The organism is Thiothrix nivea DSM 5205 (assembly GCF_000260135.1).
Classification (GTDB): Bacteria; Pseudomonadota; Gammaproteobacteria; order Thiotrichales; family Thiotrichaceae; genus Thiothrix; species Thiothrix nivea.
In genome coordinates, this window is record NZ_JH651384.1 from 4433706 (window position 1) to 4549048 (window position 115343).

General features: G+C 54.6%; 96 protein-coding genes and 1 pseudogene (1 of these 97 only partly in view). 42 read left to right on the top strand and 55 right to left on the bottom strand.

Annotated elements, in window-relative coordinates:
* From aroG to murA, 3 genes are read right to left on the bottom strand one after another with little or no spacing between them, the layout of a single operon-like run.
* Positions 1-1062, bottom strand: a complete 1062-nt coding sequence (gene aroG / locus THINI_RS22035) for a 3-deoxy-7-phosphoheptulonate synthase AroG (protein WP_002710700.1) — start codon at positions 1060-1062, stop codon at positions 1-3.
* Positions 1059-1703, bottom strand: coding sequence for an ATP phosphoribosyltransferase (hisG, locus tag THINI_RS22040; RefSeq protein ID WP_002710701.1), 645 nt, complete (start codon positions 1701-1703; stop codon positions 1059-1061). The genes aroG and hisG overlap by 4 nt, the downstream gene beginning before the upstream one ends.
* A 1-nt stretch (position 1704) precedes the next feature.
* A complete protein-coding gene (gene murA / locus THINI_RS22045) occupies positions 1705-2964 on the bottom strand; it encodes a UDP-N-acetylglucosamine 1-carboxyvinyltransferase (protein ID WP_002710702.1) in 1260 nt (419 codons plus the stop codon).
* A gap of 219 nt (positions 2965-3183) precedes the next feature.
* Between murA and THINI_RS22050 the strand changes: the two genes are divergently transcribed.
* Both THINI_RS22050 and THINI_RS22055 read left to right on the top strand, forming a co-directional pair.
* Positions 3184-5643: a sugar-binding protein gene (locus THINI_RS22050; protein ID WP_002710703.1), complete on the top strand. Its 2460-nt coding sequence runs from the start codon at positions 3184-3186 to the stop codon at positions 5641-5643.
* Positions 5644-5680: 37 nt separating this feature from the next.
* Entirely contained in the window at positions 5681-6100 is a 420-nt protein-coding gene (locus tag THINI_RS22055) for a DUF3293 domain-containing protein (RefSeq protein WP_002710704.1), read from the top strand.
* Here the strand turns inward: THINI_RS22055 and THINI_RS22060 are convergent.
* From THINI_RS22060 to THINI_RS22075, 4 genes are all read right to left on the bottom strand, one after another.
* Positions 6086-7516: a cryptochrome/photolyase family protein gene (locus THINI_RS22060; RefSeq protein WP_002710705.1), complete on the bottom strand. Its 1431-nt coding sequence runs from the start codon at positions 7514-7516 to the stop codon at positions 6086-6088. The two genes, THINI_RS22055 and THINI_RS22060, sit on opposite strands and share 15 nt — an antisense overlap.
* Positions 7513-8448: a MerR family transcriptional regulator gene (locus THINI_RS22065; RefSeq protein WP_002710706.1), complete on the bottom strand. Its 936-nt coding sequence runs from the start codon at positions 8446-8448 to the stop codon at positions 7513-7515. The genes THINI_RS22060 and THINI_RS22065 overlap by 4 nt, the downstream gene beginning before the upstream one ends.
* A gap of 85 nt (positions 8449-8533) precedes the next feature.
* Positions 8534-8944, bottom strand: coding sequence for a gamma-glutamylcyclotransferase family protein (locus THINI_RS22070; protein ID WP_002710707.1), 411 nt, complete (start codon positions 8942-8944; stop codon positions 8534-8536).
* 41 nt (positions 8945-8985) lie between these two features.
* Positions 8986-9939, bottom strand: a complete 954-nt coding sequence (locus THINI_RS22075; protein ID WP_050988102.1) for a serine protease — start codon at positions 9937-9939, stop codon at positions 8986-8988.
* An 88-nt stretch (positions 9940-10027) separates the two neighbouring features.
* Here THINI_RS22075 and THINI_RS22080 point away from each other — a divergent pair, with 88 nt between their 5' ends.
* Positions 10028-10897 carry a PfkB family carbohydrate kinase gene (locus THINI_RS22080; protein WP_002710709.1) on the top strand — a complete coding sequence of 290 codons (870 nt, stop codon included), beginning with the start codon at positions 10028-10030 and terminating at the stop codon, positions 10895-10897.
* Here the strand turns inward: THINI_RS22080 and tgt are convergent.
* The gene (gene tgt / locus THINI_RS22085; protein ID WP_040841293.1) at positions 10874-11980 is read right to left on the bottom strand and encodes a tRNA guanosine(34) transglycosylase Tgt; all 1107 of its coding nucleotides are present in this window, start codon (positions 11978-11980) and stop codon (positions 10874-10876) included. The genes THINI_RS22080 and tgt overlap by 24 nt on opposite strands.
* Positions 11981-12144: 164 nt before the next feature.
* Here tgt and THINI_RS22090 point away from each other — a divergent pair, with 164 nt between their 5' ends.
* Positions 12145-13506 (top strand): flavin monoamine oxidase family protein, encoded by a 1362-nt coding sequence (locus THINI_RS22090; protein WP_002710711.1) that lies wholly within the window; start codon positions 12145-12147, stop codon positions 13504-13506.
* Between the two features lie 82 nt (positions 13507-13588).
* A complete protein-coding gene (locus tag THINI_RS22095) occupies positions 13589-14629 on the top strand; it encodes an IS5 family transposase (RefSeq protein WP_002710256.1) in 1041 nt (346 codons plus the stop codon).
* Positions 14630-14792: 163 nt separating this feature from the next.
* Here the strand turns inward: THINI_RS22095 and THINI_RS22100 are convergent, their stop codons facing one another.
* Positions 14793-16076, bottom strand: coding sequence for a serine hydrolase domain-containing protein (locus THINI_RS22100; protein ID WP_002710712.1), 1284 nt, complete (start codon positions 16074-16076; stop codon positions 14793-14795).
* Between the two features lie 157 nt (positions 16077-16233).
* The gene (locus tag THINI_RS22105; RefSeq protein ID WP_002710713.1) at positions 16234-16725 is read right to left on the bottom strand and encodes a hypothetical protein; all 492 of its coding nucleotides are present in this window, start codon (positions 16723-16725) and stop codon (positions 16234-16236) included.
* A 174-nt stretch (positions 16726-16899) separates the two neighbouring features.
* Between THINI_RS22105 and THINI_RS22110 the strand changes: the two genes are divergently transcribed.
* The gene (locus tag THINI_RS22110; protein ID WP_002710714.1) at positions 16900-17799 is read left to right on the top strand and encodes a methyltransferase domain-containing protein; all 900 of its coding nucleotides are present in this window, start codon (positions 16900-16902) and stop codon (positions 17797-17799) included.
* A gap of 74 nt (positions 17800-17873) precedes the next feature.
* Here the strand turns inward: THINI_RS22110 and THINI_RS22115 are convergent, their stop codons facing one another.
* Entirely contained in the window at positions 17874-19874 is a 2001-nt protein-coding gene (locus THINI_RS22115) for a heavy metal translocating P-type ATPase (RefSeq protein WP_002710715.1), read from the bottom strand.
* A 139-nt stretch (positions 19875-20013) separates the two neighbouring features.
* Here THINI_RS22115 and THINI_RS22120 point away from each other — a divergent pair, with 139 nt between their 5' ends.
* Entirely contained in the window at positions 20014-20565 is a 552-nt protein-coding gene (locus tag THINI_RS22120) for an ATP-binding cassette domain-containing protein (RefSeq protein ID WP_040839709.1), read from the top strand.
* Here the strand turns inward: THINI_RS22120 and THINI_RS22125 are convergent.
* The gene (locus tag THINI_RS22125; RefSeq protein WP_002710716.1) at positions 20463-22247 is read right to left on the bottom strand and encodes an AAA family ATPase; all 1785 of its coding nucleotides are present in this window, start codon (positions 22245-22247) and stop codon (positions 20463-20465) included. The two genes, THINI_RS22120 and THINI_RS22125, sit on opposite strands and share 103 nt — an antisense overlap.
* 125 nt (positions 22248-22372) lie before the next feature.
* Here THINI_RS22125 and bioA point away from each other — a divergent pair, with 125 nt between their 5' ends.
* Positions 22373-23671 (top strand): adenosylmethionine--8-amino-7-oxononanoate transaminase, encoded by a 1299-nt coding sequence (gene bioA / locus THINI_RS22130; RefSeq protein WP_002710717.1) that lies wholly within the window; start codon positions 22373-22375, stop codon positions 23669-23671.
* 287 nt (positions 23672-23958) lie between these two features.
* Positions 23959-25038 (top strand): beta-N-acetylhexosaminidase, encoded by a 1080-nt coding sequence (gene nagZ / locus THINI_RS22135; RefSeq protein WP_002710718.1) that lies wholly within the window; start codon positions 23959-23961, stop codon positions 25036-25038.
* 20 nt (positions 25039-25058) lie between these two features.
* Here nagZ and THINI_RS27440 read toward each other — a convergent pair.
* From THINI_RS27440 to THINI_RS22185, 9 genes and pseudogenes are all read right to left on the bottom strand, one after another.
* A pseudogene (locus THINI_RS27440) lies at positions 25059-26326 on the bottom strand (ISAzo13 family transposase).
* A gap of 101 nt (positions 26327-26427) precedes the next feature.
* Entirely contained in the window at positions 26428-28155 is a 1728-nt protein-coding gene (locus THINI_RS22150; protein ID WP_281054683.1) for a bifunctional sulfate adenylyltransferase/adenylylsulfate kinase, read from the bottom strand.
* 43 nt (positions 28156-28198) lie between these two features.
* On the bottom strand, positions 28199-30151 hold the full coding sequence (locus THINI_RS22155; protein WP_002710721.1) for an MATE family efflux transporter: 1953 nt from the start codon (positions 30149-30151) through the stop codon (positions 28199-28201).
* A 23-nt stretch (positions 30152-30174) separates the two neighbouring features.
* A complete protein-coding gene (locus tag THINI_RS23880) occupies positions 30175-37308 on the bottom strand; it encodes a non-ribosomal peptide synthetase (protein WP_002710722.1) in 7134 nt (2377 codons plus the stop codon).
* 17 nt (positions 37309-37325) lie between these two features.
* On the bottom strand, positions 37326-38108 hold the full coding sequence (locus THINI_RS22165; protein WP_002710723.1) for a thioesterase II family protein: 783 nt from the start codon (positions 38106-38108) through the stop codon (positions 37326-37328).
* On the bottom strand, positions 38105-39934 hold the full coding sequence (locus THINI_RS22170) for a condensation domain-containing protein (RefSeq protein WP_002710724.1): 1830 nt from the start codon (positions 39932-39934) through the stop codon (positions 38105-38107). Before THINI_RS22170 ends, THINI_RS22165 begins: the two co-directional genes overlap by 4 nt.
* Before the next feature lie 3 nt (positions 39935-39937).
* On the bottom strand, positions 39938-44212 hold the full coding sequence (locus THINI_RS22175) for a non-ribosomal peptide synthetase (protein ID WP_002710725.1): 4275 nt from the start codon (positions 44210-44212) through the stop codon (positions 39938-39940).
* The gene (locus THINI_RS22180; protein ID WP_002710726.1) at positions 44157-45446 is read right to left on the bottom strand and encodes a sulfotransferase family protein; all 1290 of its coding nucleotides are present in this window, start codon (positions 45444-45446) and stop codon (positions 44157-44159) included. The genes THINI_RS22175 and THINI_RS22180 overlap by 56 nt, the downstream gene beginning before the upstream one ends.
* Positions 45443-46165 carry an aspartate/glutamate racemase family protein gene (locus THINI_RS22185; RefSeq protein WP_002710727.1) on the bottom strand — a complete coding sequence of 241 codons (723 nt, stop codon included), beginning with the start codon at positions 46163-46165 and terminating at the stop codon, positions 45443-45445. The genes THINI_RS22180 and THINI_RS22185 overlap by 4 nt, the downstream gene beginning before the upstream one ends.
* A gap of 161 nt (positions 46166-46326) precedes the next feature.
* Here THINI_RS22185 and THINI_RS22190 point away from each other — a divergent pair, with 161 nt between their 5' ends.
* Genes THINI_RS22190 through THINI_RS22200 form a run of 3 tightly spaced genes read left to right on the top strand, consistent with a single transcriptional unit; the run spans position 46327 to position 49497 of the window.
* Complete coding sequence (locus THINI_RS22190) at positions 46327-47130, top strand: cupin-like domain-containing protein (protein ID WP_002710728.1); 804 nt, start codon at positions 46327-46329, stop codon at positions 47128-47130.
* A gap of 6 nt (positions 47131-47136) precedes the next feature.
* Entirely contained in the window at positions 47137-48345 is a 1209-nt protein-coding gene (locus THINI_RS22195; protein WP_154724483.1) for a glycosyltransferase family 61 protein, read from the top strand.
* A 12-nt stretch (positions 48346-48357) separates the two neighbouring features.
* Positions 48358-49497, top strand: a complete 1140-nt coding sequence (locus THINI_RS22200; protein WP_002710730.1) for an NAD-dependent epimerase/dehydratase family protein — start codon at positions 48358-48360, stop codon at positions 49495-49497.
* Between the two features lie 6 nt (positions 49498-49503).
* Here THINI_RS22200 and THINI_RS22205 read toward each other — a convergent pair whose 3' ends face one another.
* The 18 genes from THINI_RS22205 to THINI_RS22290 form a co-directional block, all read right to left on the bottom strand.
* Positions 49504-50259: a sulfotransferase domain-containing protein gene (locus THINI_RS22205; RefSeq protein ID WP_002710731.1), complete on the bottom strand. Its 756-nt coding sequence runs from the start codon at positions 50257-50259 to the stop codon at positions 49504-49506.
* A gap of 59 nt (positions 50260-50318) precedes the next feature.
* A complete protein-coding gene (locus THINI_RS22210; protein WP_002710732.1) occupies positions 50319-50897 on the bottom strand; it encodes a Uma2 family endonuclease in 579 nt (192 codons plus the stop codon).
* A gap of 55 nt (positions 50898-50952) precedes the next feature.
* A complete protein-coding gene (locus THINI_RS22215; protein ID WP_002710733.1) occupies positions 50953-52587 on the bottom strand; it encodes a cyclic peptide export ABC transporter in 1635 nt (544 codons plus the stop codon).
* A 76-nt stretch (positions 52588-52663) separates the two neighbouring features.
* Positions 52664-53305, bottom strand: coding sequence for a class II aldolase/adducin family protein (locus THINI_RS22220; RefSeq protein WP_002710734.1), 642 nt, complete (start codon positions 53303-53305; stop codon positions 52664-52666).
* Between the two features lie 31 nt (positions 53306-53336).
* On the bottom strand, positions 53337-54485 hold the full coding sequence (locus THINI_RS22225; RefSeq protein WP_002710735.1) for a LamG domain-containing protein: 1149 nt from the start codon (positions 54483-54485) through the stop codon (positions 53337-53339).
* 31 nt (positions 54486-54516) lie between these two features.
* Positions 54517-56238, bottom strand: coding sequence for a sulfotransferase family protein (locus THINI_RS22230; RefSeq protein WP_050988104.1), 1722 nt, complete (start codon positions 56236-56238; stop codon positions 54517-54519).
* Between the two features lie 15 nt (positions 56239-56253).
* Positions 56254-57594 (bottom strand): coproporphyrinogen-III oxidase family protein, encoded by a 1341-nt coding sequence (locus THINI_RS22235; protein WP_002710737.1) that lies wholly within the window; start codon positions 57592-57594, stop codon positions 56254-56256.
* Between the two features lie 13 nt (positions 57595-57607).
* Positions 57608-57871, bottom strand: coding sequence for an acyl carrier protein (locus tag THINI_RS22240; RefSeq protein ID WP_002710738.1), 264 nt, complete (start codon positions 57869-57871; stop codon positions 57608-57610).
* A gap of 14 nt (positions 57872-57885) precedes the next feature.
* A complete protein-coding gene (locus THINI_RS22245) occupies positions 57886-59334 on the bottom strand; it encodes a class I adenylate-forming enzyme family protein (protein ID WP_081485922.1) in 1449 nt (482 codons plus the stop codon).
* A gap of 6 nt (positions 59335-59340) precedes the next feature.
* A complete protein-coding gene (locus THINI_RS22250; protein ID WP_002710740.1) occupies positions 59341-59913 on the bottom strand; it encodes a chorismate--pyruvate lyase family protein in 573 nt (190 codons plus the stop codon).
* A 15-nt stretch (positions 59914-59928) separates the two neighbouring features.
* Positions 59929-60174: a type I phosphoribosyltransferase gene (locus THINI_RS22255; protein WP_040839715.1), complete on the bottom strand. Its 246-nt coding sequence runs from the start codon at positions 60172-60174 to the stop codon at positions 59929-59931.
* Between the two features lie 41 nt (positions 60175-60215).
* On the bottom strand, positions 60216-61145 hold the full coding sequence (locus THINI_RS22260) for a sulfotransferase domain-containing protein (RefSeq protein WP_002710742.1): 930 nt from the start codon (positions 61143-61145) through the stop codon (positions 60216-60218).
* On the bottom strand, positions 61138-62472 hold the full coding sequence (locus THINI_RS22265; RefSeq protein ID WP_040839718.1) for a C45 family autoproteolytic acyltransferase/hydrolase: 1335 nt from the start codon (positions 62470-62472) through the stop codon (positions 61138-61140). Before THINI_RS22265 ends, THINI_RS22260 begins: the two co-directional genes overlap by 8 nt.
* Positions 62473-62492: 20 nt before the next feature.
* A complete protein-coding gene (locus THINI_RS22270; protein ID WP_002710744.1) occupies positions 62493-64382 on the bottom strand; it encodes an ammonium transporter in 1890 nt (629 codons plus the stop codon).
* A gap of 7 nt (positions 64383-64389) precedes the next feature.
* Complete coding sequence (locus THINI_RS22275; RefSeq protein WP_002710745.1) at positions 64390-65241, bottom strand: substrate-binding periplasmic protein; 852 nt, start codon at positions 65239-65241, stop codon at positions 64390-64392.
* Complete coding sequence (locus tag THINI_RS22280) at positions 65238-67052, bottom strand: ABC transporter substrate-binding protein (protein ID WP_169314651.1); 1815 nt, start codon at positions 67050-67052, stop codon at positions 65238-65240. The genes THINI_RS22275 and THINI_RS22280 overlap by 4 nt, the downstream gene beginning before the upstream one ends.
* Positions 67053-67099: 47 nt before the next feature.
* Positions 67100-68062: a prohibitin family protein gene (locus THINI_RS22285; protein WP_002710747.1), complete on the bottom strand. Its 963-nt coding sequence runs from the start codon at positions 68060-68062 to the stop codon at positions 67100-67102.
* A gap of 134 nt (positions 68063-68196) precedes the next feature.
* Positions 68197-68418 carry a hypothetical protein gene (locus tag THINI_RS22290; protein WP_002710748.1) on the bottom strand — a complete coding sequence of 74 codons (222 nt, stop codon included), beginning with the start codon at positions 68416-68418 and terminating at the stop codon, positions 68197-68199.
* Positions 68419-68609: 191 nt separating this feature from the next.
* Between THINI_RS22290 and THINI_RS22295 the strand changes: the two genes are divergently transcribed.
* From THINI_RS22295 to THINI_RS22325, 7 genes are all read left to right on the top strand, one after another.
* Positions 68610-69206, top strand: a complete 597-nt coding sequence (locus THINI_RS22295; RefSeq protein WP_002710749.1) for a YcjF family protein — start codon at positions 68610-68612, stop codon at positions 69204-69206.
* A gap of 53 nt (positions 69207-69259) precedes the next feature.
* Positions 69260-69811, top strand: a complete 552-nt coding sequence (locus THINI_RS22300; RefSeq protein WP_169314652.1) for a YcjF family protein — start codon at positions 69260-69262, stop codon at positions 69809-69811.
* Positions 69812-69813: 2 nt separating this feature from the next.
* A complete protein-coding gene (locus THINI_RS22305) occupies positions 69814-70872 on the top strand; it encodes an ABC transporter substrate-binding protein (protein WP_002710751.1) in 1059 nt (352 codons plus the stop codon).
* Between the two features lie 555 nt (positions 70873-71427).
* Positions 71428-74271, top strand: a complete 2844-nt coding sequence (locus THINI_RS22310) for a 2-oxoglutarate dehydrogenase E1 component (RefSeq protein WP_002710752.1) — start codon at positions 71428-71430, stop codon at positions 74269-74271.
* 14 nt (positions 74272-74285) lie between these two features.
* Entirely contained in the window at positions 74286-75389 is a 1104-nt protein-coding gene (zapE, locus tag THINI_RS22315) for a cell division protein ZapE (protein WP_002710753.1), read from the top strand.
* A gap of 122 nt (positions 75390-75511) precedes the next feature.
* Positions 75512-76273, top strand: a complete 762-nt coding sequence (pgeF, locus tag THINI_RS22320) for a peptidoglycan editing factor PgeF (RefSeq protein WP_002710754.1) — start codon at positions 75512-75514, stop codon at positions 76271-76273.
* The gene (locus THINI_RS22325; protein ID WP_002710755.1) at positions 76273-77241 is read left to right on the top strand and encodes an ABC transporter ATP-binding protein; all 969 of its coding nucleotides are present in this window, start codon (positions 76273-76275) and stop codon (positions 77239-77241) included. The genes pgeF and THINI_RS22325 overlap by 1 nt, the downstream gene beginning before the upstream one ends.
* A 26-nt stretch (positions 77242-77267) precedes the next feature.
* Here THINI_RS22325 and THINI_RS22330 read toward each other — a convergent pair whose 3' ends face one another.
* From THINI_RS22330 to THINI_RS27065, 9 genes are all read right to left on the bottom strand, one after another.
* Positions 77268-77525, bottom strand: a complete 258-nt coding sequence (locus THINI_RS22330) for a nitrogen fixation protein NifZ (RefSeq protein WP_002710756.1) — start codon at positions 77523-77525, stop codon at positions 77268-77270.
* 82 nt (positions 77526-77607) lie between these two features.
* On the bottom strand, positions 77608-78825 hold the full coding sequence (gene nifS / locus THINI_RS22335; RefSeq protein WP_002710757.1) for a cysteine desulfurase NifS: 1218 nt from the start codon (positions 78823-78825) through the stop codon (positions 77608-77610).
* Between the two features lie 10 nt (positions 78826-78835).
* On the bottom strand, positions 78836-79717 hold the full coding sequence (nifU, locus tag THINI_RS22340) for a Fe-S cluster assembly protein NifU (RefSeq protein WP_002710758.1): 882 nt from the start codon (positions 79715-79717) through the stop codon (positions 78836-78838).
* 28 nt (positions 79718-79745) lie between these two features.
* The gene (locus THINI_RS22345; protein ID WP_002710759.1) at positions 79746-80069 is read right to left on the bottom strand and encodes a HesB/IscA family protein; all 324 of its coding nucleotides are present in this window, start codon (positions 80067-80069) and stop codon (positions 79746-79748) included.
* 144 nt (positions 80070-80213) lie between these two features.
* Entirely contained in the window at positions 80214-80705 is a 492-nt protein-coding gene (locus THINI_RS22350; RefSeq protein WP_002710760.1) for an Rrf2 family transcriptional regulator, read from the bottom strand.
* Complete coding sequence (gene draG, locus THINI_RS22355) at positions 80702-81634, bottom strand: ADP-ribosyl-[dinitrogen reductase] hydrolase (RefSeq protein ID WP_002710761.1); 933 nt, start codon at positions 81632-81634, stop codon at positions 80702-80704. Before draG ends, THINI_RS22350 begins: the two co-directional genes overlap by 4 nt.
* Entirely contained in the window at positions 81613-82188 is a 576-nt protein-coding gene (locus THINI_RS22360; RefSeq protein WP_002710762.1) for a nitrogen fixation protein NifQ, read from the bottom strand. The genes draG and THINI_RS22360 overlap by 22 nt, the downstream gene beginning before the upstream one ends.
* Before the next feature lie 152 nt (positions 82189-82340).
* Positions 82341-83294: a magnesium/cobalt transporter CorA gene (corA, locus tag THINI_RS22365; protein WP_002710763.1), complete on the bottom strand. Its 954-nt coding sequence runs from the start codon at positions 83292-83294 to the stop codon at positions 82341-82343.
* A 262-nt stretch (positions 83295-83556) separates the two neighbouring features.
* Complete coding sequence (locus THINI_RS27065; RefSeq protein ID WP_002710764.1) at positions 83557-83691, bottom strand: hypothetical protein; 135 nt, start codon at positions 83689-83691, stop codon at positions 83557-83559.
* A 174-nt stretch (positions 83692-83865) separates the two neighbouring features.
* Here THINI_RS27065 and THINI_RS24650 point away from each other — a divergent pair, with 174 nt between their 5' ends.
* The 12 genes from THINI_RS24650 (at position 83866) to THINI_RS22430 (ending at position 94090) form a co-directional block, all read left to right on the top strand.
* Positions 83866-84672, top strand: a complete 807-nt coding sequence (locus THINI_RS24650; protein ID WP_002710765.1) for a lysozyme inhibitor LprI family protein — start codon at positions 83866-83868, stop codon at positions 84670-84672.
* A gap of 43 nt (positions 84673-84715) precedes the next feature.
* Entirely contained in the window at positions 84716-85180 is a 465-nt protein-coding gene (locus tag THINI_RS22375) for a hypothetical protein (protein WP_002710766.1), read from the top strand.
* A 32-nt stretch (positions 85181-85212) separates the two neighbouring features.
* Positions 85213-85782 carry a hypothetical protein gene (locus THINI_RS22380; RefSeq protein WP_002710767.1) on the top strand — a complete coding sequence of 190 codons (570 nt, stop codon included), beginning with the start codon at positions 85213-85215 and terminating at the stop codon, positions 85780-85782.
* 537 nt (positions 85783-86319) lie between these two features.
* The gene (locus THINI_RS22390; protein ID WP_002710768.1) at positions 86320-87873 is read left to right on the top strand and encodes a SulP family inorganic anion transporter; all 1554 of its coding nucleotides are present in this window, start codon (positions 86320-86322) and stop codon (positions 87871-87873) included.
* Between the two features lie 179 nt (positions 87874-88052).
* Positions 88053-88361, top strand: a complete 309-nt coding sequence (locus THINI_RS22395; RefSeq protein ID WP_154724484.1) for a hypothetical protein — start codon at positions 88053-88055, stop codon at positions 88359-88361.
* Between the two features lie 28 nt (positions 88362-88389).
* Positions 88390-88812, top strand: coding sequence for a lysozyme inhibitor LprI family protein (locus THINI_RS23890; RefSeq protein WP_002710770.1), 423 nt, complete (start codon positions 88390-88392; stop codon positions 88810-88812).
* Positions 88813-88879: 67 nt separating this feature from the next.
* On the top strand, positions 88880-90913 hold the full coding sequence (fusA, locus tag THINI_RS22405; RefSeq protein WP_002710771.1) for an elongation factor G: 2034 nt from the start codon (positions 88880-88882) through the stop codon (positions 90911-90913).
* Between the two features lie 197 nt (positions 90914-91110).
* Positions 91111-91395: a BufA1 family periplasmic bufferin-type metallophore gene (locus THINI_RS22410; protein WP_002710772.1), complete on the top strand. Its 285-nt coding sequence runs from the start codon at positions 91111-91113 to the stop codon at positions 91393-91395.
* A 4-nt stretch (positions 91396-91399) separates the two neighbouring features.
* On the top strand, positions 91400-92227 hold the full coding sequence (gene bufB / locus THINI_RS22415) for an MNIO family bufferin maturase (RefSeq protein WP_002710773.1): 828 nt from the start codon (positions 91400-91402) through the stop codon (positions 92225-92227).
* A complete protein-coding gene (locus THINI_RS22420; RefSeq protein WP_002710774.1) occupies positions 92214-92981 on the top strand; it encodes an HvfC/BufC N-terminal domain-containing protein in 768 nt (255 codons plus the stop codon). The genes bufB and THINI_RS22420 overlap by 14 nt, the downstream gene beginning before the upstream one ends.
* Before the next feature lie 28 nt (positions 92982-93009).
* Entirely contained in the window at positions 93010-93483 is a 474-nt protein-coding gene (locus THINI_RS22425; RefSeq protein ID WP_002710775.1) for a DoxX family protein, read from the top strand.
* A gap of 118 nt (positions 93484-93601) precedes the next feature.
* On the top strand, positions 93602-94090 hold the full coding sequence (locus tag THINI_RS22430; protein WP_002710776.1) for a hypothetical protein: 489 nt from the start codon (positions 93602-93604) through the stop codon (positions 94088-94090).
* Between the two features lie 51 nt (positions 94091-94141).
* Here THINI_RS22430 and THINI_RS22435 read toward each other — a convergent pair whose 3' ends face one another.
* A complete protein-coding gene (locus THINI_RS22435; RefSeq protein ID WP_002710777.1) occupies positions 94142-94555 on the bottom strand; it encodes a hypothetical protein in 414 nt (137 codons plus the stop codon).
* A 74-nt stretch (positions 94556-94629) separates the two neighbouring features.
* Positions 94630-97539: a hypothetical protein gene (locus tag THINI_RS22440; protein WP_040839728.1), complete on the bottom strand. Its 2910-nt coding sequence runs from the start codon at positions 97537-97539 to the stop codon at positions 94630-94632.
* Between the two features lie 187 nt (positions 97540-97726).
* On the opposite strand from THINI_RS22440, the gene THINI_RS22445 reads away from it, so the two are divergent.
* The 3 genes from THINI_RS22445 to THINI_RS22455 all read left to right on the top strand — a co-directional run bounded on the left by THINI_RS22445 (position 97727) and on the right by THINI_RS22455 (position 101399).
* Positions 97727-98377, top strand: a complete 651-nt coding sequence (locus THINI_RS22445; RefSeq protein ID WP_002710779.1) for a response regulator — start codon at positions 97727-97729, stop codon at positions 98375-98377.
* A gap of 21 nt (positions 98378-98398) precedes the next feature.
* On the top strand, positions 98399-100273 hold the full coding sequence (locus THINI_RS22450) for a sensor histidine kinase (RefSeq protein WP_002710780.1): 1875 nt from the start codon (positions 98399-98401) through the stop codon (positions 100271-100273).
* Between the two features lie 85 nt (positions 100274-100358).
* Positions 100359-101399, top strand: coding sequence for an IS5 family transposase (locus THINI_RS22455; RefSeq protein ID WP_002710256.1), 1041 nt, complete (start codon positions 100359-100361; stop codon positions 101397-101399).
* A gap of 141 nt (positions 101400-101540) precedes the next feature.
* Here the strand turns inward: THINI_RS22455 and prmB are convergent, their stop codons facing one another.
* The 4 genes from prmB to THINI_RS22475 all read right to left on the bottom strand — a co-directional run bounded on the left by prmB (position 101541) and on the right by THINI_RS22475 (position 105524).
* Positions 101541-102440, bottom strand: a complete 900-nt coding sequence (gene prmB, locus THINI_RS22460) for a 50S ribosomal protein L3 N(5)-glutamine methyltransferase (RefSeq protein ID WP_002710781.1) — start codon at positions 102438-102440, stop codon at positions 101541-101543.
* A 114-nt stretch (positions 102441-102554) separates the two neighbouring features.
* Positions 102555-104012, bottom strand: coding sequence for a sensor histidine kinase (locus THINI_RS22465; protein ID WP_002710782.1), 1458 nt, complete (start codon positions 104010-104012; stop codon positions 102555-102557).
* Between the two features lie 9 nt (positions 104013-104021).
* Positions 104022-104867, bottom strand: coding sequence for a cytochrome d ubiquinol oxidase subunit II (locus tag THINI_RS22470; RefSeq protein WP_002710783.1), 846 nt, complete (start codon positions 104865-104867; stop codon positions 104022-104024).
* Between the two features lie 126 nt (positions 104868-104993).
* The gene (locus tag THINI_RS22475) at positions 104994-105524 is read right to left on the bottom strand and encodes a hypothetical protein (protein ID WP_002710785.1); all 531 of its coding nucleotides are present in this window, start codon (positions 105522-105524) and stop codon (positions 104994-104996) included.
* 299 nt (positions 105525-105823) lie between these two features.
* On the opposite strand from THINI_RS22475, the gene mprF reads away from it, so the two are divergent.
* The 8 genes from mprF (at position 105824) to THINI_RS22515 (ending at position 114662) form a co-directional block, all read left to right on the top strand.
* Positions 105824-108466, top strand: coding sequence for a bifunctional lysylphosphatidylglycerol flippase/synthetase MprF (mprF, locus tag THINI_RS22480; RefSeq protein WP_002710786.1), 2643 nt, complete (start codon positions 105824-105826; stop codon positions 108464-108466).
* The gene (locus tag THINI_RS22485; RefSeq protein WP_002710787.1) at positions 108463-109347 is read left to right on the top strand and encodes an alpha/beta fold hydrolase; all 885 of its coding nucleotides are present in this window, start codon (positions 108463-108465) and stop codon (positions 109345-109347) included. Before mprF ends, THINI_RS22485 begins: the two co-directional genes overlap by 4 nt.
* On the top strand, positions 109344-109532 hold the full coding sequence (locus THINI_RS22490) for a hypothetical protein (protein WP_002710788.1): 189 nt from the start codon (positions 109344-109346) through the stop codon (positions 109530-109532). Before THINI_RS22485 ends, THINI_RS22490 begins: the two co-directional genes overlap by 4 nt.
* A gap of 128 nt (positions 109533-109660) precedes the next feature.
* A complete protein-coding gene (locus tag THINI_RS22495) occupies positions 109661-110449 on the top strand; it encodes a helix-turn-helix transcriptional regulator (RefSeq protein WP_002710789.1) in 789 nt (262 codons plus the stop codon).
* A gap of 103 nt (positions 110450-110552) precedes the next feature.
* Positions 110553-110798 (top strand): hypothetical protein, encoded by a 246-nt coding sequence (locus THINI_RS22500; RefSeq protein ID WP_002710790.1) that lies wholly within the window; start codon positions 110553-110555, stop codon positions 110796-110798.
* Entirely contained in the window at positions 110795-112237 is a 1443-nt protein-coding gene (locus THINI_RS22505) for an MbnB/TglH/ChrH family RiPP precursor modification enzyme (RefSeq protein WP_002710791.1), read from the top strand. Before THINI_RS22500 ends, THINI_RS22505 begins: the two co-directional genes overlap by 4 nt.
* 59 nt (positions 112238-112296) lie before the next feature.
* On the top strand, positions 112297-114330 hold the full coding sequence (locus THINI_RS23895) for a YncE family protein (RefSeq protein WP_002710792.1): 2034 nt from the start codon (positions 112297-112299) through the stop codon (positions 114328-114330).
* Between the two features lie 65 nt (positions 114331-114395).
* Positions 114396-114662, top strand: coding sequence for a hypothetical protein (locus tag THINI_RS22515; protein WP_002710793.1), 267 nt, complete (start codon positions 114396-114398; stop codon positions 114660-114662).
* A gap of 63 nt (positions 114663-114725) precedes the next feature.
* Here THINI_RS22515 and THINI_RS22520 read toward each other — a convergent pair whose 3' ends face one another.
* Positions 114726-115343: the final stretch of a phosphoenolpyruvate carboxykinase (GTP) gene (locus tag THINI_RS22520; RefSeq protein WP_002710794.1), read on the bottom strand. The gene runs 1281 nt beyond the window's last position; 618 of the gene's 1899 nt are visible here — the last part of the coding sequence; its start codon lies off the right edge, out of view; its stop codon occupies positions 114726-114728.

The window sequence follows — 115343 nt, forward strand, 5'->3', positions numbered from 1 at the left end:
TCAGATACTCCTGCGTTTTTTCACAGCCTCAGCCAACTGGCGCAGCACCACTTCAGTCGTGCCGAAGTTGATGCAGGCATCAGTAATACTCTGGCCGTAAACCAGCTCTTCGCGTTTTTTGCCGTCGGCTTTCTGGTTGCCTTCGACCAGATGGCTTTCGATCATGACGCCTGCAATAGCGCGGCTGCCGCTGGCAATCTGTTCGGCGACATCTGTGGCCACTTCAGGCTGGCGGCGATAATCTTTGCAGCTGTTCGCGTGGCTGAAATCGACCATCAGGTAAGGCGGCAACTTAGCTTTTTCCAGCGCTGCGACGGCGGCGGCAACACTGTCGGCATCGTAATTCGGTTCACGCCCACCGCGCAGGATCACATGGCAATCCTCATTACCCTTGGTGGCGAAAATCGCCGTGCGCCCTTCCTTGGTCACAGACAGGAAGTGATGAGGACGGGATGAGGCACCAATTGCATCAATCGCAATATTCAGGTTGCCATAAGTGCCGTTTTTGAAGCCGATCGGGCAGGACACGCCGGAAGCCAGTTCACGATGCCCCTGGCTTTCAGTGGTGCGTGCGCCAATGGCTGCCCAACTGATCAGGTCGGCCACGTATTGCGGGCTGATCAGGTCGAGGTATTCGGTTGCGGTCGGCATCCCGGAGTTGTTCAAGTCCAGTAGCAGCTTGCGTGCCGTGCGCAGACCCTTGTTGATGTGGAAACTGTTGTCCAGGTCGGGGTCGTTGATCAGCCCTTTCCAGCCGATAGTAGTGCGCGGCTTCTCGAAATACACGCGCATGATGATGTGCAGCTGGCCTTTCAGTTCATGACGCAGGTGTTGCAAGCGTGCGGCGTATTCCAGCGCGGCATCCACATCGTGGATGGAGCAGGGGCCAACCACCACGGCCAGCCGGTCATCTTTGCCGTGAAAAATATTGCTGGCAGCTTCGCGGGCGGCAAACACGGTTTCGGTAGCCGTTTCGCTAATCGGGTACTCGCGGTGAATCTCCACTGGCGGAGTCAGCTCGTGCATACCAACGATGCGTAGGTCGTCAGTCTGGTATTTCATTGCGTGTTCCTCTGCTCAACTGCTGATTGCATTTGCACCAGCAGGTCGCGGATAGGCTCGTGTTTCAATTTCATCGAAGCCTTGTTGACGATCAGGCGGGAAGTGATGTCCGCCATGTGTTCCAGTGGTGCGAGTCCGTTTGCTTTTAGGGTATTGCCGGTGTCTACCACGTCCACGATGCAGTCGGCCAGACCGACCAGGGGCGCGAGTTCCATTGAGCCGTACAGCTTGATTACGTCAACCTGACGGCCTTGTTCGGCGAAATAATGACGGGCGCAATTGACAAATTTGGTGGCGACTTTCAGGCCGACTTCCGGTAATGGTTTGTCGGCGAAACCGGCTACCATCAGCTTGCAGCGGGCGATTTGCAGGTCGAGCAACTCGTACAAGTCTTGCCCGCCATGCTCCATCAGCACGTCTTTGCCTGCCACGCCGAGGTCAGCCGCGCCGTATTGCACATACGTCGGCACGTCGGTGGCGCGGATGATGACCAGCTTCACGTCTTCCCGGTTGGTGTCGAGGATCAGTTTGCGGCTGGTTTCCGGGTCGTCCAGCGGCTCGATACCGGCAGCTTGCAGCAGTGGCACCGTGTCCTTGAATATGCGCCCTTTCGACAGCGCTATCGTCAGTGTGTCTTTCATATCAGCTATTCACCCGCTGGATTTTTGCGCCCAGACGGGAAAGTTTTTCCTCAATTTTCTCGTAGCCACGGTCGGTGTGGTAGATACGGTCAACCGTGGTTTTACCTTGCGCCGCCAATCCTGCGAGGATCAGCGAAGCGGAAGCCCGCAGGTCAGTTGCCATCACCGGCGCGCCTTTCAGGTTAGGCATACCGGCGACGATAGCGGTATTGCCTTCCAAACGGATATTCGCCCCCAGACGCATCAGCTCGGCGACGTGCATCATGCGGTTCTCGAAAATGGTTTCGACGATCACGCCGATGCCTTTGGAAAACGCATTCATTGCCATGAACTGCGCCTGCATGTCGGTCGGGAATGCCGGATACGGGTCGGTGCGGATGTCCACAGCCTTCAATATGCGGTCGCGCATGTCGACTTCAATCCAGTCATCGCCACTGCTGACCAACGCGCCTGCGTCGGTAAATTTGTGCAGTACAGCATCGAGTGTATCAGGCGCGGCTTTCAATGTCCGCACTCGGCCACCGGTAATAGCAGCGGCGGCAAGGAAAGTACCGGTTTCGATACGGTCAGGCAGCACGCTGTAATCCACGCCCTGGAGGCTGGTGACGCCTTCGACCGTGATTTTGTCGGTGCCTGCGCCCTTGATGTTCGCGCCCATGGCAATCAGGCAGTTGGCCAAGTCGACGACTTCCGGTTCACGCGCTGCATTTTCCAATACGGTGGTGCCTTCCGCCAATACTGCCGCCATCAGCAGGTTTTCCGTGCCGGTGACGGTCACGATGTCCATGTTGATGCGTGTGCCTTTGAGGCGGTTGGCCTTGGCGCGGATGTAGCCTTCTTCCACCACGATTTTCGCACCCATGGCTTCCAGGCCGGAGAGGTGGATGTTGACCGGGCGCGTGCCGATGGCGCAGCCGCCGGGCAGGGAAACTTCCGCTTCACCGTAGCGGGCGACCATTGGCCCCAGCACCAGGATGGAGGCGCGCATGGTACGCACCAGATCATATGGCGCGCAGAAATGCTTGATGGTGGAGGTGTCGGTATGGACATTGTTGTGTTCGTCCACCTCAACCTTGACGCCCATGCCAGCGATAACCGCCGCCAGCGTGCTGACGTCTTTCAGGCGTGGCACGTTACGGATGGTCATAGGGGTTTCGGCCAGCAGGGTAGCGGCCAACAGGGGCAGGACTGCGTTTTTCGCCCCGGAGATTTCTACATCCCCATCCAGGGCAACGCCGCCTTCGATAATCAGTTTCTGCATGGTATTAAGACCCGGTTCAGTCGCTTGTCAGCAAAAGGATGGAATAATAGCGAAAATTGCGGGTGGATACACCGCAAACTGCAAACTTTCACGCGATGGGGTTAATCAGGGGAACTTAATAAAAGTAGCCCGCTTCTAAAAAACGACAATGGGGAAAGCGGCGGCAAATTCGCGAGGATGGGTAACCGCCGGATAACACAAACTAGGGTCTAATCAATCATGACAAAAGTTCACCATTTTTGGGGAAGCCGCCTTGTTTTGGCTTGTATGTTGCTGCTGGGGCTGACGGCAACGCAATCCGCCGGGGCGTTTTACAATACCACTTCTGCTTTGGGCACCAATACCAACGAGATCATGGACGATGACGCCAGCGCGCCGTTCATCGACCTGATGAAAATGTCCCTGCCATTCCGTGAGGCGCGGCAGTTGAACAAGGGCAATATCCAGTATGACCGTTTTGGCTGGCCAACCCGTATTTCAGAGGGTGGGCAAGCCGGAACCCGTTTCGTCAGCAAGTTGCCCGCCGGTACTATTCCGCGCGGCCCGTATATCGTGCTGTACGATGGTGAAGGCAAGCTGGATTATGGCAATGATGCCACCCTGATGGAGCATATGCCAGGGCGTGACACCATCATGCTCGATCCGGGCAAGGATAATGAACTCAATGCCACCCTGTTCATCAAGGCGACCAATCCAGGCAACCATTTGCGCAATATCCGTATCCTGCCACCGGGCGGGATTTGTTCCGGCAACCCGTTCCAGCGTGTCGCCAGCGCGGGGCAATGCCGTGGCGACTATCTGGCGTTTGAGCAGCATTCCGGCAAAATCATTTTCAACCCGGATTACCTGACCTACATGAAGGATTTCCGCGTCATCCGCTTCATGAACATGAGCGGCATCACCCGCAACCCGGTGTATGCGTGGGAAGACCGTGCCAGCATCGACCAGCAAACCTGGGGTGGGGCGGAAGGCATCCGTGGCGCGCCGATGGAAGTCATGGTGGAACTGGCTAACCGCCTGCACGCTGACCCGTGGTTTTCCATGCCACATGCGGCTAGCAACGACTTCATCCGCCGCTTTGCCGAGTATGTGAAGGTCAATCTCGACCCAACGTTGAAGGTGTACGTGGAATACACCAACGAAGCCTGGAACGGCATTTTCACCCAGCACGCCTACGTCAAACAGAAGGGGCAGCAGTTGCGGCTGGATACGGATGCAAATCAGGCGGCGTGGAAATATTATTCCAAGCGATCGGTAGAAGTTTTCGGCATCTGGGAACAGGCATACCGGGGTAATGACCGTCTGGTGCGGGTCATGTCCGGTCTGGTCGGCAGTACCCAGATGACCAAAACCATCCTGTCGTTTGAAGGGGCTTACCGTTATACCGACGCTTATGCAGTCGCACCGTATGTGTATGGTGACACTGACGCCCTGCGCAAGGCGCGTAGCGTGAGCCAGATTTTCCAGGTCATGACCGACCCGAAATACCCGCATTCCCTGCCCAATGAAATCAAATCCATCGGCAAGCAAGCGGATACGGCCAAGAGTTTCGGCGTCGACCTGATCGCCTATGAAGGTGGCCAGCATCTGGTGGACTGGAACACCAAATCCGACAACCAGCACCCCAACAACCTGTTTTATCAGGCCAACCGTCATCCGCAGATGGGCGTGATTTACAAGCGCCTGCTGGAAGGTTGGAAACAGGCGGGCGGCAAGTTGTTCGTCCAGTACACTTCACCACGTATCTACCGCAAATACGGCAGTTTCGGTATCAAGGAATACATCACCCAGCCCGATGCGCAAGCGCCCAAGTATCAGGCGATGATCGGGTTTGCGCGCGCCAACCAGTGTTGGTGGGATGGTTGCTCCGGCAATGTACTGGTGCGCCATTCCAAGCCGGTATTGTCGCTGGAGGCAATGAAAACCCAGTCCGAGCCACTGGACGCCACTGCGCCGATGTATGAACCGATCCACGGTGAACCACCGCCCTTCCCGATGGGCAATATCCCGCCGGAACAGGTGGCTTCCGCCGCGCCAACCGAGCGTATCCTGGTTTCCATGCAAAATTCGCCCAACGAGCAGTATGTGATGGGTGGAAATGCTTCCATCCGCCAGGTGCGTGACCGCCATGATGTGTTCCAGGGGGCTGCTTCCTATCAGTTGCGTTCAGTCGTCAACGGCAAGATTGATGGCACCCATGATCTGGCGGCCATGTGGCAGGCCAGCTGGGATCAGCAAAACCTCTACCTGCGCGTGGGCGTGGAAGATGACCGGCCCGAGATCAGCGATTCCAGCGTACCGTGGGAAGATGATGCGGTAGAAGTCTATCTGGATGCGGATGGCTCGCGGAACGCGCAGTACGACCAGCGCAACGACTTCCACTTCATTTTCAGCCTGAAAGACGGCAAGGTGGCATTGGGCAAAAACTCACCTCCGGTCGGCAGCGTACAGATGAACCACAATGTCAGCCGTACCGGTAATGGCTATGTGCTGGAAGTGACCCTGCCGTGGAGTGCTTTGCGCGTCAATCCACGCCCCGGCCACCGTCTGGGGCTGGACGTCCACGTGGACGATGATGATGATGGCGGTGACCGCGACGGCAAACTTACCTGGAAAGCGCAGCAGGATGAATCCTGGCGCAACCCATCATTATTCGGCGGCGTGATTCTGGGCGAGTGAAGAAACAATAAACGAGTAACAACGAACGAGGAATCCTATGCTATCCACCGAACTGCTGGCGGCTTATCACGCCACCCATTATCAGGTACGGCATCCGCAAGGTGTGTTTACACTGCGGACTGACAACCCGTCCGCAGAACTGTCCGCGCTGTTACGCGAAACCGGCAGCCAGTGCGCGGCTTTCATCACTGCCTGCAACCCGTATAGCTGGCCGGTAGGCGATGCTGAAAACGCCCGCGCCCAACGCCAACTGGCTGGGCAGTTGCAGGAAGCAGGCTACACCACCATCCCCGCCATCGGGCTGGATCCGGCGGGTGAATGGCAGGGCGAGGAAAGTTTTCTGGTACCGGGGCTGGATCTGGAAGATGCCAAATCGCTGGGGCATCAGTACGCACAAAACGCTATCCTGTGGATGGCTGCCGACGCGACCCCGCAACTGGTATTACTGAACGGTTGAACGGGCAAACGGCCCCTTGATCTGCTCGAACATGGCCAGCGCCCGTTCGCGGCTGGCTTTGAAATCGACGATAGGCAAGGGGTAATCCGTCAAACCATCGCCCAGTTCACGCGGCAGATGTATCTGCTTGTTGTCGCGCGCGCGTAATTCCGGAACCCAGCGGCGGATGTATTCGCCCTCCGGGTCGAACTTCTGGCTTTGCAGGATCGGGTTGAAAATGCGGAAATAGGGTGCTGCGTCCGCCCCGCAGCCCGCTGTCCACTGCCAGCCCAGCACGTTGCTGGCCAGGTCGGCATCCACCAGCGTATCGCGGAACCAGTTTTCCCCTTCCTGCCACGGAATCAGCAGGTTCTTGGTCAGTAAGGACGCTACGATCATGCGCACCCGGTTGTGCATCCAGCCGGTTTGCCACAGTTCGCGCATTCCCGCGTCAATGATCGGGTAGCCGGTTTGCCCACGTCGCCAGTGTTCCAGATTTTCCACATAATCTTCCGCCCACGGGAAATGCTTGAAACGCTCGTCCAGCGCCTGATCCACGGTATGCGGGAAGTGGTAGAGCAGATACCAGGCAAATTCCCGCCAGCCGATTTCCTGGATGAAATGGCGCAAACCGCTTTCGGCGGCAGGGTGTTCGGCCAGAAAAGCTTCCGTGTGGTAAACCGCTTGCCTGGGGCTGATTTCACCAAAATGCAGGTGCGGGGAAAGCTGTGCTGTGCCGTGCTGGGCGGGGAAGTTACGGGCATTCTTGTAATCCGCGCCACCTAGCGGCAGGAAGTCGAGCAGTTTCTGCATCGCTGCCGTTTCACCTGCAGGCCAGTGCGCCATCATGCCGGTATCCCAGTGGGTGCGGGGCAACAAGCCCAGCTCATTCAGCGCCAGGCTACGCGGGAAACTGGTAGGGGCAGGAATCTGTTCCGGTGCTGGCAAGGGCAGGTGCTGGATGCCATGTTTCAGCATGGCTTTCCAGAACGGGGTAAAGACCTTGTAGGGTGTGCCATCAGCCTTCAGCACTTCCCACGGTTCATTCAGCAGGCTGGCGTTGAAACTGTGGACGGTGCATGACTGCTTCAGGATTTCCTTGATCTGCTTGTCGCGGGCGAGGCTGGCTGGGTCGTAAACGCGGTTCCAGTACACATGGGTTGCGCCGGTTTCCGCCAGCAGGGCTTGCAGGACGGGCAGGGCGGAACCTTGGCGTAAGGTTAGGCGGTTGCCTGCTGCCTGCAAACTGGCGTCCAGCGCTTGCAGGCTGTGATGTAGCCAGACCTGACTGGCTGCGCCCAGACGACTAACGCTGCCAGGCAAAGGGTCGTCGATAAAGATAAGGATAACGTTTGCACAGGTTTTACAAGCGTGATACAGCGCAGGGTTGTCGGCAAGGCGTAAATCCTGCCGTAGCCAGACGATGGCGGTACTCATGCGTCCTTGCCCGTTTTCTCCAGTTCTTCGTCGATAGCAGCGCAGATTTCGCCCAGTTCTTCTGACAACCAATAAATGGGTAGGTTGTCCGCTGGTTCAGGCGTCAAATCATCCTGGTAGCCGGACAGGAACACGGTTATGTGGCTGATTTCCGCCAGCATGGGCAGGGCGGGGGGGATGCGGGTGCTATTGGGCAATACCAGGGCGTCAAACCTTGTGCGTTCCAGGATCAGCAGCAGGTGATCGAGCGTGCCTTGCGTACCCAGCAAGCTGACCTGGTAGCCGTGGTTACTGAGCACATTGGCCAGCAGCAGGGTTTCGAGCTGCCCGTCACTGCCAGACAGGTTTACGACCAGCAGGCGCTTGCCGTTGGCACGGCTATTGTGTTGTAGGTAGCGCGAACCCAGTTTGGCACACAGGAATTCGTGCAGGAAAGCGCAGTCCGCTGACGTGGAGGGCAACACTTCCTGTTGTTCCCGCAATTGCCGGTAGAGCGGTTGTAGGAGCTTTTTGGCAACCAGTTCCAGCGAATAGAGGGAAACGGCTTCGTTGAAGGCATGTTCCAGTGAACGCGCGTCGAGCTTGCGGATCCAGCGCTGGAACAGGGCGCGGTAATGTTGCCACGGGTCGTCGGTTTGCGCATCCTTGGTCGGTTGCAGCAGCATGGGGCGCGGCCTGTTGCTGTCGAGCACGTCGCGCACCCGGCTGACCGGAATGCCTTGTTCCAGCAGAATGAGTACCTGCTTGACCCGTTCCACATCCTGCGGGCTGTAAAGGCGGTGGCCTTTGGGGGTGCGGCGCGGTTTGAGCAGGCCGTAGCGGCGTTCCCAGGCACGCAGGGTCACGGTGTTTACGCCGGTTTGTTCCGAGACAGTGCCAATCGGGAAGAGGGCGGTTTCATCAGGCATGGTTTTAACAATTTGTGGCTTCATTAGGCATGTACCGGTATTGTACAGTAATGATCTAACTATAGAACACTGGTAGCCAGCATGATATTTTGCCTATGAAAATTACGGTTTAGTGAAAGCCTTGATAGCGGGCAATGAAATGCTCAATGCCTGTCGTGCGGAAGTGTTCCACATCCCAGTCGAAGGCTTCGGCAATGTGGCGGTAACTGGGCTTGAGGATGTAGGTTTCGGCCAGCCGGGTGTGGCCTTCAGCGGTGACGACAGGGGTGGGGAGGCGCAGGTAGTATTCGCCCTCGAAATTATCCAGGCGCGCAATGTCGGCAGTGCTGACGCCGAAGTACAGCACGCCGTTGATGCTGGCGTGCTGGTTGGCTGGAATGGCGACAGGGTATTCCTCGTTTCTGACCGCCAGCCGTTGGTAACCGTGCAGGGTGGCGTGCAGGGAGGTGTAATGACCCCTGACGACCCGCGCCCATACGCGGTCGAACATCAGGGAGCCATAGGTGAAGATGTTGTGCATAGCCAGACCCTATACTATAGGTCTGGTATCGCTGGCAAGGCTTATTTACCGGATGGCTTGCTTTTCCTGAACGCTGTCAGCAACAGTGGCGCAAACAGCCCGGCAACCCCCACCGGATCGAGCGCGCCGGCACCACCCGGATAGCTGGCACGCGGATTATCGGGCTGGGCAACTGGCGAACCGGCATAAGGCGGCGGCGCATACTGCTGTATCCAGTTGGCATAGCTGGCCACACGGGTATAAATGCCGTATTTGCCCGGAATCGCGCAGCCTTCGCCTTGGCTGACAACACCAACCTGACGGTAAACGCCGTTTTGTTGCACCATTAATGGGCCACCGCTATCGCCGACACAGGCATCCCTGCCACCTTGGGGAAGACCGGCGCACAACATGCCGGACTGGATCCTGCCGTTGTAGGATGCAGGCAGGTTACACACTTCATTGGGTACGATCGGAATGGTGACTTGCTGCATCTGGCGCGGGTAATTGCCGGGGTAACCGTTGGCCGCCTTGGCGACGAGCGCGCCCCAGCCAACCACGGTGGCGGCAGTGCCCGGCGGCGGGTTATCCGCGTACACCGGCATGGTTGCGCCTTCCAGTGGTGCTTCCAGCATGAGCAAGGCAATGTCATTGGCACCGCTCGTGGTGCTGTAGTTGGGGTGGGTAACAATACGCTGCACGCGCATGTGCCTGCCGTTGGGCGAATCCAGACCTGTTGCGCCAGAAAAAATGATCATGTCATTGACGCCGTATTCGTAGTAAAGCCCTTCAGCCTCACCACGCACACAGTGCGCGGCGGTCAGCACCCACAACGGGTGGATCAGGTTGCCGCCACACAGGACTTCACCGGTGGCGGTCGTCTTGATGGCCACTACTGAAGGCCAGGCATTCTGACCCACCGGGTTCCCCCCCACAATCCGCATCATCATCTGTTCGGCATTTGCCTGTTGCAGTGGCAACAACAGGAAAAAAATGAACCCCAATAATTTGTACATTATAAAATCCCCTATCACGTTATGATTCAGCCCATCATTTACGACCATTGAAAGCAGTAAAATACTGCATCTGGATGAGAAAATTTTTATGAGTTTTATTCTGCTCACCGGCAACGCTACGCTCGACATTACCAATACGGTTGATCATTACCCACACGAAGACGAGGAAATGCGCGCTATGGATCAATGGGTTAGCAGCGGAGGCAATGCAGCCAATAGCGCGGCAGTGCTGGCTGCACATTTACATCGGTGTGATTTTTGTGGGTTAATTGCACAAGGCGGTGATGGTGATCACATTTTCTCTGAACTGGCCGGAAAATCCGTAGGGCTGGAACACGTCGTGCGGCAGCCGGGTGTTGCCCCGGTTTCTTACATTACGCTCAACCAGCAAAATGGCAGCCGCACCATCGTCCATTACCGTGACTTGCCGGAACTATCCGCCGAAGACTTTTGCCGTATCCCGGTTTCGCACTACGATTGGTTGCACTTTGAGGGGCGTAACGTGGGTGAACTGGTAAAAATGTTGGCCTATACCCGCGAAAACGTGTTCGACCAACCGGTGTCGCTGGAAATCGAAAAAGTCCGTGACGGGCTGGAAGACCTGATCCCGCAAGTTGATCTGGTGATGTTCCCGCGCGCTTACGCGCAGGCGAAGGGCTTCCATGACGCGGAAAGTTTCCTGCGCGACCGGCAGAAAAAACACGGCAAGGTGTGGATGACCTGCACCTGGGGCGAGGCCGGGGCGTGGGCGGTCGACCAGTTAGGGGTAATGTTCCATGCCCCTGCGTTACAGGTTGAAAAAGTCGTTGATACGGTCGGGGCAGGGGATGTATTCAACGCCGGATTGATCCACGCGCTGGCGACCGGGCAGTTGCTGGAAGAGGCGTTGCATTACGCTGTCAAGCTGGCAGGGCGCAAAGTGCAGCAACAGGGTTTACACGGCATCCGACTGACGTAGCGCATAGAATTCGCTGACAAACGTTTCAAAGCGAGCCTCTGCAATCGCTTCACGGATGCTGCGCATCAGTTCCTGGTAGTAATACAGGTTGTGGATGGTGTTGAGGCGTGCGCCGAGGATTTCCCCGCATTTGTCCAGATGACGCAAATAGGCGCGGGAATAGTGCTGGCAGGTGTAGCAGCCGCACTGCTCGTCAATCGGGCGGGTGTCGTGCTGATACTGGCTGTTGCGGATTTTCAGCGTGCCGTAGCGGGTGAACAGGAAACCGTTACGCGCATTGCGGGTGGGGATCACGCAGTCGAACATGTCGACGCCGCGCTTGACCGCTTCCACAATGTCTTCCGGTTTGCCGACGCCCATCAGGTAGCGGGGGCGGTCGTTGGGCAGCTCGGGCACGGTGGTTTCCAGCACTTTGTCGCGTTCGTCCTTGGGTTCACCGACTGACAGGCCGCCAATGGCGTAGCCGTCGAAACCGATGTCGAGCAGGCCGTGGGCGGAAACCTTACGCAGTTCCTCATACATGCCGCCTTGCACAATGCCGAACAGGGCGGAAGGGTTGCCTTCGTGCGCATCTTTGCTGCGTTTTGCCCAGCGCAGGCTCAGCTCCATCGAGTGGCGGGCTTCCGTCTCGGTGGCCGGGTAGGGCGTGCATTCGTCGAAAATCATCACGATGTCGGAGCCGAGTTCACGTTGCACCTGCATGGAAGATTCCGGTGTCATCAGCACTTTCGCGCCATTGACTGGCGACTGGAAGCGCACGCCTTCCTCGGAAATCTTGCGCATGTCCGCCAGCGAAAATACCTGGAAGCCGCCAGAGTCGGTGAGGATCGGTTTTTCCCAGTGCATGAAACCGTGCAGGTCGCCGTGCAGTTGCACGATCTCCGTGCCGGGGCGCAGCATCAGGTGGAAGGTGTTGCCGAGGATGATTTCCGCACCAATGCCTTGCAGTTCTTCCGGTGTCATCGCCTTGACCGTGCCGTATGTTCCCACCGGCATGAAGGCGGGCGTTTCCACCGTGCCGCGCGGGAAGGTCAGGCGGCCACGGCGGGCGGCTCCGTCAGTGGTAAGCAGGTCGAACTGCATGTGGGACATGGTTTTTCCTTGGGTGAGCGGCAAAATCGGGTATTATTCCATACGCTTATCCGCAAACACAGAGGTAATGCCCTAACACCCGCCAGAGTTTGTCCATGATGGGTATTGTCAGAGCAGCTTGATTTCCAGATGCAAGGACATGGAAACGTAATGACATGAGCCGAAGAAAGTTTTTACAAACAATAAGCAGCCTGCTGGTTGGTTGTGCGGTTACGCCCCTACCAGCCGCCTCTGCCAAACGTATTCTGGTGGTCGGGGCAGGCATGGCGGGGCTGGCTGCCGCGCAAACACTGTATCAGCAAGGCCATGCCGTTACCGTTATCGAAGCGCGGGATCGGGTGGGCGGACGTTTGTGGACCAGCAATCGCTGGCAACAGATGCCGCTGGATTTGGGGGCAACCTGGATTCATGGTGCAAAAGGCAATCCCCTCACCACCCTGGCCGATCAGATTGGGGCAGCACGCCTTGTCACCCGTTATGACAACACGCTTACCTGGAATACCGCTGGCAAGTTGTTGGGCAGTGCCGAACATAAGCTGTTGGAGCGTTGGCAGAGGCGTGTGGACAATGCGCTGGCGGCAGCCCAGGCGAGTGGGCAAGACCAATCCATACAACGGGTTGTTGAAAAAGCACTGGGTTGGGACAAGCTGACCGAGGCTGAACGGCAACAGGTCAGTTTCATCCTCAACAGCACGCTGGAGCAGGAATATGCGGGCAGTGTGCATGAGCTGTCGGCGCATTGGTACGATGCAGCCGAGGCATTCAAAGGGGATGACGCCCTGTTCCGCGATGGTTTTCAGGCCATTGTCAAACATCTGGCGAAGGGGCTGGATATACGGCTACAGCAGGTTGTGCAAAAAGTCGAATGGCCAGATTGGCAAGTGAACATACATACTGACCGGGGTGAGTTTCAGGCAGATCATGCGGTAATCACCTTGCCACTGGGTGTGTTGAAAGCGGGGCAAATTACGTTTTCACCCGCTTTGCCCGCCCGTAAACAAACCGCCATTGATATGCTGGGGATGGGGACGCTGAACAAATGCTACCTGCGCTTCCCTGAAGCATTCTGGCCGGATGATCAGGATTGGCTGGAATACATTGCTGCCGAGCCGGGCGCATGGACAGAATGGGTCAGTCTGACAAGGGTGACAGGTTGGCCAGTATTGCTGGGGTTCAATGCGGCTGAACGTGGCAAGCGTATTGAGGCGTGGTCAGATCAGCAAATCGTGGCTGACGCCATGCAAACCCTACGGAAAATGTTCGGAAACGATATCCCCGCGCCGGTAGGTTACCAACTCACCCGCTGGAATACCGACCCGTTTGCGCGGGGCGCATATTCCTTCAACCCTGTGGGTTCAACGCCCGCCATGCGCGACCATCTGGCCGAAAGTCTGGGGAATGCGGTGTTTTTTGCCGGTGAGGCCACCGAACGCAAGCATTTCAGCAGCGTACACGGAGCCTACCTGTCTGGTTTGCGGGCAGCCCGGCAAATCACCGATGTCATCAAGCGGGGTTGAGCATAGGGAACCTCTAAAAACCCCCGTTCCCGCGCCGACTATGCGAAAATAGCCACTTGACCGACAAACAGCCCCGATCACGATGAGTAAGAAAAGCGCCATCAAAACCAGTCTATTTGCCGCTGAAGAGCGGGAACAGAAACTCGACCGTAAGGGGGACCTGTTGTCCACGCTGGAAAAACACGTCAAATTTTCCGATCTGGCTGCTGAAATCGACCGGATTGCCCCGCGCCCCAACCGAAAACAGGGAGGCCGTCCGCCCTACCCGACCGAACTGATGGTGCGGGTGTTGGTACTGCAGCATCTGTATAACCTGTCGGACGAAGCGCTGGAATACCAACTGCTTGACCGGCTGTCCTTCCAGCGCTTCTGCGGTCTGCGGCATTCCAGCAGCATCCCGGATGCCAACACCCTGTGGGTCTTCCGTGAACGGATCAGCGCGGCAGGAGGTGCTGATGCCTTATTTGATGCCGTGCAGCGTCAGTTGCAGCAACACGGGTTCATTGCCCGTGGCGGGCAAATCGTTGACGCCACGCTGGTGGAGGCTCCCCGGCAACATTTCCGCAAAGCGGAGAAAGAAAAGCTGGTACAGGGTGAAACACCACCGGAGTGGACGGACGCGCAACGCCGCCAGAAAGACACCGAAGCCAGTTGGACAAAGAAGCATGGCAAAAGCCACCACGGTTACAAGCTCAGCATCAGTGCCGACCGGAAATATAAACTGATCCGCAAACGCCACGTCAGCACCGCCAAAGAACACGACACCAACCACTTTGAAGACGTACTTGATCCCGCTAACACCAGCCGTGACGTGTGGGCGGACAAGGGGTATGAGGACAGGGCGCGAGAACAACGCCTCCAGCAAAACGGTTGGCGGTTGCACATCCAGCACAAAGCCAAACGTGGCAAGCCGCCATCCGAATGCCAGAAACGCCGCAATACCCGTATCGCCAAACCACGTGCACGGGTCGAGCATGTGTTTGGGGCGATGTTGGCGATGGGCGGAAAACGGATCCGCAGCATTGGGTTGGCGCGAGCAGAATTTGGCCTAAGCATCAAGGCGGCTGTTTACAACCTGCGGCGGCTTTGTTCGCTCAAAGAAAGCGGAGTTGCGCCCATTTGAGGGGAAATCCCCCCAGAATCCGCAAGAAGGCGGGAAAATAGGCATAAAGTAGGCTTGATACACCCCAAAAATGGGTTGGCTTGATTATTTTTTAACAAAATACCGGAAGGGTAAAGCTAAGTGCTGCGCTACTCCGGCTTTTTAGAGGTTCCCCATAGTACACCTATAGTTTGGCATCCAGCGCAGCCTGGAAAACAGCCATGCCAACAGCCTCCACATCCGCCATCACCTGGTTGACAGCAATGACCAGCCAGGCGTTTTTTTGCGGGCTGTAAGCCATCAGCGTACCCCAGAAGCCGGTATGTGCCCAGACCTGGTAGCCATTGATGGTTCCCCCCATCAAACCCAGCCCATAGTTGGGGCTGGCGCTGGTCAGGCGCTGCATGTCCGCCAGGGTGCTGGCGTTGCGGAACAACTCGTTGTGCATCAGGGCTTGCAGGAAAACCAGCAGGTCTTCGGCGCTGGAGACAATAGCCCCGCCTGCCCAGCTTGCTGAGGTGTTGATATTGGCGGCAGCCACGTCGATGTTTTGCTGGTTGCCAAACGCCTTCAGGTCGAAAAAGTGATGCGCCAGCACGCCGCCACGGGCTGCTTCAAAGTTTTCATGGTAGGTGTGCGCCAACCCGAGCCGGTCAAAAATCCGCGCCCGCAGGTTGGCGGTCAGTGACAAGCCGGTGGCTTTTTCGATCACGATGCCCAGCAGCAAATAGCCGCTGTCGCTGTAGTAATGCTGGCTGCCCGGCGCAAACAGGGCGTTTTGCCCATAGCCGGAATCCAGGTAGTAGGCAAGCAATTGCTGTTTGTCCCACTGGCGTGCTGCCAGCCCTTGCGGGTTGCTGTTGAGCGAATCCAGTACGGTACTGGCGACAATGCCGCCACTGGCTGTGGCAGGGTTGCCGGTGGGGGCATCCATCATGAAATCGCGGATGCCCGAAGTATGCTGGAGCAATTGCCGTATGGTAATGGAACCGCCGGATTTTTTGCCCTGTAAAACGTGCAGGTCATCCAGCGTATAACCAGCGGGCATGTCGGCGTCGGCCAGGATGCCGGACAACGGCGTATCCAGGCTGAAATAGCCTTCCTCCACCAGTTGCAGCACGACAGTGGCGGTAAACGGTTTCGACAGGCTGGCGATGCGGAACGGGTGGGCAGGCGTCATGGCCTCGTTGCTGGTGGGGTTGGCAGTTCCCCCGGCTTGCAGGTACTGGTAATGCTGGTCAGGTGCGGCGAACAGAATGACAGAATTGACAATATTTTCCTGGGCAACAGTACGCGCCAGTATCTGGTTGATGGATGTATCGGCCTGGCTGGCTGAAAAGCTGCTGGCTGTTGCTACAGTGGTTGTCTGGTTGTTGCCCCCGCCGCCGCAGGCTGTCAGCAGGGTGAGGATCAAGGCGAGAAAAATAGCCCGGATAAAGCCGGGTTTCACGGGCTGCGTGAGCGTCATGCTGGAACTCCTGTGCTAATACTGTTGTAAGTTTAGGTAACAGGCCAGCCGCTATCAATGTAGTTTGGGTATCGTTTGGTATCAGTTTGTATCAGTATAGGGGGATGAAAAAAGGCGCCCGGTTGGACGCCTTTTACTAGCTGTGATGCTTATTGGATTACTGGGCGGGAGTTGCTACCGGTGCAGCAGGAGCCGCTGTTGGCGTGGCAGCAGGTGCAGCCATTGGCATCGGGGCTTGCTGCGGCATCATGCCATAGCCGTAGTAAGGGTAACCATTTTGGCCGTAGAAGTTATTGTAGCCATACAGGTTGCTGTTACCGTTGCCGTAGCCATAACCGTTACCAGCGCCATACCAGTTGCCATCGCCACGGCCAGTGGCTGACATGTCGGTATCCATATTGGTGCGGCCTTTGCCTTTGAAGGTGATGGTGAAATCAACTTCGCCATCTGCGTCACCTTTGCCACGACCCCAGCCATTGACATCACCCGCGCCGTTGCCGTAGCTATTGCCGTACATATTGGTGTAGCCATTACCGTTGCCGTAACCATTGCCGTAGCCACTGCCATTGTCAAAGCCGTCGAAAAACTCAGCGGAAGCAGCACTAGTCAATGCGATCAAAGAAGAAAATACGATAGCTTGCAATTTCATGATGTTGTCTCCTAGCGTTTGTTCGTGAAATCTTGAATATGTCTATATAGTAATATTAGAATTCTCTAATGTAAAGGTGTTACCTGCAAATATTTTGCACTCTTTTTGCACATTTTTGGTCAATGGCTGAAACGAAGCTTATACTGGCTGTCATGCCAATCTGGATTCTGTCCTATGCCTTTACCCCTGATCGATTGCCGCCCTTTAGAGGCCTATCTGCTTGGCCACATCGAGGGTGCTGCTTCCATCCCCGCCACTGAGATGCCGCAACGTATGCATGAGCTGCCTAAAACTACCCAGCCCCTCGCCTTGTGTGGGGATGTTGACAGCCTGCGTATGGCCAGAGAATTCCTGGCCCGCAAAGCTTATCGGGTATTGGAGCAAACCGAATGGACGCCGCAACTGGCAGCCAGCCTGATGGCTCAGGACAGGTTGGAGAGCGGTGTGGATTCCGCCCGTTTGTGGCAGCCCGCGCCGCTGATCGAGCGTTTTGTACGGGCTATTGCGCCTGCACATGGCATCCTCCCCGGCAAGGGGTTGGACATCGGTTGTGGGTCAGGCCGCGACATGGTGTATCTGGCTGCGCACGGCTGGGAGATGACCGGCATCGACTATCTGGATGGTGCATTGCAACGCGCCCAGGCACTGGCCGCCAGTCAGCAGGTCAATATCCAGACCGAATGCCGTGACCTGGAAACCGGCACAGACCCATTCGCTGACTATGCTGACGCGACATTCGGCCTGGTTTGCGTCGCCCGCTATCTGCACCGCCCTTTATTCCCCTGGATGCAACGCATCCTCCAGCCAGGTGGCGTCGTCATCTACCAAACCTTTATGCAAGGCTGTGAAAACACCGCAATAGGCCGCCCGCGCAACCCGAATTTCCTGCTCAGGCCGGGTGAGCTGGCGGAACAGTTTGCCGGGGCGGAGATCCTGCTGGATGAGGTGGAAAACCTTGACGATGGCCGCCCGGTTTCCGCTTTTATCTGCCGGATGAGGCATTCCGCCGTCATTTTAAGAGCTGCTACTATTATTCAGGGAGCAAGGTGTCACCCTGATTTGTGTGACGCATGATGACCGTTATTTTCATGTGGCTGGCGGAGTGCTGGTGATATGCGAAGGGCAGTTAAGCATGGTAGCGGCATGCCTCACTCTTGTGTACGGCTGAATTTTTTGCGTTGTAATAAAGGGTGTGTTGCATTGGCTGCTCCTGCCCCCAGACTCAGCAAATACAAACCCACTGCGCCGTAAATCCGCATGTGCAGCACAAATACCGCGCCGATTCCGGCAATGCCCGGCAACAGCGACCATGCCAGGCCGGACTTCATGTTGCGGTCAAAGCCGTTGGCTAGCGTGAACAGGTTGTCCAGTTGTTGCAGGCTTTTGTCCAGCAGTACGATACTGGCGGTATCTGTGGCGACAGTGGTGGCTCCCGCCAGCGAGATAGCGACCTGGGCTGTTTTCATTGCCACAGCATCGTTAATACCATCACCGATGAAACAGATTTTGCGGCCTTGCGCTTGCAGCTCTTCAATATGACGCGCCTTGTCTTCCGGCAGGGTTTCAGCGAAATAGTGCTGGATGCCGAGCGATTCCGCCAGTTGCCGGGTCGGTTGCTCGTGGTCGCCGGAGAGGATGCACAGTTGCAGCCCGCGTTTGCGCAATTTCCTGACGATGGCGGGGACTTCGGGGCGAAGTTGCGGTTGCAGTTCGATCACGCCCGCGAGTTTCCCGTCGACCGCCAGATAAACCAGTGAGTGGCCTGCCTCGTTTTCATGCCAGTCGGCGTTTGCTGGGAGGGCGATGTCCTCTTTTTGCATGAAACGTTGGCTGCCCAGCAGGATGCTCAGCCCCTGCATCTGCGCGCGAATGCCGTGCCCCAGTTCGTAATGGGTATGGTCGCTGACGCCGATTTGCAGGCCGCGTTGGGAAGCGGCTTGTAGGATGGCGCGCGCCACCGGGTGGGTCTGGCGGTGTTCGGCAGTAGCCGCCAGCGACAGCACTTGTTCCGTGCTGAAACCGTTGCAGGTATGAATTTGCCCGACTTCGGGTTCTTCGTGCGTGAGTGTGCCGGTCTTGTCGAACACCACAGTGTCAACTTCGCCCAGCAGTTCCAATGCGCGCCCGTCCTTGACCAGAATGCCCTGTTCCGCTGCCAGTTTGAGGTGGTTCAATACGCCCAGAGGGATGGTGATACGGATAATGTCGGAGAAGTTGCAGTTGGCGACTGTGCTGGCTCCGACTGGCCCTAGTTTACCCAGTGCAATACCTGTTAACGCAAGGGTGGGCAGAGTCATTTGATTGGCTATGCGGGTGCCACGCGCCTCCACGGTGGATTTGAAATCCAGTGTGTTTTGCAGGACTTCACTAATCTGGGCGGCCACGGTGTCCTTGCCCGCCTTGTCGACGCGGATGTGTAATTTACCTGCGGTCAGTAAGGTGCTGGCGAATACCGAGTCGCCGACAGTTTTTTCCTGCGGGCGGGATTCGCCGGTCAGCATGTGCTGGTCGACGGTCGCTGTGCCTTGCACAATTTCACCGTCGAAAGGAATGCTTTCGCCAGCGTGGATTACCACTAACTGCCCGGTTTGCACGTCTTCAAACGGCGTTTCCACTTCCGCGCCATCGCGCCACAACCACACACTGCGTGGCGTGTCGCTGAACAGTTTCAGCAGTTTCTGACTGGAATGGTCTTCCGTTTTTAGCAGAACCTTCTGACCCAGGAAATACATACCGTTGATGACAGCGGCTGCAAAGTAGTAGCCGGTGGCAACAGTGCCGGTAATCGCCACGGCATCAATCACGCTGGAATGCATGCGACGCTTTTCCCGCCAGTATTGCCAGGCGTCGCGGAAAATGGGCATGGAGCCGTATACGGTCAGGGGCACGGAAAACAGCAGCAGGGGAGGGTAGATGACATTGGCTATACCCGTGGCACTCATCGCCACTAGAGATACTTTAAGTTCCTTGTCAGCTTCTTGTGCGCGCGCCTGCATGTCGTGCTGGTGCTGTTCAACCAGTGATTTGACTGGACTCGGTTGTTGCGTGATAACAGGTTGAGTTTGTTGTTCTTCCTGCTGCCGATGCAACCAGGAAACCATGCCTGCCGCGACAAGTCCTCCGCCGATGATGATCAGGGGAAATGGCATGATTGACTCCTGTGGTGCTTCGCTTCCATGATGCTATTCTTTGATAAGTGAGTATGCTGAAATTTAGCACGATACTGTCTGGATGAGTTGGATGTGCAACATTTCTTAACATTTTATTCAACCGGTTGCTTACCGTAATTTGCGGGAACTGGAACTGTCCGGCCTGCGCCAGGCCATCAGCTTGGTCAGCCAGGAGGTTTACCTGTTTCCCGGCACCATTTATGAAAACATCCGCTACGGCAACCCTGACAGCACGTATGCAGACGTGGTGGAAGCGGCGCGGATGGCGGAAGCACTGGAGTTCATCGACAAGCTGCCGGACGGTTTTGACAGCCCGGTCAGTGAGCGTGGGCAGAACCTGTCCGGTGGGCAGCGCCAGCGCCTGTCGATCACCCGTGCCATCCTGAAGAAAGCGCCCGTCATGATTCTGGATGAGGCGACTTCCGCTGTCGATAATGAAACCGAAGCCGCCATCCAACGTTCTATCGCCGGTTTTTCGCAAGGGCGCACCACGATCATTATTGCTCACCGTCTGTCGACCATCCGTCATGCCGACAGGCGGAGCTGTTGGTCTCGTGAAAGCTTGCCTTACAGCCCCTGCCACACCACCCGATCAAAGCCCAGCGCCACCACGGCAAGGCAATGCAAGCGCTCCGGTTCCCGGTATTTCTCCGCCAGTACATCGCGATAATGCTGTAACTGTTGCAAGGCTTCATGCAGCGCGGCCTTGACGGCGGGCAGTTGCGTCAGACTTTCGCGGGATTGCCCGCGTACCTGTTCGCCGCTCAGCCCCAGTGTTTTCAGCGACAGGTATTTGAACTCCAGCACAATATCTTTCAGGGTCGGGTAGCGGCGCATACTCGGGCGGATCATCAGCACCAGATCGGCATAGCGGCGTTGCAGTGCGGTTTCCGAATCCACCACGTAATAGATGTCATTGAACAGCAGGGTCAGGAACGCGGTTTTGATAGTGAGTTCGTTACTCCAAGCATAGTCGCGGTTGTTGAAGGCGGAGAAGTAGCTCTGCTCCAGGTAATCCGCCAGCGGTTGCAACTCGGCTGACTGGTAGAAGGCTTCCGCCATGTTGGCGACGGCAATCCGGTCTTTGGGCGCAGGCAGGATGCGCTGGCGCAATTCCTCCACGTACAAGGCGCGGGTTACCAGGTTGGGAATGCCCAGCGTCAGCTTGCCCAGCATGTCGGTATCGACAATGGTCAGCACCCCGAAGTAATACAGCAGTGACAGCAGGTAACGCTCATCCTGTTGCAGGTCGGCCAGCTTTTCCACCCCGAAACGGCTTTCCAGCACATCCAGCGTGATGGTGTTTTCTTCGTCGAGGATACGCTCCACCACGCCTTTGCCGCTGGGTTGGCCAGCGAGGTAACGGATACGGGCGGCGTCCATCATCAGGTTGCCGTCGAGCATCTGGCGCGGGGCAGTGCATTCGTCCTGATAGTGGCGCAGGAAGTGGAAGCACAGGATCGGGTTATACAGCAGCGGTTTTTCCATCTGTTCGCAGAAGCGATAGCCGTTGTAAAACTGTTTCAGGGTTTGTAGCAGGCCTTCCCGCTGGTTTTCTTCATGCCCGCAATGCTGCAAAACATTCGTAACCAGGCCGTCCAGTTCCGCCTGGGTAATACCACACAGGCTGTTGAAACGTGCTTGCTGGGAAATGTCGGTGGCAACGTTGTAACCACTGGTCATATCTGCCAATACCAGCGGCGATACACCGGTAATGAATACCCGCCCGATCTTGCCTTCGGCGGCGCTGCCCTTGATGATCTTGAATAGCGATTTGAGAATGCCTTCACCTTCCAGCAGATCCTGATAGCGGCGGCTATTGTGCGGGTCGCGCACCAGCACTTCGTTGGCGAAGTTGTCGTATTCGTCAATCAGCAGGTAAATCCTCTGCCCGCTGCTGCCGACGATATTACACGCTGATTGAAAAGACGCCAGCGCATCCTCATCAATATCGACGCTGCTTTGGAGAAAGTTGGCGTAGTCACGGTTAAATGCCTTGATTGTTTCGTTCAGGTGTTTGAATAAACTGCTTTTGATTTGTTCGATCTTGCCTTGTGCCGATACCTTGGAAAAATCCCAGCGCAGGATCAGGTAGCTGTTGCGCTCCGGCGTCGGCGTGCGCCCGGCTTCCAGTCCACCAAACAGTACGTCAAACTGATCAGCGGTTTTGATGTCGTAGTAGTTCGCCAGGGTAGAGAGCCACAGGGATTTACCAAAGCGGCGCGGGCGCAGGAATACCAGCTGTTCTCCTGCCTCCTCCAGCGTGGCAATGTGCCGGGTGCGGTCAAGATAAAGAAAACCAGCTTCACGGATGCGCTGAAAATTACTGATACCGTAGGGAAATCGAATCATGCTGAAAATCCTGGGTTTTTATGCCCTCAGGATAGCATATATCCATCATGCCATTCAGGTGACCATGGACGTATCCGGCATGGCACGCGACAATACTCCGCCCGATCTGCAAACGGAATACTGTCATGCCAACACCCTTTTCCCCGCTCTTTGCTTCCACCGCCGAATGGCTGCAATTTGACCGTGATCACCTGTGGCATCCTTATACTTCCATGCACGAGCCGTTGCCCTGTTATCCGGTTGTGTCAGCGCATGGGGTACGCCTGAAACTGGCCGACGGGCGGGAATTGATTGATGGCATGGCATCCTGGTGGTGTGCCATCCACGGCTATAATCACCCGCGTCTCAACCAGGCATTGCAGGCACAAAGTGAACGCATGAGCCATGTGATGTTTGGCGGCATTACTCATGAACCTGCGGCGACATTAGGTAAATACCTGGTCGATATAACCCCCGAACCGCTTCAGCATGTTTTTTTGGCAGACTCCGGCTCCATCAGTGTGGAAGTCGCCATCAAAATGGCGGTGCAATATTGGTACTCCCAAGGCCAGCCGCAACGGCAAAAATTACTGACCATTCGGGGTGGCTACCATGGCGACCCCTTCGCCTGCATGAGTGTCTGCGACCCGGTTAACGGTATGCACCATATTTTTCAGCACATCCTGCCACAACAAATCTTTGCGCCTGCGCCGCAAACACGTTTCGATGAACCGTTAAACGCTGACGACATACAGGCAGTCCGTCATTTGCTAGAGCAACATCAGGATGAGATCGCAGCCATTATCCTGGAACCCATTGTGCAGGGAGCCGGGGGAATGCGTTTTCATTCACCGCAATACCTGAACCGGTTACGCGCTTTGTGCGATGAATACGATCTGCTCTTGATCTTTGACGAAATCGCTACCGGCTTCGGGCGAACCGGCAAGCTGTTTGCCGCCGAACACGCCGGTATCAGCCCGGATATCATGTGTGTAGGCAAAGCCTTAACCGGTGGTTACATGACATTGGCGGCCACCCTTGCCTCCCGGAAAGTGGCCATGGGGATTTCACAAGGTGAAGCTCCGGTACTGATGCATGGGCCGACGTTCATGGCCAACCCGCTGGCCTGCGCCGTCGCCTGTGCCAGTATTGCATTACTGCTGGAATCCCCCTGGCAACAGCAGGTGCACAACATCGAGCACATTTTACGCGAGCAATTATTACCGGCTATCGACAGTGACAAAGTAGCCGATGTACGGGTTCTGGGGGCTATTGGCGTTATTGAAATGCGCGAACCGGTTGAGGTTGCCGCCCTACAAAAAAGCTTTGTTGATGTCGGGGTCTGGATACGCCCGTTCGGGAAGCTGGTTTATATTATGCCCGCCTATCTGATGCCCGAGGAAGATCTGCTACAGCTTACCCATGCCATGCTTTCAGTCTGCTAGCCAGCGCTAATGCAAAATGTATTGAACTATCGCTTCACTGCATCTCATCTTGTTCAGGGGCTGCCGCGATGTAAATATGGGCAATGGCGTCCCAGTCATCGGCGCGCTGGAGATCGTGAATTTGCTTCTGGTTGAGGCTGACCAGCCGCAGTGGGGGATTCGTGTTGTCTCCGAAATGATCATCAACCAGAACACATGCCTACAAGGCGGAAGCACCAGGTATTAGTCCGGTAGGGGGCTTGTGGCTGTGGTAAAATTCGGCTTTTTTAGTCTTGCTGGAGCAGTCTATGTCCCTTGGCCCGGTTATGCTGGATGTTGCTGGTACTGAGTTAAGCAGCGAAGATCGCGAATTGTTGCAACATCCCGCCGTCGGCGGCGTGATCCTGTTTGCACGCAATTATGCCAATCCGCAGCAACTGGCGGAACTGACAGTCGCCATTCGTGCGCTGCGCGACCCACAACTGCTGGTTGCGGTGGATCAGGAGGGCGGGCGCGTGCAGCGTTTCCGGGAAGGTTTCCGGCGTCTGCCCCCGGCTGCTGCTTTCGGTCAGCTCTATCATGCATCGCCGGATGCAGGTCGGCGGGCAGCACGCATGGCGGGCTGGTTGATGGCTTCCGAGTTGCAGGCGGTCGGGGTGGATTTCAGTTTCGCGCCGGTACTGGATGTGGATCGAGGGTTATGCCGCGCCATTGGTGACCGCGCTTTTGCGCAGGAAAGTGCGGCGGTGGCGCAACTGGCCGCCGCCTGGATGCAGGGTGCAAGGCTGGCCGGAATGGCCTCGGTCGGCAAGCATTTCCCCGGTCACGGCGCGGTGGAGGCGGATTCCCACCTGACCCTGCCACATGATGAACGCAGTTTCGAGGAACTGTGGGAACAGGATTTGTTACCTTACCGCTATCTGATTGATCAGGGTTTGGAGGCGGTCATGCCTGCATTGGTGGTTTATCCGGCGATAGACGCACAACCCGCCGGTTTTTCGTCCCGCTGGTTGCAGGACATTTTGCGGCGGAAAATGGGATTTCAGGGAACCATTATCAGTGATGCGCTGGATATGACGGCGGCGGAAGAGGCTGCCGGTGGTTTTGTGGAACGCTCCAGAGCGGCATTGGCCGCCGGTACTGATTTGCTGCTGGTCTGCAACAACCGCCCGGCTGCGTTGGATGTGGTGGATGCGTTGGTGGATTACTGCTCTCCCGCAAGCCAAACCCACCTGGCACGTCTTTACAGTCGCCATTTCACTTCTCATGAACGTTTGCGGGCGAACCCGTTATGGGCTGAGGCCAATCGCCTGCTGGGTCAACTGGATACAGTCGTTCATGCTGACCTGATATATGACCCCACTACCCGGGGTGGTACGGTGATTTAAGGTGATTTACCTCAAAGACATTACCCAAAAACAGGGCGAATCAGAATGTCCCATTTTGGTAAAGCAGCATTTCTTTCCAGCCTCGCCTCAACAGCCTCCATAGCTTTTTTGCTGAGGGTCACACCCTTCTCATAAACCTTGCGACTGAATTCGACCATGGGGTTGATGCCTTTCCAGGTCATGGTTTTTGCCCATTCCAGCAGGGTTTCGGCATCCTTGAGCTGGGTGCCGTTCCAGTGTTGTTCCAGAATCCCCCAGCAGCGTTCAATCGGGTTGTACTTGCTGTGGTAAGGCGGGTAGTACAGCAGGTGGACTGTCTTACCGGTATGGTTGGCGAATTCCACCATGCGCTTGAGGAATTGCGTCCTGATCCCGCTGCTTTCCGGGCCATTGTCCGCTTTGATCTGGATGCACTGGCAGGCGTCCTTGTCAGCAGAAGGCATCTGTTCCCATACCCGGCACAGGGAATCCACGATGAAGTCACTGGTTTTGCTGGAACTGCCGAAGGTCAGGTAAACCTGCCCACTGTCCTCATCCAGTACGCCAAAAGGGATGTATTTCTCTTTGCAGCCCATCTCATGGTCAGCGGCTTTATTGTCACCCCGTGTTTTCCCGCCCCGTGAGTAGTCACCGATGTTGACGGTCGCCTTGCAGTCCATGCTCAGGCGTTTGACCGCCCCATCGGCAAACTGCCCATCGTTGGCCTGGATATTGGCGAAGATGGCGTCGGTTTCTGGAATTTTTTTTGCGGCTTGGCTTTCTCCACCTTGCGCAGGCGGTAGCCATTCCGGTTGAGTATCCGCGCCATGGTGCTGGGGGCGGGCACTTGTCCACCGCTGAAACCCATGGCCTGTAACTGCCGGATGGCTTCCGCCGCCGTCAGGCGGGTGTAGGCGATGCTGCTGCGGAATGTCGGGTCTTGCTGGCTATGTGCTTCCGCCAGCGCCAGCAAGGCGGCTGCCGCTTCCGGCTGGGTTTCCTCCCAGCGCTTCTGGCCACAATACGCCGCCTGCGCACCCACGCAAACCATGCCGTTGCGCTGTTCCTCCAAACCCAACTGCACCCCCTCCCGACCCCAGCCAAAACACCTTTCAGTCTGGCGGGCGTTGCCTGCACAATATTTCCGGCTCATGTCCGCCTGGAACGCACGGCGGGTGCTGCCAGACATTTTCGAGGCCGCCAGTTTCAGGTCGGCTATCTGGGATTCACTCAGGATCGGGTTAGCTGTTTGGGGTTCGGGGGGCATGGGGATAGGGACTCCGCTTGTCGATAAGACAAGTGTAGCCATTGCGGGGGAATCTTTCAGGGAAATCCCCTAAGTAGGGTTCCTCCCAACAATACCTTCGCCACTAAGCGTACTGAACGCCGATAAGTGGGATTCTTGCAAGGTTATTCCTCAATGTAGCCTAGTTTTTCCAGTTTCAGCAGCAATTGGTGGGCGCACTCATCCGCTGAAATTTCTGTGGTGTCTAACCGCAGCTCAGGGTTTTCCGGCACTTCATACGGGTCATCAATGCCGGTGAACTGTTTGAGCAGCCCGGCGCGCGCCTTGGCGTACAGCCCCTTGCGGTCGCGGCGCTCGCATTCTTCCAGCGGGGTGGAAACATACACCTCGACAAAGCCGCCCACCGCCTCGATCATTTCGCGCACTTCGCGACGAATACGGGTGTAAGGCGCAATCGGTGCACAGATGGCGATGCCGCCGTTTTTGGTGATTTCACTGGCGACGAAACCGATCCGGCGGATATTGAGGTCGCGGTGTTCCTTGGAGAACGTCAGCTCGCTGGACAGGTTCTTGCGCACCACATCACCGTCCAGCAGGGTGACCGGACGACCGCCCATTTCCAGTAGCTTGATGCGCAGCGCGTTGGCGACGGTGGATTTGCCGGAGCCGGACAAGCCGGTGAAAAATACCGTGAAACCCTGCTGATGACGTGGCGGGCAGGCTTTGCGGATTTCTTGCAGAATGGCGGGCAGGGTAAACCATGCCGGAACCGGCTGACCGTTGCGCAGGCGGCGCAGTAACGCCGCTTCGTCCATATTCGCCGTAGTTTCGCCGGTGTTCGTCTGGCGGGCCGGGACATATTCTGCACGTTCCGACACGTAGGTCAGGGCTGGTGCTTCCACAATTTCTATCCCCATTTCGGCGGCATATTCACTGCAAAGCCGCAAGGCAGCTTCCGGTGTATAAAAGCCGGGTTGCCCATTGGTGTCCATGGGGCTGGCGTGATGGCGTTCGACCATGAAATGTGTGCAGCCGTAGTTCTTGCGGATCAGGGCATGCCACAGGGCTTCGCGCGGCCCGGCCATACGCATTGCCAGATTGATCAGGCTGAGGGCGGTGGTTTGCTCGGGATAGGTGGAAAGTGTGTGTTCATGGCAGCGCATCTGGGTAAAGTGGTCGAAGCAATGGTTCTGGAGGCCGCCAGTGGTTGGGTGCAGCAACAGGTTGGCTTCCAGCTCCCGCGCCCGCCAGGTTGTTTGCGCCTGTTGCAGACAGTGTATGGGACGGTGGGTATGACAGGCGAGTATGCGCCGCCAGCCCAGTTGGTGGAAATGCGCTTTCAGTTCTGCCGGGGTATGCCGCCGGTGGAGGAAGTCGTAATGTTGTGGCAGTTCTACCAGTTCCAGTTTACCGCCCAGGTAATACTCGCCGCTGCGGTGCAACAGGTGATCCACGCCCGGATGATACGGGTCGGTCGTGCCGTAAACCTGCCATGCTTCATGTAATTTGTCCGGCTGCCAGATGTCGGTGACTGTCATGAGGGCGATAACGACAAACTCAGGGTCGCGTAGCACGATCTGTTGGCCGTGTGTCAGTGTCTGCGCGAACTGGCGGGAAACATCCAGCGTCACCGGCATCGGCCATAGCTCTCCGGAGGTGAGCCGCATGCCGTCCACTACACTGACGTAATCCTGTTGGGTAAGGAAACCCCGCAAGGGGGTAAACGCACCGTTCAGCAGCAGCTCCGTGTCGCTGAGCTGGCGGGGCGTCAGGTTCCAGATGGGTAAGTCCGCCGTGTTGGCTGATTGCTTGGTTTGGCTCATGCCGCTTGTCCTGAGGGTTTCGTAAAAGCGTGTTGCAGGGGGGTGGATAATCTGATGGAAATTTAGCACAAGCTGTATGCTACGGGGTTATTACGCAACACTTCTTAACATTTCAGCCGACACGCCGGGCGATCACCTGCACCACCGCGCTCATGCCGTGATGCCATTTCCCTTCGTGGATTTCACGCGTGGTTTCCAGTGCATGGATAAACTCCAGCCCTTTAAGTTCCTCACGCAGCGACGCCAGGTTCATCATCAGCGCTTCCACTGGCGGGCCGCCGGTGCCGTATTTCAGTTGCGCGGGCGTGTAGGCTTCCAGAATGAAGATGCCACCGGGGCGTAACGCCTTCACCACTTGCTGATGTAACCGCCTGCGCATTTGCACGGGCATATGGCAAAAAATGGAGACGACCGTATCCCAGCGCCTGGCTTCAAACCGGTAATTATCGAGGTTGTTATGCACGGTTTCGATGTCCACCTGTTTTTCCCGCGCCAGTTTGCGGGCTTTTTCCAGCGCGGCGGCGGAGGCGTCCAGCGCGGTTACGCGATGCCCCAGCCCGGCCAGAAAGACGGCATTGCGGCCTTCGCCTTCGCCGATGCTCAGGGTGTCGCCCACCGGCAGTTCAGCGGCGTGCTCGCGCAGGAAATCATTCGGTTCCGTGCCGAACAGGTACTCGTCGGTGGCGTAGCGTTCTTCCCACATGGCTTTTCTCCTTTGCTCGGCCTGGCGGGCGTTGGTTCCACGGCGGCACTTGCGCTTGATCCAGAGGAATGCGCCGACGCCCACCAGGACATTGGCGACGGCATTCGCCAGGAAAATGCCTTCCAGCCCCAACCATTGGGACAGCAGCCACGCCAGCGGCAGGTAAACCAGCAACAGGCGCAGCAAGGTCATGAGCAGCGCGGGGTGTGGATTGCCGGTACCGTTGGAGACGCTGCTGGTCATCATGATGGTTCCCAGCAGCCCGAACGTGACCGGCACGATGTAAAGGTAGTGTTTGGCGGCGGCTATTGCCTCCGGATCCCGGGTAAACAATCCGATCAGTGGCTCTGCGGCCACCCATAGCAGGACAGCGAACAACAACCCCCACAGCCAGGCAAAGCGGAAACTCAGATCCAGCGCCCGGTTAAGCCGGTCGAGTTTGCGCGCGCCCCAGTTTTGTCCGGCGAAAGGAGCCAGGCTGGTTGCCAGTGCGCCGAACGCAATCAGCCCCAGCGACTCGATACGCGCAGCGATGCTGTACCCGGCAATGGCGTCAGCGCCGTATTGGGCGATCAGCCAGGTGGTGATCGCGGTGGCGACCGGGGCAATCAGGTTGGTGCCCGCCGAGGGAACCGCGATCCGTAAAATATCCCGCCAGCTTTGCACGACCCCTTGCCGCAGGGCTTGTAGGGAAAGAAATTTCAGTTTGACGCCCAACACGTACAACATGATGGTGCAGGCGACCACGTAGGCGCACAGCGTCGCCAGCGCCGCACCCTGCAATTCCATGCGCGGAAAGCCGAACAGGCCGAAAATGAAAACCGGATCCAGCACCAGGTTGGTCAGCGCCACGCCCATCATCACGTAACTGGGCAAACGGGTATTGCCCGCCGCGCGGATGCCCGCATTGCCCACCATCGGCACCACCACCAGAAAACCGCCCAGATACCAAACTCCCATGTAGTCACGAATCAGCGGCAACAAACGTTCCGGTGCGCCCAGCAGGCGGAATACCGGTTCCAGCGTCAGCAGGCCGACCACCGCGAACACCAATGCGATAGCCAGGGCAATAATCAGGGATTGCGTACTGTAACTGCGTACCCAGTCCGTGCGTTCACTGCCGATGGCTTGCGCAATGACCGCAGACGTACCGGTTCCCACCCCGAACGCCAGGCTGCCGATGATCATCACCACCGGGAAGGTGAAGCCCATCGCCGCCAGTGCATCTGTGCCCAACTGGCCGACATACCAAGTATCGGCCAAGTGCATGGCCATGATGGCGAGGATGCCCCAGATGGTGGGGATACTCATCGCCAGCAAGTGTTGGCGTTCGCTGCCGTGGGTGAGGTCGCGCTGAATCATGCTGCTTTAAGATTCAACATTGTTTAAAACTCCTCATCTTCCCGTTCTTCCTCATCCACTTTCGGCTGACTTGCAAATACACCCTGGTAGAAAGCCGTATCGTTTGCCCCCGCATCCTCATCAGGAATTCCGCCCACCAGCGAATGCACCAGCACCTGCGAATCATCCAGCGTGAACAGATGCCTGACCCGGTTGAAATCCAGCTCGCCGATTTCGCAAACCCCCAGATTGGCATTGGGCGCATGATGGCGCAGCAGCTGGGAGATGTTGCCTGCTTCCAGGGTGGAGAAATGCAGCGCCAGTTCCTGGTACATCGGCGCAATCGCTGCCAGTTGTGAAATCAGGAAGATGGCGAAAGCCGCCCGTTGATAGGTTGGGCGATTGATATGCGGGTTATAGATGCACTCATCCAGCTCGTCTTCCGAGAGCAGGATCAGGCGATGCTCCCGAGGGTGGTAGTAATAGAGGCCGCCAATCAGCGATTCCACCCGGTTTGGCTTGATATAGACGTAGGTTTGCAACGGGTACAAGCCGCCCGCCGAGCCATACAGGTATTTGGGTTGCTGCCGCAAAGTTTGCTGGCGCAGGCAGCTGAGCAAGTCGCTGAAGTTTGCCAAAGCAATGGGTTCGGCTGAATAGTGCCGGTAACTACGCAGCCTGGCATACAAATCATCCAACGCTGTCGAGCCGGGCAGTGGTATGGAGGGTGCATCCAATTGGCGGATGCCATGTTGAGCCTGCTTGAAGGCGGCGCGTTCCGCCGGATCGGTAATGAAGTGGAATTGTTCCAGTAGCGAATGGCTGGGCAGGGCGTGTACCTGCATGGCCGGTTGGCTGTCAGCTTCAGACCCGCCGTGGATCTCCTGGTAGACGCTGATTAATCCCTGTACTGTCGGATCGGTGTAAAACGCATCAATTTGGGGGCGGAAACCTAGCCCCATTTCCAACTGGTTGACGATGCGCATCATGTGGATGGACGTCGCGCCAAAATTGAAAATATTGTCATTCGGAGCAATACCGCTTCGTTCCAGCACGCTTTCGACAATGTCGAGAATCTGGCTGGCGATGCCGGAGGAAGTTGCTGTTGCCTGTGCTGATTTACCGTTGACGGTTGGCGCTGATTCCAGGGTGCTTACCTTTGCGGGGTCGGGCAACGCCTTGCGGTCAACTTTGCCGTTGGTGCTCAGTGGCAAATCCCGCAGGGGGATGTAGACGGTGGGAACCATGTACGCGGGGATTTTCCGCCGCAGGAAGCTTCGCAGTTCATCGGCTTGCAGGTTTTCAGTGGATTCCGCGATGCAGTAAGCGACCAGTTGCTTTTCGGCATGGACTTCGCCCCTGGCGTCCACAACGGCGGTCTTGATGGCGGGATGCTGCATCAGCGCGGCTTCGATCTCGCCGATTTCCACCCGGAAGCCCTGAATCTTCACTTGGAAGTCTTCACGCCCCAGGAATTCGATATTGCCGTCCGGCAGGTAGCGGCCCAGGTCGCCGGTGCAATACAGGCGTTCGCCGGTTCCGGGGTGGGTGATGAACGCCTTGTCGGTTTTTTCGGTGTCGCGCCAGTAGCCTTTGGCCAGCCCGACGCCGCCGATATACAGCTTGCCGGGAACCCACACGGGGCAGTCTTCCAGCGCCGAATTCAGCACGTGGAACTGCTGGTTCAGCATCGGTTTGCCGTAAGGGATGCTGCTCCATGCCGGTTTGACTTGCGTAATGGGGTAGAGGATCGACCAAATGGAGGCTTCGGTCGCGCCTCCCAGACTGATGACCTGCGGCTGGTTGCAGTGCCTTTGGATACGTTCAGGCAGGGTAACCGGAATCCAGTCGCCACTCATCATGACCAGGCGCAGGGAGTCCATGTCCGCGTCGGGATGGCTTTCCACGTAATCGGCCAGCAGGCCGACGAAGGCGGGGACTGTGTTCCAGATGGTCACCTGATGCCCGTTGATTAGCTTCACCCATTGCGGCGGGTTGCGTACATCAGCGGCTTGCGGCATCACCACCGCACCGCCCGCCGCCAACAGGCCGAAAATATCATATACGGACAGGTCGAAGTTCAGCGCCGACAGGCCGATGGCGCGATCTGCGGGGGTGACATTGAAACGGGCATTGATGTCGAGAATGGTGTTGACTGCGCCACGGTGGTCGATCATCACGCCTTTGGGCAGGCCGGTGGAGCCGGAGGTGAAAATGATGTAAGCCAGATCGGTTGGTTGCTGGCGAATTTCCGGCAGGGTGGCGCTTTCGTTCGTCAGTGAGCCGTCATCCACGCACACGATTCGGGTGTCTTGCGGCCAGTTCATCAGGCTGTGCAGGCTGCTTTCGGTCAACACCACATCCACTTGGCCGAATTCCAGCAGGTAGTGGAAACGTTCTTCCGGCAGGGAAGGGTCAACCGGCAGGTAGGCCGCGCCTGATGTCAGAATCCCCATAAGCGCCGCGACCTGTTGCCAACCTTTTTCCATCACTACCGCAACCAGCTGGTTGGGTTGCACGCCCAGTGTTTGCAGGCGATGGCCAATCCGGTTGGAAAGCTCGTACAGTTCCTGATAGCTCAGCGTGCGTTCGGCGGCGATAACCGCAGGAGCGTGCGGGCGTTGTGCAACCTGCTTATGGAACAGGGTGTGCATCAATTCGTCGGCAATCGGTGCGTCCGTGGCATTGGCGGCGTGGCGCTGCTCCAGTTGCGCCGGTGTCAACAGGCGTTTAGCAGTATCCGGCCAGCGTTCCCGCCAGGCGCTTTCCTCACTCAGCAGCTTTTGCAGGCAGCCCAGATAGGCGTCGAACATGGCGTCCATCATGCCCGCCGGGAACAGGGTGTCGACCACATTCCAGCGGCACAGCAAACCGCCGCCCTCCTCGAAGGCGATGTGGTCGAACCAGATTTGTGGGGTCTGCGCAACGTTGAAAGCGACTTCGCCTAGCCAGTCGGTACTTTGCTGACCGGAACTGTTGGCGCTATCGCTGATTTCATCGCCCAGTACGCTGGTGAACACTACCGGCATTTGCGCGCCAGCCTGATGATTACTGCGCTTGCCGAGTTCGCGCAACACTTCGATGCCGCTGAAATGGTTGTGGTTGAGATTGTCCCACAGGCGTTTTTGCAGGCCGTGGGCGCGTTCGGTGAAACTTTGTTGTGCAGGGCTGTCGATGTCCAGCAGGATCAGGGACGTGAAATCGCCAATGATGTTGTTGACTTCCGGGTGTAGCGGCTGGCGGTTATAGGCAGTCAGGTTGAGGGTGAAACTGTCCTGCTTGCTCCAGGTGCGCAATACATCCGAGAACGCGGTCATCAGCAGGCAGGAGGGGGTGATTTGTTCCTGTGCGGCACGCGCCTTCAGCCTGCTCCAGTCTTGTTTGGGCAGGAAATGGTTTTTCTGCACAAACTTCGGTTCTGTCAGCGTCGTAGGGTTGATTGCCAACGGTAGTTCCGGCGCGCCCGGCAGGGTTGCCAGTTGCCGCATCCAGTACTCGCGTGACTGCCTGTACAGCGGTGAATCCTTGATACGCTGTTCGGCCAGCACGTAATCGCGGAACGACAGCTCAAACGGCGGCAATGCCAGTGTCGGTTGCTGGTAAAATTGCCGGAATTCTGTGTAGAGGATGTAGCGGCTGCGCGCGTCAAACAGAATGGCGTCGAAGCTGAGATGCACCCGGTAACGGTGTTCGTCCATACGCGACACGCAGATTTCGTACAACGGCCATTGATCGAAGGCGAACACCTGATGCGACAGGCGTTCGCGGGTAGCCATCAGCTCGGTTTGTACGCCGGCTTCATCCAGACTGCCCAGCTCCGTGACACGGATGTTGTACTTCGGGTTGTCCACCAGAATTTGCTGCTTTCCGTCCGGCAGGATAATGGTGCGCAGCATTTCGTGGCGATCCACCATTTTCTGCCAGGCTTGTTGCAGGCGGCGCATGTCCAGATCGGCGCCATCGATTTCGGTGTAGGAATGCACCGAATAACCGCCGAGTTCGAAACTGCCGATGCGGCCCGCCCAGTAAGCCTGTTGGATGTCGGTCAGCGGGAAAGGCGTGCCACGGTTTGCAAGGTCGGGCTGTACCTGGAAGTCGCTCAACGATACGCCACGGTCAAACCGGTAGCCGTAGTGACGGGCAATTTGCCAGGTTTGTTCGCACAGGAAGTCCTGGTGGTAAACGTCTTTCCAGCGGTCGGCGGAGCTGGAAGAAAAACCCTGGTGGGTATGGAATTTGGGGTCGCCCGCACGCCGGGACAGCTCATGCGCGCCATCTACCATGCGCCGCTTGCCATCTTTTTGTGGCTCCAGCATGTCGGTGTGGAAGTCCACGCCGAGGAAATCTGTCAGGTCGCGTAAAGTGGATTCCGGCGCGGTGACCATATCCTCAAATTTAATCAAGTGCTGGCGTTCAGCCGGAATGTCTTTGAGGAATTCGCAGATGTTCTGATGGCTGATCAGCCACCAGGCTTCACCTTTCTGGCGTCCGCTGAGTTCAACCGCGCCATCTTCATCGCCGTGTACGTCCACCGCCAGATCCACACGCGCTTCCTCAAAAGAGGCGATCATGCCAGCCGGGTGGCGCATCAGGTGTACATACAGCGGGTCGTCGAATTCGGTTTCCAGACGTTTGAGGATGTCGGGGTTGAATGCGTAAGGGGGCGATTTGTCCACCAGCACCCTGTGGCCCGACCATGCCTGTAGCTGGGCGAACAGTTGTTTGATGCTGATGTCTTCCGCTTCCATGTCCACCAGAATCTGCTCGGCTTGCTCCAGCGTACAGCTTCGCAGTTCCATGATGGCGCGGGTCAGACCTTCGCTGACATAAGCCAGGCGGCCTGAGTAAAACTTTCGCCATTCGCGCAAGGTGTTGAAACCCAGCAGGTACAGTTCCGGTGGGCTGAACAGTTGCGGGTTGCCCGCCAGAATGACGCGCAGCAGGGTGGAGCCGGAACGGGCAGGGGAGAGAATGAAAACGGCGCGCGGGTTTTTGCCGCCTTGCAGATCGGGGTGTACGTTCGGATTGCTGAGGCAGTCCGCCAGATAGTGGCGCATGTGTTCAATCTGGGTGGCGGACAAGGGTTCTGCCACCTGTTCGGTGGCGGCGTCTTCCGCCGCCTTGAACAATGCAGGGTAGTTATCCTCGAAGTAGCGCGCCAGCCCGGCAATAGTAGGGGCGTCGAACAGCGAAACCGGGTGGAAAATTGCGCCGATTTTCTCCTGGAACCTGTTCATCACCATCACGGCCTTGATAGAGTTGCCGCCAAGATCAAAGAAATTGTCGTGGATGCCGGGGCGGATGTTGAGGATGGCTTCCCAGGCGTCGGCTAGCTGGGTTTCCAGTGGATTGCGCGGCGCGGCCTCGTCCTGTTCCAGCAGGTGGGCGATGGCTTGCAGGCGTTCCGCGAAAGCCCCCTGGTTGAAGCGTCTGGCCAGCAGGTTGCGCTGGATTTTACCGATCGGCGTTTTGGGGATGTCTTCGCGTTCGACTGGGATAATGTACTCCGGGTTGACGTGAATACGGCTGACGATGGCCTGGCGGATCTGCCGGATCATCTGTTGCCATTGCGTTTTATCGTCAGTTAGCGGATGGAAGAAAATCGCCAGCTTGTCGGTGTCGTTGTCCACATCGCCCACCGCGCAGGCTGCCGTGAAGGAATGTTCCACCCCTTCGGTTTCCTCGGCGACGGCCTCGATTTCGTGGCTGTAAAAGTTGCGCCCGTGGATAATGATCATGGCCTTGGCGCGCCCGGTCAGCGCCAGCGCGCCGCCGCTGAGAAAGCCCAGGTCGCCGGTATCCACCCAGCCGTCTGCGAGGAAGCATTCGGCATTGGCCTCCGGGTTATTGTAATAGCCTTCCAGCATCAACGGGCCTTTGAGGTGGACATGCCCGACCACGTCTTCCGGCGCCACCCGGCCTTGCTGGTCGATGATGCGGATGGTGACGCCGGGAATTGGTCGCCCCAGGCTGGCAATCGGGGTGGCTCCGGGGGCTTCTGGTGTGGTCTGGCGCACATCCTCGCCGTTGAACGCGTGGTTTTCCACCCAGAAAAACCTGATTGGTTCTGCATCGGTGGGCTCGCCGTAGGTAGTGCCGCCGCCACCGGCTTCCGCCATGCCGAAACTGGGGCGTGAACCGGTGCGCGGGTAGCCATAACGACCAGCACGTTCCAGAAAGTCGTGCATGGTACGGGCGGATACGGGTTCGCCGCCGGAAATCATGAATTTGATGCTGGACAAATCCCAGCCGTATTCCGCGTCGCTTGCCTTGAGGGCATCGCGCATCAACGAGTAAATGAAGTTCGGCCCCCAGGTGTGGGTGATGCCGTATTGATCAATGGTGCGCAGCATGTTGAGCGGGTCGCCGAGGATGTCTTCCTTGTGCAGATAGACCATGTTGCACACGGTTTTGATGCAACGGATATGTTCGGCCAGACTGCCGTTATGATCGAAGGGCAGCCAGTTGAGGTAGACATCACTGGCATTGTGTCCATTAAAACGGTTGGCTCCTTCCGCGCGGGTGAGGATATTGCGGTGCTTCATGGTCACGCATTTGGGCGTGCCGGTGCTGCCGGAAGTCAGCCAGAAACAGGCGATGTCATCCGGCTGGCTGACGTGGTGGGTGAGGGTGGGGTTGTGGTCACGCAGCGAGTTGACATTGCCGATGGCAGCCGTTTGCTCCGGCAGGTGCTCCAGCAGTCTGGTTGCGTCAGCGTACAGGCTGTCGCTGGTAATGATCAGGCGTGCCTCCAGCAGTTTGCCGAGGGCGCAGACATGCTCAAACGCGCGGTTGCCTGCCGCAAACTGTTCCGGCACTTCCATGATCAGGGGGCGGAAGCCGCCCAGCATACAGGCCCAGAATACCGGGATAATGTCGTGGTTCTTTTCCAGCAACAGGATGAGGTTGTCTTTGGGTTGCAGGCCCTGTTGCTGCAAGCCGGTGAGCAGGCGGCGGGCTTCTTGTAGCAGGTCGGTGTAAGCGTCTACGCGGTCGCTGCCGTTTTCCAGGCGGTAGGTGATGCGTTTGTCGGCGGCTTTGCCAACAGCATCCAGCATCATTTCCGGCAGGGTCAGGCAGTCTGCGGCGTCAAATTCAACAATTCCGCCTGCGCTAATAGCCGGAGGCTTGGTGGTTGCGGTTTCTGTGGGGGTCAGATTGTGCTCTGCCTTGGTCATGGGAGCTTGCTCCAGGGTCAGGTATTGTTGTTGACAAAATTTGGCTGTTGTATGAAAGCCTGCTGTAGCTGCCGGATAATGTCATCCCTATGTGTATTCAGAAAGAAATGGTCACCCGCATATTGCCGGTGCTGAAAACCAGTGGAGGTCTGCTCCACCCAGTTGAGCATGGATTCCGGTCTGGCAATAGGATCCTGGTTGCCCGACAGGATGGTGATGGGGCAGGGCAGTGGCGCTGCCGGTTGATAACGCCAGGTTTCGTGCAGGCTGAAATCGGCGCGCAGCAGCGGCAGCAGGAAGGCCATGATTTCCCGGTTGGTCAGGATTTCTTCTGGCGTACCGGCGTAATCCCTGAGTCCGTCCAGCAGAACCGCCTCCGGTAGCCGATGCAGTTCCCGGTTGGGGTTGGGCAATTCGGGCGAGCGGAAGGCTGAAATGAACAGGGTCTGTGGGAGTGGCAGCCCTTGCTGATGCAATGCGCGGCACAGGTTGAAGCCCACCAGTGCGCCAAGGCTGTGGCCAAACAACACAAACGGTTTGTTCAGCAAAGGGGTAATGGCCGGTAACAGTGCTTCCAGCAAGGGTTGCATGGCGTGAAAAGCCTGTTCCCGCAGCCGGTTTTCCCTGCCAGGCGGTTGTACGCCGAGGAAGTCAATGCCGTTTGCGTGAAAGTCCCCGGCCCACTGGTAAAAAATGGATGCGCCTGCGCCTGAATAGGGAAAGGCGAACACGCGCTGCTGCCCTTGCTGTGGCAGGTTGTAGGTGCTGAACCAAGGGTTTGCAGTCGGTGTGTTGTTCATGAGTCCGATGCCGCCAGTTCAGCAATGGTGGGAAACGTATCCATATCGCCCAACCTGATGTCCAGATCAAGTTCCTGTTTGAGTACGGCAAGCAGCCGGATAGCCAGCAGGGAATGCCCGCCCAGTTCCGTAAAGCGGTCATGGACGCCGATACGTTCAATGCCGAACACGTCTTGCCAGACACGGGTGATGGCTGCTTCTCCAGGTGTGCGGGGTGCTGTGTATTCCTGAGTTCCGCTTATCGCGAGACTGCTATTGCTTACCGGTTTTGTCGCGAAGGTGGGTAATTCAGTGAGCGCCAATTCGGGGTTAGCGGTGACCTGCTTCAGCACCTGGAAGAAATTATTCCTGAGCGCTTCAATGGTGGCTGGCTCGAAAATGTCGGCATTGTAGACGAACAGGCCGGACAGCTTGCCGCCGTGTTCCACCATCACCAGTTCCAGATCGTATTTTGACAGGACTTTGACATCCGGCAGCTTTTCCACCTGCAAATCCGCCAGTACCAGCCCTGCGGCGGAACCGGGCTGGGATTGGTGTTGATGCAACACAAACATGGTGCGGAACAGCGGGTTGGCTGTCAGGCTGGGGTTGAGCTTGCCCAACAAACGTTCGAACGGCAGATCCTGGTTGGCATAGGCTTCGCGCGAGGTTTTGGCCACCTGTTGCAACAGCTTGCAGAAAGCCATGCCGGATGAAAAGTCGGAAGCGATCAGGATATTGTTGGCGAATGAGCCGATCATGGCTTCGGTTTCAGCTAGACGCCGGTTGGAAACGATGGTGCCGGTGGCCAGTTTTTCCTGCCGGGTGTAAGCGTATAGCAATGACTGAAAGGCCGCCAGCAGGCTGATGAACAGGGTGACGCCGACTTGTTGTGACAGGTTACGGATAGCATCGGTCAGGAAGGTCGGCACAGTAAATTCGACACTGGCGCTGTTGGCGGAAGCACCGGATGGTCTGGGGCGATCCAGCGGCAGGCCGGTAAACAGCTGGGCATCACGCAGTTTTGTCAGCCACCAAGCGCTTTGGCGGGCGGCTTCCCCGCCTTCAAACCATTGATGATGCCAGTGGGCAAAATCAGCGTATTGCGCACCCAGGGGTGGCAACGGCGAAGGTTTTCCTGCCTGGAAAGCAGTATACAAAGCGGACAGTTCCCGTAACAGCACCGCCGTTGACCAGCCGTCGAAGATATACAGATGCGTTGCCAGCAGGAACAGGTATTGCCGGTCAGCGGTTTTGAGCAATTGGGCACGCAGCAGTGGGGCGGCGGTAAGATCGAACGGCTCCAGGGCATGGTTTTCACAGATTGCTGTGATGGTGTTCTCTGTCGTTTGTGGGGAAAGGGCGCTCAAGTCCTGTAGCGGCAACTGGAAACGGATTGACGGAATGGCGGTTTGTACCGGGCGGTTATCGACGCTTGCACAACGGATGCGAAAGACTTCGTGACGTTGGATGAGCGTGTTGAGCGCCTGTTCCAGCGCGGCTATGTCCAGCAAGCCGCTGATGCGGAACACGAAATGGATGTTGCCGGTGAAATGGTTAGCCGGATCAAGCTTGCTCAGCAGCCAGATACGTTCCTGGGAATAAGACAGGGGCAGTTCACCATTGCGTGCAATCGGGGTGAGCGTTCCGCCGGTATTGGCTCCGCTTTCTGGTTGCCGTTGATTTTCCAGCAGTTGCAGTAAAGCCGGTTTGAACTGTTTGATACTGTCGCGTAATGCCGGGGTCATTGCGCCTTTGGGGGCGTTGCAACGCAACTTGCCGTCGGCCAGCGAAAGCTTGATGTCCAGCCTGTTCAGTTCGGTGAGGAGTTGTTGAGCCGATTGCATGGCTTACTTCACTCCCAAATCATGAATGCAGGTATACAGTTTTTCCGCCAGCACCGGGCTGTGTTCGTTGGAGAACATGTTGAAATGATTGCCGGGTGATTCATGTTCAATCATGCCTTTATGGGTGAATTCAGCCCAGGCAGGCACGGGGTCTTTCATCTTCTCATCGAAACGGGTTTCTTCCGTGGCTTTGATATAGGCAATACCTGCTTTGATAGCCTGGTTTGGTCGGTATTGGCATAGAAGTTGGTTGTGATGTTTATGTACTCTTAGGCGTTGTTCAGCTTCTTCCAGAGTAATATCCGGCGGGAACAGGCCAATTTGTTTTTTCTGCTCAATAATCAGTTGTTTTTGAGCGTGTTCGGATTCCTGTTGTTCGACTTCTTCCTGAATGTTGATGCCTGCGGCTGGTTCCAGGCGTTCCAGCAGGAAATCGACGTCATCGGTTTCATAGGTATCCACATAGGGTGAGGGTGCGTCAATCATGATGACACCAGAAACTGTTTCCCCTGTACTTTCCAATATCCTGGCCATTTCAAACGCTACGCTACCGCCGAATGACCAGCCCGCCAGCAGGTAAGGGCCTTGTGGTTTGATCTGACGGATAGCATCAACGTAATTTTGTGCCATCTCGTCAATGCTGGTGTAAAGAGGTTCCCCCGGTTCTATACCTCTGGCTTGCAAACCGTAAAATGGATATGCGTATCGCGAACTCATCAGTTTGGCGACTTGCTGGTAGCGGAACACGATGCCACCCGCTGCATGCACACAGAAAATAGGTATATTGGAGCCGCGAGTTTGAAGGGCAACCAAGGGGGAATTTTTTAGGGCTACATGGTCGTCACGCCGCAACAAGCAAGCAAATTGCTCAATATTGGCATATTGGAACAGTGTATTTAGTGGAATTTTAACTGAGAACTGTTGGTTGATGCGATTAATCAGGCGAATAGCCAACATTGAATCGCCACCGATTGCAAAGAAATTATCAAGTACGCTAATAGGAGAAATTGCCAGGGTATCCTCCCATATCTGGCTTAATTGTAATTCCAATGAATTTCTTGGGTGCATATAGTTTGTGCTCAGCACACTTAATTGATCAGGTTCTGGTAAGCTTTTGCGATCAAGTTTACCGTTGGGTAATCGGGGGAATTCATCTAACACAATGAATAAAGCTGGAATCATGTAATCCGGTAGTTTTTGTTTCAAGGTAGATTTTAGTTCGCTAACGATTTCACTGTTATGTTTAGTTGCAGATACTTGGGCTAACACATAGGCCACTAGCTGTTTGTCTCCCGATTTTATGGGGTGTGTTACAACGACAGCTTCCCCAATATTCGGACATTGTTTTAGCTGTGCCTCAATTTCACCCAGTTCAATACGGAAGCCCCGCAATTTGATTTGGTGGTCGATACGTCCAAGAAACTCTAGGTTCCCATCAGGCAACCAGCGGGCGAGATCCCCTGTTTTATAAACGCGTTCACGCCTACCCAGTAATTCCAGTTCAATAAATTTTTCAGCAGTCAGTTGTGGGCGTTTGTGGTAGTTGCGGGCAACACCATCGCCTGCAATATAAATTTCCCCGCTCACACCAATGGGAACAGGTTGGCTTTGTGTATCACACAGATAGACCCGGTAATTAGCTAGCGCCCTACCAATAGGTGTGTTGCGAGAAGGATTCTGGGTATTTTTAAAGTCATGAAATGTGGCGCAAACCGTAGTTTCGGTTGGGCCATAACCGTTAATAATGGATAAATCGGGTTCCAGTTTGCGAAAACGTTGCAATAATTCTTCATGTATGGGTTCCACTCCTACCAACAAGTATCGTAGCGGTAGTTGTCTGGCTTCCTCGAAATATACCAGTATCATTTCCAGAATATTGGGAGGAATATAAGCCTGACAGATAGCGTGTTCACATAGATAAGCAACTAGGTTGTCAGGAGCCATGACTATTTCTGTTGGAATGATGTGCAGCTCATGACCGTAGCACAGGCTTGAGAAGCATTCCCAGACAGATACATCAAAAACAAACGGGCAAACACTGCTGCTGGAAATTGGCGTAAGGCGTGGGGCTGTGTGCTCATAAGCTACCAGCATAGCGATAACATTTTGATGTTCTACCGCCACACCCTTGGGCTTGCCGGTAGAGCCGGAAGTGTAGATGACATAAGCCAGATCGTCAGGCTGGCTGCGTACAGGAAGGTTATCGGTTGGGAAGTCAGCAAGCGTTACTTCATCCAGGCACACGACTTGCGGTGATGTTTCCGTGCTATCCACAGACAGACTGCTTTTGAGGCTGCTGTGGGTAAGGATAACGGTTGCTTCACTGTCAGTGAGCATGTGGTGGATGCGGTCTTGCGGGTACGCGGGGTCGATGGGTACATAAGCCGCACCTGCTTTGAGAGTACCTAGCAGACCAAACAGCATGTCCGGCGAGCGTTCTACGCAAATGGCAATCAACGGATTATGTTGGTTTTTACAGGATGTATTTTGTAACAGATAATGGGCTATTTGATTGGCTTGCTGGTTGAGTTGCCGGTAGGTAAACCGTTGCTCATGAAATGTCAATGCCACGTTATCCGGTGTCTGTCCAACCTGTGCTTCAAACAGGTCAACCAGCGTTTTTTCCAACGGATAAGCAACCGCTGTATCATTCCACGCCTGCAATTGTTGCACATCCTGCTGTGTCAGCATGGACAATTGGCTAATGGGCAAATCCGGTTGTTCCAGGATGGCATCCAGCAGCACCTGAAAATGCCCCATCATCCGTTCAATCGTGGCGGCTGCAAACAACGCCGTACTGTATTCGAGAATGACCGTAAACTTTTCCGGATGCTCGCGAATAATGAAACTCAGGTCGAACCTGGCAACAGCGCCGTCGAAATCCAGCGGCAGAATGTCCACACCCGGCAAGGTGAAGCCGTCCGTATGCGCGTTCTGGAAACTGAGCATGACCTGGAATAGCGGGCTATGGCTGGTGCTGCGTTCGATAGCCAGCTCATCCACCAGTTTTTCAAACGGTACTTCCTGATGCCTGTAGGCTTGGAGCGCGTGATGTTTTATCCGCTCCAGCAGCTCGTTAAAGTTATCGTCGGGTTTGACGGCGGTACGCAGCACCAGGGTATTGGCAAAAAAGCCGATCAGGCTTTCCAGTTGCCGGTGGTTGCGGTTGGCAATGGGTGTGCCGATGACAATATCGTCTTTGCCGGTGTGGCGGGCAAGCAGAATGGTCAGGACAGCATGGAAAGTCATGAACAGCGTTGCCCCGTTTTGCCGGGTAATCTGGCGGAATTGGCGCGTAGTTTCCCGGCCGATTTCCAGCGACTGCCTGGCTCCGGCATGGCTTTGCAGGACAGGCCGGGGGTGATCAGTTGGCAAACCGATGACGGGCGGGGCGTCTGCCAGCTCCTTGCGCCAGAAATCCAGTTGTTCCTGCCAGTCATCACCACTCAGGCGTTGACGTTGCCACCCGCTGAAATCCGCGTATTGCACCTCAAGCTCTGGCAAGGGCGAAGCTTGTTGCCGGGCAAAAGCCTGATACAGTGCGCCAAGCTCCCGCAGGAAAACCGCCAGCGACAGGCCATCGAAAATACTGTGATGCAACGTGAACAACAGCACATGATCTTGCCCGCTGATTTGCAGAATGTTCAGGCGTAGCAGGGGGGGCTGTTCCAGCTCGAACGGCGTTGTCGCATCCCGTGCGGCCTGTTCACGGACTCTGGTTTCTGCCTCCTGTTCCGATAAAGTGCTCAGGTCGATGAGCGGGATGTCGATAGTTAATTCCGGCAGGATGATTTGCACGGCTGCGTCGCTGCCATCGGGCGGCTCGCGGAAAACGGTGCGCAGGCTCTCGTGACGACGGATGATTTCATTCACGGCTCGACGGAAAACCGGGACATCCAGCTTGCCCGACGCCCGCAGGAAGACCGGTATGTTGTAGGCATGGCTACCGGGTTCCAGCCGATCCAGCAGCCACAGGCGTTGTTGCGCGAACGAGCAGGGCAGGGGCTGTTCGCGGGAGAGGCGCGGGATGCCGTTCCTGTTACCGGCTTGCTGCTGATAAAAACGGATGATGTCAGCCTTGTGTTGTTTCAGGCGCTCGCGCAGTTCGGGGGTGACAGCACCTTTCGGAGCATTGAGTTTCAGGCGCTCGCCTTCGACCTGAACCTGAATGTCCAGCCTGTGTAGTTCCGCCAGGAATTCGGCTACCTTGAAATGGCTCATGTCAGATTTCCCACTCTTCCCGTTCTTCGTCATCGGCGGCAAAGCTTGCACGTTCATAGCCCAGTGATTCCGCCAGCACCCAACTGGTTTCGCACAAGAAATCCTCGCGGTACTTGTCCCGCCAGCGATCAGCGCCGCTGGCGTCAATGCCTGTGTAGGTATGGAATTTCTGATCACCCATGATTTTGGAGACTGCGGTCACGCCGTCGGTCATGCGCTGCTGCTTTTCCTGATACGGGTTCAGCATCTCCGATGAGAAGGTGATGTCCAGGAAATCGCAGAGCCGGCGAATGTTGTTTTCAGGCGCTGTCACCAGGTCTTCGTAGCGTAGCTGGAACTGGCGCCCGGCGGGGACTGTTTGCAGGAATGACAGGATGTTCTGATGGCTGATCTGCCACCACAGTTCGCCTTTCTGGCGTGGGGTAAATGGCAGCTCATCCGCCGGATTGCCGGTGACCAGATCGGCGCGGATTTCTTCAAACGAGCTGACGGTAGCCATCGGGTGGCGTACCAGATGTATAAACAGGGCGTTGTCGAATTCCGCTTCGGCGCGTTGCAGGATGGTTGGGTTGAAGGCGTAGCCGGGGGTCTTGTCAACGATACGGCGTTGTCTCGCCCATTCCTGCATCAAGCCAAAGAATGCCTTGGTGCTCATGCCCTGGTTTTCGTATTCCCGCATCAGGTTTGCCGCTTCGGTGTGTGAACACGGCTTCAGTTCCATCAGGGCGCGCAGCAAGCCTTCGCGGAAGAATTCGAGTTTACCTGAGAATTGTTCGCGACGTTGTTGCAGGGTGTTGAATGACAGCAGGTAAAGTTCCGGCGGGCTGAACAATTCCTTGCTGCCGGCCAGAATGACGCGCAGCAGGGTGGAGCCGGAGCGGGGCGGCGACAGGATGAAAATGGCGGGGCGGTTATCGGGTTCTGCGGTGTCGACCTGCAAATCCCGGGCGGCGCCGCGGTAAAGCAGGTGCTCCCTGGCGGCGGCGGTTTGCGCATCCGTCACGCTTTCATTGCCGATGTCGGGCTGTGACGCGTCGAAAACGGCAGGGTAGTGGGTGATGCAATAGCGGGTCAGTTGTTCGACCGTTGGTGCGTCGAACAGGGATGCCGGGTGGAAAATGGCGTGCATTTCCTCCTGCAGGCGGTTCATGACCCGCACGGCCTTGATGGAATTGCCGCCCAGCATGAAGAAGTTGTCATCCGCTTTGACCGGGGTTTCCAGGACTTCCTCCCACAAGCGGGTGAGCAGGGCTTGCAATGATGCCTGTGCGTTTGTCTGCGTTGTTGTCATACGAACAGTTCGTCCCGCTCCAGTACGTGGGTGGCGGAAGCCTGCGCCAGCAGTTGCAGGGAATCAAACACCATGATTCCACAGGCTTGCTCCTCCAGGTCGCCGGTCAGGTCGGTGCAGGCCAGCACCACGCTGTCCGCGCCGGTGGCGTCGGCAATCTTTCTGACGTTTTCGGCAAACTGTTGTTTGGCGGCAGCGCCGATGTCCTGGTTCAGGGCAAAGCGGATGTAGGTTTCGATGAAGTCCTGCCGGCCTGCGTCAGGATAAATGCACTCGATGCCGTGTTTTTGCAGGCGTTGACCGTAGAGGTCGTCGCAATAGGTGCTGGCGGTGCCGAGAATCAGCACCCGTCGGGCGTTGCGTTGGCGGATAGTGTCGGCGGTGGCGTCGATCATGTTGAGATTGACCAGGCCGCTGGCTTTGCACAAGGCGCTCAGTTCATCCTGCAAGGTATTGCAGGCCATGGCGACGGTGGTGACGCGGTTGTTCAGAAAGTGTTGCACGGCTTCGTTGAGCAGGCTTCTGACCTGTTGGCGTGGTTCCGCCGCCTCGTCCACCGCGCCTTGCAGGAACGCGTTTTCGATGGCGGGGTTCATGGCGACACTGTAGAGAAGCGTGCGTGGCAGGCCGCCTTGTGTCTTGCGGGTGACATTGTTCATGAAAGCCGAGTAAAACTCGACGGTTGCTCTGGGGCCGAGACCGGCAACAATCCCAAACATACGCACTCTCCCATCCTGGTCAATAAATGTACCCTAAAAAGTAGCACTTTTTGCGTTAATGAATTGTTAAGTTTTGTTAAGAAGCATGGTTGGGGGCTGACGGTTCTTGCTATGCTGCATGGCATCTAAATGAGCAAACCTGGATGTGGAGGAGGATTTTTATGAGTTCAGCAACGCTTGAAGTGGCTCCCAGTCTACCGGTCGAGGCTGTACCGGCGGCTGATATGACGCATGAACATTTCATGGAAAATTACTTCAAGCCACGTGTGCCGGTGTTGCTCAAGAACGCCTGTGCCCACTGGGATTTTATGCGGAAGTGGACGCGGGATTATCTGACCGGGGAGATGGGGGATTTTCAATGCACGGTTGCCCGCGACTCCCGGCCTGCCTACTCCAAGGAAAAGTGTTCGTTGCGGGAATATTTTCAGCAGTATGCTCACTTGAGCACCATGACGTTTGAGACATTTGAGCCTGAAAACCAGCATTTACCCAGGCTTCTGGAAGACATTCCCTTGCCCAATCCTTTCTTCGCCAGGACAGGGATTAACGCCTACTTTTTCTTTCACGCCAATGCTGACGGCGGCTCTCTGCCGCATTGCCACATGGATGCGTTCAACCTGTTGCAGTACGGAACCAAGCACTGGGTGATGTATGACGCCGACCCGGAGGTCGCTCCCCAGGGGTGGGAGGTTCTGAAGCAGTGCCATGAAGATTATGGCGCGGGAACCTTTTCACGCGACTGGTTTGCGGAAGGGCCGGAGCAGGTACGTCGTGCGGGTGTCGCCACTTACGAATGTGAGCAGCAGGCGGGCGATATTGTCTTTATTCCGGAACATTTTTCACACGCAATTTTGAATCTGGCGGAAAATCAGGGGATGGTGATTATCACCAAACGTCCCGGCAAGGTTTACAAAAAAGAAGCAGGTAGTGGTTATTCACCCAATAAAGCTCAACTCAAGGTTTGATTAAAATTGAATATGTCTTTAAACATGCAGGAAAAGCTTGGCAGGGTCGAATCTTTTCGGGATGTGGTGGTGGTTCCTTACGACGTGATTCTGCAACGTACCAGCTCCTCGCCTCTGGAGCATAAGGGCGGCCCCATCCTGCCGGATTGGGACAGTCAGGTCGCAGCGCGTTTTTGCCGCGATGGCAAGCCGATAGACACGCTGCCTGATCAGCCGCCTATCGTTAGCCAAAGGATCGATGAGCCTGCCGTGTGGTGTGACCCTTGTTACCATCATTTCGGGCATCAGATCGTCGATTTCGGCACACGTATCCTGCAAGGCGTGACGGAATTTCCGCAGGCACGCTTCCTGTTTGCTGCCACCGCTGACGCGGGGATCAGGTCGCTGGAGGATACGCCCGCCTTCTTCCGCGCCATGCTGGATTGGTACGGCGTACCAGCAGAACAGGTGACACTAATCAGCGAGCCTACCCGAGTTGCAGAGCTGCATGTTCCCCCCCAGGCGGAGCAGTGGATCGGCAACGGCCCATCTGCGGCCTATCTGGATTTGCTGGATGCGGTTGTTGAACGGCATTTCGGTAAGGTGGAAAAAAGCGGAACCCTATATGTTTCACGCGCTGGTCAGCCCTATTGTATGGCGGGAGAGTCCTATCTGGAGGAGTTGTTTGCTGGGGTGGGTGTAAGTGTTTTGCGCCCCGAGTCGCTGCCGTTGAAGGAACAACTCAGGCATTACTATCTGGCGGATCGGCTGATTTTCTCGGAAGGTGCGGCTCTCAATGCCTTATGGCTGATGGGGCGTTCGGTCGGCGACCTGACTTTCATACAGCGTCGGCCAAAATTGTTTGGTTTCCCGCGTGAAAGTTTCCAGCGGCGCGCGCGTAGTGTTGAATACATTAATGTGCTGGCTGGTCTAGTGCATGGAATGCGCTTTAACGGTCGCGAACGTTTGCACCAGGCCATTTCCATTCCAAACGAGGCAGCATTACTTGATTATCTGGGCAGTGTTGACCAGCGCATGGTGGAGCGCTGGGACAGGCAGCGTTACCGGGAGGCGCGGGATAGTGACGTTCGTCGCTGGATTGAGGTGGAAAGTAACAACCCTGCGAGCCAAGCGCCTAATTCCACTCAAACGGTTATTCAGCGAATGCAGGAATTGGGTCTGGAACATTTGGTTCCGTTTGCTAAGGAACATTTGCCTGATGGTGAAGGTGCATAAGGAAATAAATTTATGTCTTTGGTGTTGTTGACAGGTGGCGCAGGGTTTATTGGTTTTCATCTGACGGCTACCCTGCTCAAAGCAGGTTATACTGTACGTATTCTGGATAATCTCGCTCCGCAGATACATGGGGCACTGCCCACCGGGCTGGATTGGTTAAGTGACCAACGGGTGGAATTCATGCGCGGCTCCGTGACCCATGAGCAGGACGTGCACGCGGCGCTGGCGGGCGTGGATACCGTGATCCATCTGGCGGCGGAAACCGGCACCGGCCAGTCGATGTATGAGATAGCCCGTTACAATGCGGTCAATGTCGGCGGCACGGCATTACTGCTGGATGTGTTGGCGAATGATGCAGGCCGTAGCGTCAAGCGCATCATTCTCGCTTCCAGCCGTTCCATTTATGGTGAAGGGGCTTATGTTTGCCCCTCCTGTTCTCCGGATAAGCGGGTATACCCTGACGGCAGGAGCATGGATCAGTTGGCCGCGCACCGCTGGGAACACGAGTGCGCAACTTGCGGTGCAAACTTGATGCCAGTGCCCACGAAAGAAACCGACCCGGCCAAACCCGCTTCCATTTACGCCGCCACCAAATACGCCCAGGAGGATTTGGTGCGGGTAGCCTGCGCCTCATTGGGAATGGACTATGCCATCCTGCGCTTGCAGAATGTTTATGGCGAGGGGCAATCCTTGAAAAATCCCTACACCGGCATATTATCCATTTTTTCCACCCGCATCCGTTGTGGGCAGCATTTGCCGATTTTTGAGGACGGCTTGGAAACACGGGATTTTGTGCATGTGGAAGATGTGGCCAACGCCTTCCTGGCTGCGGTGCAAATGTCCGGCAGTATTAATCAGGTGATTAATGTGGGGGCGGGAAGCAAGACGAGTGTTACAGAAATCGCCGGGCATCTAAGTGATGCCCTGGATGGGGAGAGGAACTTGCAGGTTACCGCTGAATACCGTTTGGGGGATATCCGGCATAATTATGCGGATATCACGCGGTTGCAAACTGTATTGGGGTATGTGCCGCAAGTCGGCCTGGCTGAAGGCGTACAGCGTTTTGCCGATTGGGCAAGACAGCAGCCTTTGCCGCAGGACTTGCTGGACAAAGCCAATGCCGAGCTACGCGCCCGCAAGCTAATGGGTTGAGCTTTGTCAATAGCCTATTTTTATCAGTTTGTCTTTGTAAACCTGTTCAAAACTGTCTATCTGTTGTTGTGATAAATACTTGAATCTGTTGCCTGAGGTGGCTTTCCAATAAACTGTATGTTTTTTTGTCATTTGTGTTACCGGTTCCAGATTGATTTGAACCGGTGGAAAATTGACACCCAAGGTTTCAGACATAAATCGGTTTACTGTTTCATTAGTGTTTGCAAGCAAATCTTCGTATCTGATGGCGAAGACTTTGGGGTTTTCCAGTGCAGAAATGACATGAGTGAAATAGTTTGAGGTTTCGCCCAACAAGCCTGGCCAGTAATTTCGCCCGAGTTTTTCCTGGAATTCACTGAAATAGTAATTCAGGCTGCCATCCTGAAAAGCCTCATCGACATTTTTCGGAATGCCGTTCACGAAAATGCTTTTACGTCGTTCTTCCTTGAACCTTGGGCTATTCTTATAAAACCAGTTGCGCGCAGACAAGAAAACATCAATCGGATGCCTGTAAATATAGATAATGCGATTAGGGTTGACTGATGTGTTATCTAAAACATGACTCTTATAAAAAGAAATCCGTTCACTCAGATAAGGCGTGGAAATAGCTTTTCTTTCATTAATGACGTATTCCGGCTCATCATGAATGTCTTGCGGCAGTTCAATGTCTTGCGACCCGGAATCAACCAGAAATTGGTAGACAAGGTGACGCACCCATGTATTGCCTGATTTTGGGTATGAGCATATTTCAATGGTTTTCATCGGATTGCCTTTATTAATGGATAAATTTGGTCAGAAAGTATGAGGACTTATTGATCAGTTTATTGCTCCAGCCAATCACGTACGTCACTATTGTTGACCTTGTGGTAAATGTCTTCAACGGTGAGTGTTGCGCCGACGGATTCAAAAGTGATTGACTGTCCAAGATAGTAGTTTTCCGGCCGCCAGCCGTTACGCCTGCGTAACACCTGAATTTCGACAAAATCCTGCTCGATCAAGGCGTATTCCCGCAAGGAAGGAAGCGCCAGGTATTCAGTCAGCTTGCTGCCTTTGTCATTCTGGCGGGTGCTGTGGGAAAGCATTTCAACCAGTAATACCGGATTTTCCAGATAGTTTTCATTGCCCGCGAACTCGTCACAAAAGACAGCGACATCCGGGTAGCGGAAACGGGTCTGGGTGGTTTTGAGCAGCATGCCGGCGGTGAAGGGCGTGCAGGACTGATTAGCCAGATGATTGCCCAGCAGGCGGTAGACATTGCCGCTGATCAGGTTGTGGTTAACGTTACTGCCCGCCATGGCATAAGCCACGCCATCCACGTATTCGTGCCGGGTGTCACTGAGCTTTTCACCGGCGAGGAAGGCTTCAACACTGAGGAAGTCGGGTTGTTTGGCGAGTGACATACTGTTGTTACCTGAGGCTGATTCACTGGAAAGATTCTAGCATGGCCTCAGGTAATCATGTTTCTTTGCTGGCAGTGTGTAACTCAATCCGGCCTTCATCCATCTTCCATACCCGGTCGGCGACGTGGAAATAATGGTCGTCGTGAGTGACGGCGATAATGGTTTTACCCATGTCCCTGACTTCGCCGAGCAATTCCTCGTAGAAATACTGGCGGAACTGGGGATCCTGGTCGGCAGCGAATTCATCAATGACCAGGATCGGTTTGTCCTCCAGCATGGCGGCGATAAACGCCAGCCGCTTGCGCTGTCCGGTGGAAAGGTCGGTGCTGGTGAAACCGTCGTCCTGGTATTTAACCTTGTGTTGCATACGCATTTTTTCCAGCCAGTAATTGACTTTCTCTACGTCAATATCCGCCACGCCATAGAATTTGTCGAACAAATGGAAGTCAGTGAAGATAATGGAAAACAGGTTGCGGTAATACGGGTAGTTGGAATCGTCAATCAGGGTGTTGTCGAGGTAAAGCCCGCCCTGGTTGGGATAATAAAGACCGGTCAACAGTTTAAGGAAGGTCGATTTCCCGCTGCCGTTACCGCCAATAATGAACAGCAGTTCGCCTGCGTGGACTTCTTCGTTAAAAGGCCCGGCTGAAAATGCCGTTCCCTTGCTACTGGGGTAAGTGAAACTGATATTGTCGATTTTAATGCATTGAAAGTTTTGCCGGGCTTTGTCCACAAGTTCGTTTTGATGCGCATGGGCAATGGTTTCATCCATTTCCTGTTCCAGGGTAAACAGATCCTCAATCGCCATGTTGACCCGGTTCATTAGCGGAATCATGTTGGTCAGCATGGTGGTGGGGCCGATCAGGAACAGCAGGGTGGCGGAAATCTTGAAAATATTACCCGCATGTTCGTGGCTGAAGTTGGGAACAATAAACACCACAATAGGCAACAGGACGTAAATAAACAGGCGGCCAAAGCCCCACAAGCGCGATTCCCGCTTTCTGACAGCGGATTTGATGTCCTGCGCTTCAGTAGATACGGTGGCGATCCGTTGCAATAAATCCCGGCCTTTCTGCTGATTGACCTTGATTTCCTTGAACCCGTTGACCAGATGGGAAATGGATTTGAAGTAGATTTGCTCTTTCTGTCGCACGTTTTGCAGGGAGTTCTTGATAAAGCGGGATTGCGTCATGAAATACATGACGCCCAGTCCCATGGCGGCCAGTGTCATGACAAAGCTGATTGGCGATATATAACCCAGGTACAGCAAGGAGAACACCATCAGGGAAAACATCTGGAAGTTGCCGACAATCATCGGTATCGATTGCGAGATCAGGGTGTCGTTCTGGGTAAGGCGGCCGTATAACGTGTTGGCTCCCATTTTTTCCATGAAAGCCAGCTCGACCTGCCGCACCTTGCCGGTAAGCCGGGTCCTGACTCGGAAAATGGCGTTTTCAATAATCAGGATGGCGCGTTCAAAGGCGTACCATTGCCCGTACAGGAACAGCGCGAAGGCGATCATGTACAGCAGGAAATACTGGGTCAGGTCTTCCTGGTTGGCGACCGCCTCGGTGGCGTGGTTGATAATGCCGATCAGCAGGCTGTTGGCCATGCCGGAAATGGCCGCGATCAGCATAACCTGGGAGTAAGACTCGGTGGCTTCCCGGTCAAGAAACTGGATTAATTTCATAATGGATTAGTCGTGGTGTCCGTCGTAGTGCAGCCACTCCGCACAGGTTGATTCCAGTCTTTGTGCAACAATCTTTTCATGAGGCATCCTCTAACAGGCTATTGACCTTCTCCAGGGTGTTTTCCAAGCTATTTCCCCAAGTGATAAAACCATCCTCATGGCCAAGCATCACGATGGTGCTACCGGGCGGTTCACCGTCACCCAGCAAATCCTGTATGGCCTGGGCCATTTGCGGCGTACCGTAGGGGACATCCGCCGCAGTGCAAGCCAGCCCCAAACGGTGGGCGCTGTTCCAGACAGCCGGGCTGTGGCCGTGAATAACGGCGACCACATCCGGCAACCGCTGATAAAGGGCTGCATGTGTCATGGCTTCCGAAGAAGGCTTGCAAGGGCCTTTGCTGCGCAAATAATACTGCTGTAAATCAAAGTCCATTACCAGCGAATAATGTTCTGCTGACAGTTGTGACAGATACCCGGTTTGTGTGCCTGTTATCAGAAAGGCGTTTGGGTAATCAGGGCTTGGCGTACGGATACTGGCATTACCGTAGCCAAGCCCTTCGTAACGGCTGTCATCCTGCCCCAGCACACCCAGTTGCCACAAGGTACTGCGGCACGGGTTAAGTGCTTCAAAGCCGCTGAATGCCCTGATCAGAGAGGCATCAGCCAGCTCATGATCCAGGGTAAACTTGATAACGCCTTCCCGTTCTGTAACCGCCATGACAGGTTCTTTCCGCCTTGTGTTTTCAGGTTTACTCGGTCAGGGAAATGCCTTGCATATCAGCAAAACGCGCCTGCATGCCCCAGCCATTGACCATCGGGCTTTCTGTCACCGCAAACAGGATTTCATTATCCCCCTCTTGCAAAGGCAGGTAGACAGTATCGTAAAAACCCACTGTGCCAAGAAAGCGGTAATCGCGGGATTCGTAGGGGTCGTTACCCGAAAACAGCAGCTGACCGTTCAGATAGACATTTACCGCGTCGCTAAAGCCGAATTGCAAAGATTTGGTCTGGGCGCTATCCGCCTTGACGTTGATCTTGGCAAACATGGTGTCCCTGCCTTTTCCATGCCCGTGTGCCCTGGCGAGATTGACCATACCTGTCGATTCTGCCTGCAAGGGGGTGAATTCCAGCCCCTGTGTGTCCGCATCGGTCAGTTGGGTCTTGCCCGCCAGGGATTTGCCATCAAAGGTATTGGAGACTGACCAGTTCATTACCGTGCCGGATCCTGCCGCTGCTTCCGGTTTGGCTTCTCCCTTGATTGCCGGGGCTTCCTCCATCGGTGTGACATCAAAGTTGGCGAAATGTACCGGCCCGGTAATGTTCAGGCCCCACAGGCCAACCGTACCGTTCATCTCCTCACGCTTTAATTCGCTGGTCAGGATCGGCTTTTCCATATCATCAAGGTAAATATCGACCAGTTTGTCTGCCACCACCAGCTTGACGTGCATCCATTCGTCAAACTTGTATTTCACCGGGGTAGCGTAAGGTGCGCCGTAATACAACTGCCAGCTTTGCACACCATTGTAGATGGGCATGTACTGGTTGGCGTCCGGATTGCCGGACTGGTGGGCGCGCATGTAAAACTTTTCGTAATTTTCGGGGGATTGTACGTGGAATTTCACGCCACCAAAGGTGCGGGTTTCACCAAAGGCAATATCGTATTCGATGATGCCGTTGCTAAAGTCCATGTCCTTGAGCGTGGCAATGCCCAGACTGACAGGGGCATCTGGTGGCTTGTGCCCCAGTTTGAGGGCGGTTTTCCCCAGGTATTCTTCCACTTTTGCGCCGGGGTTGAACTCCCAGCGTGCCGAATCAAAAGGGATCACTTCGGCCTTCAGGGTGGTGCTGGCAAAACAGCTCAAGGTCAATACCAGAGAGCCTGATAATAGTTTTTTCATAACACGTATTCTCCATTCCATTCTAATGGGGTTATTCAGCAGCCTGCACCGGGAGGGTGTTCAGTAAATGCAGGTGCTTTTTCCATTTGTCTTGTTGGGGTGAACTTAACGTCAGGCGGGAAACCGGCAAACCATTTTCGCAACGGCTCTGAATGACTTGATCCCACGCCAGACCAGCAAAGGCGGCAAATTGGCGGATAAGGGTTCCGGGTTGGGTAATCAGGTCATGGTAATCAATCCCCATCCAGTCCTGTTCAGGTAGTTGCGCAAGGTCATCCCGGATGATCCGGTTGCTGATGTTCCATTGTTGGCAGGCAATCTCGGCGATATTGCGGTCGTGTAATGTTTGCCAGCCGGGTATCAGCAGGAAACTCCAGTGGCGGCTGGCAAACCCCGGCAGGTCACGATAGGCAACAAAGCGCTGTGAGCGCCAGCCGTCAATCAGGCTGCTGACATTGCTGCGAAAATCCCGTTGCAAATAGACAAACAGGGCATCGGGAAACAATGCCTTGATAAAGGGGATACGCAAGGCGTTTTTCGGTGTTTTTTCCAGAAAACGGATACCGGTCGGCCGTTGTTCTGCCGGTAAGGTTAGGTAGTATCGCTGCTCACGGTCTTGCAACTTGCCGGTAAACGCTTGTAGCAGTTGTCCACGCACACTCCCGGTGGCATCTGCTGCCTCCAGCCGGTTGGAGGCGAATCCGTGGTCACGCGGATGCAGGCCGGGAATGTCTTCCAGCAAAGCGTGGTTCTCTTCGCCGGTACTCCAGATTTCCTGAAATTGCGACAGGGTTTCAAACAGCAAAGTGCTCCCGGCACGCGGCGCTGAAACAATGAAGACCGGGCGCTCAAAGCGGGGAACGAGTTCCAGGCTGCCAACCTGAAATTGCTGGCGACGGCGGGCTTTTAGCAGTACCTGACGGTTAACACGGCGCGGGGCGGGTGGAAACAGGTTTAACTGGCTGGTAATGATTTTTAATGCCTGTCCAACTGCTTGCTGGTCTTCCGTTGGTAGTGTTTTGCCAGCGGTATTTGCCAGCGGCAGCAGTTTGTCGCGGAACATATTCAAGGCTGACTGGTACGACCATTCGCCTGCGTAGTTGTCACCAAACTGTACGTAATCGTGTTGCCAGCGCTGCAGAAAGCTTTCGCTGTATGCCGTGAGCGCCTGCGGGCCGGCTTCATCCAGACAAGGCAGGCAATGCGTCAGCACGGTATCCAGGTACTGCCCAACCTGTGCGGGCGAGAGTACCGCCAGTCTGGGGGGAACCACATTCAGCCGGATTGGCTCAGGTGCTGCCAGCGGTTGCGGAGGCAGGCCGGTCAAATCAAATAAGCCAGCACTTGATCCTGGTTCCTCTCCCTCTGGCAGGGGCGGCGGGGGGGTGAGGGTTTCCGTCTCCAGCAACAAACAGGCTGTATCAGTCAGTAACACAAAATGGGTCTGGTAAAAAAGCCCATGAGCCTCATTCTGATACAGCGGGCTGGCTGGGGAGGCAGTGCCTGTCTGACGAAACAGGCAAACACGCCCCAGGGGAGGAACCACGCAACCTAGCAGGGCTTGCAGGTTAGGGCAGGCTTGCAGGTGTTTGCTGGGCTGCAAGCTGCCCGACATGGGTAAATCCTGACCATCAAAACCACCGACTGACACCAGTAGTACCGGCTTGTCAGTCGTGGCAACCTGCTGCAAACAGGTTTCAGCTTCCCGCCGTAGTGCCGCCGCAAAGTCTGCTGGCCAATCATTTGTCTGCATGGCGTTTTGTTTGCTTTAACCCAGTTCCTGCAAGGCACGACCCAATTGCTTGCCGACATAATCCCCGTGCAGGATGCCTTTGCGGGTCATGACCAGTTCGGTCGGTTTCTCTCCGCCGTTCAGGGTAATAAAGCCGTTCTCCTGCAACTCATTAACCATCGGCGCGCACAGCTTTTCCAGGCGATAGCCGGTGGCCTGCTGGAAGAAATCCAGATCCAGCTTCATCAGCTTCATGCCTACCAGAACGGTGCGCACCATTTTGTCCTGACAGGTCAGCTTATGGCCGCGGTTGACTGCAAAATGCCCGGACTCAATGGTTTGCATGTATTTTTCCGGGTCGTTGGAATTCTGGAATAATTGGTCGCCGATTTTACCGAATGCCGAAGTGCCCAGCGGCAGGTAATCTTCGCCCCGCCACAGGCTGGGGGCATGCACATGCGGATAATCACCATTTTTGGTGTAGGCGAAGAAGCTCCATGGTTTGTAGTTGGCTTTTTCAAAGGCATCTACCGCGTACTCAAAGTAGCGGAGTTCTTCATCGTCATCCGGCAGACGGATTTTGCTCTTGCGCAGGTCGCGGAAATACTGGCTGTTGGCATAAACCTCGGTCTTGTAAACGGTAATGCTGGCTACGCCGGTTTCCAGGGCACGATGGACGCTGTTTTGCCAGGTTTCCATGGTTTCACCCGCCAGGCCGCTCATCAGGTCGATATTGACGTTGGGCACGACGCTTTGCGCGATGTTGATCGCCTTGATAACGCGGTCAACCGTATCCTTGCGCTGGGTATGCTTGACTACATCATCATCCAGCGATTGCACGCCCATGCTGATACGGGTTACGGGAATCGGCAGGTCACGGAAGGCATCCGCCGTCTTTTGCGTCATGGAAACCGGTTCACCTTCTATCGTGAATTCAGCATTGGGCATAATGTGGTTGAAATTATCCCTGATTCCCTGGGTAATACGCTCCAGTTGTTCACGTTGCAACATGGTCGGGGTACCGCCACCGAAATAGATGGAGCGGATAGGGCGATCCTTCAGGTTGTAGCGTTCCGCCGCCATGGCCATTTCCTGACACAAGGCATCGGCGTAACGGTTCATTTCATCGCGTTTGGCGCCGGTAACAACGCGGTAATAGCAATACGAGCATTGCTGGGCGCAAAATGGGATGTGCACGTAAATATTCAACGGTTCCCGCGACATTACGTCCGTTTCATTCAGGGGGTTCCACTGGGTCGGATTGGGGTAATTGGTAATAAAACCGCGACGGCTGCCTTCCAGGTTGGTAATAAAGCCACGGCGGGAAACCTGTTTCAGTTCCTGTTTGATTGGGGTAATAGGGGTAATAACAGTCATGGGGGGGTGCTCCTTAAGCGGCGGCGGCAGACATTTTGCCAGCAACAAACGCGCTCAGTGTATTCAGGCTCTGGAATGGCTCCATGCCCAGCTCGTCATCGGAAAATTCAAAGGCAAATTTTTCTTCGATAATACTGATGAATTCCATGACGGCGACCGAATCCAGGCCGACACCACCTTCCAACAGGCTGTCATCTTCCTGGATGCTGTCTTCACTAACATTGACATCCAGTTCGTTGGCGATAATGTGTTTGAGGCGCTCAGTTATTTCGTTCATGGCTTAAGTTCCTGTTATTCCTTGATATGTTGTTGAAGAATGCGACGGTCGACCTTGCCGCTGGGCGAGAGTGGCAAGGTTTTTTGCAGGATGATTTCATCGGGCACTGCATAGCGGGGCAAATATTCAAAGCAGGCCTGACGGATGGATTCCGCAGTAACGGGTTGCTCTTCGGGTGTGTTTTTTCCAGCGATACAAAAAGCGTACAGCTTCTGACCGCGTACAGTTTCCTCGTCGCTACACAGCACTACGGCCTGTTCTACGGTATGGGTGCGTAACAGGGCGTTTTCCACATCAGCAAACTGTACCAGAAAACCGGCACGGTTGGTGCTGTCGCTCTGACGCCCAAGCAGTTCAATACGCCCGTCATCCAGCTGGCGGGCGACATCGCCGGTATTGTAAGGGTGTGTACTCACTGGCAGTGTTTCACCCCGGCTATTAAGGTAGCCGTCAAAGCCGTAAGGATGCAGGCAGTGCAATGCCTGACTATCCGGCTCAATAAGCATTGCCACGCTGGACAGGGGCAATAGGCGGTTAGGCCGGTCGCCATCCAGATGGGCAACCGTGGTAGCCGCCGCGCCCATTTCAGTACTGCCATACAGGTTGGTCAACAGACCAAAGCGTTCGCGGTATTCCTCATAAAGCTTTTCCGGGAAAGCAGCACCAGCGCTGATCGTGCGGGTAAACGCCTGCTTGCTGCGCCGACCTTTCAGCAGCATGGTTGCCAGGGTCGGGTTCAGGTACACCACATCCGGCTTGAAGCTGCGCTCATTTTCCAGAAAGCGCAGGATATTGGTATTGGCCTGCACATTGATACTGGCCCCGGCCAGCAGTGACGGGATAAAACCGGCACCCAGACCGTACATGTGGAAGACCGGCACTGCAATGGTTACGCGTGAGCTTGCCTTCAGCCCAAAACGCTCAGTACAGTTGGCGGCATTACCCAGCAGTTTGGCATGGCTGAAACGCACAATTTTGGCATCGCCCATGCTACCCGAAGTGCGTAATAACAACAGGCGTTCGCCGTGGGTCTGGATGTTTGCAAATGCCTGCGGGTCGTATTGCTCATGCGGGTAGCTATGGAGCAAATCAGCAATACTGCCGGTGTTGGTTTCACCGTTGGCAACGGTGAGGTGTGTTTTGCAGAATGCGGGGATGTCAGGTTTGAACCCCGGTTCCTTTAACGGGCTGGCTTCCGGTGGCAGTAACAGCAAGTGTTGCCCCCGGTAAAACAGGCTGAGCATAACCAGAAGGGCAGCGGTGGTATTCTGACACTCAAAGGCGATGCATTCGTCATGCTGGATGCCTAATGCCTGTAGGCGCTTTTCCACTGCTTGCAGATAAGCCGGTAGCTCCTGATAGCAGACCTGTGTGCCGAGATCACCCAGGGTGTTGCTGCCCAGGCTTGCTGTCCGGGTCAGGCCATCCAGCAAGGCGGCGAATGATGTCGTAGGCATTGGCATGGGCAATCAGTTTCTGAAAAAGAGGTTGGGAAAGGTTTCGGTAATAATCATGATCAGCTTGCCACCGGAATATACGCTATAGGTACGTGAGATTACCTGATCCTGGGGGGTGATGCGGAAATGGTCGGCCAGTTCCGCACCAGCCGCACGTTGTTCAAAGTCGAGAATGCTTTTGAAGGTTTCGACCTGGTATTTTTCCCACAGGCAGCCAATGGGTTCCCGCGAACCCAGCAAATCGGTGCGGAACCCTTGATTAAGATGGTTGAGGAGAACGGTAGATTCAGCGTGTACCCAGTTATTAAGCGAGCTTTGACCCTGTAACAGGATTTCCCGCTGCATGACCGGTTCAATCCCCTGATCCAGCCAGGGCTGATGGTGGGCAAAGACCTGCTGAAAATCCGGTTCAATTTTTTCGTACAGCTTTTTGACCTTGATTTTTTCTTCCAGATATTGCTCCAGCATTTCGGTTACAGTGCCATCTGTTACCAGCAGCAGGCGCTGAAAACGGCTCAATCCGACGGGCATCTGTTTGTCCGGCATACGCCGTTGGGTCAGGAATAATGGGTTAGGCACGGTCATGGTAGATACCTCGCGTTATCCAAATGTGTAGCCAAACAAATCAATGTCTTCAGCAAAATGGTCTGCGACCAGTTTTTGGGTATGGGCATCGTAGTAGTCACGATAATCCTTGTGATGACTGTAATTACGTTTTGGCAAGCGGGCGCTAATGCCGAGCCTGTCTTGCGCCATTATATCCAGCGCCTGATTCACTGCTGCGGCAGAATACAGTTCATCAGCTTCAGTCATTGCTTGCCTGGCTTGTGCGGGGGTTATATCCATGTTTTTTTGCTTAAGTGTTGTGACGATTGGTAGGGGCAGGCTTATGTGTCGATTCGAAGAGGGCGGATACACGGGTTCACCTCATGCATGTTCCCTTCCTGGCCGATATGCCCGCCATGGTGCAGCCATTCCGCACAGGCAGGTTCCAGCTTTTGTGCAGCCATTGCTTCATAACGTTCCAGTTGTTTGTCGGTCAGCAAGTCTTTCCAGCGACCGTTGGTTCCCTTGTTTATCAGGCCGGTTTTTTGCTTGTTTTTGTTGGGCGAACCCAGTTTCCCAGCCAGTTCCAGATTGCGCATGTATTCCAGGGAAGAATAGTCGCAAACCCTGTCACAAACCGATGCATTCCATTCGCAACCAAGGAAACGGGCAAGCCTTTCCGCTTCGATGGGCTTGTTGTTGATCAGGTCGCTGTAGTGTATGAGCAGTACATTGGGCTGGTGACGCACCTGCCACCAGTGATTGACATTTTCCCAGAAATCCCAGCGCGGCTTGCCGGTTTCCACCCACTGGTCCCAGAATTTGCCAAAGTCTGCCGGAATGTTATGGACAGGGGGGATGGGTTTGCCAATGGCTGCAAACTCTTCCGCCATGGTACGGATATGGTTGTACAGCGACAGGCCGACATCGCGCCCGTCACGCGCCAGATAGATGTATTTCCATTCCTCACGCCAAGGCAGGGCTTGTGGGTGGAGATGGGTTTTCAGGAAACGCGGGGAGGGCAGGGTTTCGATTGCTTCCGGTGGTGGCGCGTGCAGGCTGGACTCCACCCAGGGGCTCAGGTTGCGCATGGTGTCAAAATCCTTGTCGCCATGCAGCAGCAGGTTCACGACCTGCTGGGTCAGGGTAGTGCCCGCCTTGTAACAGGTGGCGATAATGATGTCACCCGCACGGGGAACAACGTGATCCCAATAGGTAGAATCACGTAACGGGTCTTGTACGATATGGCGCGTACTGAAAGTATTATCCATCCCTGAATCCATCTGAGGGTGGGCGGGAGTGCAGGCTTACCCACACGGTTATGCCCAGTAATAGTAATATCGCCAGCCAGGCAAGCCAGATACTGCTGATGCCTTTGCTGCCGTTATCCAGGCTTTCCCCGTTTTGGGCCAGCAAATCCAGGTAGGGTTGATGAACAGGCGCTAGAGGTGCTTTACCGCTAACCGGGGCGGTGTATAAATAAAGGCTGTTGTCGGCTGGCAGGAAAACCATGGATTGCAGTGTTTCATCGTTGAAAATCTCATAGCTCCTGTTGGAGGTGTCGAACAGCAGGGCAGATATGGCATTGCCATTTGCCGGTTGGGTGGCACTGAATCCAGCAAGCGTACGCAAGCGCTGCCAGCGCACCACATCGTTGGCATCCTTGCAGTTATCAGGCAGGGTCGCCAGCAGGTGGCAATCGACCAGCGCGATTTGTTGCGGCTTTTCCCATTGCCGGTTGGTACGTAGCGGGCTGCTCCAGAGGCGGATCTGGGCAATACCGCCTGCCGGGTATTCAAGTACCTGCACGCTACGTTTGTCTGCCATCAGGATATTGTTACTGAAGCTGTAAGTTTTGTATTGCAGGTCAGCCGACGCCCTGGTAACGGAGGATGATTTTTCCAGCGCCCGGCGCAGTTCAAATACGCTGGAACTCAGACCTTTATCGGGCATGTTGACGGAACGGTAAGGCGAATAAGGTTCTGCGCCAAACAGGGATAAAAATAATCCCTGACTATTGAAGCCGCTCATGACAGAGACAATGCCTGCAAAACCGATATTGACGATGCTGCGGTCGTCGTATTCATAAACGGTAATGGCTTGCAGGCTGCGTAATTCGGGGGAACTGTTCCAGTCCAGGTTGCGCCCGACAATCGGCCCGTTTTCCGCCGATGCCTTGCCGAAGGCACCGAATCCCGAACCGTTCGGCGCAAAGCCCAAGTCGGGCAACAGGTTCAGGATGCGGTATTCATCCAGTGACAGTTGGCCGTCACCGGGCGTGCTGTCGCGGGCCAAAGACCATGCGCCCGCCACGCCCTTGAGTTCTTCCTGATATTCCGGTTCCAGCTGCGCCAGTATGGCGGGAAGGTATTTGTGCACAGTTTCATCGAAAGCTGCTGGACTGAACAGGGCTGCCAGATGAGCGTCGTAACGGCGTTCAATATCGGGAAACAGGGCTTTGGCCTGACGGCCTGTTTCCAGCCCGGTTTGCAGCGGAGGGTGTTCTGTTGCATCAATGCGCATGACCGGAATTTTTCCGTCGTCGTCGGCAACTGCCACGGTATTCAGCGACAGGAGGAAAGCGAGAAGGTGGGTCATGCATCTGTACAGGTGTTTTCTCATGCTGTCTGCGGTTGTTTTTTGCGGAACGCCAGCAGCAGCATGGCGACATGCCCGGTAACAATGCTGTAGGCCAATGCGGTGGCGATGCCCTGCGCCTGTGTCACCAGTTGAGTGAAATCAGGTGCACCGAAGGTATTTTCCGAGCCGAACAGGGCGAAGCTTAAAGCCCCCCAGATACCCGCAACACCGTGGATGGCAACCAGATAAGCCGGTCGTACCTGCCAGCTTTGTTTGAGAACAATTTTGCGCAACAGGCTGTAAGCCAGGTTCTGTAGCAATCCGGCAATGGCACCAATGGTCAGGGCTTCAATAAATGTCACACTTTGGGCACAGGCAGCGATGGCAACCAGACCACTGACAAAACCACCTAATGCACGTGCAATCTGGCTTTTGTCCGTATGGAAAAAGACATAATGCATAAAGGCTGTTATGCCGCCAGCACTACCCGCCAGTCCTATATTCAGCACGACACCGGGAATTTGTTCGCTGGAAATCGGCAGGGTTCCGGTCGTGAAGCCAATCCAGCTTATCCACAGAAGCAAGGTTGCACTAGCGGAATACACCGGGTCATCAAATTCCTTGTCTGCTTGTTGTGGTGGTGGGGACGATTTACCTAATTTCCATACAATGGTGAAGGCAAACCACGCCGCCACTGTATTGATGGTGACTGCGCCTGCCTGATCCACAAACCCGGCTCCTTCCAGCCAACCTTTGTTGGTAGGGATGAAATAGCTTGACCAGCTCCAGTGACCAAAGATTGGTATCAGAACGACGCCGACGAATAAAGCCAGAACCAGATGCGCAACGCTGGAAAGTTGCCTGCCGACAGCAATGTAAACGATCATGGCGGCCAACATGGCAAAACCGCTTTGGTAGAGCACAAACTCATTAAACGGCGTGACAGGTTGCCGGTTAGTATTGATGGGTTCCAGCAAGTAATTGGTTGTTCCAATCAGGCCGGAGCTGGATTCGCCGTACATTAAGCCAAAACCGACAGCAAAATAGCCCAGAAATACGCCAAGACAGACCAGTAGTATGCCCTGGTGTTGCTGGGTTCCATCCATCAAAGGCCTGTAATTGTCACGATTGCTGGAGAGCACGAATGCTACAGGGGAGAAGAACACCAAGATAATGGAAAGCATAATCCACAGGCGATTCAGATCACTACCGATAACCAGCTTGAGTTCCTGTTTCTGATCAGAGTTCTTGACGCTATCCAGTGCTTTGGAAAATTGGTCTACCTCGTCATTCATGCTGCTGATCTGAATCAGTATTTCATACAGACGGATGGAGTTGTCCTCGATCAGGGACTTTTGTGAACTCAGGTCGGCAGCATTGGCCTTGATGTCGCGGGTGGCAGACAACAAACCCTCGGTCAGGTTAGTGATACTTTTGGTATTGGCAGCTACACCGGTGCGGCTTTCATCGAGGCCAGTGTAAGCCTGCTTAATTTTTTCGTCAATCAGGCTGATCCCGTCGCGGATAGTTTGCACATTATCACGCGTAAGGCTGGTGGTTTCCTTACTGTTTTCAATCTCGTTGCGCAGAGACTCCAGCGTCTGCTGGATGACTTCGATATTAGCCATGCTGTCTTCGATTTGAGACTCGGCGTTTGGCTCCGGTTCAGAAGCCGCCGGGGGCTGGGAATCTGAATTTGTATCAGTCTGTTCAGTGGATGGGTTTTGCACATCCTTATCCGCTGCTGGTTCTGCCTGCTGCTGTTCAGTGGTTTCAGTGGGCGTATCGCTTTCAGCACTTTGCCCGGTAGATTCCGCTTTCTTTTCTGCCAAGGCAGTAGGGGCGATAAGCATAACCAGCAGATACAGCGCGAACATTGCCAAGTAACGTGTAAGCAGGGAAGAAGAGTGGTTTACAGTCGTTTGCATGGTGTCCTCAATCGTTCGGAACTGGTGTTATGGCAGTCGTCGATGCCGACTTTTCGGGCTGCGGCTTGCGTTCATCCGTTTGCTGCTTATCCAGTAAGCTGGAACAGGATGCTATCTTACCGCTGGCCTTAATGGCCTTTTCAAGACTGCTCAATAACGCTTGGTCACGTTCCCTTACCGCCAAGGTCATGCTGGTTGCAGGGAAATCGGGTTTGCCAACGGCGCTACTCATCAAGCGGGCCGGGTTGGTTTGACTGGCCAGTGCTGTTTTAGCGACTCTGGCCTGAAAAAAAGCCTCATCGGTGAACAAGGCGTCAATTCTTCCGGATACCAGGTCAAATACACCGCTTTCAAGCGTAAGGTAAGGGTGTATTCTGGCCAGGCTGCTGTATTCGTCCAGTAGGTACAGATGTAACAGGGAGCCATGACCCACGCCTATGGTTGTGCCTTTGAAGTCCTCCGCTTTTTTACGTGCATCGTTCTGCCGCTGGAGGAATAATGGTTTAATTTCGCATAGAGGGGATGTTAGCTTGATGTGGTCAACATCGGGCACAACAAATGAATCAATAATAAGCATGCCTTGTATCCGGTAGGTCTGTAAGTCTGTCAGCAGTTGCTCGGATTCGCCAGCCACATATTCACAGTCTGCCTTGATTTGGCTGCATAACGTGTTGAGCCTCTCTATCAGGATACCTTTAGGTCGCTTTTCCTTGTCCAGATACGTGTAAGGTTGACGGTTTTGGACAATGCCTATATAGAGTTTTGTTTTTTCAGTGGTTTTATCCAGGGCATGAGAGGCCATGGGCAGCATGCAGAGCAAACACCAGATTGCCAGGCTGATAGTGGATAACGTTTTCATTGCGTCGAGCCTCCCCGTATGAGCGGTGAGTCCGAATACAGGTAGTTATCTGGCGATAGCTCCAGAATTGGTTGTTCAGAAAAGCCTTGATATTGCAGATTGTGTAAATTAACAGTGAGTTCTGGCAGGTTTTTCAAACGTTCGGCGAATTCGTGTACCTTCAGCCCTTTGAGCAGGCTGCTATAGACGTGCATACCGCTGATCCCTTGGGCATCAACATCCGTCCGTTTGGTTAGGACCAGGCTTATGTTGGGGTCGGTATTCCGTTCATCCAGAGAGATGGCAGGTATTTTGAAAAAGGTCAGGCTGCTGTTGAGCCGTTCCTGCAATTTACTGTCGATACCGTGGAAACTTGGGGCAAGCAGGGCATCGGTGTTCAGTGACAGTGTACCGTAGCAGGCCAGAAGGGCCCGTTCTGTCTCTTTGTTGTCCAGCAGGGAAAAAGGCACTTCGCAACCAACGATGCTTAGCTTGTGCTGGTTTTCCAGTGTTTGCAGCAGTTCGTACCCGGAAGCTTTACGGCCATCTTCCGTGTTTTCATAGATGATACCTATACGATTGAATTTCAGGATGTTCTGTGCAAGCTCCAGCAGATACGTATTATGTTCATCATCATGCATCCGGCGGGTAAAGGCTTTGGGAAAGTTTGTCTGGGTTTTCTGATTTTGCGTAAAGCGGTCAATCAGGTAAGGGACATGGATAGCGGGCATATCCTGCCAAGCCTGTTCCTGCCAGACTTTGAAAAAGTATTTTTTACCATTTACGTCACCATACTCATCAAAGGCGTGGATACCCGTAACACCGACCCAGGCAGGCATGTAATGCAAGGTAGTACTTAACAGTGGGGGGAGTGTGGAACCGGCTTTTTCAATGGCGGCCGCCAGTAACATGACGGAATCGTACCCCTGTGCGGCGTTGTAGTCTGGTTCTGTCTGGTATTTTTCCTGATATTGACGGATAAACTGCCGGGTAACCGGGTTGCCTTCATCCGGATGGTAAATGGAAGGGATAATGGTATTTTCGGCGGCACTCCCAGCGTTGTCCGTATAAGCTGTCTGATTCAGGCTGTTGCTACCGAGAATAGGTTCCTGTATGCCCATTTCCCGCAGTTGTTTCGCCATTAATGCTGCAGCCGGGGCGGAAGAGGCAATAAATATCGCGTCAAAGGATTCGTTATTGAATTGTGAAATAATCGGGCGGTAATTGCTGTCTTTCTCAAAGAAGGAGGAACTCTTCACCAGCTTGATGCCTTGATTAATAGCGGCATCTTCGAATAGGAAGGCGGTTTCCCTATTCAGGTCATCCCGTGCGTATAACGTCACAACTCGTTGATAACCAAGTGTTTTTGCCACGCTTGCGAGCTGGTCGGCCATGACTTCATTACTGGGAATCATGCGGAACACGTACTGGAAACTGTGTCCGGTCAGATTTTTGGCCGTGGCAAACGGCGTCATGAAAACAACCTTGCTGTGTTCATAAATCGCCGAGGCAGGCACAGCAATGCTGGAACGGCGATGCCCCAGGACGGCAGCCACTCTCGGATTGGCAACAACACGCCGGATCATGGATTTTGTTGCCTCAAATGTATCGCCTTCCTGCTCAATATGAACTTTCAGGTTACGCCCGAGCAATTTTCCCTCGCGCCGGTTGATTTCTTCTGCTGCCAGCAAAATCCCGTTAAGAAGCTTGTCATTATCTCCCGGTGTCTGCATGGCGACAATTTCAATATTGCCCTGCTCCTGCTGGGATAATGCCAGACGCTGCTCTCCCATGCCTTCAAAGTCCGGGCTGCACCCACTCAGCAGACCCATGACCAATAGCCAGACAGCAAGTAACCAGATGGGGTAGCCGCGTGTCATCATGGGCTACTTGTCTGTGAGGGGGGATTTATTTTCTTGTCGTCGTCGGCAGGCGCTCCAGATGCGTTACTGGCAGATCCGTCAGGTGGTGTAACCGGAGACATCTGATCCGTATTCAGGATAATGGGCAGGCCGCTTTTACCGCTGCCTATCACGACGACTTTCGCATTCGGGGATTTAGCCAGCTCCTGGGTTGCCTCGATGCCCCTATGTAGCAGGATGGACTCGGTCAGGGATTCATTGATGACCGCGTGATATTCCTTGATACCACCTGCTTCGATTTTCAGGCGTGCCGCTTCCTCTTCAGCCGTTTTTTTACGGAACTCATAAGATTTCATGAGTTGTTCCTGCTTCAGCTTGTCTTCGATGGCGGTCACGATGTCCGGCGGAAGCGTAATGCTACGGATGATAATGTCTTCCACTTCCACGTAGTTTCGTCCGACTTCATCCAGGGCTGTGAGGATCGCGTTCGTGAGTAGCCCGGCCTCATTGGTGTAAATTTGCTCGGCAGTATAATTGCCCAGTTGTTTACGCATGACCGACTCAATCTGGGGCAGAATGACCCGTGTCAGATAATCTGGCCCGATGCGCTGATGAAGGATGCCCAATAGCTCGTATTCAGGCCGGTAACGGATAGCCAGTGATAAATGTACGCTCAGACCTTTATTGGTAATGACATCGAACTCGTGATACGCAACTTGCTTACGCACTTCATATATGTAGACTTTATCGAGTGGGCTGAAAATGTGTATGCCTTCCCCGTAAATCTTGTCGATTTCCGTACCACTGAAACGCCGGAACAGAATGGCGGCTTCACCGGGATTGACGGTAATGATAATGCGTTGCCAGAAAAAAACGAAAATGAGAGCCGTAAGCAGAAACAGGATAATCAGCCATGGCAATTTACGTCGAAGCCAGTGTTTCAAGTGAGTACTGGCACTGGCAGTTTCATTGCTCTCCACAAGAACACTCTGCTGTTGTTTTCAGAATGGATACCGCAAGTGAGTTGGGGTGTTTTTGGTCACTGGTCAGTATACAAAAACTCCCGCCTGAGAGTACTACAAGCGGGAGTGTAGATATCTTAATACCCGGTTGATCAGGCGGCAGCTGGTGCTGCCTGCACAAGCGCAATATCCTTTTTCTTGAACATCTTGCCAACAGCATAGTAGGCACTCACCCCCAGCAATGCCCCACCCGCAGCAGCCATGCCCATGGGGTGGGCCAAGGCAAATGCCTTGACTGCGGTACCAACGTTAGCCAAGGAATTACCAACAGAGGCCAGTGAGCCACCCGCAGCAGTTGCTACTTCAGTTTCCATGATCGTCTCCTTAACATCGCTCGATTTTGATGAAGCTATATTATCGAGTTGGGCTAAAATTTAAGTCAAGCTGAGGAGCGGGATGAATTGTTAAGTTTTGTTAAGTCGCCTGTCAGGAGGGTGTCCGGGCGGGTAGCTATGATAAAATCTTTGGCTGTTATTGTTTCCCGATGAAATGGAGATGTTTTCCCATGGCAGAAGAAATTGTGGTAGAGCCTGCTACTGAACGTCAGGTCGATCCTGAGGTGGAAATGGCTGCCGTCAATACGGAAGTGTGTGATATTGAAGCTAACAATATCGTCAAGAACCACATCATTGCCAGTATGGCCATGGGTTTAGTACCTGTTCCCCTATTTGATTTGGCGGCACTGGTTACAACCCAGATGAACATGTTGCGCAGCCTGAGCGAACATTATGGTGTCCCGTTTGGCGACAGTGATAGCAAATCGTTGGTTACCTCGCTGGTCAGTGGCTCTTTACCGGTTTTGGGGGTGGTGGGACTGAGCAGCTTCGCCAAACTGATTCCAGGTGTGGGTACGTTGGTGGGTAGTGCGAGCCTGAGCATCAGTGCGGGTGCCGTCACGTATGCAGTAGGGCAAACATTCATCATGCACTACGAAGCTGGCGGAACCCTGGAAAATTTTGAACCCAAACAAGCGCAGGCATTTTTTAAGCGGGAGTTTGATAAAGGCAAAAGTTTTGTGCAGGAAATACGTGATGAAATCAAAGGGTCGGCCACTGCCACTCATGCAGGGTCAGAAGAAGAACAGAATGTGGTGAAAGCCTGATTATATTGGATAAAAATACGCCAGTGCCAGATCAGGATAACATTTGCGAACCCTTGTCAGATGATTCTGATCTGGCAAGGCAATCCAATGCTGTGTATTTGGCCGCAGCAAAATGCAAAAGTCGCCGGGAAAAAGCGGACGGTATCATCAAGTCCAACGTGATTCAGGCAGTGATGATGGGGTTGATACCCCTGCCGGTGCTGGATGTGGTTGCCCTGACCAACATTCAGTTCAAAATGATGGATGATCTGGTCAAATTATACGGTATTCGCTACACAAAAATTGAAAGATCCATTGTGAAATCCTTTCTTCTAGGAATGCTGCCCGTTGCAACTGTTACAGGATTAAGCAGTGTACTCAAGTTAATGCCTGGAATAGGCTCCTTTACCGGTAGTGCAAGCGTTTCCGTTAGTGCTGGAGGTTTGACCTATGCAACCGGCAGGGTATTCGCTCACCATTTTGAGGGCGGTGGCACACTGGATGATTTTAACCTGGAAGAGGCCAAGCGCCGGTTTCGTCAGGAATTGCGTCGAGGACGGGAGGTAGCCCGTGAACTATCAAGCAGAAAACAGTTGCCATCACCAGCAGACGGACGGACGGACTAGTCATGTTCAAGATTTTTTTCATTAGCCTTATCGCGACTGTTATGTGTAGCAAATCTGTACATGGACAGGATGTTTTTACCCAAGAGCCAGAGGAAAAAGTCATTGTTTACAACTGGTCAGATTATATCCCTGAAGGTGTATTGAAGGCATTTACCCAAGAGACAGGCATCAAGGTAGAGTATTCGACCTACGATAACAATGAAATCATGTATACCCGTTTAAAGCTTCTCAAAGGGCGTGGTTATGATGTGTTGGTACCTTCTACTGTGCTGGTGTCCAGAATGGCGAATGAGGGCTTGTTACAAGCTTTGGACCACAACAAACTCAAACACTTTGGCGAGCTGGATCCAAACCTGTTGGACAAGCCTTATGATCCGAATAATACGTTCAGTGTACCTTATCTCTGGGGGACAACGGGTATTGGCATTGATACAGACAAAGTAGATAAAAGTCAGGTTAAACGCTGGGCTGATTTATGGCTCAAGCAGTGGAAAGGCAGGTTACTGTTGACTGACGATATGCGTGAAGTTTTTCACATGGCCCTACTGGTAAACGGTCACTCTGGTGATACGAATAATCCTGAAGAAATCAAACTGGCTTATGAAAAGCTGAGTACCCTGATGCCGGGAGTTAAAGTTGTAAGTGGTTCCCCGAGTGCTGAATTTCTTTCCGGTAATGTTGATATAGGCTTAATCTGGAATGGTGAAATCACAATCAGCAAAGAAGAAAAGCCGTCTTTGGAATATATTTATCCAGAGGAGGGCGTTAATGTCTGGATTGATAGTTTCGTTATTCCTGCCCGTGCAACTAATGTCGACAACGCTCACCAGTTTATTGATTACATGTTACGCCCTGAAGTAGCCGCGCGATGTGTACAGGAACTGGGTTACGCGACTCCCAGTCTAAAGGCCAGAGAATTACTGGACGCAAAGTTGAGGAATAACCCCGTGATATTTCCTCCCGCCGAAGTGCTGGCCGATGCCGAGTTCCAGGCAGATGCCGGCAGTGAGGCCATGGAACTTTACCGGCTTTACTGGGATAAATTGAAAGTCGGTGAGTGAATCAAGTTATGTTTGCCCCAGCCATTCGCCATTCATAAATACCCACTACGGGATGCCTCCAGCAGGTGGCAGAGGGTTTTCAGCTTGAATTGGTGCTGTGTTCCCGAATAAAGGCGTACTTCACTTGGGCTGTTTCGCAAAGTACGCGCTGGCTTTTTTAGGATAGCCATCTCTTCCTCCGCTACCACTCCCGCACATTTGCGCGCTGTCATAGGCTCCGGCATAACCCTTCCGTTGCAAATCCGTGTACAGGCGTTGGGCCGTGCGCCGTTGCGCAGGCGGCTTCCCTGTTTCGGCTACTCATGGCGGCGGATCTTGCCGATGGTTTCCATGCATAACACTCCAGGTTGCTACACGATTTTTTGCATTATTACTCTGACATTGTTGACACTTTACCGCTATAATGTCGACAATACGATAAGAAAATAACAAGGTTTGGCCTGTTTTTCTAGGATTCTACGTATCGTGAAACACAGAAGTGTCGACAATGCGTATTTTTCTATACCTCGTCAAACCTGCAATAACGGATATTTACCCATCAAGTAGGTTGGAAACATGAACAAAGGAGAAGGGCAGGCCATGGCCTGGAATGCGGATACACAACTGGACGGCAACAGCGTTATCTATCTGGAGGAAATGTACGAGCGTTACCTGCAAGAGCCGGGCGCGGTTCCGGCAAGCTGGCAGCAGTATTTTGACGGTTTGCCGCAGGTCAACGGCCATGACCGCGACACTCGCCATTCGCTGGTGAAAGATTATTTCCGCGCCTACGCAGCCAAACCGCAAGCGTATGCAGTCGCCGCCAGCAATTCTGTCGATATGGAGCATGAGCGCAAGCAGGTCAAGGTGCTGCAACTGATCAACGCCTACCGCGTTCAGGGCCATTTTCATGCCTGCACCAATCCGCTGGATGAAAGTGCCCCCCGCTTTGTCAAGGAACTGACTCTGGAATACCATTCCCTCAGTCAGCAGGATCTGGATACTTCATTCAATACCGGCTCCCTGTTCACCTCAGATCAGATGAAATTGCGCGATATTATCGCCCAGTTGGAAGCCACCTACTGTGGTTCAATCGGTACACAATACATGCACACGACCAGTACCGATCAGAAACGCTGGATTCAGCAACGCCTGGAATCCATCCGCGCCACCCCTTCTTTTGCTAAGGAGGCGAAGCTTGATATTCTGGATCGCCTGACTGTTGCCGAAGGTCTGGAACGTTATCTGCATACTAATTATGTTGGCCAGAAACGCTTCTCTCTGGAGGGGGGGGAAAGCCTGATTCCGATGTTGAATTCCATGATCCTGCACGCTGGCAAGAACGGGGCAGTGGAAATGGTTATCGGTATGGCGCACCGTGGCCGCCTGAACGTGCTTGTCAATATCCTGGGCAAGTCGCCTGCGATGCTGTTCAGTGAGTTTGAAGGCAAGTATGCTGATACTGGCCGTACCGGTGACGTTAAATACCACATGGGTTACGCTTCCGACCTGAAAACGGAGGGTGGCCCGGTGCATGTGGCGATGGCTTTCAACCCATCCCACCTGGAAATCGTCGGGCCGGTGGTGGAAGGGGCAGTACGCGCCCGTCAGGATCGCTGGGCTGAAAACGGTTACGAAAAAATTGTACCGGTCGTCTTGCATGGTGATGCCGCATTTGCGGGGCAGGGCGTCAATATGGAAATGCTGCAAATGGCCGATACCCGTGGTTATCGCACCCATGGCACTATCCATATCGTTATCAACAATCAGGTTGGCTTTACCACCAGTGCCGCTATTGATGCGCGTTCCACTTATTACTGTACCGACATCGCCAAAATGGTTGATTCGCCAGTTTTCCATGTCAATGGGGATGATCCTGAAGCGGTGGTGCTGATTACCCAGCTGGCAATGGATTACCGGAACCATTTCAGAAAGGATGTGGTCATCGATCTGGTTTGCTACCGTCGTCATGGTCACAATGAGGCTGATGAGCCATCTGCTACCCAGCCGGTGATGTACCGCAAGATTCGTTCCCTGCCGACAACCCGTGAGCGCTATGCGCAAAAGCTGGTAGCTGAAGGCGTGATTACGGAAGATGGAGCCAAGGAACTTGTTCAACGTTGCCGCCAGCAGCTGACAGATGGTATTCCAACCGTACCTCACCTGTTGGGCAAGGATGAAGTCCAGAATCCTCACCCTGTCAACTGGAAGCGCTTTGTCAATGGCTCCTGGGATATGCCAGCCGATACCACCATTGATGTGGAAACCATCCGCCACTTGGGTGAAAAACTTACGGTTGTACCCGAGGGCTTTAAACTCAATTCCCGCGTTGCACGCATTGTCGCCGACCGGAAGAAAATGGCCGCAGGCGAACAGGCGATGGACTGGGGCTTCTGCGAAAATCTGGCTTACGCGACCCTGATAGAAGAAGGTTTCCCCATCCGCTTGTCAGGTGAAGACTGTGGTCGTGGCACCTTCTTCCATCGCCATGCTGTCTTCCATGAGCAGGACACGGGTGAAACCTATGTGCCGCTGAAAAACCTGTCTCCGGCACAGCTGCCATTCGTGGTCATCGACTCACTGCTTTCCGAAGAGGCGGTACTGGGTTTCGAATACGGCTATGCCACCACCGAAGCCAATACCCTGACGATCTGGGAAGCGCAATTCGGTGACTTCGCCAACTGCGCGCAGGTTGTGATCGACCAGTTCATCAGTTCCGGTGAGCAGAAGTGGGGCCGTTTGTGTGGTCTGGTCATGCTGCTGCCGCACGGTTTTGAAGGCCAGGGGCCGGAACACTCTTCCGCGCGTCTGGAACGCTATTTGCAGCTGTGTGCGCAGAACAACATGCAGGTTTGCGTACCGAGTACCCCGGCGCAGGCATTCCACATGCTGCGTCGCCAGATGATCCGCGAGTACCGCACACCACTGATCGTGATGACGCCGAAAAGCCTGCTGCGCCATCCGATGGCAGTGAACACGATCGAAGACCTGACCGAACGCGGCTTCCAGAACGTCATCGGCGAAATCGACCCGATTGACCAGGAAAAGGTAACCCGTCTGGTCATGTGTAGCGGCAAGGTGTATTACGACCTGCTGGAAGCACGCCGTAAGGCTAATCTGGAACATGTCGCCATTGTGCGCATCGAACAGTTATACCCGTTCCCGGAAGTGGATATGTGCGCCATGCTCAGGCGCTACCCGAACGCCGACACTTTCATCTGGTGTCAGGAAGAGCCGCTCAACCAGGGTGCATGGCTGAGCATCCAGCCATCGTTACGCGAGGTGCTGGGCGCAATGGCCTTGCTGGAAGTGGCCAGCCGCCCGGCTTCCGCTTCGCCTGCGGTGGGTAGTGCAAAAGTTCATGCTGCACAGCAGCAAAAATTAGTGGATACTGCGCTGGGAAGAATTGTTGAATCATGAAGGAAGGGAATGTTATGCCGTTGATGAAGCATTATCAGGATGCCATCCGCGAGGGCGCGATCCAGCAGGATCCTGCCCAACTGGAAGGTATCAAGGTTTTGCAGGAGGTCTGGAACGATCTGCTCAGGCCGCGCCCGAAACCGGTTGCACGCGCTGGTTTGATGGGTATGTTTTCCAAACGGCGTAACGTGGTCGAACCGGTGCGCGGCGCTTACCTGTGGGGTGGCGTCGGGCGCGGTAAAACCTGGCTGATGGACATGTTCTACTCACGCATTCCGTTGGCCGAAAAACGGCGGATGCACTACCACCATTTCATGTTCTTCATCCATGAGGAATTGAAAAAGCTGGCCAGCCACCGTAATCCACTGGAAGAAGTCGCGGCGCAACTGGCGCAGGAAGTGCGCCTGCTGTGCATCGACGAATTCCACGTCATGGATATTGTCGACGCCATGATGTTGCACGGCCTGCTGGATGCGATGAGCAAGCAGGGCATCACGCTGGTGACGACCTCCAACCGCGTGCCTGACGACTTGTACCTAAACGGTTTGCAGCGCGAACGCTTCCTGCCTGCCATCGCACTGTTGAAAAAGCACACCCATGTAGTTGAGCTGGATAACAACATCGACTACCGCATGTTGAAGAAAATCAGCCACGACAGCTTTCTTGAAGACGACGACGCCATTTTGGTGGAGCACGAGTTGGAAAAGTGTTTTGCTGAACTGGCCAGCGGTGCGGTGGAAGTTGGGCAGGACATCGAAGTGCAGGGGCGCACCCTGCCCACCCATCGCCTGTCGGAAAACATCGTTTGGTTTGATTTCAGTACCTTGTGTGAAACGGCGCGTTCCACCCGTGATTACATCGAGTTGGCGGAACGGTTTGATTACATCATGCTCTCCGGCCTGCATGTGCTGGGTGAAGAGCATGAGTCGGCGGCGCGGCGTTTCCTCAACCTGATTGATGAGCTGTATGACCGCAATGTGCAGTTCATTTTTTCCACCACCATTTCACTGGATAACCTGTATCAGGGTCACAAGCTGAAATTCGAGTTCCAGCGGGCGCTGAGCCGCTTGAACGAGATGCAGGGGGATGATTACCAGCAGGTGAAGCTGGCGGGGTAGGTTGATCCGGCTCTGATGCGCAGGTTTTCCGATAATCGTCCGGTATGTCAGCAAGTTACGCTGGAAATCAGGCAGTGTGTGTTATCCTGCCAGCCAGATGACTTCACCGGAAAACGACACGCATGAACTCAAACCGTAGCCTGGACGTAGCCGCAGGGTGGATTACCCCCGAATGGCCAGCACCCACCAATATCCGCGCCGTCTGCACCACCCGCCACGGTGGCGTCAGCGAAGCGCCGTTCGATAGCCTCAACCTCGGTGATCATGTGGGCGACAACCCTTACGCCGTAGCCCGCAACCGCATGATCGTGGGCGATACCCTGCAACTGCCCAGCGAACCGCTATGGCTCAAGCAGGTGCACGGCGTCGATGTTTGCGGCATGGATGTGGGAGCTTGTTACCCGACCGGCGATGCCTCGACCGCTTTCGGTAGGGGGCAGGTGTGCGTGGTGATGACGGCGGACTGCCTGCCTGTGATATTCTGCGACAAGGCCGGAACCCGCGTAGCCGCTGCCCATGCCGGTTGGCGTGGGCTGGAAGCCGGCGTGCTGGAACGCACGGTTGAATCCCTGCAATGCGTCCCTACCGACTTGTTGGTGTGGCTGGGGCCAGCCATCGGTCCGGATGCGTTTGAAGTCGGCCCGGAAGTCTGTGAAGCCTTCATCCTGCATGACGTGGCGGCGGAAGCGGCATTCAAGCCTTCAGCCAATGCTGACAAATGGATGGCGGACATTTACCTGCTTGCCCGCCAGCGCCTGAACGCTGCTGGTGTTACGGGTATTTACGGTGGTGACTTGTGTACCTACACCGATAGCGAACGCTTTTTCTCCTACCGCCGCGATGGCCAGACCGGGCGCATGGCTTCCCTGATCTGGATGGCCTGATGCAATCACCGCTGCTTGTCGTCGACACGCTCAGTGTGCAGTTTCGCCTGAAAACCGGGCAGGACTTGCAGGCATTGTCGGATATTTCCTTTAACCTGCAAGCCGGGGAAACGCTGGGCATCGTCGGCGAGTCCGGCTGTGGCAAATCCACGCTTGCCCGTGCGATCCTGCAACTGGTGACGTCGACGCAAGGTGAAATCCGTTGGCAGGGCAAGCCACTGAATGCGCACGACAAGGCCGGGATGAAAATCTTCCGCCGCGCCGTGCAGTGCATTTTTCAAGACCCGCTGGATGCGCTCAACCCACGCATGACAGTTGGCGACATCCTTCAGGAACCCATGCAGGCGTTGCGCCCGGAGCTGGGTAAAGCCGCCATTCGCCAACGCGCTGACGAGTTGTTGCAAGCGGTTGGGTTGGAAAGCGGGATGCGTAACCGTTACCCACACGAGTTCTCCGGTGGCCAGTGCCAGCGTATCGGTATCGCCCGCGCCCTTGGCGTGGAACCGCAAATGATCCTGTGCGACGAACCAGTGAGCGCCCTGGATGTGTCGATTCAGGGGCAGGTCGTCAAGCTACTGGCTGATTTGCAGCGGGAACGTAATCTCACGCTGTTGTTTATTTCCCACGACCTCAGCGTGGTGCGCGAACTCAGTCACCGGGTGCTGGTGCTGTATTTGGGGCGCATCATGGAAATTGCGGCGGCGGAAAGCCTCTATACAAACCCTTTGCACCCGTATACGCGTATGTTGCTGGCTGCTATCCCCTTGCCGGATCCAAAACTGGAGCGGGAACGGTTGGCGAAGGTGAAAGTGGGGGCAGGGGAGTTGCCTTCGCCGCTGAACCTGCCGTCAGGATGCGTGTTCCACACCCGTTGCCCGCAGGCGCAGGCGGTGTGCCGGGAACAGATACCGGCATTGCGTGAAGTGGACGGGCGGCAGGTTGCCTGCCATTTTGCGCTTCAGGGGTGATGGTAACCGTCTAGGGTGCATTGAAGTCAAGGCGTCACTTCTGTTCTCAACTCATCCGGCCAGCACCCCACCGGAAACCCTAAATCCCCGCTCACCTTTTCAAACCGCACCAGATAAAACTCATCATCCGGATATTCCTCGTAATGCCCGGTATTGATCAACACACCGCGCGTTCCCGCAGCCGCAATCAGCGTACCTTGCGGATAACCAGGCACTTCACCGTCGCTGATGATGTCTTCGGCGGCGAATACCATGTCGCCGGGTTGCAGTTGGGCAATATCCATGTTTTTCACCCTTGTCTGTAGAAAAACCGTGGAAGCACTGCCCCCACGGAAATCACTTTATGGCATTGAAGTGATGGAAAACCTATGCATACGCTGGCGCAAACGCCTTTTCTGGCTCGTCCAGCGGCGCATTGCGCGCGTTATCCCAATACGGCGAAAGCTTGCGTAACTGGGCAATGATCGGCGGCACCGCTTCGATGACCCGCTCGATTTCTTCCGGCTTGTTGTAACGCGACAGCGAGAAGCGGATGGAGCCGTGCGCGGCAGTGTAGGGAATATCCATCGCCCGCATGACATGCGACGGTTCCAACGAGCCGGAGGTACAGGCGGAACCGCTGGAAGCCGCAATCCCTTCCTTGTTCAGCATCAGCAGGATGGCTTCACCCTCGATGTATTCAAACGCGATATTGAGCGTATTCGGCAGGCAGTTATCCGGGTCGCCGGTGACGAAACAGTTGGGAACTGCCGCCAGCAGCCCTTCCTTCAAACGATCCCGCATGGCACGCACGAAGGTGTTTTCGTGCTGCATGTGTTCCTGAGCCATTTCGCAAGCCTTGCCCAGACCTACGATGGAAGTCGCGTTCTCGGTACCCGCACGGCGGCCACGTTCCTGATGCCCGCCACGCAGCAGGGGGCGGAAGCGCAGGCCACGCCGCACATACAGCACGCCAATCCCTTTGGGCGCGTGCAGCTTGTGGCCGGACAGCGACAGCATGTCAATGGCGCTGTCTTTCAGGTTGAGGGGAATCTTGCCAACCGCCTGCACTGCGTCAGTGTGGAACATGACACCGGCATTCTTGGCCAATTCAGCCATTTCCTCGACCGGGAACAGCGTGCCGGTTTCGTTATTCGCCCACATCACGGAGACAACCGCCACCTTGTCACTGAGCAGGTTCATGTATTCCTGCATATCCAGACGGCCTTTCTTGTCGACCTTCAGGTAGTGCACGGTGTAGCCGTCTTTCTCCAGGTTTTCGCACAGGGTCAACACTGCCGGATGCTCGACCACGGTGGTGATGATTTCCTTGCGTTCCGGTTGGCAGCGCAGCGCGGACAGGATCGCGGTGGAATCGGACTCGGTGCCGCAGGAGGTGAAAATGACTTCGGAATCGTGTTCCGCGCCCAACAGCGCTTGCACCTGCTTGCGCGCTTTTTTCAGCGCCAGCCCGACCTTGTTGCCGAACTGGTGGATGGAGGACGGGTTACCGAACTGCTCGGTGAAATACGGCAGCATGGTTTCCACGATTTCGGGGGACACCATGGTAGTGGCGTTGTTGTCGAGATAGATACCTTCGCTCATGACAGTCTCCTTAAGCCACTTTAGCCATCTTTGCCATTTCAGTCGCTGGCAGAACGCGGAAGAACTCGCCCACGTCCTCCATCACCCGCTGTTGTACGCCGTTGAGGGTTGCGGCAGCCAACTGACAGCCGGAACAGGCCCCCGTCAGGTTGACGAACACGATCTTTTTGTCGAGGTCGATTTCCACCAGTTCAAGATCACCACGGTCGGCTTGCAATTGCGGGCGAATGGCTTCCAGTGAGGTTTCGATCCGGCGCATACGTTGCAGGTTGGTCAGCTTGGGTTTGCTGGCGGGTACGGCATCCGGTTTGAAGGTTTCGCCACGTTCCGCCATCACTTTGCCGAGGATTTCCTCAATGCCTTCCATACAAGCGGAACAGCCGCCACCGGCTTTGGTGTAATTGGTGACTTCTTCGATAGTACTGAGGTTGTTGGCGCGGATGGTGTCTTCGATCATTACAGCATCCACCGCGAAACATTTGCAGATCAGCGCGCCTTCTTCGTGGTCATCTTTCCACTCGACGCCGCGATAGTTGGCGACAGCGGCTTGCAGGGCTTCGCGCCCCATCACGGAACAGTGCATTTTTTCCGGTGGCAGGCCGTCGAGGTAATCGGCGATGTCCTGATTGGAGACTTTCAGCGCTTCATCCAGCGTCATGCCCTTGATGATTTCGGTCAGGGCTGAACTGGAGGCGACAGCGGAACCACAGCCGAAAGTCTGGAAGCCAGCGTCTTCAATGACTTCGGTTTCCGGGTTGACCTTGAGGGTCAGGCGCAGCGCATCGCCGCAACTGAGGGAACCCACGTCGCCGGTAGCGTTGGCATCCGGTGTTGCGCCTGCATTGCGTGGATTAAAAAAATGATCCTGTACTTTTTCTGAGTAATCCCACATGGCTTGAGTCTCCTGCTGTTATCCGTATTCAGGCTGCGAATGATTTGCCACAGCCGCAGCTGTTGGTGGCGTTGGGGTTTTCAAACTTGAAGCCGCTACCGTCGATACTGTCGATGAAGTCCACGGTCAGGCCGGCCAGCTTGGGTGCGCTTTCCGGGTCAACGAACACGGTCAGTTCAGGGAAGGGGACTTCCAAATCGCCGTCGCTTTTGGTTTCAACCAGATTCATGGAGTATTGCAGGCCGGAACAGCCGCCGCCGGAGACGCCGATGCGTAATCCCGCGATGGGTGTTTCCGCGCCTTTGATGAAGCGCCCGAGGGCTTTCTGGGCGTTGTCAGTCAGTGTGATCATGCTCGTTATCTCCTGTTGAATGCGTTTACGGAGATAAGTGCAAACCCTGTGCCAAATTTTTTTGTTATTGATTTTTATGAACTTATTTGAATTTTATCAGGTTTGTGTAAGGTTTGGCACAGGGTTGGTTATGTCAGCTTGTCATCAAGCAGACATACCGCTGCGGACAGGCTGGGCAGGGAACATGCTGGCAATGTAATTGCTGACCGAGTTCTTGTTTTGTTGGCTGGAGCGGTCGGATTTGGTCTGCACAAAATCAGCCAGGGTCATTTCGCCGAGGAAATCGCGGATGCGGCGGTTGAGTTCCTGCCAGCCATGCGCGGCTTCCTGCGACGCTAGGTTGGCGGATTCTGGCAGTTCGTCGGTTTCGTCGCTCAGCGCTTGGGTAGCGTACAGGATGTCGGCAATGCTGATCTGGGCAGCAGGCCGTGCCAGCCGGTAGCCGCCGCCAACACCGCGCAAGCCTTCCACCAGCCCGTGCTTGCGCAGGCCGCTGAACAGGTATTCGAGGTAGGAGGTGGAAATGCCCAGTGTTTCCGACAGCCCGGTGAGGCTGACCGGGTCGGAGTAGCGGTCGTGGGTCGCCAGCGACAACATCGCGACGATGGAATGCTCGTCTTTGCGGGATAGTCTCATGGGGAATGTCCTTGGGTTGCTAGTTGATAGAGGGAACGTGCCTGTTCAATGCAATGCAGGCGGGTAGGGTTGTCGAGTGTTTGCAGCCAGCGGGTGGGGATCCCGTCCAGCCCGTAATACGCGCCTGCGACCATGCCAAGGATTGCGCCGGTAGTGTCGGCATCACCGCCCCGGTTGACCACATCCAGCAGCGCAGCTTCAAACGAATCCGTGGCGAACAGCGCCTGGAACACGGCTTGCAGGGTGTCAACAATGTAACCACTGGGGTTGTCGCGCTGGCTTTTGCGGTATTCAAAGACTGGGAATCGCTGCGCCAGTTGCTGTGCCAGTATCTCCAGTTCGGCCAGTGGTTCACCGAGGATGGCGGCCTGCGTCATGTGCAGAATGCATTCCGTGCCGGCATCCGACAGCGGGTTATTGTGGGTGATGTGGGCTTGCAGGCGCGAAGCTTGTACCACTTCCGGCAGACTTTGGCGCAGGGTGGCGATGATGACCGGCAGGCAGCGCATACACGCGCCGTTGCCTGCGTCGTGTTCGCCTTCCGGCATTGCGGTTTGGCCGGTGCGGCGGAATTGCACGATGCCGCGCCGCACAGTGTTGCCGATGTCCTTGGGCTTGCCGCGCATCCAGTCGCTGAAAGCGGTGGCGATGCTGACCGGCTCGACCTTACCTGCACTGAGGATGGCGTCGCCGAGGGCGAGGCTCATTTCGGTGTCGTCGGTGATTTCACCGGCTTTGAGGCGTAGCCAGCCGCCACCGGTAATCTCGCGGTGTACGCCGTATTCGTGGCGGATTTCCGTTGGGGTCATGAATTCGACGGTTGCGCCCAGGGCATCGCCAATCGCCAGCCCCAGGTAGGCTGCGATGCAGCGTTGCAGAGTGTGCGGTTCCGCCGCCAGCCCGTTGCTTACACTTCCGGCCCGAAACATGCCTGATAATCCTTGCAGACTTCACAGGAAGGTGAACGGCACACGTAAATGCCTTCGCCTTCGCACATCTGTTTGTAGAGGAATTTTTTCCATTTCATGTCCTTGCTGTTGCGTTCTGCGAGTGACTGGAAATTATCCTGCATGAGGCGGGAAAGGTCTTTGCGCGACCACAATCCGAGGTCTTGCCACAGGTGGTCGCTGCCCATACAGCCCGCGCAGAGGATTTCCACCATCCAGCCTGCATCGGGGCCGGTGTGGCTATGGCTTTGGTGGAGCAGGGTGCGCAGGTCGTCGAGTTCTTCCATGCGGGCAACGTCCACATGGCGGATGTGCGCCGGGCGGGAAATATGCGGCATGGTGGGGAAGTGGTAGGCCATCATGGTGCGGAAGATGTCCAGCGGCAGGCCGAGGTTGAGCGGCATTGCGCCTTGCCCGCACAACCACGAGGCGTACATTTTGGCGATCAGGTCGTCATTGGGGTCGCCACAGCGGTGCTGTATCAGATGGTGGTAGTGAACTGACAATAAATCTGTTGTTTGTGGCATAGCTGTCATGATTAGCCTCTGCTGGTTTGCTTTTTGGTGTGCTTTGAATCTATGCAAAGATATATGCAAGAAATACGCCAGCTGAAATGAGAAGGGGGTTCTTGTTCCTTCCCCCTTGCGGGGGATGGTTAGGTTGGGGGTAACGGCGAAGCCGCCTTGTGTTACAACCACCCCTTGTGCTTGAAAAACAGGTAAGGCGCAATGCCTGCCACCACCATCAGCCCCAGCGCCCACGGGTAGCCCAGCAGCCATTGCAGTTCCGGCATGTGCGCGAAGTTCATGCCGTATACGCTGGCGACCAGGGTAGGGGGCAGGAACACCACGGCGGCAATCGAGAAAATCTTGATGATCTGGTTCTGCTTGATGTTGATGAAACCCTGGGTGGAGGCCATCAGGAAGTTGATCTTGTCGAACAGGAAAGTGGTGTGCGACATCAGCCCCTCAATGTCGCGCATGATTTCGCGCAAGGTTTCCACCTGATCGGGTTTATCGCGCAAATGCCGCAGCAGGAAGGAAATGCCGCGCTGGGTATCCATCAGGCACAGGCGGATTTTACCGTTGCTGTCTTCCAGCCGAGCCAGTTCGCTGATGGCGTCTTCCAGGTCGCTGTCTTCCACCTCCAGTACAGTGTGGCTGACTTCCTCCAGCTCGTGGTGGATGTCTTCCAGCCAGTCGGCATGGTTTTCCACCTTGTGTTCCAGAATGGTGACCAGCAGTTCGGCGGGGTCGCGGCACAGGATGTGCCCACGACGTGCGCGCAGCCGGAACAGGCGGAAATCGGGCAGCTTTTCGTCACGGATGGTGATCAGGCGCTTGTCCTGCAGGATGAACGCTACCGACGCGGTGCTGTGGCGGCCTTCCTCCTGGTACATGAATAGCGAGTGCACGTGCAAACCGGCCTGGTCGACGAAAAAACGCGCGGAAAATTCGATTTCCTCTACATCCTCAGATTCGGGCAGGTCGGTGCGCAACAGGGATTCCAGCAGGGAATGCTCAGCCTCTTCGGGGTCACACATGTCAATCCAGTTGCTGTCGGCAAGTTGCCCGTTGAGTTGTTCTTCGTCGCCCGGAAGTTCGCGGATCACTCCGTTATGCAGGCTGAATAGTCTAAGCATGGCCGGTTTCCTTGTTTTGATCAGAGTACTGGCTTTGGATGTCGGCATTTTAGGTTATTTCCCGGCAACCTTGTATACCCGTTGGCAATTGAAAATAACGTAAGGCCGACCGGCTCAAAGCGGTTTATCTGCTGGGCAGTGGCTGGGGCGTCGCCAAGGTGGCGGAAGCGTTGCTGGTGGATGAAGATACCGTGCGTGCGTAACCTGACGGAAACGTTGTATGGGACTTGCCAAGCGGTGAAAACCCATATCCAGCAACGCTTCAAGGTGGATGAGTCAAGTTGATCTGTTTGAGCCGTAACAGTCCCAACAACATACCGACAAAACATTCCAACCGGGGCTTGCCCCAATCCAGGTGGGCTTTTAGACTGTCATACAGCCCGTCGTTTAAATTCATTACACTCTCCTGCTTGGTCGCTGAGAGTGGGGCAGGTTTACGACGGGTTTTCAACACATTAATGGAAACCTTATGAAATCAATTTGTTGCGTTTTTGTCGTGTACAGAGATTTGTACGGTGAAAATTAATAATTTTATTAACTTTTTCTCATAAAAATCCTTTAAAATACTACCATGAAAATAGAAAATTTATTTTTTTCTGCCTTAATTATTTTATGTTCTTCAATGACTTATGCTGCCAGCTTTGATTGTGACAAAGCGTCTACTCCCATTGAGAAAACCCTTTGTCAGGATGATTCATTGAGTGAGTACGATGAAATCATGGCTTATGCGTATCAGCAACTTCAGAAACTTGATGCAAGTAATGCAGCTGAACATAAGAGCCAGCAAAAACAATGGATAGAAAAGCGTAATAGTGAATGCATGGATGGCAGTGCCGATTGCTTACTTGAGTTATATTCAAACCGCATACTGGATCTGGAATCTGCGGTAGTAAGCCTAAATTCACGCAGTACTTCATGCGATGGCCTTTACCAATATCAGCATGATGCCAGCCTGGATGGTGACGATACGCGCGGGCGCGTTTCTGATGTGTTAATTACCAGCCCTCTCGATCAAGAACACCGGACATTCAACTTGGCTATTAAAGGCAGTAACGGACATAGTTGTACATTCAGGGGGATTGCACGCCGTACAACAGAGGGCTTTAATTGGTCAGCCTATTTGCCAGAGGTGGGCAAAGGAAAATCGCCAGAGTGTGAGTTAGATTTCAAGACATTGGATGGTAAGCAGTCTGTCAGTCTGGAAACATTACGTGGCAATGATCCGCAAGACCCTGAATATGGCAATGCTTGTCATGCTTATTTCTGTGGTCAACGGGCAGGACTACCACCGAATGGCAGTATATTCGAGTCAGCCAACGGTCAAGATTGCGAATCTATCCGCAATAGCATTCTGGATGCTCAGGAAATACCTGAGTAATAAGAGATACATTATCCACAACAAATTATTTTAAGGATTGGTTATGAAACTATTACCTAGCATTGCCAGCATGATGTTATTTCTTCCACTGGTGTCCGCTTGTCAGGCGGAAGATTTACCAATATTTTCCGGGGCAATTCAGACGGATGATGAACGCTCTGCTGAGTCATTGGCGTTGGCGCAGGAGTTTAATGCTTTCATGATGAAAAATGATGGTAAAACCGTTAAGCTCGATATTTCAAATTATTATAATATTAACAATGAAAACCTGAAACGCGATGAGAGCGGTTTCCCTGATCCACGTGAATTTTCTGCGACGGACGACTGTGACACACTACCATTTTGTACAGGAACATCCTACAGCATGGAAGCAGACCTCAGTAAGCTTGATTATGATCCAGGTCAATCCGCCCGCTTTATTCGCGGCGTATTTCAAGTAGAGGTTGCCGGAATGGGTCAAGGTTCATGGGCAATCAATTTAAAGCACATACCTGACACCGGAAATTAATATCGTCACAGTATATTTATTGCGAGGAAAACATGTTGATTAAGCTAATTAAAACGATAGCATTGCTGTTGTTATCTGGTCATGTCATGGCAGGTGATTACTATGTCATAACAAATACATTAAGCAACCAAAAGGAAGCTCAGGAGAAGGCGGCTCTCCGTGGTGGCTGGGTTTTAAATACTAATTTGTATTCTGATTTGAAAAAGGACTTGTTCGCTGTAGTTCACGGGCCTTTCTCAACTTATGACAGTGCAAAAAACCAATTGGATGAGATTTCAGAGATCGGTGATTATGCGGATTCTTATGTTAAGGATGCAGGAAATCTGCTGATTACCAAAGAAATGAGTGGAAAATCGGTTGATCCCGTCATTATTGCAATGCTGTTGGGCGAAGTGCGGATTGACATTAAGCATGAGCAAGGTTCTGACCACCCTTGTGAACCTTCCAAGCCCTATGACGATATTACATTAAACTATATGTCGTTGGGCATCAATGCCGCTGACGGAGCACCGGAAACCGAAGAAATCACGCTTGATTTTGGGCAGTCTGCCAGAATCAGTGAGACTGGTGAGTTGGAACGTATGAGAAGGTGTCTTGAATAACCTTTTATAGAAGGCAATAATGGCAATTAAACCTCCGCCAAGCCAAAGGTTTGGGGAGGTAAATCTTTATTTAACGTGTCGTGGAATAATTTGATAAAGCAGCCAACTCAACAACCACCAGCTAAAGCTGGAGGGTTAGTTTAATGGACTGAAAGTCCGGATACGGGTCAACAGACCCGTTTATGCCTCTGTCCGGAAATGGTCACCCACTTTAACCGGATGATTGTTGAACAATGGTTGGAAGCCTTGGGAAAATCGTTGCAGCAAGGTCAGGAAAAGCCCAAACCTTATTGAAACATTATGCGCGTCTGGCCATGGGAAAAGGTAGCACCCTGGACGACGCGATTGATTACGCATTCAACAGACAAAGTGTAGCCGACTAAAATGAAAAGACTATATACATCAGCGTTGAAGATGACCTTGCCGGTGATCGCCACAGCGAGGTCAAGCACTAATCCCAATCTTGTGCTGGATAATTGGGAATGGCTGTGAAAGAATCCGAACGCTTTGATTGGCAACAAAGCGTTCTTTTCCCCCATGTTTGACTTGATCCGCAAAAACTCCCCTCACCAAATCAAGAATGATGTCCTTTCCGGCCTGACGGTTGCGCTTGCGCTGGTTCCCGAAGCGGTGGCATTTGCCCTGATTGCGCACGTACACCCACTTGTGGGTTTGTATGCTGCCTTCATGATGGGGCTGATTACAGCTGTGTTTGGTGGGCGGCCTGGTATGATTTCCGGCGCTACTGGCGCGACGGCGGTGGTGATGGTCAGTCTGGTGCTGGAACATGGGGTGGAATACCTGTTTGCTGCGGTGGTACTGACCGGCCTGATCCAGATAGCATTCGGGGTGCTTAAGCTGGGGAAGTTTATCCGGCTGGTGCCACATCCGGTCTTCCTCGGCTTCGTCAACGGACTGGCATTGGTGATCTTCCTTGCGCAACTGGATCATTTCAAAGTGAAAGATGCTACGGGTGAAGTAATTGGCTGGGTAGCAGGGGCGGAACTCGGCATCATGCTGGGGCTGATTGCGCTGACGATGGCTATCATCCAGTTCCTGCCGCGCCTGACCACAATTATTCCATCCACGCTGGCGGCGATTCTGGCCGGAACCTTGCTGACCATCGGGTTGGGGCTGGATACCCGCACCGTGGGTGATATGGCGTCGATTGCAGGCGGTTTGCCGAGTTTCCATCTTCCTGAAATCCCGTTCGGGCTGGAAGCTTTCAAGGTGGTGCTGCCGTATGCAGTGGTGCTGGCGATGGTCGGTCTGATCGAAAGCCTGCTGACCCTGAACTTGGTGGATGAGCTGACCGAAACCACCGGGCAGCCGAACCGTGAATGTATCGGGCAGGGGGTGGCGAATACGGTCAATGGTTTCTTCGGCGGCATGGGTGGCTGCGCGATGGTTGGCCAGAGCATGATCAATATCAAGTCCGGTGGGCGCGGGCGCTTGTCCGGCATCAGTGCGGCGCTATTTCTGCTGGCTTTCATTCTGGTAGCTGCGCCGCTGATTGAACAGATTCCGATTGCAGTGCTGGTGGGCGTGATGTTCATGGTCGTGATCGGCACGTTTGAGTGGGGAAGCCTACGCCTGTTTGGCAAGGTTCCGCCTGCTGATATTCTGATTGTGATTGTCGTGATGGTGGTTACGGTGCTGACCGACCTGGCGATTGCGGTGGTTTCCGGCGTCATCCTTGCGGCACTGGTGTTTGCATGGGAACATGCCCGCCATATCTACGCCCAACAAACTACCACCGATGATGGCTGGAAGATTTACGACCTGAACGGCCCGCTGTTCTTCGCCTCCGCACAGAATTTCCAGGATATTTTCACCCCGAACGAAGACCCGAATGACGTGATTGTGGATTTTCGCCATTCACGGGTGGCTGATCACTCCGCGCTGGCTGCCATCGACAAGCTGGCAGAACGTTACGAGAAAGTCGGCAAGACCCTGCACCTGCGCCACCTGACGCCGGAATGCCGTTTGCTGCTGAAAAAGGCGGGCAAGCTAGTGGAAGTGGATGTGTTCGAAGACCCGAAATACCACGTGGCGGTCGACAAGCTAAAGGAGAAGCTGGGCGAGGCGTGAACCCTTGCTTGCCGTTGGTTAGCCTGTCAGGAAAATTAGCCCGTATAACATCTATGCACACCTGAATCCCGTCTATCGCCTATATAGATGGGGTTAATTATTTATTTATGCTGTTATGAAGGTGGGTTGCTGTTATGGCCAGGGTAGGTACACAAAATTATGCTGCGTGGCAGCAGTCAATGTTCTGGGTCGCATGGCTATCATTGCTGGTTCCCGGCTATTTCATCGGTTACGGTTTCACGCTGGTTGGCTCGTTGGTGCTGGGCGGTTATAACGATACCGTTGACTTGGTGCTGGTGTTAATCATGGGGACTGCCCTCATTGAGTTACTGCTGATTGCCATTTACACATTTACCCGCTACTGGCATGGCGAGTCTTCCTTCAGCCGTCTCCTGCTGTGGCTGGCACTGGGGGCGTTTGGGATACCACTGGCGGCATTGCTGGGTTGTGTCTATTCTTATGCAAAACTGACCCTGCATATTATTTGAATAGTTGCATTTTTCAGGAGAATCCGCCATGCACCAATATTTTGCGCCAGTCGCCGCCGCCATGTTGCTGGCAACCTCCGCACAGGCCAGGGATGCCATGAACACCATTGACCTGAATACCGAGAGTTGCCTTAGTACCAACCAATCCACTGCCGGGATGCTGGAGTGTTTCACCCACGCCGAGCAGGAATGGGATACGGAACTCAACCGCGTCTACAAGGCGCTGCAAAGCAAGCTCAAACCAGCGGGTCAGGACGCCCTCAAACAGGCGCAACGTGCCTGGATTGCGCACCGGGACAAGGAATTTGAGCTGATCAACGCTGTCCATGCGCAACTGGACGGCACCATGTGGATTGCAGTGATGGCAAACAAGCGCGCTGATGTGGTGAAGGGGCGGGCAATGGCCTTGCAAGCCTATTTTGATTTGCTGACCGAAGGTGAGCCATCGTGACATAGGTCAGGTAAGCGGATCCCTTGCGGAGTAGAATAAATAAAAACTTAATACCCAAGGAGGCAGTGTGCATACCACCCAAAATATCCGGAATATTGTCTTCACCGGCCATACCGGTTCAGGCAAAACCAGCCTGATTGAAGCCCTACTGTTTCAGGCAGGCGAAACCACCCAGCAAGGTGATGTTGAAAAGGGTAGTACCGTTACCGACTTTGACCCGCTGGAACAGGAGCACCACCATTCCCTGCATGTTTCCGTTGCCACTGCCCATCATGCTGGCTGCCATATCAACCTGATTGACACGCCGGGATACCCCGATTTCCAGGGGCAAGTGCTGGTCGCCTTGTCAGCTGCCGATACGGTCGTGGTAGTCATCAATGCTTTGGCCGGTATTGAGCCGATGAGCCGCAAGGTAATGGAATGGGCAGCCAACCAGCATTTGCCGTGCATGGTGGTCATCAATCGTATCGACGCAGCTCCCGACAAACTGAACAAGCGCCTGCGCGAAATCACCGAAGTGTTTGGCCGCGAATGCCTGCCGCTGGAACTACCCGCCGACCATGCCGCCAAGGTGGTCGAAGTGTTTGGTCGCGAGTCCGGTGATGCCGACTTTTCTTCCGTGGATGCAGCCCATACCTCGCTGATCGAGCAAGTGGTGGAAGCCAACGAAGCCGCCATGGAACATTATCTGGAAGAGGGTACAGTGCCAGCGGCAGAATTGCACGCAGCGTTTGAACAGGCATTGCGTGAGCATCATCTGGTTCCGGTCTGTTTCACCTCGGCCAAGACTGGCACGGGTGTCCCTGAGCTGTTGGACATTATGGCAAAACTGGCACCTAACCCGCTGGAATCCACGCCGCATCCGTTCATCGGGCATAAGGATGGCAAGGCTGTGGAAATATGGCCTGATGCCGACGCGGACAAACCCCTGCTAGCGCATGTTTTCCATGTCGAATTCGACCCGTTCGTCGGCAAGCTGGCCTTGCTGCGGGTACATCAAGGCAGCCTGAAACTGGGCAGTCAGGTACTGATTGGCGCGGATGGCAGTTCCGTCAAAATCGCGCACTTATACCGTTTGCAGGGCAAGGAACGCATCCCCGTCCAACAGGCGTTGCCGGGCGATATTTGCGCAGTCGCCAAGATCAACGAAATCGAGCCGGACACGATCCTGCATGAGCGTCATGAAGATGACGGCGTTGCAATGTCCGCCATGACCTTGCCTACGCCCCTGGTTGGTTTCGCTTTGCGCGCCAAGAAGCGTGGTGATGAGCAGAAACTCTCCGATGTGCTGCATAAACTGGTGACGGAAGACCCCTGCTTGCGGATTGAATACGATACTGCCGCCAATGAAACCGTGCTGCGCGGTCTGGGGGAAATGCACCTGCGCATCGCGCTGGAGCGCATGGACAAACAATACCATGTGGAAGTCGACGCCGCCCCGCCACGGATTCCCTACCGTGAAACCATCACCCAAGCCGCGCAAGCCCAATACCGGCATAAAAAGCAGACAGGTGGGGCAGGGCAGTTTGGCGAAGTGTTGATTGAAGTGGAGCCGCTGGAACGTGGCGCAGGCTTTGAATTCGCCAGCCGCATCGTGGGTGGCGCGGTTTCCGGTTCGCTGATACCGGCGGTGGAAAAGGGTATCCGTCAGGTGCTGGCATCCGGCGCAATTAGCGGCCATCCGCTAATGGATCTCCGCGTCACGCTGCTGGATGGCAAGATGCATTCGGTCGACTCCAAGGAAATTGCCTTTGTGGTGGCAGGGCGTAAAGCGTTCATGCAGGCGATTGCTGAAGCTAAGCCTGTGATTCTGGAGCCAGTGGTTGATCTGGAGGTCACGGTTCCGGCTGCGGCAATGGGCGATATTTCCGGCGACCTGGCGGTAAGGCGCGCCCAGATCCATGATGCGCAGGCTGATGAGTCTGGCAACATGGTCATTCAGGCAAAAGTTCCCCTCGCCGAACTGAATGACTACGCCACCCGTCTGAATTCGCTAACCGGTGGCGAAGGCAGTTGGGCTATCCAGTTCAGCCACTATGAGCCAGCGACTGAAAAGACCCAGCAGGAATTGATGTCGCAGTTCAAAGCTGCCGACGACTGAGCAACACGCTGAGTCTTGCACATACCAAAAAGCCCCGATTTTCGGGGCTTTTTGCTGCTATTTGCGATTATTTCCGTTATGTTTTACCCAATGCTGCATCCGGATAATCCCGTTCCCCGTACATAAGGATAACTTCAGCGAGGTAACGAACGTCGGGAAGTTGGCATTTTCCACCAATAGAATATGGAGTAATCGAGATGACGACGAACAAACAACTGATGGCTGCCACAATTATGGCGCTGGGTATGGCCGCTGCTTCCACCACCCTGCTGGCGGCTGATGACGAAGCCAAGCCGGAAACAGAAAAGTGCGGCGGCATTGTCAAGGCTGGCATGAATGACTGTGGTGCGAATGGCCACGCCTGCGCCGGTCAGGCCAAGGTTGACAACGCCCCGGGCGAATGGATCAAGCTGCCCAAAGGCACTTGTGAGAAAATCGCTGGCGGCACTGTGATCGACGGCGAAGACATGAAGATGAACTGACCCAATGTCTGTTTCCGGCCAGATAACAGGATGTGGCGTCGGTCTGCGTTTCCAGCACATCGACCGCATTGTGGACGAAAAGCCACCCATCCCGTGGCTGGAAATCCTCACCGATAATTACCTGCTGCCCGGTAGCGTGCAGCAGGATTATCTGCTCGAAATTGCCGAACATTACCCCCTCACATTCCACGGCGTCGGCATGTCGCTTGGTTCGACCGACCCGCTGGATCAGGAATATTTCAGGCGCGTCAAGTTGCTGGTGGATCGGGTAAATCCTGCCTGGGTGTCTGACCATCTGTGCTGGACTTCGGTACATGGCATGGTCACACACGACCTGATTCCACTGCCTTACACTGACGCAACCATCCGGCACGTTGCTGCGCGTATCCGCCAGGCGCAGGACATACTCGGGTGTGGGCTGGTGATTGAAAACGTTTCCAGCTATCTGCAATACCAACAGTCGGTCATGACGGAGTGGGAATTCCTGGCTGCTGTGGTGGAAGAGGCTGACTGCAAACTGCTGCTGGACGTGAACAATATCTACGTCAGCGCCTGCAACCACGATTTTGGCCCGCTGGATTACCTCAACGCAATTCCGCCCGCACGGGTGCAGGAAATCCATCTCGCCGGTTACGAAGACCGAGGAACCCATCTGCTCGACACCCACGGTTACCCCGTTACGCAACCCGTGTGGGATTTGTATGCGCAAGCCATCCGCCGGGTAGGTTCGGTTCCCACCCTGATCGAATGGGACAACAACGTACCGGAACTGGAAACCCTGCTGGCGGAAGCCGCCAAAGCCGCCGAGGTGCAAGCGCGTGCCCTTGCCTGACCTGCAACGCCGTTTCGTTGCCGCCATTTTCGACCGCAACCAGCGGGCAGGAGCGGCGGAACTGGTGAAGGATCACGGTGAGCTTGACGCCATGCAACGGGTTGGTATCTACCGCAATAGCGTGCATGGCGTGTTGCTGCAATACCTCGGCTCCCTGTACGAAGTCACGCTGCAACTGGTGGGCGAGGAATTTTTCGGGCGGCTTTCCGATGAATACGTCGATCGTGCGCCACCGACACGACCATTTCTGGCGGAATACGGTGACGGATTCCCAGCTTTCATGCGTCAGCATGAAGGCTTGCAATCCATGCAGTGGCTGGCTGATGTGGCGCAACTGGAATGGGCGCGCCATGCTGCGTGGAATGCCGTCAACCAACCTGCTTCCGACTTCACGCAAATCATGAGCCTGGATGAAGAACAGCAGACAAACCTTTGTTTTCAAATGCCAGAATCTGCACGGTTGATACAGTCACCCTATGCTATCCATAAGGTGTGGTTAGCGCACCAACCTGAAGATTTTCCCGAAAAACTCCCCCTCGAACGCATCCAGATTCAACAGCCAACGTATGTATTGGTATGGCGGGCGGGGAGGAAACTGCAACAGGTGGAACTGGATGAAACCGGTTGGCAATTCCTCACTGCCGTGCAACAGGGTAAGACCTTGCCTGAATTGACTGAGCAGTTTCAGGAACAATTGCCCATGTTGCTGACTACCGCCATGCAACGTGGCTGGATTCTGTCTTACAGCGTTTAGCCTTCATTTGAAACGCGAGGAGTTTCCCATGGACAAACCGATTACGCTGCCAGGCTTTCTGCTGGCGGAATGCTGGCCTGTTGACCTTTTTTTGAAACCCCTAACCCTACTGGTATTTCGGTTGTGGGTGGCGTGGGTATTTTTTGCCTCCGGCCTGACCAAAATTCAAAGCTGGTCGAGTACGCTTTACCTGTTTGAAGATGAGTACAAGGTTCCGCTGTTATCTCCGGAATTAGCGGCGTATTTGGGTACGGCGGCGGAACTGGTGTTGCCGGTGTTGCTGGCGCTGGGTTTGCTGACCCGCCCGGCTGCGCTGGCTTTGTTTGTGTTCAATATTGTAGCGGTGATTTCCTACCCTTACTTGCATACGGTAGCTGGGGCAGGGGGCTACTGGCAGCATGTCTTCTGGGGCGCAATGATCTGGTCGGTATTTGTGTTTGGGCCGGGTGCGCTTTCCCTTGACCGTTTGTGGGCGGGAAGGTTGATGAAAAGGTGTGGCTAAACAGCGCAAACAGCAGGCTGGAACTGAAGCCTGTCTTTGTCTGTCCAATGGGTTAAGTCGTCACCCAATAAGCAAAGCAATCGTGACGGCAACCCATTATGCGATAAGGAGCAGAGATATGTTGAACGTGCGTGTGGGGGCGCTTGCCCTGTTTTCCAGCCTGTTTTTGGCGGCCTGCGTGCCAACCAGCGGTTATGTGTTGCAGCCATGGAACCCGTGGGGGATTGCAACGCCTGCACCTGCGCCACCGCCGGTCAGTTATACTGATGTCTACAAGTATCAGGGGTCGCGCCAGTGTGAAGGAGGCGGTGTGCCTCTGGAAGATATGAAACTGCAATTGCAGTCAGCAGGCGTGGTCGTGACTGGCACTAGCTGTGGTATGGATGGGCGCATGTATCCGGCATTCTGTGGTGGCGCGGATGGGCGGATCAATGTTTTCACCATTAACAGCAATTCCGTGAATACTGCGTTATCGCAAGGGTTCTCACCATTGGCCGATTTGCCGGGTGCACAGAAAACCAGTTGTTACGTCAACAACAGCGGAACCAGCACTACCTATCCCTACAGCAGTAGCGGTGGTGATAATTCCTATTATTCCTATCAGTGAAGCTCTTCAGGGTAAGCCGGACTCTTTGGCGGGATTGCCCCGGCTACACTCTCAGGCCAAGCGGCTTTTAGCGAATGTTTCCCTTACAGGATCAGTAAACATCATCGCTAGTAGGATGCCGTCAAGCAACAATATTGTATCATTGAGGAGGGATTCCCAAGGTGTCATGATCGTCACGCCAGAGTAGGGATATAAGGGGATGGAAAGCAGCATTATGCAGACATACAGTATTCTCGCCCAGTGTTTGAAGAACCAAATGCCAGCGAAGGTAATAATCAATGCAAGCAACAAACCTAGGAATAACAGGTTTTCCCAGGTTGAAGATGCCTCTGTTTCCTCGGTAAACAGATATTCCTGTAGGGCGGGTGGTAGGGTATCAACTGAAAAATATACGGCTACGAATAACAGCGGCATCAGGGCTACGTATAGTAGGATGAGTGCCCGGAAAATCTTGTGTGGGTTCATAACTTTTCCTTGTATCAAAATTATTCGTTATCCATCAGTATTTATTGATGGATAACTTGATTTTTGAATTGTGTTTAACCTGTTAATTCTGGCATGGCTTCTGCTAATTTGCGTTTAATCGCATCTGCATATCTTTCTGCTCCTTCCGGGGTAGGATGCCCTAGCGAGGCGAGTAAACATTTTTTATGGTTATAATCAACATCAGAACTAATAATTGACTGAATGTATTGGCAAGCATTTATTCTTTCCTCGTAAACATAATTACTATCTTGTGGAGTAAAATCTGCGTTTACGCCAAAAAGTAATGAGTTTGGAGCTAATAAGGAGTGTTCTGGTAAGAAATCAGGATCTGCAAAATATATTTTTCCTCTAGAATCTGGATCCGTATCTTCAATATCCATAATAGCCCTTTTAATATTATAATGTCCTTCTTTACAAACAAGTTCTGATCTCAAAGTCATTACATCAAACAAGGCATCAGTAATGGATATTCTTTTATTTAGAGGGTCGAAAATTAAATTTGCGCCTTCTTTTAATGTTTCAATTGCTAACGCGAGTCCCATAGGGATAAGGCTAGTAAGAGAGCTTCCAAAATTTTGAGAGAGTTCAAGTGTAATGCCTTTTTCTGATAACTTCATGCTAATCAGCATGGCCATTAAGATAGATTTCGCCCTATAATCTCTACTGGATCGCTCGGAGAATATGGAAAAATAACCACTTACAATAATTTTTGCATTTGGAAAATTAATTAAAAGCTTTCTTAATAATTTTTCCATATCATCATGAAAGTGTTTTTCCACTATGGAGATTAAATTTCTTTTTTCGCTTTCTCCAGTCAGTAAAAAAGGTAGAAATTCTTCTGCTTGCTTGTCAATAATATTTTCAAGCCAATTACCCCCAAGAATTTTATGAGTGCCTATATCATTTATTCCTCCATCAACAAGAATTAAATCAACACTATCGTCGATCTTATTATTAACATTTTTGATATAAAAATCAACCTGCTCTTGTATTGTAGGATATGCAGTTGGTATCTCTCCGCCAAAATACCCTGGCACTTCTTTGATATGCTCATGCTTGACATCTTTCTCAGATTCCGAGCTTGGCTCAGCTATCACAGCACCTGAATGTGCATAAACATCTTTATAAATTCCAATATTATCTAGTTTGCTATAAATATAATCTTCTACTAATTGGTGCGTTTTTTCTTCAGGAGCGAGACCCTGCCCCCAAAGGATACTATCACCGAATACAATCATATAAAATGTATCTATATTTATAGTTTGTGATGAGGTTAGTATTCCTGCTCGTGTTGGTGTTTTAATAGATAAAGAAACAATCTCTCCCCTCCTTGAAGGTTTAGTATCTTTATCAAAGGGTCTTAAAAGCTTTGCTGAAAGTGTATTACTATTAACATATTCAATTTCTTTCAGTTCAAGATCTTCTATAAAAACCTGGCTATTTTTTGAGAAGCCTGATCCAGAAACCCTGATTTTTTTATTTGGTTTTAGCCGAGTAGTGGGATTGTTTTCTTGATCTATTATAGAAATATTAGGTTTAATGGAAAATGTGACCTGGTTTGATAGGTCGCCATCAGGTGATTTTACCTGTAAAAAAACGTCGCCACCATCCATGTCTGGAATATTAAAAGATATTTGTGATTCGCTAATATAGTCATGTTCTACTAGATTAGGGTTTCCTTGTAAAATAAGCATGTTATTCGGGGTAAAATTTTCTCCCATTAAAATGAGTTTCTCACCAACCGTGAAAATCTCTTTATTAGTTTTCATGATCAAAGGTTTGCTCAGTTTTTCAATAAAATCTTGTTTTGTTATTTCAACTGAAATAATTACTCCATGGTTTCCGGAGCTTCCATTTTGGCCTCGGTGTCCATTATTTCCGCGGCTGCCATTATTGCCATCTCTAGCATTTTGACCGTCACAGGTGATCTGGGTATCCTCTAACCCAGGAATAGTTGCTCGTGGTATGTAACCTTCCTTGCCGCCTTTCCCCCCTTCACCCCCGATCCCTGCCTGACCACCTTCCCCTCCTTTACCACCGTTAATGACTACAGGGATTTCTTGGAGAGCATTTATGTTTGGTGGAGAGCAAAAGATAAATTTGCCACCGTTGCCACCATTACCTCCGTTTCCTCCGTTTCCACCGTTACCTCCATTACAACCATTTCCGCCACTACCGCTTCTAGCTTGGCAGGAGTTGGTCACATCGACAATGTACTCGTTGATAGGCCAGCCAACCCATATTTGATTAAACTTTCCATCCCTACCTTTTGAGCCTTTTTGACCTGAGCTGCCATCTTGCCCGTCTTGCCCGTCTTGCCCGTCCTGTCCAGATAAAATTATAAGAGGTAACCTATTGCATTTGAGTGCCCATATTTCTAACGTTGGCGCATCAATCCCATCTATTCCATTCAGTCCATTTATACCATCATGTTTAATACTTCCATTGGTTCCTGGCGTGTTGCTTGGTGAAGGGGGGCTTTTTGAAGGACGTTTCTTTGGTTGATGCAATTTTTTCTGGTTAGCCCAAGTGATGGTAACCCCTTCTTCTACAATAATCTCGTTTGCAATGAAAACAGGAAATTTATTTGAATTTTGCAAAACCAAAGTAGAGTTTCTTTTAAAAACTATTTTGTCGGCAACACATAGGTTGTCTATAAAATAGTAGGTTGAGTTTTGAGGTATTGCCACTATGGATCTTATAGAACGCGCAAGAATGTCTTCGTAACGTAGCTGAGACCCTGTATTCGCCATCAAAGGTACGCTTTCTAATTTTCTATTGTTTCCATAATAATCTTCTATGATATTTCCTTGTCTTACACAAATTAACCCTGGCTCCAGTGTCTTCTTGTCTTTTATTTCCACATTGCCTAGTTTAGAAATATCATCAATGCCATTATTCTTCAGAAGCTGGCGATAAACATTCAACTTTTCTTTGATTTGTTGAGATGTGAGTGGGGTCATAGTTAGTATCTCCATAAGGGATAGATGATGGAAGTGAACCTATTGCTGATATTTTCTACCTTCTGATTGATGAATAAATCATCAGTTTCAGTTAGTAATGCTTAAATTTCTACCTAAAATTTGGTATGTGTTTCCTTTGTTGATTACGTTACGATCAAAAAGTTGATCAATACCGGAAGATCACTTCATGCCCCGCAAACCCAAGCTTTCTACCATCATGATCGTTGAGGATGACCCAGCCGTTCTCAAACGCTTGTCCCAAACTGTGACTGAAAGTCGACATCTCATGTTAAGGGCTGCATGCAGTACCTTCAGTTCCGCCGTGAAAATCCTGGAGCTTGATCCGCCTGATGTCCTGCTGGTGGATTTGGATTTGCCGGACGGGAATGGAATGAACCTGATACGTAAAATCAGGGAGGAGGCGCTGGATACACAACCCCTGGTTATTAGTGTCTTTGGTGATGAGGGGCATGTGTTGGAGGCGATTGCCAATGGTGCATTCGGCTATCTGCACAAGGACGATGATAGCTTCAAGATTGAGGATGCGATTGTGATGTTGGTAGATGGAGGCTCCCCAATAACACCATCATTGGCGCGGCATGTGCTAAGGCGCTTCCAGCCTCAGAGCGATGCGTATGAGATGCTGGAGAAACTGACCAGGCGCGAACGTGACATCCTGACGAAAGTGGCCAAAGGTTATACGTCGAAAGAAATCGCTGAAATGGAAGAACTGTCGTATCACACAATTGCAACACATGTGAAGAATGTTTATCGTAAACTCTCGGTTAACTCCAAGGCCGAAGCCATTTTTGAGGCGAGGCGCATGAACCTAATTTAAATTAATACCGAAGGTATCCGCTTGTCACGTGCTGTATTTATATGGTCTGGTGTATTGCTCTGTTATGTATTGCTAGTCAGTACTTTTTCTTATCGTTTCCTTTTTGATGCCCCATCCAAGGACAATTTCGGTAGCATCCTGGATGGTGTATCAGTTTATTCAGCAACCAAAACCCCGGGAAACCTTCCTGAAAAGGGTTGGTCTCGTGTATATCTGCCAGACAGACAATTGTTAAATAAACAAGGGTTGGAGCTATGGTATCGGCTTGATCTTGACGGTTTGCTCAGGAAGTATAGGGATGATCGGTTAGCCATCTATCTTCCGGGGGTATCCGGTTCGGCGGAATTTTTTATCAATTCATTATGGATAAAAAGCAATAAAAATACGGGCTTTCCCGTTTATCGCGGTAGGGGTAAGCTTTCCATACTGATCCTGGACAAGGACATCTTTCTTCCTGAGAATAATAAGCTGTATGTACACTTATCCGGATCAGAAGGTTCCCTTGTTTATCTGGATAATGTTTATGTCGGAGCGGTTGATAGCCTGACATCTTGGTATAAAAAAAGTGAGCTAGTTAGGCATCATTTAATACTTTTCGTGGTCATATTACTGACTTCATTCGGTTTGTTTGTGATTTTTTTCTGGTTTTTGAGAAAGAAGGATACTTATTACCTGTGGTTTTCATTGGCGTCTTTTTTATGGGCTGTACATAACGCCTACAATTCCGGCCTCGACGGAGGGGAAGTTGCCTTGCTGTGGGATATCATTGCACCGTTGGGTTTTGGTTGGTCTGTTGTTTTCATTGTCCTTTTCTTATGTGAAGTTGAATGCTCCCCAAATCATCGTATCAGGTGGAAGATAATATCGGGTGCATTTCTTTTCAGCCTGCCATTCTTTTATCTTAATCCGGGGTGGATATGGTTTTATGCTTACAAAATATGGTTTGCTTTTGTAACATGCATCGGTTTGTATGCCGTTTTATTTTTGATTGACCGCTATCGAGAAAATGCTAATCAAAACACATTGCTTATGTTACTGACGGGCATTTCAATTATTCTCTTTGGACTTCATGACCTGTTAGTAAAAGATCACTACTTGGATGTATCATCACCATTCCTGCTGCATTTCTCTGCTTTATTGTCAGTTATTGTGATTATAAAAATCCTGTTGGGGCGCTTTATGGATGGCATAAGGATGATGGAAAACTATAACCAGGAACTACAGAGTGAAGTTCATTTAAAAAGAAAGGCAATAGAGAGTAATTATGCAAAGATACAAAAACTTCAGAATGCAAAAATTCTCTCTCAGGAACGTGAGAGGATCATGCGTGACCTGCATGATGGCATAGGGGGAAGTTTGGTTGCAGTACTTGCCTCCCTGGAAACTTCACAGATCAAACCAAATGATTTGAAGTGTGAAGTGCAACACATATTGCAAGATCTGAGGCTGGTTATTGATTCAATGGATAATAATAATGGGGATATTGCTACAGTGTTGGGCATGTTAAGGGAGCGCCTGGATAAACAACTCAGATATGCAAAATTTGTAGTCAAATGGAGGGTAACTGATTTACCCGGCTTGCAAGATTTTGGTCCTGAAAAAGCCCTCTCCACTATGCGTATTGTGCAAGAGGCAATCAGTAATGCCATCAAGCATAGTGGGGCTAAAACGCTGACAGTCTCCACTTACATTTTGGAAGATGATGGAATTAAACACGCGGCTGTGGAGATTAAAGACGATGGGAATGGCCAGTTGCTTCCATCCTCCCAAGGAAGGGGGCTTAAAAACATGCGTAAGCGTGCAAAACAGGTTGGTGCAACCTTGTGGGTTGATAATCAGGTGGGGCAGGGCGTGGTTGTCAGGTTGGCATTTCCGGTTAATGGTGCTTGTCCCTGAGTACTTTTGGGAACCTCTAAAAACCCCCGTTCCCGCGCCGACTATGCGAAAATAGCCACTTGACCGACAAACAGCCCCGATCACGATGAGTAAGAAAAGCGCCATCAAAACCAGTCTATTTGCCGCTGAAGAGCGGGAACAGAAACTCGACCGTAAGGGGGACCTGTTGTCCACGCTGGAAAAACACGTCAAATTTTCCGATCTGGCTGCTGAAATCGACCGGATTGCCCCGCGCCCCAACCGAAAACAGGGAGGCCGTCCGCCCTACCCGACCGAACTGATGGTGCGGGTGTTGGTACTGCAGCATCTGTATAACCTGTCGGACGAAGCGCTGGAATACCAACTGCTTGACCGGCTGTCCTTCCAGCGCTTCTGCGGTCTGCGGCATTCCAGCAGCATCCCGGATGCCAACACCCTGTGGGTCTTCCGTGAACGGATCAGCGCGGCAGGAGGTGCTGATGCCTTATTTGATGCCGTGCAGCGTCAGTTGCAGCAACACGGGTTCATTGCCCGTGGCGGGCAAATCGTTGACGCCACGCTGGTGGAGGCTCCCCGGCAACATTTCCGCAAAGCGGAGAAAGAAAAGCTGGTACAGGGTGAAACACCACCGGAGTGGACGGACGCGCAACGCCGCCAGAAAGACACCGAAGCCAGTTGGACAAAGAAGCATGGCAAAAGCCACCACGGTTACAAGCTCAGCATCAGTGCCGACCGGAAATATAAACTGATCCGCAAACGCCACGTCAGCACCGCCAAAGAACACGACACCAACCACTTTGAAGACGTACTTGATCCCGCTAACACCAGCCGTGACGTGTGGGCGGACAAGGGGTATGAGGACAGGGCGCGAGAACAACGCCTCCAGCAAAACGGTTGGCGGTTGCACATCCAGCACAAAGCCAAACGTGGCAAGCCGCCATCCGAATGCCAGAAACGCCGCAATACCCGTATCGCCAAACCACGTGCACGGGTCGAGCATGTGTTTGGGGCGATGTTGGCGATGGGCGGAAAACGGATCCGCAGCATTGGGTTGGCGCGAGCAGAATTTGGCCTAAGCATCAAGGCGGCTGTTTACAACCTGCGGCGGCTTTGTTCGCTCAAAGAAAGCGGAGTTGCGCCCATTTGAGGGGAAATCCCCCCAGAATCCGCAAGAAGGCGGGAAAATAGGCATAAAGTAGGCTTGATACACCCCAAAAATGGGTTGGCTTGATTATTTTTTAACAAAATACCGGAAGGGTAAAGCTAAGTGCTGCGCTACTCCGGCTTTTTAGAGGTTCCCTTTTGCCTGATCGGCGGTAAGGAGGAAAACTCCATCACCGCCGCGTTCAAATTCCAGCCAATGAAACAGCACATCTGGGTAGGCAGCCTGTAGCGCATACTGGCTGTTGCCCACTTCCACCACCAGAATGCCATTGTCGGTCAGGTGTTCCGCAGCCTCGCGCAAGATGCGGCGCACATGATCCAGCCCGTCATGGCCGGAAGCCAGCGCCAGATCAGATGGTTCGTGCAGGAATTCAGGGGTGAGGGCGGCCATGTCGTTAGCATCCACATACGGCGGGTTGCTGACGATAATGTCGTATTGTCGGCCTTGTAGGTTGTCGAACAGGTCGGATGCTATTGCTTCCGCCTGTCCGGCAAGGTTGTGGCGCTCGATGTTGGTCTGCGCGACTCCCAGCGCATCTGCCGAAATGTCGCTGAGGTCAATCTGAGCATGGGGGAAAGCATAGGCACAAGCAATTCCAATACAACCACTTCCGGTGCACAGGTCAAGTATGTTGTGAACTTCATGCGATTCGATCCAGGGCGCAAACTGTTTTTCGATGGTTTCCGCAATCGGTGAACGCGGGATCAGCACGCGCTCATCGACGTAAAAAGGCAGGCCGCAAAACCAGCCTTCGTTGGTCAGGTAGGCGGCGGGTTTGCGGGTTTCCACCCGCTGGCGGATGATGTCCGCGACTGCTTCACGTTCGGCGCTGGTCAGGCGGCTGTCGAAATACAGGTCGGGCGTGTCTGTCGGCAGGTGCAGGGTGTACAGCACCAGATAGGCGGCTTCGTCGAAAGGAGAAGCCATGCCGTGCGAGAAACTCAGCTCGGCCTCGGCAAAGCGGCTTGCGCCCCAGCGGATGTAGTCCTTGATAGTTAGCAGTGCAGTGTGATCGGAGTCCATGATGTTTTTTATCCGGTTCAGGGTGGTATATCTTCGCGTATTTTCAGTGTTGCTGAAAGGTGAAATCAGCAAATTGTTCACAGGGGGGGATGTCCAGATTACATCAAGGGTTTCTTAGCCCACACAATTGAGTCGCAGGGTGACGCAAGCGCCGTGGGGTTCAAGGCTGCTGAGCAGCAGTTTGCCGCCGTGGGCGCGCGCGAAACGTTGCACCATCGACAGGCCGAGGCCAGTGCCGCCAACCCGGTGGGTGTTGAAGGCGCGGATGTTGTTTTCCAGCAGGTCGGGCGGGAAACCGGGGCCGTCATCGCTGACGCTGATGGTGAGGATGCTGTTTTCCAGCGCGGCCTTGACGGTGATGGTGCCGGGTTCACTGTCCAGTGCCTGCCGGGCATTGAGGATCAGGTTCAGCAAGACCTGACGCAAGCCGGTGTCGGGCAAACGGCAGACTATAGCGGCGGGAACCTCCTGGTGCAGGCTGATGTGTTCCGGCATCTGGTAACGCGCTAGCGTCAGCAGGTCGCTGATAGCCTTGTCGAGCTGTACACTTGTCAGTTGTTCGGGCTGGTGGTGCGCCTGATCCAGCAGGCTGTTGAGCATCTGGATCATGCGGTCGATTTCCTGCCCGACCAGTTCAATGCGCTCCTTGTGCGGCACGTCTTCGCCGCTGTCGGCGATTTCCCGGCGGATGTTGGTGCAAGCCATTTTCACCCCGGCCAGCGGGTTGCGCAGTTCGTGTGCCAGCCGCGCCATCACTTCGCCCAGCGCCGCCAGCCGTTCGGTATTGGCGAGGCTGCGCTGCTGTTCGATCAGGGTGCGGGCGGCTTTTTCCACCTGTTGTTCCAGTTGTTGCTCGTATTGCAGGTGCTCGGCCTCCAGTTCGGACAGGCGTACCACCAGGGTGTTGTAGTTTTCCATCAGCGGCTGGAGCGTGGGGTCGACGTTTTCTGCCGGGATGCGCTGGTACTGGCGTTTGCCCAGCGTTTCCATCAGGTAGCCCATTTGCTGCAAGGGGCTGAGGATGCGCCGCCGCATCAGGGTTAGCAGGATGGCGGCGGCCAGCGGCAGGGTCAGCACCACGATCACACCCAGTTCCAGCTCAAAGCGGGAAGCCTCGAAAATGCTTTTGGTCAGGTCTTTGTGTTGGCGGGATTCCTGCTGGAAGATTTCACGCAGGATGTTCATGACCGTCAGCAGGGTTTCGCGTGGGTGGGCGCTTTCCACTTTCAGTACCTGCTGCGCCTGCCGGATGCTGGCTGAGGTGCTGTTTGCCAGATACCCCACGCGGGTCAGCAAATCCTGCAAAGCTTGTTGCAGGGCAGAGCGCGACTCGGGCGGTATGCTGCTGCTATCGGGTAACTGGTGGGCAAGCGTGGTTTCGACCTGGGTCAGGGTTTGCTGCAACTGGTCCAGATGGTCGATATGGCGGGAGGCAGGCAGGATACGGTCATACGACAGCCACGCCAGCGTCAGTTGCACCACCAGCGACACCAGTAACAGGCCGCCGAGTACCGCCACCGGTATCCACAGGGGCTGGATATTGCGTGCTGTCGGGTTGTGCAGGAATGACATGCTGGCTCCTTAAGCTGCCGGTGGTGTCTTGTGGTTATCGTGCTGGCCGGAAGGTTTGCTGGACAGTAAGTACTGGAAGCCATTATAGGCCAGTATCACCGGTAACAGCAGGCTGATGCCGAGGATCATGGACAACAGGGTCTGGTTGGAAGCGGCAGCTTCGCCCAGCGCCAGCCTGCCGGGGATGATGTCCGGATACAGCCAGGTAGCCAGCGCGCTGAATGCCAGCAGGAACAAGCCCAGCCCGGCAAACAGCAAGGAGCGGCGGCCATGTTGGTAACAAACGCCCAGTAGCAGGTAAAACAGCACCACACCGACACCGATCAAGCAGCTGGCGGGTGACACCCAAGCCGGCAGGCCGCCGCAGCAAACCGCGCCCAATACCAGCCCTTGCGCAATGGCAGCCAACAGGCTGCCCCAGCCGTACAAGCCATGCGCTAGCCCCGGCTTGCGTTGATGGCGGTTGGCAATGACGCCCGCCCGCCGCAGCAGCAGCCCTGCCAGCAACAAGGCCAGCGGCAGGCGCAGGCTACTGGCGATCAGCGCAAAGGCCGGTGGAAAAGCGCCCAGCATGATCATGCCTGCCAGCAGCAGCCAGATTTCATTCAGGCGATTCAGCCCCGTTACCCTCACCCCCCAACCCCCTCTCCCGGAGGTAGAGGGGGGGCAAGAAGCCGCCGTCCTTAGCCCCTCTCCCTCCGGGAGAGGGGTTGGGGTGAGGGTCTTCGGGAGAAGGTTCAGCAATGACAGTATGCCAACCCCAAGTTCAAAGCCATCCAGCATGACGTACAGGGCGAGCACCAACCCCAGCAGGACGAACCAGACCGTGGCGAGGAATGCGTGCAGTTCGTTCATGGCTACCCCCCCAACGCGCTTTGCACCGCTTCCAATGCACCCGGCCAGTAGGGCTGGTCATTGTTGGCGGCGGCGCTCAGCAGCAGGGTGGGTTTGCGTGTGGTTTTCATGGCTGAGTCTCCTTGCTTACAGGGAATTGATGATCATCTGTAATTCCTGCTGGACTTTGGCCAGTTGCCCGTCGGTAATGGCTCCGGGGATTTCGGCCGGGGTCTGGAGCAAGTGGCCAATTTTTGCCTGCATAGCGCTGATCTGCTGTTTGTAGAGCGGGTCAGTCCAGTATTCGTCGGCTTCGGTCATGGCTTTGTCCAGCGCCTTTTGCACTTCGCCCAACTGGTTGTCAGCGCCCACCGCTTCGTGGCCGGTGTCCTGGTCAATGACGACGTTTTGCAAGTGGAAACGGGCTTCGATCAGGTCGATTTTCAGCGGGCTGTCGCTGGTCATGTCAGTCCAGCGGGCGTTGGAATAGTTCATGGCGCGTTCTGCCGAAGCTTCAAGATGTTGGCCCAGTTGTTCCAGCTCGGTGGTCAGGTCATAACGGGGCGCGTTACTGACGGCGTTATTGCCGGCGTGCGCCAGACCGGCTACCAGCAGGGAAACGCTCAGACCAATGACGGCTACTCTGGCCAGACGGCTTGGGTTGGGTCGTGTATTCATGATCGGCATACTCCTGTTGAAAATGGTTTTGCTTGCAGGGTGTTCAGCATATTCCGTGCCATGCTTATAAGGTTATGTTCTTAAGGCATATTTTTCTGATCTTGGCAATGGGGGTAATGGCAGTGGGGGATATTCCTTACCCACTTGCCGCAGTGGTGGGTAAATGGTGAATATTCCCCGCTGCTAACCGACAATTTGCCACTCTTGCTGCAAGTGCATGATTGGCAGGGAATAAAATGGGTGGAACGTTTTTTGCTAGGCAGATGCTCAATTCGGGATAACAGGATCAGGTGTGCAGAATGGCTTTCAATAATGGAACCGGTTTACGTGGCAATCTGGCGGTGGCCAAGCTGCTGCAATGGTTGCGCTGGCTGTTGCCCTTACTGGCACTGATGCTGGCCTTGGGCGCGGCATCACGCGAGTTTCGCCAGATTGACATGGGCGCGGTGCACGCCACTTTCAAGCAGATCAGTTTGCCCGCTACCTTGCTGTTGATTGCGGCGGGGATGCTGGTGGTCAGCCTGAATGCGTTGTATGACGTGCTGTTGCTGCGCTGGCTGCGGCTCAAGGCCAACGTGGCCTATGTCGCCCGTCATGCCTGGCTAGCCAGTGTGCTGAACAATGTGGCTGGCTTTGCAGGCATGACCGGCGCGGGTATCCGCTACCTGGCGCTGGGCAATGCCGGGGTGACGGGGCGGGATGCGGTGGCCTTCGCCGGGTTGGTGCTGTTCAGTATGCCGGTGGGTCTGTCGGTGCTGTCGACCTCGGTGCTGTTTTTACACACTGACATGCTGGCGCAACTGACCATGCCGCTGAATCTGGCGGTGTTGGTACTGGGCCTGGTCAGCCTGTACTGGGTGCTGTTCCTGCTGGTGGCGGGTGGTGGCGGGTTGCACAAGCGCTTGCTGGCGGATACGCCGCCACTGGCGTTTCCACAACGGCTGGGTTTGTTGCTGGTTTCCCTGCTCGATTGGCTGGCGGTGGTATTGCTGCTGGACTTGTGCCTGCGGGTGGTTGGGGAACGCTTGCCGCTGGATGTGTTGCTGGCGGCGTTTACGGTGGCGGCCACGCTGGGTTGGGTGAGCATGGTTCCCGGCGGCCTGGGGGTATTCGAGGGAACCATGCTGGTGTTACTGGGTGGCGTGGCGGATGACGCCAGTCTGGTACTGGCGGCTTTGCTGCTGTTCCGGGTGGTGTATTACTTCATTCCGTTCCTGTTTGGCGTGCAGATGCTGTCGGGGATGACGCTGGTTAAGGAAGGCGGCGGCATGGATGAGTTTATCCGCCGTTTCCAGGCGCACCCCTTGCTGCGGCTGGGGCAGGTTCCGCTGCGCTTTCTGGGGCAGGTCAGCACCCAGGCGCTGGCTTATTTGACGTTTGCGGCGGGGGTATTGCTGCTGGTGTCCGCCGCGTTTCCGGCGGTGGCGACGCGGCTGGAAGCCTTGTCGCTGTATATGCCGCTGATTTTGCGGGAAGGTTTTCACCTGTCCAGCGTGATCGCGGGGGCGTTGCTGCTGGGGCTGGCGCGCGGCATCAGCGCGGGGATGCGCGGCGCTTACCACACCACCCAGGGCGTGTTGCTGCTGGGCATTGTGGTGACGCTGCTGAAAGGGCTGGATTACGAGGAGGCCATGCTGCTGCTGGTGTTGTCGGCCTTGCTGCGCGCCAACAAGGTGGCGTTCCGGCATCGGGGTTATCCGCTGACTAGCCGCCGCAGCCTGCGCTGGTTACTGGCGGCGGGGCTGGCTTTGCTGTTGGCAGCGGGACTGGGGGAAATCTTGTACGGGTCGGAGCAGTTTACCGTGCGCCTGGGCGCTTTCGGCCACGGGGCGGATGCGGCGCGTTACGCACGCGCGCTGATCGTGATGCTGCTGACGTTCCTCGCCTGGCTGGGCTGGACGTGGTTTTCGATGCCGCTGCCCGCCAGCATGAAATTGCCGGATGCCGGGCTGCTGGAACAGGCGCGGCGTTTCTATACGGGGGTTGGCCAGACAACTTATTCCTACCTGACGTTCCTCGGTGACAAATACCTGCTGATGGGTGGGGCGGAAACGGCGCTAATCCAGTATGGCCAGCAACGCAACCACCTGATTGCGCTGGGCGACCCGGCGGCGGCAGATAGCGCGGGTGTGGCGGAAGGCATCCGTGCTTTCCGCAGCATGGCGGAGGATTACAACCGGGTGGCGGTGTTCTACCAAGTGGATGAAGCTAATTTGCATTACTACCTGAACGCTGGGTTTGCGTTGCTGAAGCTGGGGGAAAAGGCGCGGGTTCCGCTGGAAAATTTCACCCTGACCGGCAAAAAGGCGCAGAAGTTGCGCACAGCCCTGAATCACGGCACACGCGATGGCCTGAGCTTTGAGGTGGCGCAACATCCGCTGCCGGAGCCGCTGTGGCGAGAGTTACAGGCTGTGTCAGACGCCTGGCTGGAAGACAAGCAGGCGGCGGAAAAAGGCTTTTCGCTGGGGCGTTTTGAGCGTGCATTTCTGGAACAGTGCAGCGGTTTTGCGCTGGTGCGGCAGGCGGGCAGGCTGATCGCCTTCGCCAGCGTGACGCCGGATTTCGGTAGCAGGGAAGAATACCGTATCGACCTGATGCGCCATCTGGCGGATGCGCCTAACGGGACGATGGATTTCCTGTTCGTCAACCTGATGAAGCACGCAGCGGAAGCGGGGTATCGCTGGTTTGACCTGGGTGTCGCGCCGCTGGCGGGGGTGGGGGATAGCGTGTGGTCGCCGCGTGAGGAACGGCTGATCCGGCTGGTCTACCAGTACGGCAACCATTTTTACAATTTCAAGGGCTTGCGCGATTACAAGGATAAGTTCAACCCGCAGTGGCGCAGCCTGTATCTGGCCTACCCGCGCGGGGTGTCGCTGGCTTCGATCCTGCTGGATGTGGCGGCGCTGGTGGCGGGTGGCTACCGTCAGGTGCTGATGAAATGATTTGGCGCGGACTGCTTGGTGGGTTGGCTATCGCCCTGATTGCAGCGGATGCCTGGTTGTGGCCGGTTCCGGCCAATTTCCTGCATTACCTGGGGTGGCGGCTGACCAGTTCCGTAGCGGTGGAAGCGGGCAATATCAGCCTGCATGGCGCACGCATCCATTATGTGGCGTATGGGGAAGGCAAGTCGGTGTTGCTGCTGCACGGTGGTTTGAGCAACCGGTTGAGCTGGTTTTCGCAAGTGCCATGGCTGGTGGAATCGGGGCGCAAGGTGGTGTTGGTGGATACGCGCGGGCATGGCGAATCCACGCTCGGGCATGGCGAGCTGAACTACCACCAGTTTGCGAAAGATGCCATTGAGGTGCTGGATCGTTTGCATATCCCACAAACCGACATTATCGGCTGGAGCGATGGCGGTATTACTGCCCTGTTGCTGGGGCGTGACTGGCCACAGCAGGTGGGGAAAATCGTCGCCATCAGCGCCAATTTCGACCCTTCCGGCCTGACGGCGGAGGCGAATACGGATTTGCAGGCGGAAGATGCCCAACCTGCCGGTGGGGTGTGGCAATGGCTCAAGGGGTGGTGGTCAGGCGCGGGGGAGCATTACCCGACGCTGGCCAGTAAAATCCGCCATTTGTGGCGTACCGAACCGCGTTTGAGCCGCGCCGATTTGCAGGCGATCCGTGCACCGGTGCTGGTGATGGTGGGTGAACGCGATGTGATTACGCTGGAACATTCCACGCAACTGGCGAATGGGCTGGCGGATGGTCGGTTGGTGGTGGTTGCCGGAGCGGGTCATGCTGCGCCGGTGACTCATGCGGATGAAGTTGACTGGCTGGTGGCGGCATTTTTGGGAATTGATAGCCAGGGAGAAGGGTCATGACGAAAGTGGACGGGATGCTGGTGTCGTGGAAGCTGTATGTGGTCGGCGCGCTGCTGTTGCTTACCCTGTTGATGGCGACTTATGTGGAGCAGTTCCTGTGGATGATCGTGCTGGCAGCGGTGGTGATGATCGCGCTGGTGCTGGTTTTCGTGGTGTGGAAACTACGCAGTTATTCAGGGCGATAAGGGTGATGTGTACGGGGTTGCCCCAGTATAGGGGAGTGCCACTTACAGGTTGAAATTTACCAAGTTTAAGGGATTTATAGACGCCTTCAATCATAATAACGTTGATGAAACGCGAGAGGAGAGGGCTTATGAATCCAGATCGTATTGTATGGGCTGATTTACGCACCAACCGGATCCCTGATAGCCATGCCTGCCTGATACCTGCCCACTGGCGGGTTGAAAAGGCTGAAACCCCTGATTACATCACCTACATGATTGCCCGGCTGTCGCCAGGCTTGCTGGTCTTTGAATTTGACCGCCCGGACATTCCATCCCTGACCAGCCTGGGTCATATCCGGCGGCGCTTTGCCGCCATCCCGCTGCTGATGTTGACAGAATACCATTCGGAGGCATTGGCGGTGTGGGCCTTGCGCAACCGTGTCAGCGACTATCTGGTGGTTCCCGTTACGCAGCAGGAACTGGCGGACAGCGTGGCGGAGGCCATCGCAACGCCTGGGGCAGGCGGGGCAAACTGCCCGCGCGGCGGCAACCCGATCCCCAATGAACTGCGTTTCCATGCAGTCACCTGCCACAAGACCGCAGCGGCGGTGATGTACGTGGAGGCGCATTACCATGAACCCATCCGGGAGGAAACCGTGGCGGAGGTTTGCGGCATGAGCGTCAGTGCTTTCAGCCGCACCTTCCGCAAGGAGCAGGCGACCACGTTCCGCGAATACTTGCAGGATTACCGGATCCGCAAGGCGTGTGAGCTGTTGCAGCACCCCGGCGTGAATGTGACGGATGCCGCCTTTACCGTTGGTTTCAATGACGCCTCGTATTTTGCTAAGCGCTTCAAGCAGGCCGTGGGGAAAACACCTAGGGTTTTCCAGCAGGAAAAGTCCCGCCCCATGCAAAACATTACCCGGACGGCTGCATAGGATTACCCGTAAGCCTTGCAGCGCCCGCTTATAGTAATCCCTGTCACCGCTGTCCGGAATCAAGCCGTGACAGTTTTTAATGAGATGCGACAGGAGATTAATCATGGAAAATATTGAAAACGAGGCTGTTGTAAGAATCGGTAATACTGCGCCCAAAATTGTACGGGTGAAAATACCCGCCAAGGCGGCTTATAACTTTGATGCCTTGGTCAAGATCAACAAGGCAGTCCTGGGACGGTTGGGGTGTGAAAACTGCCATTCCGGTTTTGACATCCGCCATGAATTTGAGCAGGAGTTCCTGGTGGACGCCAACCTGAACGTGCGTGCGCCAGAAGAGCTGTTCCGTTGACGGCTGCTACAGTGCAGGTGCCTGCATTGGGTGTCGGGGCCGTTTATGTCCCCGGCCTTGAGCCGTTGTTGGACATGCCTGACTCGCCGGTGCAGGTGCTGGAAATCGAACCGCAAACGCACTGGCGTTTCCAGGCCAATGCCAGCCAACCCTATCAGGCGGATGATGCCGTTTTCCATGCGCTGGCAACCCTGCCGCAAGCACGGCTTATCCACGGCGTTGGCTTTCCGGTCGGTGGTTCACGAGTACCGGACATGCGCCATCTTCCTACCCTGCGCCACAATATCGGGCAGGTGGGTGCTTGCTGGGCTAGCGAGCACTTGCTGTTCAACCAGGCCACCCAGGCAGGTGCAAGCTTCAACACCGGCTTCATGCTGCCGCCGTTGCTGACCTGGGAAGGGGTAGAAGCGGCTGCCGCTACCATCCGCGCCATCAGCCAGCGTTTGCCAGTGCCGTTTGCGGTGGAAGTCGGTGTCAATTATTTGCGCCCGCGCACGGGCGAGTTGAGCGACGGGCAGTTCGTCGCCGCTGTTTGTGAGCAGGTGGATTGCGGCATCCTGCTGGACTTGCACAATGTCTGGAGCAATGAGCGCAATGGCCGGCAAAGCGTGGAAGCTTTCCTGGGCGAGCTTCCACTGGAGCGGGTGTGGGAAATCCATCTGGCGGGCGGGCGTGAACTGGATGGTTACTGGCTGGACGCGCATTCGGGGGGCATACCGCCCGAAGTCATGCGCATTGCCACCGCTATCGTGCCTGCCTTGCCACGGCTGGGCGCGATCATCTTTGAAATCCTGCCTGATTATTTGCCCCGTTTCGGTCTGGATGGGTTGCGTGGGGAGTTTGCAAAGATGCAGCGCCTGTGGGCATTGCGGCAACCCCGGCCTTGCCCGAAAAGTATGCCGGCCCAAGGTGTTGCGGGCATTTCTTGCCAGCCGGCGGGCGGGGCGCCGCTATCCCCCCGGCAATGGGAGGACAGTCTGGGCACGCTGCTGGTCTACCGCCAGGCTGACACGCCACTGGCGCAGGAGCTGGCCGCTGATCCGGGAATTGCACTGATCCGCAAACTGGTGTGGCGTTTCCGGGCGGGCATGATCTGGAGTTCGTTGCGCTTGACCTGCCGGCTCATCATCCTGCACAAGGGGCAGCCATACTTCGACCAGTTGCTGGATGGCTATTTCGCCCAATACCCGCCGCAGGCTTTCGCCGCGCAGGAAGTGGCAGGGTTCGCGGCGTATCTGCGCGCCAGCTGTGGGCAGCTTGCCTATGTCTGCAATGTGCTGGCTTACGAGACAGCCAATGCCCGCGTGCTGACCACGGGCGAGGCGGAAACCGTGGCTTTCGGGCATGAACCGTGGGCAATCATCACCCCTCTGGGGCAGGGGCTCATGCCGGATGCCCCACCCGCAGGCCACTACGAAATCGAGATTACACCGGAATAACCGGGTGCAACACCCTGACAGACAGCGGGGTTAAACCAACATAAAATGGGGAACACATTATGTTTACGCAAATCGTCAATGGGCTGGGCGGCGCAATCGGCTGCCGCTACCTGCCAAGCCGCAACCAACTGCTGTTCGTCGAGTACGACGGCAAAATTTCCGTCATCGACCTGATCAGGCCATTGCTTGCCACGGTGTCGCAGGGCACGACCGTGCTCAAGGGTACCTGGGTATTCGACTGTGAAACCGGAACCCTGGGCGGGGCGGGGTCAACAGGCGACATCTGGTGGGAACAGATGACCACGACAGCGCGGCAAATGATGCCGGTCAATGGCGCGAAAATCGTTAACCTGGGGGCGGTTGACTGGAATAGCGTTACCCATGCCACGCTCCAGACCCTGAGTTTCAGCACGACGCCGATTCCGGGCAACAATGATGCCAGCAACCAGCTGACTGATGGCGACATCTTCGCCGTCCTGACCAATGCGGGCAACTACGCCAAGGTGCAGGTGCTGGATTACGGTTACAACATGAGCGTGCGTTGGGTGACGTATCGGGTGGGGCCGAAGTACCGGGTGCTTGGCACGGGCTATAGCAACCTTGAGGACATCGCGGCGACCGCCAGCGAAACCACCGCTTACGTGACCGAGCGCAGCGGCAATTTCCTGCGGGTGTCACTGGCCAGCGCCAACCGTGCCAGCGCTACTGTACTGGCCAGTGGCCTGGTTGCGCCGCAACAGCTGTTCCTGGATGAGGCCAACGGCTATGCCTACGTGGTTGAGTTCAGCCCGACAGGCCGACTGGTGCGGATCAGGCTGGCGGATGGGGCCATCACCTCGCTGGCCAGCAACCTGAACAATGCTGTCGGCCTGGTGCTGACCGCAGACCGGCAATACGCCTACGTCAGTGAGCAGACCGAAAAGGGCGGGCGTATCGTCAAAATCACGCTCAGTACCGCCAGCAAGCAGGTGGTGGCCACTGACCTGACCCAGCCATTTTTCCTGACCTGGGCTGATGCCAGTGAGGAGCGGCTGTTCGTCACTGAACGTGGCACAGCCAGGCGGCTGTCAGCCATCGACCTGACGCAGACGCCTGCCGTGGTTACGCGGGTGGAAACAGGGCTGCCGGCCAACCCTTCCAGTTGCGCGTTGGTCGCGGCGGGTAAATTACTGATCTGCTGTAATGCTGAAGTCGATGAACTCGATGTCGCAGGGCTGGGCATATCGCCCTCCACCCCCTTGCTGATGGGCATAGGCAAGGTGCCGTTTGACCGGATTGTCGGCGGGTTGGCGGATACGACGGTCGACCCGGCCTACCCGTACCAGTTCCACAACCTGCCTTTCGGTGGCCTGTTGCCGTTGCTGGTCAACCACCAGCGGGCTTTTGCCATGGGCGCGCGCTTTTATCAGGTGTTGGTGGATGGGACGCCGCGCTTTGACGGTTACACGGATTACCGCTGGAATACCGCCCTTGGCCATTATCAGGCGCGTACCCAGGCGGCGGTGAATGTGGGGGGCGCGGCTGGCTGCTACCCGGTACGGCCTCCTTCCGAGCTGTTCCTGTGGCTGAGTCCTGCGCTGGGTTTGCAATTGGATAGCACTAACGGTTTGGCCAATTCGATGCATGTGATCAGGGTCAGGTTTGTTGACGCCGCGGGTGGTACGGTGGCCTACAGCGATCCGCTCGGTATCATGGTTAACAACCAGCCCTGTGTGGCGACTATCGGTTTGCCAACCCTGGGCGGGGTAGCGGCTGACCCGGCCTGCGGGACATTGCGGTATGCGCCCGCAGCACCGGGTGATGTGGTCATGCCTTTCAGCGCCTCGCACCCAGCCGGGTATGCAACCTACAGTTTCAGCCTCGTCAAGGGGGTCAACAAACTGACTCCGCCCAGCATGGGTGGGGAGGTTGCAGGTGCGCCTACCCAGGTCACCGCAGCGGTGACGGCATTGCTGGGAAGCTGCATCGCCGCGCCGGGCGTCGCCGGCTTTGCCGAACGTGTTTACGTGGCAGCGAAAATGATCAACGGGGAAAGCCGCCAGAGCCAGTATGATGCGTCGGCCATGATAGCCTTTGTGCTTGCGCCGGCCTGAGCAGGCAGAAGGAAAATTACCCTGAAATGTGGAAAAATTCACATTAACACGGATACGGAGGCTGAATGGATATACTCAGGGTAACCGCTGACGATCACGCCAGACTTGCACGGTGGCTAGAAGTATACATGCCTGATCAGCCAGTGTTTGCTGCAAGCTTTGCGGAAGCCGAGCTGGAACAGCTGCACGGTTTTACGGATTTTTTCCTGGCAAGGGTAGAGGGGCTAACGAACGAATTCAGCGAGTTGCTGAAAGATCCATACTGGAACGTGGTGTGTGAGTTTGCAGGTGAGATTTTGGCAGATTTCTCAACAGTTTCCCATGAAACCTGAGCAAGCGGGGCAGATGCTACAACCCGGTGGCATCTGCCCTACACTGGCCTCCAACCCGTCAAACTAGCTGGTAGCCGACAAATCCCACACTGCCGGTGAATGGTACAGCCGCGCCAGTTGCAGTTCCCGCTCGATTTCCATTTCCCTCGGCAGGTGGTCACCGAACAGGGTGAACAGTTCTTCCTGCTCGTTGGTTTCGTGCCGGGCAATGTCGCGGTTGATGTTCATGATGGAATAGAAGTCTTCCTTGCTGAATTCCAGCCCTTTCCAGTTGAAATCATCGTAGTCGGGAACCCAGCCGAGTGGGCTTTCCACCGCGCGGGCGACGCCGTTGCAGCGGCGTACTACCCATTCCAGTACGCGCATGTTTTCGCCGAAGCCGGGCCAGATGAACTTGCCGTCCTTGTCCTTGCGGAACCAGTTGACGCGGAAAATTCGCGGTGGAGTACTGACATTACGCCGCCCGATACGCAGCCAATGCCGCCAGTATTCACCCATGTTGTAGCCGCAGAACGGCAGCATCGCCATCGGGTCGCGGCGGATTTCAGCTTGGCCGATGGCGGCGGCGGTAGCTTCGGAACCCATGGTGGCGGCCATGTAGACGCCGTGTTCCCAGTTATAGCTCTGGAAGGCCAGCGGGAAATGATGGCTGACCCGCCCCCCGAACAGAAAGGCGCTGAT

What these genes read in the sequence shown, in the direction of transcription:
- aroG (WP_002710700.1), bottom strand. Translation starts at nt 1,062, where the DNA reads ATGAAATACCAGACTGACGACCTACGCATCGTTGGTATGCACGAGCTG.
- hisG (WP_002710701.1), bottom strand. Translation starts at nt 1,703, where the DNA reads ATGAAAGACACACTGACGATAGCGCTGTCGAAAGGGCGCATATTCAAG.
- murA (WP_002710702.1), bottom strand. Translation starts at nt 2,964, where the DNA reads ATGCAGAAACTGATTATCGAAGGCGGCGTTGCCCTGGATGGGGATGTA.
- THINI_RS22050 (WP_002710703.1), top strand. Translation starts at nt 3,184, where the DNA reads ATGACAAAAGTTCACCATTTTTGGGGAAGCCGCCTTGTTTTGGCTTGT.
- THINI_RS22055 (WP_002710704.1), top strand. Translation starts at nt 5,681, where the DNA reads ATGCTATCCACCGAACTGCTGGCGGCTTATCACGCCACCCATTATCAG.
- THINI_RS22060 (WP_002710705.1), bottom strand. Translation starts at nt 7,516, where the DNA reads ATGAGTACCGCCATCGTCTGGCTACGGCAGGATTTACGCCTTGCCGAC.
- THINI_RS22065 (WP_002710706.1), bottom strand. Translation starts at nt 8,448, where the DNA reads ATGAAGCCACAAATTGTTAAAACCATGCCTGATGAAACCGCCCTCTTC.
- THINI_RS22070 (WP_002710707.1), bottom strand. Translation starts at nt 8,944, where the DNA reads ATGCACAACATCTTCACCTATGGCTCCCTGATGTTCGACCGCGTATGG.
- THINI_RS22075 (WP_050988102.1), bottom strand. Translation starts at nt 9,939, where the DNA reads ATGTACAAATTATTGGGGTTCATTTTTTTCCTGTTGTTGCCACTGCAA.
- THINI_RS22080 (WP_002710709.1), top strand. Translation starts at nt 10,028, where the DNA reads ATGAGTTTTATTCTGCTCACCGGCAACGCTACGCTCGACATTACCAAT.
- tgt (WP_040841293.1), bottom strand. Translation starts at nt 11,980, where the DNA reads ATGCAGTTCGACCTGCTTACCACTGACGGAGCCGCCCGCCGTGGCCGC.
- THINI_RS22090 (WP_002710711.1), top strand. Translation starts at nt 12,145, where the DNA reads ATGAGCCGAAGAAAGTTTTTACAAACAATAAGCAGCCTGCTGGTTGGT.
- THINI_RS22095 (WP_002710256.1), top strand. Translation starts at nt 13,589, where the DNA reads ATGAGTAAGAAAAGCGCCATCAAAACCAGTCTATTTGCCGCTGAAGAG.
- THINI_RS22100 (WP_002710712.1), bottom strand. Translation starts at nt 16,076, where the DNA reads ATGACGCTCACGCAGCCCGTGAAACCCGGCTTTATCCGGGCTATTTTT.
- THINI_RS22105 (WP_002710713.1), bottom strand. Translation starts at nt 16,725, where the DNA reads ATGAAATTGCAAGCTATCGTATTTTCTTCTTTGATCGCATTGACTAGT.
- THINI_RS22110 (WP_002710714.1), top strand. Translation starts at nt 16,900, where the DNA reads ATGCCTTTACCCCTGATCGATTGCCGCCCTTTAGAGGCCTATCTGCTT.
- THINI_RS22115 (WP_002710715.1), bottom strand. Translation starts at nt 19,874, where the DNA reads ATGCCATTTCCCCTGATCATCATCGGCGGAGGACTTGTCGCGGCAGGC.
- THINI_RS22125 (WP_002710716.1), bottom strand. Translation starts at nt 22,247, where the DNA reads ATGATTCGATTTCCCTACGGTATCAGTAATTTTCAGCGCATCCGTGAA.
- bioA (WP_002710717.1), top strand. Translation starts at nt 22,373, where the DNA reads ATGCCAACACCCTTTTCCCCGCTCTTTGCTTCCACCGCCGAATGGCTG.
- nagZ (WP_002710718.1), top strand. Translation starts at nt 23,959, where the DNA reads ATGTCCCTTGGCCCGGTTATGCTGGATGTTGCTGGTACTGAGTTAAGC.
- THINI_RS22155 (WP_002710721.1), bottom strand. Translation starts at nt 30,151, where the DNA reads ATGATTCAGCGCGACCTCACCCACGGCAGCGAACGCCAACACTTGCTG.
- THINI_RS23880 (WP_002710722.1), bottom strand. Translation starts at nt 37,308, where the DNA reads ATGACCAAGGCAGAGCACAATCTGACCCCCACAGAAACCGCAACCACC.
- THINI_RS22165 (WP_002710723.1), bottom strand. Translation starts at nt 38,108, where the DNA reads ATGAACAACACACCGACTGCAAACCCTTGGTTCAGCACCTACAACCTG.
- THINI_RS22170 (WP_002710724.1), bottom strand. Translation starts at nt 39,934, where the DNA reads ATGCAATCGGCTCAACAACTCCTCACCGAACTGAACAGGCTGGACATC.
- THINI_RS22175 (WP_002710725.1), bottom strand. Translation starts at nt 44,212, where the DNA reads ATGAACGTGCAAGCTTTGCCGCCGATGACGAAGAACGGGAAGAGTGGG.
- THINI_RS22180 (WP_002710726.1), bottom strand. Translation starts at nt 45,446, where the DNA reads ATGACAACAACGCAGACAAACGCACAGGCATCATTGCAAGCCCTGCTC.
- THINI_RS22185 (WP_002710727.1), bottom strand. Translation starts at nt 46,165, where the DNA reads ATGTTTGGGATTGTTGCCGGTCTCGGCCCCAGAGCAACCGTCGAGTTT.
- THINI_RS22190 (WP_002710728.1), top strand. Translation starts at nt 46,327, where the DNA reads ATGAGTTCAGCAACGCTTGAAGTGGCTCCCAGTCTACCGGTCGAGGCT.
- THINI_RS22200 (WP_002710730.1), top strand. Translation starts at nt 48,358, where the DNA reads ATGTCTTTGGTGTTGTTGACAGGTGGCGCAGGGTTTATTGGTTTTCAT.
- THINI_RS22205 (WP_002710731.1), bottom strand. Translation starts at nt 50,259, where the DNA reads ATGAAAACCATTGAAATATGCTCATACCCAAAATCAGGCAATACATGG.
- THINI_RS22210 (WP_002710732.1), bottom strand. Translation starts at nt 50,897, where the DNA reads ATGTCACTCGCCAAACAACCCGACTTCCTCAGTGTTGAAGCCTTCCTC.
- THINI_RS22215 (WP_002710733.1), bottom strand. Translation starts at nt 52,587, where the DNA reads ATGAAATTAATCCAGTTTCTTGACCGGGAAGCCACCGAGTCTTACTCC.
- THINI_RS22220 (WP_002710734.1), bottom strand. Translation starts at nt 53,305, where the DNA reads ATGGCGGTTACAGAACGGGAAGGCGTTATCAAGTTTACCCTGGATCAT.
- THINI_RS22225 (WP_002710735.1), bottom strand. Translation starts at nt 54,485, where the DNA reads ATGAAAAAACTATTATCAGGCTCTCTGGTATTGACCTTGAGCTGTTTT.
- THINI_RS22230 (WP_050988104.1), bottom strand. Translation starts at nt 56,238, where the DNA reads ATGCAGACAAATGATTGGCCAGCAGACTTTGCGGCGGCACTACGGCGG.
- THINI_RS22235 (WP_002710737.1), bottom strand. Translation starts at nt 57,594, where the DNA reads ATGACTGTTATTACCCCTATTACCCCAATCAAACAGGAACTGAAACAG.
- THINI_RS22240 (WP_002710738.1), bottom strand. Translation starts at nt 57,871, where the DNA reads ATGAACGAAATAACTGAGCGCCTCAAACACATTATCGCCAACGAACTG.
- THINI_RS22245 (WP_081485922.1), bottom strand. Translation starts at nt 59,334, where the DNA reads ATGCCAATGCCTACGACATCATTCGCCGCCTTGCTGGATGGCCTGACC.
- THINI_RS22250 (WP_002710740.1), bottom strand. Translation starts at nt 59,913, where the DNA reads ATGACCGTGCCTAACCCATTATTCCTGACCCAACGGCGTATGCCGGAC.
- THINI_RS22255 (WP_040839715.1), bottom strand. Translation starts at nt 60,174, where the DNA reads ATGGATATAACCCCCGCACAAGCCAGGCAAGCAATGACTGAAGCTGAT.
- THINI_RS22260 (WP_002710742.1), bottom strand. Translation starts at nt 61,145, where the DNA reads ATGGATAATACTTTCAGTACGCGCCATATCGTACAAGACCCGTTACGT.
- THINI_RS22265 (WP_040839718.1), bottom strand. Translation starts at nt 62,472, where the DNA reads ATGACCCACCTTCTCGCTTTCCTCCTGTCGCTGAATACCGTGGCAGTT.
- THINI_RS22270 (WP_002710744.1), bottom strand. Translation starts at nt 64,382, where the DNA reads ATGCAAACGACTGTAAACCACTCTTCTTCCCTGCTTACACGTTACTTG.
- THINI_RS22275 (WP_002710745.1), bottom strand. Translation starts at nt 65,241, where the DNA reads ATGAAAACGTTATCCACTATCAGCCTGGCAATCTGGTGTTTGCTCTGC.
- THINI_RS22280 (WP_169314651.1), bottom strand. Translation starts at nt 67,052, where the DNA reads ATGGGTCTGCTGAGTGGGTGCAGCCCGGACTTTGAAGGCATGGGAGAG.
- THINI_RS22290 (WP_002710748.1), bottom strand. Translation starts at nt 68,418, where the DNA reads ATGGAAACTGAAGTAGCAACTGCTGCGGGTGGCTCACTGGCCTCTGTT.
- THINI_RS22295 (WP_002710749.1), top strand. Translation starts at nt 68,610, where the DNA reads ATGGCAGAAGAAATTGTGGTAGAGCCTGCTACTGAACGTCAGGTCGAT.
- THINI_RS22305 (WP_002710751.1), top strand. Translation starts at nt 69,814, where the DNA reads ATGTTCAAGATTTTTTTCATTAGCCTTATCGCGACTGTTATGTGTAGC.
- THINI_RS22310 (WP_002710752.1), top strand. Translation starts at nt 71,428, where the DNA reads ATGAACAAAGGAGAAGGGCAGGCCATGGCCTGGAATGCGGATACACAA.
- zapE (WP_002710753.1), top strand. Translation starts at nt 74,286, where the DNA reads ATGCCGTTGATGAAGCATTATCAGGATGCCATCCGCGAGGGCGCGATC.
- pgeF (WP_002710754.1), top strand. Translation starts at nt 75,512, where the DNA reads ATGAACTCAAACCGTAGCCTGGACGTAGCCGCAGGGTGGATTACCCCC.
- THINI_RS22325 (WP_002710755.1), top strand. Translation starts at nt 76,273, where the DNA reads ATGCAATCACCGCTGCTTGTCGTCGACACGCTCAGTGTGCAGTTTCGC.
- THINI_RS22330 (WP_002710756.1), bottom strand. Translation starts at nt 77,525, where the DNA reads ATGGATATTGCCCAACTGCAACCCGGCGACATGGTATTCGCCGCCGAA.
- nifS (WP_002710757.1), bottom strand. Translation starts at nt 78,825, where the DNA reads ATGAGCGAAGGTATCTATCTCGACAACAACGCCACTACCATGGTGTCC.
- nifU (WP_002710758.1), bottom strand. Translation starts at nt 79,717, where the DNA reads ATGTGGGATTACTCAGAAAAAGTACAGGATCATTTTTTTAATCCACGC.
- THINI_RS22345 (WP_002710759.1), bottom strand. Translation starts at nt 80,069, where the DNA reads ATGATCACACTGACTGACAACGCCCAGAAAGCCCTCGGGCGCTTCATC.
- THINI_RS22350 (WP_002710760.1), bottom strand. Translation starts at nt 80,705, where the DNA reads ATGAGACTATCCCGCAAAGACGAGCATTCCATCGTCGCGATGTTGTCG.
- draG (WP_002710761.1), bottom strand. Translation starts at nt 81,634, where the DNA reads ATGTTTCGGGCCGGAAGTGTAAGCAACGGGCTGGCGGCGGAACCGCAC.
- THINI_RS22360 (WP_002710762.1), bottom strand. Translation starts at nt 82,188, where the DNA reads ATGACAGCTATGCCACAAACAACAGATTTATTGTCAGTTCACTACCAC.
- corA (WP_002710763.1), bottom strand. Translation starts at nt 83,294, where the DNA reads ATGCTTAGACTATTCAGCCTGCATAACGGAGTGATCCGCGAACTTCCG.
- THINI_RS27065 (WP_002710764.1), bottom strand. Translation starts at nt 83,691, where the DNA reads ATGAATTTAAACGACGGGCTGTATGACAGTCTAAAAGCCCACCTGGAT.
- THINI_RS24650 (WP_002710765.1), top strand. Translation starts at nt 83,866, where the DNA reads ATGAAAATAGAAAATTTATTTTTTTCTGCCTTAATTATTTTATGTTCT.
- THINI_RS22375 (WP_002710766.1), top strand. Translation starts at nt 84,716, where the DNA reads ATGAAACTATTACCTAGCATTGCCAGCATGATGTTATTTCTTCCACTG.
- THINI_RS22380 (WP_002710767.1), top strand. Translation starts at nt 85,213, where the DNA reads ATGTTGATTAAGCTAATTAAAACGATAGCATTGCTGTTGTTATCTGGT.
- THINI_RS22390 (WP_002710768.1), top strand. Translation starts at nt 86,320, where the DNA reads ATGTTTGACTTGATCCGCAAAAACTCCCCTCACCAAATCAAGAATGAT.
- THINI_RS22395 (WP_154724484.1), top strand. Translation starts at nt 88,053, where the DNA reads ATGTTCTGGGTCGCATGGCTATCATTGCTGGTTCCCGGCTATTTCATC.
- THINI_RS23890 (WP_002710770.1), top strand. Translation starts at nt 88,390, where the DNA reads ATGCACCAATATTTTGCGCCAGTCGCCGCCGCCATGTTGCTGGCAACC.
- THINI_RS22410 (WP_002710772.1), top strand. Translation starts at nt 91,111, where the DNA reads ATGACGACGAACAAACAACTGATGGCTGCCACAATTATGGCGCTGGGT.
- bufB (WP_002710773.1), top strand. Translation starts at nt 91,400, where the DNA reads ATGTCTGTTTCCGGCCAGATAACAGGATGTGGCGTCGGTCTGCGTTTC.
- THINI_RS22425 (WP_002710775.1), top strand. Translation starts at nt 93,010, where the DNA reads ATGGACAAACCGATTACGCTGCCAGGCTTTCTGCTGGCGGAATGCTGG.
- THINI_RS22430 (WP_002710776.1), top strand. Translation starts at nt 93,602, where the DNA reads ATGTTGAACGTGCGTGTGGGGGCGCTTGCCCTGTTTTCCAGCCTGTTT.
- THINI_RS22435 (WP_002710777.1), bottom strand. Translation starts at nt 94,555, where the DNA reads ATGAACCCACACAAGATTTTCCGGGCACTCATCCTACTATACGTAGCC.
- THINI_RS22440 (WP_040839728.1), bottom strand. Translation starts at nt 97,539, where the DNA reads ATGACCCCACTCACATCTCAACAAATCAAAGAAAAGTTGAATGTTTAT.
- THINI_RS22445 (WP_002710779.1), top strand. Translation starts at nt 97,727, where the DNA reads ATGCCCCGCAAACCCAAGCTTTCTACCATCATGATCGTTGAGGATGAC.
- THINI_RS22455 (WP_002710256.1), top strand. Translation starts at nt 100,359, where the DNA reads ATGAGTAAGAAAAGCGCCATCAAAACCAGTCTATTTGCCGCTGAAGAG.
- prmB (WP_002710781.1), bottom strand. Translation starts at nt 102,440, where the DNA reads ATGGACTCCGATCACACTGCACTGCTAACTATCAAGGACTACATCCGC.
- THINI_RS22465 (WP_002710782.1), bottom strand. Translation starts at nt 104,012, where the DNA reads ATGTCATTCCTGCACAACCCGACAGCACGCAATATCCAGCCCCTGTGG.
- THINI_RS22470 (WP_002710783.1), bottom strand. Translation starts at nt 104,867, where the DNA reads ATGAACGAACTGCACGCATTCCTCGCCACGGTCTGGTTCGTCCTGCTG.
- THINI_RS22475 (WP_002710785.1), bottom strand. Translation starts at nt 105,524, where the DNA reads ATGAATACACGACCCAACCCAAGCCGTCTGGCCAGAGTAGCCGTCATT.
- mprF (WP_002710786.1), top strand. Translation starts at nt 105,824, where the DNA reads ATGGCTTTCAATAATGGAACCGGTTTACGTGGCAATCTGGCGGTGGCC.
- THINI_RS22485 (WP_002710787.1), top strand. Translation starts at nt 108,463, where the DNA reads ATGATTTGGCGCGGACTGCTTGGTGGGTTGGCTATCGCCCTGATTGCA.
- THINI_RS22490 (WP_002710788.1), top strand. Translation starts at nt 109,344, where the DNA reads ATGACGAAAGTGGACGGGATGCTGGTGTCGTGGAAGCTGTATGTGGTC.
- THINI_RS22495 (WP_002710789.1), top strand. Translation starts at nt 109,661, where the DNA reads ATGAATCCAGATCGTATTGTATGGGCTGATTTACGCACCAACCGGATC.
- THINI_RS22500 (WP_002710790.1), top strand. Translation starts at nt 110,553, where the DNA reads ATGGAAAATATTGAAAACGAGGCTGTTGTAAGAATCGGTAATACTGCG.
- THINI_RS23895 (WP_002710792.1), top strand. Translation starts at nt 112,297, where the DNA reads ATGTTTACGCAAATCGTCAATGGGCTGGGCGGCGCAATCGGCTGCCGC.
- THINI_RS22515 (WP_002710793.1), top strand. Translation starts at nt 114,396, where the DNA reads ATGGATATACTCAGGGTAACCGCTGACGATCACGCCAGACTTGCACGG.